Source organism: Halorubrum rubrum (assembly GCF_024494685.1).
GTDB lineage: Archaea > Halobacteriota > Halobacteria > Halobacteriales > Haloferacaceae > Halorubrum > Halorubrum rubrum.
On sequence record NZ_JANHDM010000001.1, the window covers coordinates 1 to 113,834 of the forward strand.

102 protein-coding genes, 2 tRNA genes, 5 pseudogenes and 1 CRISPR repeat array (1 of these 110 running past the window's edge) are annotated in these 113,834 nt (G+C 66.7%); of the genes and pseudogenes, 53 read left to right on the forward strand and 56 right to left on the reverse strand.

Features of this window, described 5'->3' with window-relative positions; translation table 11 throughout:
* The 4 genes and pseudogenes from NO889_RS00005 to NO889_RS00020 all read left to right on the forward strand — a co-directional run.
* Window positions 1–181: pseudogene (locus NO889_RS00005) on the forward strand (IS6 family transposase); the annotation flags it as partial.
* 143 nt (window positions 182–324) lie between these two features.
* Window positions 325–795, forward strand: a complete 471-nt coding sequence (locus NO889_RS00010; protein WP_256410212.1) for a DUF5807 family protein — start codon at window positions 325–327, stop codon at window positions 793–795.
* Window positions 796–1,043: 248 nt separating this feature from the next.
* Window positions 1,044–1,850, forward strand: a pseudogene (locus tag NO889_RS00015) (RNA-guided endonuclease InsQ/TnpB family protein); the annotation flags it as partial.
* Window positions 1,851–2,358: 508 nt separating this feature from the next.
* Window positions 2,359–2,802, forward strand: a pseudogene (locus NO889_RS00020) (RNA-guided endonuclease InsQ/TnpB family protein); the annotation flags it as partial.
* A gap of 12 nt (window positions 2,803–2,814) precedes the next feature.
* Here the strand turns inward: NO889_RS00020 and NO889_RS00025 are convergent.
* On the reverse strand, window positions 2,815–3,096 hold the full coding sequence (locus NO889_RS00025; RefSeq protein WP_256410213.1) for a hypothetical protein: 282 nt from the start codon (window positions 3,094–3,096) through the stop codon (window positions 2,815–2,817).
* A 245-nt stretch (window positions 3,097–3,341) separates the two neighbouring features.
* Here NO889_RS00025 and NO889_RS00030 point away from each other — a divergent pair, with 245 nt between their 5' ends.
* Window positions 3,342–3,812: a DUF6653 family protein gene (locus NO889_RS00030; protein WP_256410214.1), complete on the forward strand. Its 471-nt coding sequence runs from the start codon at window positions 3,342–3,344 to the stop codon at window positions 3,810–3,812.
* 27 nt (window positions 3,813–3,839) lie between these two features.
* Here the strand turns inward: NO889_RS00030 and tatC are convergent, their stop codons facing one another.
* Window positions 3,840–4,907, reverse strand: coding sequence for a twin-arginine translocase subunit TatC (gene tatC, locus NO889_RS00035; protein ID WP_256410215.1), 1,068 nt, complete (start codon window positions 4,905–4,907; stop codon window positions 3,840–3,842).
* A 116-nt stretch (window positions 4,908–5,023) separates the two neighbouring features.
* Between tatC and NO889_RS00040 the strand changes: the two genes are divergently transcribed.
* The 3 genes from NO889_RS00040 to NO889_RS00050 all read left to right on the forward strand — a co-directional run bounded on the left by NO889_RS00040 (window position 5,024) and on the right by NO889_RS00050 (window position 10,713).
* Window positions 5,024–7,234, forward strand: coding sequence for a twin-arginine translocase subunit TatC (locus tag NO889_RS00040; RefSeq protein WP_256410216.1), 2,211 nt, complete (start codon window positions 5,024–5,026; stop codon window positions 7,232–7,234).
* A gap of 73 nt (window positions 7,235–7,307) precedes the next feature.
* Window positions 7,308–10,262, forward strand: a complete 2,955-nt coding sequence (uvrA, locus tag NO889_RS00045) for an excinuclease ABC subunit UvrA (protein WP_256410217.1) — start codon at window positions 7,308–7,310, stop codon at window positions 10,260–10,262.
* Between the two features lie 70 nt (window positions 10,263–10,332).
* Window positions 10,333–10,713: a RidA family protein gene (locus NO889_RS00050; protein WP_256410218.1), complete on the forward strand. Its 381-nt coding sequence runs from the start codon at window positions 10,333–10,335 to the stop codon at window positions 10,711–10,713.
* Window positions 10,714–11,136: 423 nt separating this feature from the next.
* On the opposite strand, the gene NO889_RS00055 is transcribed toward NO889_RS00050, so the two are convergent.
* Window positions 11,137–13,182: a MutS-related protein gene (locus NO889_RS00055; protein ID WP_256410219.1), complete on the reverse strand. Its 2,046-nt coding sequence runs from the start codon at window positions 13,180–13,182 to the stop codon at window positions 11,137–11,139.
* A 163-nt stretch (window positions 13,183–13,345) separates the two neighbouring features.
* On the opposite strand from NO889_RS00055, the gene larE reads away from it, so the two are divergent.
* From larE to NO889_RS00090, 7 genes are all read left to right on the forward strand, one after another.
* Entirely contained in the window at window positions 13,346–14,308 is a 963-nt protein-coding gene (gene larE / locus NO889_RS00060; protein ID WP_256410220.1) for an ATP-dependent sacrificial sulfur transferase LarE, read from the forward strand.
* A gap of 120 nt (window positions 14,309–14,428) precedes the next feature.
* A complete protein-coding gene (locus NO889_RS00065; RefSeq protein ID WP_256410221.1) occupies window positions 14,429–14,632 on the forward strand; it encodes a hypothetical protein in 204 nt (67 codons plus the stop codon).
* Between the two features lie 59 nt (window positions 14,633–14,691).
* A complete protein-coding gene (locus tag NO889_RS00070; protein WP_256410619.1) occupies window positions 14,692–14,955 on the forward strand; it encodes a glutaredoxin family protein in 264 nt (87 codons plus the stop codon).
* A 104-nt stretch (window positions 14,956–15,059) separates the two neighbouring features.
* Window positions 15,060–16,283 carry an alanyl-tRNA editing protein gene (locus NO889_RS00075; protein ID WP_256410222.1) on the forward strand — a complete coding sequence of 408 codons (1,224 nt, stop codon included), beginning with the start codon at window positions 15,060–15,062 and terminating at the stop codon, window positions 16,281–16,283.
* Window positions 16,280–17,284: an AIR synthase family protein gene (locus NO889_RS00080; protein WP_256410223.1), complete on the forward strand. Its 1,005-nt coding sequence runs from the start codon at window positions 16,280–16,282 to the stop codon at window positions 17,282–17,284. Before NO889_RS00075 ends, NO889_RS00080 begins: the two co-directional genes overlap by 4 nt.
* A gap of 67 nt (window positions 17,285–17,351) precedes the next feature.
* Window positions 17,352–18,512, forward strand: coding sequence for an acyl-CoA dehydrogenase family protein (locus tag NO889_RS00085; protein ID WP_256410224.1), 1,161 nt, complete (start codon window positions 17,352–17,354; stop codon window positions 18,510–18,512).
* Complete coding sequence (locus NO889_RS00090; protein ID WP_256410225.1) at window positions 18,509–19,063, forward strand: HAD family hydrolase; 555 nt, start codon at window positions 18,509–18,511, stop codon at window positions 19,061–19,063. The genes NO889_RS00085 and NO889_RS00090 overlap by 4 nt, the downstream gene beginning before the upstream one ends.
* Window positions 19,064–19,526: 463 nt before the next feature.
* Here NO889_RS00090 and NO889_RS00095 read toward each other — a convergent pair whose 3' ends face one another.
* Window positions 19,527–19,799, reverse strand: a complete 273-nt coding sequence (locus tag NO889_RS00095; protein WP_256410226.1) for a DUF5822 domain-containing protein — start codon at window positions 19,797–19,799, stop codon at window positions 19,527–19,529.
* Window positions 19,800–19,966: 167 nt separating this feature from the next.
* On the opposite strand from NO889_RS00095, the gene panB reads away from it, so the two are divergent.
* Both panB and NO889_RS00105 read left to right on the forward strand, forming a co-directional pair.
* Window positions 19,967–20,785, forward strand: coding sequence for a 3-methyl-2-oxobutanoate hydroxymethyltransferase (gene panB / locus NO889_RS00100; protein WP_256410227.1), 819 nt, complete (start codon window positions 19,967–19,969; stop codon window positions 20,783–20,785).
* Between the two features lie 47 nt (window positions 20,786–20,832).
* Complete coding sequence (locus NO889_RS00105) at window positions 20,833–22,365, forward strand: ATP-binding response regulator (RefSeq protein ID WP_256410228.1); 1,533 nt, start codon at window positions 20,833–20,835, stop codon at window positions 22,363–22,365.
* Window positions 22,366–22,402: 37 nt separating this feature from the next.
* Here the strand turns inward: NO889_RS00105 and NO889_RS00110 are convergent, their stop codons facing one another.
* The 4 genes from NO889_RS00110 to NO889_RS00125 all read right to left on the reverse strand — a co-directional run bounded on the left by NO889_RS00110 (window position 22,403) and on the right by NO889_RS00125 (window position 24,758).
* The gene (locus tag NO889_RS00110) at window positions 22,403–22,594 is read right to left on the reverse strand and encodes a hypothetical protein (RefSeq protein WP_256410229.1); all 192 of its coding nucleotides are present in this window, start codon (window positions 22,592–22,594) and stop codon (window positions 22,403–22,405) included.
* A 140-nt stretch (window positions 22,595–22,734) separates the two neighbouring features.
* Complete coding sequence (gene rpl12p / locus NO889_RS00115; protein WP_256410230.1) at window positions 22,735–23,070, reverse strand: 50S ribosomal protein P1; 336 nt, start codon at window positions 23,068–23,070, stop codon at window positions 22,735–22,737.
* Between the two features lie 15 nt (window positions 23,071–23,085).
* The gene (locus NO889_RS00120) at window positions 23,086–24,123 is read right to left on the reverse strand and encodes a 50S ribosomal protein L10 (RefSeq protein ID WP_256410231.1); all 1,038 of its coding nucleotides are present in this window, start codon (window positions 24,121–24,123) and stop codon (window positions 23,086–23,088) included.
* Window positions 24,120–24,758 (reverse strand): 50S ribosomal protein L1, encoded by a 639-nt coding sequence (locus tag NO889_RS00125; RefSeq protein WP_256410232.1) that lies wholly within the window; start codon window positions 24,756–24,758, stop codon window positions 24,120–24,122. Before NO889_RS00125 ends, NO889_RS00120 begins: the two co-directional genes overlap by 4 nt.
* Window positions 24,759–25,048: 290 nt before the next feature.
* Here NO889_RS00125 and NO889_RS00130 point away from each other — a divergent pair, with 290 nt between their 5' ends.
* Together NO889_RS00130 and NO889_RS00135 are read left to right on the forward strand one after the other, a co-directional pair.
* Window positions 25,049–26,593 (forward strand): acyl-CoA carboxylase subunit beta, encoded by a 1,545-nt coding sequence (locus NO889_RS00130; protein ID WP_256410233.1) that lies wholly within the window; start codon window positions 25,049–25,051, stop codon window positions 26,591–26,593.
* Between the two features lies 1 nt (window position 26,594).
* On the forward strand, window positions 26,595–26,948 hold the full coding sequence (locus NO889_RS00135; protein WP_256410234.1) for a DUF8022 family protein: 354 nt from the start codon (window positions 26,595–26,597) through the stop codon (window positions 26,946–26,948).
* Between the two features lie 48 nt (window positions 26,949–26,996).
* On the opposite strand, the gene NO889_RS00140 is transcribed toward NO889_RS00135, so the two are convergent.
* Entirely contained in the window at window positions 26,997–27,221 is a 225-nt protein-coding gene (locus NO889_RS00140) for a DUF7987 family protein (RefSeq protein ID WP_256410235.1), read from the reverse strand.
* 82 nt (window positions 27,222–27,303) lie between these two features.
* On the opposite strand from NO889_RS00140, the gene NO889_RS00145 reads away from it, so the two are divergent.
* Window positions 27,304–29,220, forward strand: coding sequence for an ATP-binding protein (locus NO889_RS00145; protein ID WP_256410236.1), 1,917 nt, complete (start codon window positions 27,304–27,306; stop codon window positions 29,218–29,220).
* 1 nt (window position 29,221) lies between these two features.
* Here the strand turns inward: NO889_RS00145 and NO889_RS00150 are convergent, their stop codons facing one another.
* Window positions 29,222–29,599: a hypothetical protein gene (locus tag NO889_RS00150; RefSeq protein WP_256410237.1), complete on the reverse strand. Its 378-nt coding sequence runs from the start codon at window positions 29,597–29,599 to the stop codon at window positions 29,222–29,224.
* A 116-nt stretch (window positions 29,600–29,715) separates the two neighbouring features.
* Between NO889_RS00150 and NO889_RS00155 the strand changes: the two genes are divergently transcribed.
* The 8 genes from NO889_RS00155 (at window position 29,716) to pyrE (ending at window position 40,143) form a co-directional block, all read left to right on the forward strand.
* Window positions 29,716–30,777, forward strand: a complete 1,062-nt coding sequence (locus tag NO889_RS00155; protein ID WP_256410238.1) for an MBL fold metallo-hydrolase — start codon at window positions 29,716–29,718, stop codon at window positions 30,775–30,777.
* Between the two features lie 702 nt (window positions 30,778–31,479).
* Entirely contained in the window at window positions 31,480–32,427 is a 948-nt protein-coding gene (locus NO889_RS00160) for a DUF4129 domain-containing protein (RefSeq protein ID WP_256410239.1), read from the forward strand.
* The gene (locus NO889_RS00165) at window positions 32,427–33,044 is read left to right on the forward strand and encodes a DUF7269 family protein (protein ID WP_256410240.1); all 618 of its coding nucleotides are present in this window, start codon (window positions 32,427–32,429) and stop codon (window positions 33,042–33,044) included. Before NO889_RS00160 ends, NO889_RS00165 begins: the two co-directional genes overlap by 1 nt.
* Complete coding sequence (locus NO889_RS00170) at window positions 33,041–34,489, forward strand: DUF58 domain-containing protein (RefSeq protein ID WP_256410241.1); 1,449 nt, start codon at window positions 33,041–33,043, stop codon at window positions 34,487–34,489. Before NO889_RS00165 ends, NO889_RS00170 begins: the two co-directional genes overlap by 4 nt.
* Window positions 34,477–35,067 carry a DUF7519 family protein gene (locus NO889_RS00175; protein WP_379787241.1) on the forward strand — a complete coding sequence of 197 codons (591 nt, stop codon included), beginning with the start codon at window positions 34,477–34,479 and terminating at the stop codon, window positions 35,065–35,067. Before NO889_RS00170 ends, NO889_RS00175 begins: the two co-directional genes overlap by 13 nt.
* 110 nt (window positions 35,068–35,177) lie before the next feature.
* Complete coding sequence (gene kdgK1, locus NO889_RS00180) at window positions 35,178–36,143, forward strand: bifunctional 2-dehydro-3-deoxygluconokinase/2-dehydro-3-deoxygalactonokinase (RefSeq protein ID WP_321169275.1); 966 nt, start codon at window positions 35,178–35,180, stop codon at window positions 36,141–36,143.
* A gap of 129 nt (window positions 36,144–36,272) precedes the next feature.
* Window positions 36,273–39,506, forward strand: a complete 3,234-nt coding sequence (locus NO889_RS00185; protein WP_256410244.1) for a PAS domain-containing protein — start codon at window positions 36,273–36,275, stop codon at window positions 39,504–39,506.
* 91 nt (window positions 39,507–39,597) lie between these two features.
* Window positions 39,598–40,143, forward strand: a complete 546-nt coding sequence (pyrE, locus tag NO889_RS00190; protein ID WP_256410245.1) for an orotate phosphoribosyltransferase — start codon at window positions 39,598–39,600, stop codon at window positions 40,141–40,143.
* 14 nt (window positions 40,144–40,157) lie between these two features.
* Here the strand turns inward: pyrE and NO889_RS00195 are convergent, their stop codons facing one another.
* Entirely contained in the window at window positions 40,158–41,120 is a 963-nt protein-coding gene (locus tag NO889_RS00195) for an AAA family ATPase (protein ID WP_256410246.1), read from the reverse strand.
* Between the two features lie 203 nt (window positions 41,121–41,323).
* Here NO889_RS00195 and NO889_RS00200 point away from each other — a divergent pair.
* Together NO889_RS00200 and NO889_RS00205 are read left to right on the forward strand one after the other, a co-directional pair.
* Window positions 41,324–41,408 (forward strand) — tRNA-Ser (locus NO889_RS00200).
* A gap of 121 nt (window positions 41,409–41,529) precedes the next feature.
* Window positions 41,530–41,895, forward strand: coding sequence for a group I truncated hemoglobin (locus tag NO889_RS00205; protein WP_256410247.1), 366 nt, complete (start codon window positions 41,530–41,532; stop codon window positions 41,893–41,895).
* 33 nt (window positions 41,896–41,928) lie between these two features.
* Here the strand turns inward: NO889_RS00205 and NO889_RS00210 are convergent, their stop codons facing one another.
* Window positions 41,929–42,240 carry a DUF8081 domain-containing protein gene (locus NO889_RS00210; RefSeq protein WP_256410248.1) on the reverse strand — a complete coding sequence of 104 codons (312 nt, stop codon included), beginning with the start codon at window positions 42,238–42,240 and terminating at the stop codon, window positions 41,929–41,931.
* Window positions 42,241–42,363: 123 nt separating this feature from the next.
* Here NO889_RS00210 and NO889_RS00215 point away from each other — a divergent pair, with 123 nt between their 5' ends.
* A complete protein-coding gene (locus NO889_RS00215; RefSeq protein WP_256410249.1) occupies window positions 42,364–44,010 on the forward strand; it encodes an alpha-amylase family protein in 1,647 nt (548 codons plus the stop codon).
* Between the two features lie 734 nt (window positions 44,011–44,744).
* On the opposite strand, the gene htpX is transcribed toward NO889_RS00215, so the two are convergent.
* Window positions 44,745–45,620 (reverse strand): zinc metalloprotease HtpX, encoded by an 876-nt coding sequence (gene htpX, locus NO889_RS00220; protein ID WP_256410250.1) that lies wholly within the window; start codon window positions 45,618–45,620, stop codon window positions 44,745–44,747.
* Window positions 45,621–45,739: 119 nt separating this feature from the next.
* On the opposite strand from htpX, the gene NO889_RS00225 reads away from it, so the two are divergent.
* Window positions 45,740–46,663, forward strand: coding sequence for an NAD-dependent epimerase/dehydratase family protein (locus NO889_RS00225; protein ID WP_256410251.1), 924 nt, complete (start codon window positions 45,740–45,742; stop codon window positions 46,661–46,663).
* A 27-nt stretch (window positions 46,664–46,690) separates the two neighbouring features.
* Here the strand turns inward: NO889_RS00225 and flaJ are convergent, their stop codons facing one another.
* The 10 genes from flaJ to NO889_RS00275 all read right to left on the reverse strand — a co-directional run bounded on the left by flaJ (window position 46,691) and on the right by NO889_RS00275 (window position 58,451).
* Window positions 46,691–48,427 (reverse strand): archaellar assembly protein FlaJ, encoded by a 1,737-nt coding sequence (flaJ, locus tag NO889_RS00230; protein ID WP_256410252.1) that lies wholly within the window; start codon window positions 48,425–48,427, stop codon window positions 46,691–46,693.
* Between the two features lie 27 nt (window positions 48,428–48,454).
* Window positions 48,455–50,128, reverse strand: coding sequence for a type II/IV secretion system ATPase subunit (locus tag NO889_RS00235; protein WP_256410253.1), 1,674 nt, complete (start codon window positions 50,126–50,128; stop codon window positions 48,455–48,457).
* A gap of 54 nt (window positions 50,129–50,182) precedes the next feature.
* A complete protein-coding gene (gene arlH / locus NO889_RS00240; protein ID WP_256410254.1) occupies window positions 50,183–50,935 on the reverse strand; it encodes an archaellum protein ArlH in 753 nt (250 codons plus the stop codon).
* A complete protein-coding gene (arlG, locus tag NO889_RS00245) occupies window positions 50,936–51,421 on the reverse strand; it encodes an archaellum stator protein ArlG (protein WP_256410255.1) in 486 nt (161 codons plus the stop codon).
* Window positions 51,422–51,883, reverse strand: a complete 462-nt coding sequence (gene arlF, locus NO889_RS00250) for an archaellum stator protein ArlF (protein WP_256410256.1) — start codon at window positions 51,881–51,883, stop codon at window positions 51,422–51,424.
* Complete coding sequence (locus tag NO889_RS00255) at window positions 51,873–53,771, reverse strand: FlaD/FlaE family flagellar protein (RefSeq protein ID WP_256410257.1); 1,899 nt, start codon at window positions 53,769–53,771, stop codon at window positions 51,873–51,875. Before NO889_RS00255 ends, arlF begins: the two co-directional genes overlap by 11 nt.
* Before the next feature lie 93 nt (window positions 53,772–53,864).
* Window positions 53,865–54,386 carry a chemotaxis protein CheD gene (locus tag NO889_RS00260; protein ID WP_256410258.1) on the reverse strand — a complete coding sequence of 174 codons (522 nt, stop codon included), beginning with the start codon at window positions 54,384–54,386 and terminating at the stop codon, window positions 53,865–53,867.
* Complete coding sequence (locus tag NO889_RS00265) at window positions 54,383–55,585, reverse strand: chemotaxis protein CheC (RefSeq protein ID WP_256410259.1); 1,203 nt, start codon at window positions 55,583–55,585, stop codon at window positions 54,383–54,385. The genes NO889_RS00260 and NO889_RS00265 overlap by 4 nt, the downstream gene beginning before the upstream one ends.
* Window positions 55,585–55,941, reverse strand: coding sequence for a chemotaxis protein CheY (gene cheY / locus NO889_RS00270; RefSeq protein ID WP_142986111.1), 357 nt, complete (start codon window positions 55,939–55,941; stop codon window positions 55,585–55,587). The genes NO889_RS00265 and cheY overlap by 1 nt, the downstream gene beginning before the upstream one ends.
* Window positions 55,942–56,030: 89 nt before the next feature.
* A complete protein-coding gene (locus tag NO889_RS00275) occupies window positions 56,031–58,451 on the reverse strand; it encodes an MSCRAMM family adhesin SdrC (protein ID WP_256410260.1) in 2,421 nt (806 codons plus the stop codon).
* A 231-nt stretch (window positions 58,452–58,682) separates the two neighbouring features.
* Here NO889_RS00275 and NO889_RS00280 point away from each other — a divergent pair, with 231 nt between their 5' ends.
* A complete protein-coding gene (locus NO889_RS00280) occupies window positions 58,683–59,153 on the forward strand; it encodes a zinc ribbon domain-containing protein (RefSeq protein ID WP_256410261.1) in 471 nt (156 codons plus the stop codon).
* Window positions 59,154–59,475: 322 nt separating this feature from the next.
* On the opposite strand, the gene NO889_RS00285 is transcribed toward NO889_RS00280, so the two are convergent.
* The 4 genes and pseudogenes from NO889_RS00285 to NO889_RS00305 all read right to left on the reverse strand — a co-directional run bounded on the left by NO889_RS00285 (window position 59,476) and on the right by NO889_RS00305 (window position 62,341).
* Window positions 59,476–60,114: a DUF7500 family protein gene (locus NO889_RS00285; RefSeq protein ID WP_256410262.1), complete on the reverse strand. Its 639-nt coding sequence runs from the start codon at window positions 60,112–60,114 to the stop codon at window positions 59,476–59,478.
* A 685-nt stretch (window positions 60,115–60,799) separates the two neighbouring features.
* A pseudogene (locus NO889_RS16475) lies at window positions 60,800–61,204 on the reverse strand (archaellin/type IV pilin N-terminal domain-containing protein); the annotation flags it as partial.
* 2 nt (window positions 61,205–61,206) lie between these two features.
* A complete protein-coding gene (locus tag NO889_RS00300) occupies window positions 61,207–61,806 on the reverse strand; it encodes an archaellin/type IV pilin N-terminal domain-containing protein (RefSeq protein WP_256410263.1) in 600 nt (199 codons plus the stop codon).
* A 196-nt stretch (window positions 61,807–62,002) separates the two neighbouring features.
* Entirely contained in the window at window positions 62,003–62,341 is a 339-nt protein-coding gene (locus tag NO889_RS00305) for a hypothetical protein (protein ID WP_256410264.1), read from the reverse strand.
* A 215-nt stretch (window positions 62,342–62,556) separates the two neighbouring features.
* On the opposite strand from NO889_RS00305, the gene NO889_RS00310 reads away from it, so the two are divergent.
* Window positions 62,557–62,898, forward strand: a complete 342-nt coding sequence (locus NO889_RS00310) for a helix-turn-helix domain-containing protein (protein WP_256410265.1) — start codon at window positions 62,557–62,559, stop codon at window positions 62,896–62,898.
* Between the two features lie 53 nt (window positions 62,899–62,951).
* Here NO889_RS00310 and NO889_RS00315 read toward each other — a convergent pair whose 3' ends face one another.
* Complete coding sequence (locus NO889_RS00315) at window positions 62,952–63,680, reverse strand: RAD55 family ATPase (protein ID WP_256410266.1); 729 nt, start codon at window positions 63,678–63,680, stop codon at window positions 62,952–62,954.
* A gap of 179 nt (window positions 63,681–63,859) precedes the next feature.
* Between NO889_RS00315 and NO889_RS00320 the strand changes: the two genes are divergently transcribed.
* Window positions 63,860–64,423, forward strand: a complete 564-nt coding sequence (locus NO889_RS00320) for a HalX domain-containing protein (RefSeq protein WP_256410267.1) — start codon at window positions 63,860–63,862, stop codon at window positions 64,421–64,423.
* A 24-nt stretch (window positions 64,424–64,447) separates the two neighbouring features.
* Here the strand turns inward: NO889_RS00320 and recJ are convergent, their stop codons facing one another.
* Together recJ and NO889_RS00330 are read right to left on the reverse strand one after the other, a co-directional pair.
* Complete coding sequence (gene recJ / locus NO889_RS00325) at window positions 64,448–65,872, reverse strand: RecJ family nuclease (protein WP_256410268.1); 1,425 nt, start codon at window positions 65,870–65,872, stop codon at window positions 64,448–64,450.
* 82 nt (window positions 65,873–65,954) lie between these two features.
* On the reverse strand, window positions 65,955–68,201 hold the full coding sequence (locus tag NO889_RS00330) for a beta-glucosidase family protein (RefSeq protein ID WP_256410269.1): 2,247 nt from the start codon (window positions 68,199–68,201) through the stop codon (window positions 65,955–65,957).
* A 129-nt stretch (window positions 68,202–68,330) separates the two neighbouring features.
* Between NO889_RS00330 and NO889_RS00335 the strand changes: the two genes are divergently transcribed.
* Window positions 68,331–69,620, forward strand: coding sequence for an O-acetylhomoserine aminocarboxypropyltransferase/cysteine synthase family protein (locus NO889_RS00335; RefSeq protein ID WP_256410270.1), 1,290 nt, complete (start codon window positions 68,331–68,333; stop codon window positions 69,618–69,620).
* Between the two features lie 2 nt (window positions 69,621–69,622).
* On the forward strand, window positions 69,623–70,912 hold the full coding sequence (metX, locus tag NO889_RS00340) for a homoserine O-acetyltransferase MetX (RefSeq protein WP_256410271.1): 1,290 nt from the start codon (window positions 69,623–69,625) through the stop codon (window positions 70,910–70,912).
* 651 nt (window positions 70,913–71,563) lie between these two features.
* Here metX and NO889_RS00345 read toward each other — a convergent pair.
* Window positions 71,564–71,637, reverse strand: a tRNA-Val gene (locus NO889_RS00345).
* A 60-nt stretch (window positions 71,638–71,697) separates the two neighbouring features.
* On the opposite strand from NO889_RS00345, the gene NO889_RS00350 reads away from it, so the two are divergent.
* From NO889_RS00350 to NO889_RS00385, 8 genes are all read left to right on the forward strand, one after another.
* Complete coding sequence (locus NO889_RS00350) at window positions 71,698–72,177, forward strand: DUF192 domain-containing protein (RefSeq protein ID WP_256410272.1); 480 nt, start codon at window positions 71,698–71,700, stop codon at window positions 72,175–72,177.
* An 85-nt stretch (window positions 72,178–72,262) separates the two neighbouring features.
* Entirely contained in the window at window positions 72,263–72,676 is a 414-nt protein-coding gene (locus NO889_RS00355; protein ID WP_256410273.1) for an SHOCT domain-containing protein, read from the forward strand.
* Window positions 72,677–72,776: 100 nt separating this feature from the next.
* Window positions 72,777–73,838: an AAA family ATPase gene (locus tag NO889_RS00360; protein ID WP_256410274.1), complete on the forward strand. Its 1,062-nt coding sequence runs from the start codon at window positions 72,777–72,779 to the stop codon at window positions 73,836–73,838.
* The gene (locus NO889_RS00365) at window positions 73,835–74,467 is read left to right on the forward strand and encodes a protein sorting system archaetidylserine decarboxylase (protein WP_256410275.1); all 633 of its coding nucleotides are present in this window, start codon (window positions 73,835–73,837) and stop codon (window positions 74,465–74,467) included. Before NO889_RS00360 ends, NO889_RS00365 begins: the two co-directional genes overlap by 4 nt.
* A gap of 479 nt (window positions 74,468–74,946) precedes the next feature.
* Window positions 74,947–75,606, forward strand: coding sequence for an HVO_2922 family protein (locus NO889_RS00370; RefSeq protein WP_256410276.1), 660 nt, complete (start codon window positions 74,947–74,949; stop codon window positions 75,604–75,606).
* A gap of 68 nt (window positions 75,607–75,674) precedes the next feature.
* Complete coding sequence (locus NO889_RS00375; protein WP_256410277.1) at window positions 75,675–76,721, forward strand: ABC transporter ATP-binding protein; 1,047 nt, start codon at window positions 75,675–75,677, stop codon at window positions 76,719–76,721.
* Window positions 76,718–77,515: an ABC transporter permease gene (locus tag NO889_RS00380; protein WP_256410278.1), complete on the forward strand. Its 798-nt coding sequence runs from the start codon at window positions 76,718–76,720 to the stop codon at window positions 77,513–77,515. The genes NO889_RS00375 and NO889_RS00380 overlap by 4 nt, the downstream gene beginning before the upstream one ends.
* Before the next feature lie 67 nt (window positions 77,516–77,582).
* The gene (locus NO889_RS00385) at window positions 77,583–78,806 is read left to right on the forward strand and encodes a DNA primase (RefSeq protein WP_256410279.1); all 1,224 of its coding nucleotides are present in this window, start codon (window positions 77,583–77,585) and stop codon (window positions 78,804–78,806) included.
* A gap of 13 nt (window positions 78,807–78,819) precedes the next feature.
* On the opposite strand, the gene NO889_RS00390 is transcribed toward NO889_RS00385, so the two are convergent.
* Complete coding sequence (locus tag NO889_RS00390) at window positions 78,820–79,035, reverse strand: DUF7472 family protein (protein WP_256410280.1); 216 nt, start codon at window positions 79,033–79,035, stop codon at window positions 78,820–78,822.
* Between the two features lie 179 nt (window positions 79,036–79,214).
* On the opposite strand from NO889_RS00390, the gene NO889_RS00395 reads away from it, so the two are divergent.
* On the forward strand, window positions 79,215–79,964 hold the full coding sequence (locus NO889_RS00395; protein WP_256410281.1) for an SWIM zinc finger family protein: 750 nt from the start codon (window positions 79,215–79,217) through the stop codon (window positions 79,962–79,964).
* A gap of 178 nt (window positions 79,965–80,142) precedes the next feature.
* Here the strand turns inward: NO889_RS00395 and hjc are convergent, their stop codons facing one another.
* Entirely contained in the window at window positions 80,143–80,664 is a 522-nt protein-coding gene (gene hjc / locus NO889_RS00400; protein WP_321169276.1) for a Holliday junction resolvase Hjc, read from the reverse strand.
* 88 nt (window positions 80,665–80,752) lie between these two features.
* Between hjc and NO889_RS00405 the strand changes: the two genes are divergently transcribed.
* Entirely contained in the window at window positions 80,753–81,172 is a 420-nt protein-coding gene (locus NO889_RS00405) for a universal stress protein (RefSeq protein WP_256410282.1), read from the forward strand.
* Window positions 81,173–81,221: 49 nt separating this feature from the next.
* Here the strand turns inward: NO889_RS00405 and NO889_RS00410 are convergent, their stop codons facing one another.
* The 4 genes from NO889_RS00410 to NO889_RS00425 form a co-directional block, all read right to left on the reverse strand.
* Window positions 81,222–84,032 (reverse strand): hybrid sensor histidine kinase/response regulator, encoded by a 2,811-nt coding sequence (locus NO889_RS00410; RefSeq protein ID WP_256410283.1) that lies wholly within the window; start codon window positions 84,030–84,032, stop codon window positions 81,222–81,224.
* Between the two features lie 88 nt (window positions 84,033–84,120).
* Complete coding sequence (locus tag NO889_RS00415) at window positions 84,121–84,723, reverse strand: metal-dependent hydrolase (protein WP_321169277.1); 603 nt, start codon at window positions 84,721–84,723, stop codon at window positions 84,121–84,123.
* 93 nt (window positions 84,724–84,816) lie between these two features.
* The gene (locus tag NO889_RS00420; protein ID WP_256410284.1) at window positions 84,817–85,623 is read right to left on the reverse strand and encodes an SWIM zinc finger family protein; all 807 of its coding nucleotides are present in this window, start codon (window positions 85,621–85,623) and stop codon (window positions 84,817–84,819) included.
* Window positions 85,624–85,728: 105 nt separating this feature from the next.
* On the reverse strand, window positions 85,729–86,763 hold the full coding sequence (locus NO889_RS00425) for a sensor histidine kinase (RefSeq protein ID WP_256410285.1): 1,035 nt from the start codon (window positions 86,761–86,763) through the stop codon (window positions 85,729–85,731).
* A gap of 117 nt (window positions 86,764–86,880) precedes the next feature.
* Between NO889_RS00425 and NO889_RS00430 the strand changes: the two genes are divergently transcribed.
* A complete protein-coding gene (locus NO889_RS00430) occupies window positions 86,881–87,390 on the forward strand; it encodes a universal stress protein (protein ID WP_256410286.1) in 510 nt (169 codons plus the stop codon).
* Window positions 87,391–87,480: 90 nt separating this feature from the next.
* Here NO889_RS00430 and NO889_RS00435 read toward each other — a convergent pair whose 3' ends face one another.
* From NO889_RS00435 to NO889_RS00470, 8 genes are all read right to left on the reverse strand, one after another.
* A complete protein-coding gene (locus tag NO889_RS00435) occupies window positions 87,481–88,566 on the reverse strand; it encodes a glucose 1-dehydrogenase (protein WP_256410287.1) in 1,086 nt (361 codons plus the stop codon).
* Complete coding sequence (locus NO889_RS00440; RefSeq protein ID WP_256410288.1) at window positions 88,563–88,946, reverse strand: Rid family detoxifying hydrolase; 384 nt, start codon at window positions 88,944–88,946, stop codon at window positions 88,563–88,565. Before NO889_RS00440 ends, NO889_RS00435 begins: the two co-directional genes overlap by 4 nt.
* Window positions 88,943–90,592 carry a DUF3604 domain-containing protein gene (locus tag NO889_RS00445; protein ID WP_256410289.1) on the reverse strand — a complete coding sequence of 550 codons (1,650 nt, stop codon included), beginning with the start codon at window positions 90,590–90,592 and terminating at the stop codon, window positions 88,943–88,945. Before NO889_RS00445 ends, NO889_RS00440 begins: the two co-directional genes overlap by 4 nt.
* Before the next feature lie 87 nt (window positions 90,593–90,679).
* Entirely contained in the window at window positions 90,680–91,837 is a 1,158-nt protein-coding gene (locus NO889_RS00450) for an ABC transporter ATP-binding protein (RefSeq protein WP_256410290.1), read from the reverse strand.
* Window positions 91,838–91,841: 4 nt separating this feature from the next.
* Window positions 91,842–92,765 (reverse strand): carbohydrate ABC transporter permease, encoded by a 924-nt coding sequence (locus tag NO889_RS00455; protein ID WP_379787128.1) that lies wholly within the window; start codon window positions 92,763–92,765, stop codon window positions 91,842–91,844.
* Window positions 92,762–93,730, reverse strand: coding sequence for a carbohydrate ABC transporter permease (locus NO889_RS00460; RefSeq protein ID WP_303653003.1), 969 nt, complete (start codon window positions 93,728–93,730; stop codon window positions 92,762–92,764). Before NO889_RS00460 ends, NO889_RS00455 begins: the two co-directional genes overlap by 4 nt.
* 31 nt (window positions 93,731–93,761) lie before the next feature.
* Window positions 93,762–95,192 (reverse strand): extracellular solute-binding protein, encoded by a 1,431-nt coding sequence (locus tag NO889_RS00465; RefSeq protein ID WP_256410625.1) that lies wholly within the window; start codon window positions 95,190–95,192, stop codon window positions 93,762–93,764.
* Window positions 95,193–95,327: 135 nt separating this feature from the next.
* Entirely contained in the window at window positions 95,328–96,386 is a 1,059-nt protein-coding gene (locus NO889_RS00470; RefSeq protein ID WP_256410291.1) for a TrmB family transcriptional regulator, read from the reverse strand.
* A 132-nt stretch (window positions 96,387–96,518) separates the two neighbouring features.
* Between NO889_RS00470 and NO889_RS00475 the strand changes: the two genes are divergently transcribed.
* Window positions 96,519–97,733 carry a Gfo/Idh/MocA family protein gene (locus NO889_RS00475; RefSeq protein WP_256410292.1) on the forward strand — a complete coding sequence of 405 codons (1,215 nt, stop codon included), beginning with the start codon at window positions 96,519–96,521 and terminating at the stop codon, window positions 97,731–97,733.
* 49 nt (window positions 97,734–97,782) lie between these two features.
* Here the strand turns inward: NO889_RS00475 and NO889_RS00480 are convergent, their stop codons facing one another.
* The gene (locus NO889_RS00480) at window positions 97,783–98,817 is read right to left on the reverse strand and encodes a Gfo/Idh/MocA family protein (protein ID WP_256410293.1); all 1,035 of its coding nucleotides are present in this window, start codon (window positions 98,815–98,817) and stop codon (window positions 97,783–97,785) included.
* Window positions 98,818–98,981: 164 nt separating this feature from the next.
* On the opposite strand from NO889_RS00480, the gene NO889_RS00485 reads away from it, so the two are divergent.
* Window positions 98,982–99,785: a DUF8054 domain-containing protein gene (locus tag NO889_RS00485; protein ID WP_256410294.1), complete on the forward strand. Its 804-nt coding sequence runs from the start codon at window positions 98,982–98,984 to the stop codon at window positions 99,783–99,785.
* 13 nt (window positions 99,786–99,798) lie between these two features.
* Here the strand turns inward: NO889_RS00485 and NO889_RS00490 are convergent, their stop codons facing one another.
* Both NO889_RS00490 and NO889_RS00495 read right to left on the reverse strand, forming a co-directional pair.
* Entirely contained in the window at window positions 99,799–101,220 is a 1,422-nt protein-coding gene (locus tag NO889_RS00490) for a sulfatase family protein (RefSeq protein WP_256410295.1), read from the reverse strand.
* 345 nt (window positions 101,221–101,565) lie between these two features.
* Complete coding sequence (locus NO889_RS00495; protein WP_256410296.1) at window positions 101,566–102,825, reverse strand: aminotransferase class V-fold PLP-dependent enzyme; 1,260 nt, start codon at window positions 102,823–102,825, stop codon at window positions 101,566–101,568.
* Window positions 102,826–103,046: 221 nt separating this feature from the next.
* Between NO889_RS00495 and NO889_RS00500 the strand changes: the two genes are divergently transcribed.
* Entirely contained in the window at window positions 103,047–103,766 is a 720-nt protein-coding gene (locus NO889_RS00500) for a glutamine amidotransferase (protein WP_256410297.1), read from the forward strand.
* Window positions 103,767–103,863: 97 nt separating this feature from the next.
* A complete protein-coding gene (locus NO889_RS00505) occupies window positions 103,864–104,085 on the forward strand; it encodes a hypothetical protein (RefSeq protein WP_256410298.1) in 222 nt (73 codons plus the stop codon).
* Between the two features lie 303 nt (window positions 104,086–104,388).
* On the opposite strand, the pseudogene NO889_RS16480 reads toward NO889_RS00505, so the two are convergent.
* Together NO889_RS16480 and NO889_RS00515 are read right to left on the reverse strand one after the other, a co-directional pair.
* A pseudogene (locus NO889_RS16480) lies at window positions 104,389–105,197 on the reverse strand (DUF4268 domain-containing protein).
* Window positions 105,198–105,422: 225 nt separating this feature from the next.
* On the reverse strand, window positions 105,423–105,623 hold the full coding sequence (locus tag NO889_RS00515; RefSeq protein WP_256410639.1) for a hypothetical protein: 201 nt from the start codon (window positions 105,621–105,623) through the stop codon (window positions 105,423–105,425).
* Here NO889_RS00515 and NO889_RS00520 point away from each other — a divergent pair.
* A complete protein-coding gene (locus NO889_RS00520; RefSeq protein WP_256410626.1) occupies window positions 105,543–106,772 on the forward strand; it encodes a Cdc6/Cdc18 family protein in 1,230 nt (409 codons plus the stop codon). The genes NO889_RS00515 and NO889_RS00520 overlap by 81 nt on opposite strands.
* A gap of 125 nt (window positions 106,773–106,897) precedes the next feature.
* A CRISPR array of direct repeats spans window positions 106,898–109,207; the repeat unit is 37 nt; unit sequence GTTTCAATCCCGTGCTGGGTTTTCAGGCTGTCTCGAC.
* Between the two features lie 115 nt (window positions 109,208–109,322).
* On the opposite strand, the gene cas2 is transcribed toward NO889_RS00520, so the two are convergent.
* The 6 genes in view from cas2 to cas7d are tightly spaced (at most 2 nt apart) and all read right to left on the reverse strand, a layout consistent with a single transcriptional unit that may run on beyond the window.
* The gene (cas2, locus tag NO889_RS00525; RefSeq protein ID WP_256410300.1) at window positions 109,323–109,595 is read right to left on the reverse strand and encodes a CRISPR-associated endonuclease Cas2; all 273 of its coding nucleotides are present in this window, start codon (window positions 109,593–109,595) and stop codon (window positions 109,323–109,325) included.
* A gap of 2 nt (window positions 109,596–109,597) precedes the next feature.
* Window positions 109,598–110,593 (reverse strand): CRISPR-associated endonuclease Cas1, encoded by a 996-nt coding sequence (cas1, locus tag NO889_RS00530; RefSeq protein ID WP_256410301.1) that lies wholly within the window; start codon window positions 110,591–110,593, stop codon window positions 109,598–109,600.
* On the reverse strand, window positions 110,590–111,183 hold the full coding sequence (gene cas4 / locus NO889_RS00535; RefSeq protein ID WP_256410302.1) for a CRISPR-associated protein Cas4: 594 nt from the start codon (window positions 111,181–111,183) through the stop codon (window positions 110,590–110,592). The genes cas1 and cas4 overlap by 4 nt, the downstream gene beginning before the upstream one ends.
* A complete protein-coding gene (gene cas3, locus NO889_RS00540; protein ID WP_256410303.1) occupies window positions 111,180–113,078 on the reverse strand; it encodes a type I-D CRISPR-associated helicase Cas3' in 1,899 nt (632 codons plus the stop codon). The genes cas4 and cas3 overlap by 4 nt, the downstream gene beginning before the upstream one ends.
* Entirely contained in the window at window positions 113,075–113,779 is a 705-nt protein-coding gene (locus NO889_RS00545) for a hypothetical protein (protein ID WP_256410304.1), read from the reverse strand. Before NO889_RS00545 ends, cas3 begins: the two co-directional genes overlap by 4 nt.
* Window positions 113,772–113,834: the final stretch of a type I-D CRISPR-associated protein Cas7/Csc2 gene (cas7d, locus tag NO889_RS00550; protein ID WP_256410305.1), read on the reverse strand. The gene runs 879 nt beyond the window's last position; 63 of the gene's 942 nt are visible here — the last part of the coding sequence; the start codon falls outside the window, past its right edge — the gene reads right to left on this strand; the stop codon is at window positions 113,772–113,774. The genes NO889_RS00545 and cas7d overlap by 8 nt, the downstream gene beginning before the upstream one ends.

The following is a 113,834-nucleotide window of genomic DNA, read 5'->3' on the forward strand; positions in this document are numbered from 1 at the left end:
TCTCCGCCGCGAAAACTACAGTTACCGCGTCGAACAACACGGTTTGAGAAATTCTGTCGAACGTGTCTTTAGAGAAGTACAACGACGAACCTCTTCGTTTTCAAACTGTTTCAGCCATGTCGATCCATCGACCGCGGAAACGTGGTTGCAAGCCCACACCGTCTGGTGGAATCATGCTTAAGTTAACACGACGATTCCAGCACGTCGGGGCGGGTTCGGACCGCGAAAGCGGGCGGGACCGCGATATCGACCGGGTCGAGCGCGGCCGCCGGCGTCGCGACCGCGACTCGCGTCCCTTTTACCGTTCACGCGTCTCCGGCCCGCATGGACAAGCTCGAGGCGTTCCTCGCCGGCGACCGGCTCGACGACGTCGTGTTCTACGTGAGCGACGCGTTCCTCGACGACGACTCGCGGCTCCGCGAGGTCGGCACCGAGACCGACGACGGAGTCCGGCTCGTCCTCGACGGCGAGACCGGCCGCTCGGCGTTCCAGGCCGGGACCGGCATGGGAGCGATGGAGTTCGCGAAGGGGGCGATGGCCAACGAGGGAGCGATCGCCCGCTCGCTCGACGGCGGCGAGTGTCCGTTCGCTGGCGACGACGGCGACGAGGGAGCTGACGACGAGGGCGACGGCGACGCCGGCAGCCACGAAGTCCGGTTCGTGTTCGCGTTCGCCGAAGGGGAGAACCCGGAAGTGGGCGGCCTCTACGCCGAGGGCGACGTGATCCACGCGTACGCGCACTGTACCTGCGGGGAGAGCTACTCGCACAAGTGGGTCGTCGGCGACCGGGCGTAGCGCGACCGTCGAACCGTGAGGGACGGCTCCGTATGAATATCATATGAGTTAGCACTCTCCCGCTCTGCTAAACAGCCACGGGTGTGCGCCGTTACGTGTGAACGACAGAATGTCCAGCACGGACGCAGGCTAGTTGGCGTCGTTTATCGGCGGACAAGGCGAATATCCCGAGGCTTGACCTCGGGGATGAAGCTGACAACTCGTGATACAAACCGCTAAATGAACACATCACTAATCAATAGACAGCGATGGAATACAGTCACCGCTACCACGCTTACCCGACACAAGAGGTAGTGGAAGGGCTGGAACACCATCTAAACGTTCATCGCCAACTCTACAACCACGTCCGCTGGGACTACACGAATAGTCCCGAGGACGACAAACCGAGCGAGTACGACCAGAACAACAAACTTCCCGAGTGGAAGCGCAAATGGCCTGTGTTCGCGGAACTGCACTCGAAGGCCGCGCAAGCCACGGTCGCACGTTTCCACCGCAATCTCTCGAACCTTCGCGAGAAGAAAGAGAAGGGATACAACGTTGGTCGGCTCAAACGGCAAGCACCCACCGATTATCGAAGCGTCACGTACAACCAGTCTGGTTTCGATCTCGATGAAAAGAGGGGCCAAGACAGGTTCGCGTACGTCCGCTTCAGCAAAATCGGTTGGGTGAAGATTCGTCACCACCGCCCGATTCCCGATCCCGCCATCATCAAAGAGGTCACGTTCAAAAAGGAGACGACTGGCGAGTGGTTCGTCTCCTTCGGCCTCGAAACCGACGACGCCGATCTCCCCGAGAAACCCGACGTGGAATCGCTGGACGCGAGCAACAGCGTCGGTATCGACCTCGGAATACTCAACCACATCCACACCAGCGACGGCAAAACCGTAGATTGGCTCGACCTCGAAGACGACTACGAGCGACTCGGACGCGAACAGCGTAAGTTATCTCGGAAGGAGAAGGGGTCGAACAACTACGAGAAACAACGAGTCGAAGTTGCCAAACTCAAGCGTCGGATTCGCCGGAAGGTGCTGGACTACCAGCACAAATTGACATCCTCCTCCGCGTAAACGCGGAGGAATCCCGAGCGGTGGGAGTTTCAGGTTTGTAGTCCAATCAGTTGACTACCAGACCTTTCGGGCACGGGTAGTCCCACAGTGTCGGACTGGTGGACTGCTGGCCATGCCAAGTGGCCGTTACCCCTATCCTTCACCGTGTATGGCGTCCCACATGTTGTTTTTGCCACGGGGACGCCGGCAGGCATCAGCGGAGTTGGGGGTATCGTGTCGCGTGCTTTGAGCAGTCGGCAGAGACACACCCTTCGAGGATGTGGCGTTCACCGACTGCCCTTTCAGATACTGCCTCGTTACGCGGGCGGACAGGCCGCCTCCGAAGGACGGTTCGGAATCCGCTCCGTTCCGACCGATTCCTGCCTTCACATAGAGCGGCCTGTCAGTTAAATCTCCGTATGTGAAACTCGGTACAGACGTTCGGCTAGTGGATTGCTTCCCACCATGTCGGCTTCATCACCCGCCTGAAGGCGGGTGTATTCGCCTTGCCGTCTCTATAACGACGTGGCTCGTCCGCGAGTACGACGCCGTATTCGTTGAAGACCTAAACGTGAAGGGGATGCTTGAACAGTCGCACAACACTCGAAACAAGCAGGATGCGGCGTAGCGACAGTTCATCACCCTGCTCGAATACAAAGCAGAATTGTACGGCAGTCACGTCGTGCAGGTCGAAGCCCGAGGCACGACCAAAGAATGCGCGTCGTGCGGTGTGGAGGCAGCGAAACCCATCTGGGTCAGGGAACACTCCTGTCCGTCGTGTGGATTTGAGACGGACAGGGACGCGAATGCGGCGATGAACGTCTTGCAGAGAGGCTTTGCTGAATTAGGGCTGGGATGGCCCGAAGACACGCCCGTGGAGACTGTGACCGCTACGGACACGACTCACTTCGAGTCCGTGTCTGCAAGTCATGTCGTGGAAACGGGAAGCCTCGGGGCTTGACCCCGAGGCGATTCACGCCAGTGCGATCCCGGCACCGACGGCGATACTCGTCAGCGCGAGGCCCCCGAGCGCCACGGTTGTCCAGTCATGGTGTCCGTCGAGGTCGTAGTCAGAGTCGAACCCACTGAGACCGGTCAAAATACCTAGGCCGACAGCGACCGCGGAGAGGCCGCCAGCGAGCGCTAACATTGTCCAGATTTCGAGTCCGTTCTGTGCGATTTCTCGTATAGCCGTCCCGGCGAGAAAGACGCCAGTTACTATCGGGGCTGCGGCTGTCGCCTTGTTGGAGGGCATCGGATGGATTTCCGACGCGATTCTAAAAACTGTGGCGATGCCCCTCTCTGGATAGCGGTCAATACACAGCTCTCATCGACCGGCTGTTTCAGGTGAGAATATATCTGAAGAATAGGATTTCAACAGAGCCCACTCTCCGGGAACCAGCCATTTCAGCTAGAATACATCTGAAAAATAAGGCATAAACGAAATCCGAGAGATCGAGTCGGGGAAATCGCTATGCTCTCGGCGGCCCGAGACGCCGCATGGATCCCCTCGAGTCGATCCCCGAGACCGTCTGGAGGCGACACGCGAACCCGAAGAGCGGCTGGAGCCGACTCCTCGTCACGCCGGTGCTGCTGTACGCGGCGTATCGGCGAAGCGGGAAGCTCGCGGCGTTGGCGCTCGCGTTCACGGTCGTGAACCCCGTCCTGTTCTCGCCACCCGAGGACGACGAGGCGTGGATGACCCGCGCCGTGCTCGCCGAGCGCTGGTGGATCGATGAGCGAGGAGAGCCGGTCCTCGCGGGGTCCTTTCCCGCCGTTCTCAACCTGCTCAACCTCCCCGTCTTCGCGTACGCGCTGCTGGCCGCGTACCGGAAGCGCCCGCGGCGGGCGGCGGTCGCGGGGCTCGCGTCGATCCTGTTGAAGCTGGGGTTCGTCGCCGAGCTCGTCGAGCGGTACGACGCGGCGAACGCGGGAAGTGCGGCGAGCGCGGCGGTAACGGACGCCGAGTGAGATCGGGAAGATCGACGACAGCGGGGGTCAGTTCCCGGTCCAGCGCAGGATCGCCAGCGTTCCCTCGAAGAGGGCGATCATGGTGAGCGTGACGATGATCGGAGCCATCCCGGTCGGGTCGGGGCTGAACAGGAACGCGATCCCGAGGAACGAGCCCCAGAAGATGAGGCGTTTGTCCTCCAGCCACAGGCGCGTGACGAGGTTCATCATGATCGCGAGCATGATGAAAAGCGGGATCTGGAAGACGATCGCCATGAACGCGAGCATGATCACGATCAGGTTGAACGTCTCCGCGAGCCCGAAGGCGATCGTCGCGGCGTCGGAGGTGTAGGTGGTGAAATACGAGAAGATCGCGGGCAACACGAGAAAGTGCGCGAACGCGATCCCGATCCCCCCGAGGATCAGGCTCGTGGGGACCGCAGCGAGGTAGTACCGGCGTTCGTTCTCGTAGAGGCCGGGCTTCATGAACCGATACGTCTGGTAGACGAACGCCGGGAGGCCGACCACGACGCCCGCGAGCCCGGCGACCTTCAGCCGCGTCAGGGGGAGTTCGAGCGGCCCGTACAGCCGCGGGCGGTTCTCGAGCGGCGCGGGGATGTGGTATCCCCAGAAGTAGTTGATGAGCTCCGTCGACTCCGTCACCGCGACGAGCGTCGCGAGGCCGCCGAAGAGGAACACGACCGCGAGCCGCCGCATCATCTCCTCGATGTGCTCCGCGAGCGGCATCTCCTCGTCGGTCTCTGGACCCTGGATCCCGCCCACGTCCTCGACGTCCCCGGCGGTCGCGGGCGTGCCGCCGTCGCCAGCGGCGTCGCCGGCGGAGTCCTCGGCGTCGGGGTCCTCGTCGGAGTCCTCGGCGTCGCTCTCGTCGCCGTCGTCAGGATCGTCGGCGTCGCCGGAGTCGTCCCTGTCGCTGGGGTCCTCGGAGTCGCCGGAGTCGTCGTGCTCCCCGTCCTCGTCGTTCTCGCCGTCGCCCGATCCGGGATTCCCCCCGAGGGCCTCGTCGTCGAGGGCGGTCGACTTCCTCGATTCGACCGACGGCGACAGGTCTTCGGCGTCCGACGGCTCGTCGCTCGCCCGGTCGTCGTCGTCCATTCACCTTAGGTACGCCACCGGGTGATTATAGGCCTTTTCGGATGGCGTCGACCGCGCGGGAGGGGGCGCGGGCGCGGTCGAAAAGGTTGATAACGACGACGGTCCTCTCCCGCCGTATGGCGAGTGCCCTCGACGAGGACACCCAACAGTCGCTCGCGGCCGGCCGCGAGTCGGCTCGGGCGTTCCTTCGGTCGATCCAGAAGGACCTCCAGAAGGTGTTCGTCGTCTTCCTCATCGGCTTCATCGGCACGTTCTGGGCGCTACGCGTACACGTCTGGGACTACCTCTTCGCGATGACGCGACAGAACATGTCCGCCGACGTCGCCGCCGAGGCCGACGTCATCGCGACCACCCCCTTCGAGGTCATCCTCCTCCAGGCGAAGATCGGGCTGGTCGTCGGCGCGATCGTCTGTCTGCCCGCGCTGATCTACTTCACCCGCGACGAGCTCCGCGAGCGCGGGGCGTGGCCGCAGTCGCCGATCTCCCGCTGGAAGCTCGCGGCGATCGGGCTGCTCGGCGCGGGTCTGTTCGCCGTCGGCGTCGCCTACGGCGTCTACGCCTTCTTCCCGATCATGTTCTCCTTCCTGGCGGGGTTCGGGCTCGAGGCCGGCATCGAGCCGACCTACGGCATCGTGATGTGGACGGAGTTCATCGTCTTCCTCTCTCTGTCCTTCGGACTCGCCGGCCAGATGCCGCTCGCCATCACCGGGCTCTCGTACGCCGAGATCGTCCAGTACGAGACGTTCCGTGACAAGTGGCGGCACGCGGTCGTCGCCATCTTCGTCTTCGGCGCGGTGTTCTCGCCGCCGGACCCGTTCACCCAGCTGATGTGGGCGTTCCCGCTCGTCGCGCTGTACGGCTTCAGCCTCTACCTCGCGAAGCTGGTCGTCACCGCCAAGCGCAGCTCCGACCGGATCCGCGTGCTCGGGGCGGTCCGGAACCACTGGAACGTCGTCGGCGGGGCGGGCGTCCTCGGCGGCGGCCTCGTGTACGCCTTCTACGAGTACGGCGGCCGGACCGGCGTCAACGGCCTCCTCCGGTCGCTCGACAGCGACTGGCGATTCCTCGCGCCGGGCGAGGGACTCGGCCTCGACCCCGTGACCGCCGCCGCGCTCTACGCCGGCGTCTGGGCGCTCGCGTTCGCGGCCGTCGCGACGCTGTGGGCGGTGTACACCGACCTCGACACCACGAGCGCGGGCTATCAGTACGGCGACCCGGCCGCCATCGACCTCGACGAGCTCGACGCCGCGGGGATCCGCGCCGCCCCCGAGGACCCGTTCCTCGAGATGTCCGAGGAGGAGTCGCTCGCGCGGGCGCAGGCCGCGATCGACGACGGCGACCACGAGAAGGCACAGGCGATCCTCGACCGCTTCGACGAGGCGGCGGACGTCGGCGGCGACGGGAGCGGTGACGGCGGAAGCGCGAACGCGACGGGTGGAGCGGACGCGGGCGGGGGCGGCGGCCTCGCCGCGTCGGTCGGCGACCGCACCTCCCGCGCGTCCTCGACGTTCCTCTCCGAGCTCACCGGCGACGACGAGGCCGAGGACGACATCGGCGGCTACTACACCGACCTCAAGTTCATCTTCGACTCGGTGCGCTCGAAGTCGTTCATCCTCCTCGTGGTGTTCGGCGGCGTGATGGGCGCGGCGTTCACCTGGCTCTACATCGGCGGGCTCGCGGCGGTGCGGGCGGACCTCCAGCGACGGGTTCCGGTGGAGGTGGGCGGCGGGATCAACATCATCACGCTCCACCCGGTCGAGGCACTGATCTTCATGGTGAAGTTCTCGCTGCTGCTCGGCGGGATCGCGGTCTTCCCCGTCCTGCTGTACTCCGCGTGGCCGGCGCTTCGCGACCGCGGGTTCGTCGCCGGGCGGATCCGGCAGGTGTACCTCTGGACCGGCGCGCTCTTCTCCGGGCTGATCGGCGGCTTCGCGCTCGGCTACGCCTACATCGCGCCGCGGATCATCGGCTGGCTCGTCACCGACGCCGCCAACGCGAACATGATCATCACCTACCAGGTGAGCGACTTCATGTGGCTCGTGATCTTCACCACCATCGGGATCGGGTTCCTCGCGGACATCCCGGTCGCGATGGTGCTCCTGAACAACGCCGGCGTTCCCTACGACGCCTTCCGCGGGCGCTGGCGGGAGGTCACCGTCGGCATCATGCTGTTCGCGGCGGTGTTCACCCCCGCCGACGTGATCACGATGTTCCTCGTGACGATCCCGCTCATGATCGCGTACGGGGTCGGACTCGGCGTGCTGTACCTCGTCACGCTCGGTGGCCGACGGGACCTCTCACCGCCGGCCGAGATCGTCGGGCGGTAGCGCGTCGGCGGGAGACCAGCCGATCGCCGAAACCGACGGGTATTCCCGCGCGCGGGCGCAACACGCGGGCAGAATGAGCAAGGACTACATCGAGGTCCGCGGCGCGGAGGAGCACAACCTCAAGGACCTCGACGTCCGGATCCCGCGCGAGGAGTTCACGGTCGTCACCGGCCTCTCGGGGTCGGGCAAGTCGTCGCTCGCGTTCGACACGATCTACGCCGAGGGCCAGCGCCGGTACATCGAGTCGCTGTCGGCGTACGCCCGCAACTTCCTCGGTCAGATGGACAAACCGCAGGTGGAGTCCGTCGAGGGGCTCTCGCCGGCGATCTCCATCGACCAGAAGAACGCCGCCAACAACCCGCGGTCGACGGTCGGCACCGTCACCGAACTCCACGACTACCTCCGGCTTCTGTACGCCCGGATCGGCGTCCAACACGACCCGGTCACCGGCGAGGAGGTGGGCGAACAGTCCGCACAGGACATGGTGAACCAGATCCTCGAGCTGCCGGAGGGGACCCGCGCGAAGATCGCCGCGCCGATCGTGCGCGACCAGAAGGGCGCGTTCGAGGACCTCTTCGAAGAGCTCGTGTCCGACGGCTACGCCCGCGTCGAGGTCGACGGCGAACCGCTCGATCTGACGCTCGACGACCCCGATCTCGACCAGAACTACGACCACACGATCGACGTGATCGTCGATCGGGTGAACGTGTCGCCGGACGCCCGCTCGCGGATCACGGACTCCGTGGAGACCGCCCTCGAGGAGGCCGGCGGCGCGCTCAAGCTGATCGTCCCCGACCCGCCCTCGAACACCCCGTTCGCCTCGAACGCCCGGTCGACCGGGTCGCTGGCGGCGGACGCGGAGGGCGACGACCGGCTCGTCGTCGAGTTCTCCGAGGAGCTCGGCAACCCCAACTCCGACTTCCAGTTCTCCGCGATCGAGACGCGCTCGTTCTCGTTCAACAGCCCGTACGGCGCGTGTCCCGAGTGCGAGGGGATCGGCTCGACGAAGGAGGTCGACGAGGACCTCGTGGTCGTCGACCCCTCGAAGCCGCTGAAGCACGTCTTCGAGCCGTGGAGCTACAACCGGACGTACTACTCCAGGCAGATCGACAACGTCGCCGAGCACTTCGGCGTCGACCTCGACACCCCCTTCGAGGAGCTGGACGAGTCGGTCCGGCGGCAGTTCCTCCACGGCACCGACGACGTCGTCCACTTCGAGTGGACCACGAAGAACGGCACCAGAGAGAAGACCGAGCGCTTCGAGGGCGTCATCCCGAACCTGGAGCGCCGCCACGTCGAGACCGACTCCGAGCGCGCTCGCGACCACATCGAGGAGTACATGGCCGTGACGACCTGCCCGGAGTGTGAGGGAACGCGGCTGAAAGAGCAGTCGCGGCACGTCCTCGTCGACGGCACGCCGATCACGGCGGTGAACCGGCTGTCGATCGCCGAGGCGCGCGAGCACTTCGAGGGGATGGAGGAAGAACTCGGCGAGCGCGACACGAAAATCGCGACGGAGATCTTAAAGGAGATCCGCGCCCGGCTCGGCTTCATGGAGGAGGTCGGCTTGGAGTACATCACGCTCGACCGGGAGGCGTCGACGCTGTCCGGCGGCGAGAGCCAGCGGATCCGGCTCGCGACGCAGGTCGGCTCCGGGCTCGTCGGGGTGTTGTACGTGCTCGATGAACCCTCCATCGGGCTCCACCAGCGCGACAACGACCGGCTGTTGAACACCCTCGAGGGGCTTCGCGACCTGGGCAACACCCTCCTCGTCGTCGAACACGACGAGGAGACGATGCGGCGGGCCGACGAGATCGTCGACATGGGTCCGGGTCCGGGAAAGCGCGGCGGCGAGGTTGTCACACAGGGGGACTTCGACGACGTCGTCGCGGCCGACGACTCCGTCACCGCGGACTACCTCGCGGGCCGGAAGTCGATCCCGGTGCCCGACGAGCGACGCGAGCCGGAGGGCGAACTGGTCGTGCGGGGGGCGCGCCAGCACAACCTGAAGGACCTCGACGTGCCGATCGAGCTCGGCACCCTGACGACCGTCACGGGCGTCTCCGGCTCCGGGAAGTCGACCCTCGTCAACGACGTCCTCTACAAGGGGCTCGCCCGCGAGATGAACGACAACACCTCGGTCGACCCCGGCGAGCACGACGCGATCGAGGGGATCGAGGGGATCGAGACGGTGCGGCTCATCGACCAGTCGCCGATCGGCCGGACGCCCCGGTCGAACCCCGCCACGTACACCGACGTGTTCGACCACGTCCGCGAGCTGTTCGCGGAGACCAAGCTCGCGAAGCGCCGCGGCTACGAGAAGGGCCGCTTCTCGTTCAACGTGAAGGGCGGCCGCTGTGAGGCGTGTGGCGGACAGGGCACCGTGAAGATCGAGATGAACTTCCTCTCGGACGTCCACGTCCCCTGCGAACAGTGCGGCGGGGCGCGCTACAACGACGAGACGCTCGAGGTGACGTACAAGGGGGCGACCATCGCCGACGTGCTGGAGATGAGCGTCGCGGAGGCGTACGACTTCTTCGAGAGCCACTCCGGGCTCCAGCGCCGCCTGAAGCTGCTGAAGGACGTTGGACTCGGCTACATGGACCTGGGACAGCCCTCCACCACCCTCTCGGGTGGCGAGGCCCAACGCGTGAAGCTCGCCGAGGAGCTCGGCAAGAAGGCCACGGGCGACACCCTCTACCTGCTCGACGAGCCGACGACCGGGCTCCACAAGGAGGACGAACGGAAGCTGATCGAGGTGCTCCACCGGCTCGTCGACGCCGGCAACACGGTCGTCGTCATCGAACACGAGCTGGACCTCGTGAAGAACGCCGACCGCGTGATCGACCTCGGCCCCGAGGGCGGCGAGGGCGGGGGCGAACTCGTCGCGCGCGGGACGCCCGAAGCGGTCGCCCGCGAGGACGACTCCCACACCGGGCGGTACCTGCGCGACCTCCTCCCCGACGTCGACGTCGAGGGGCCCCGGAGCGATCGCCGGAAGCCCGCGAAGGCCGCTGACGACGACTGAGACGGGGATGCGTCCGGATCCTCCCCGACGACCCCCACTTTGATATGCCGCTGTGTCGTCGCTCGGAACGATGAAGGAGATCACCAGCGACGACGTCCCGGACGCGCTCGGCCCGTACTCGCAGGCCATCGTCTCGGACGGCACCGTCCACGTCTCGGGGAAGACCGGCGAGGACCCCGCGACCGGGGAGGCCCCGGAGTCGGTCGGCGAACAGACGACCCAGACGCTCGCGAACGTCGAGCGGATCCTGGAGGCGGCCGGCACGGACGCGGACGCGATCGTCCGCGCCACCGTCTACCTCACCGACATGGACGACTACGACGAGGTGAACGAGGCGTACCGGTCGTACCTCTCCGAGCCGTACCCCGCCCGGACCTGCGTCGAGGTGTCGCGGCTCCCGGCGCCGCTCGACGTCGAGATCACGGTCGACGCGGAGATCGACGGCGATTGACGGGGCGATTCCCGACAGCGCGGCTCCATTGGATCCCGTTTTTCGGACGTGATACGGAGTGGAACGACTAGTCGATGAGGAGTGTGTTTCCAACGAAAAGAACATTCGTCCGTCTACGGTAGGTATGCGTATGGACGCTCTACGAGGTCTGTACCGACGGCTAGATGACCGAGTCCGTGGCCTATCCCGTGTTTCCTACGCTCTTCTCGTCGGTCTCGTCTCCGCTGTGGGTGTATTTGCCGTTAGACTCCTACTGCCGGGTGATGGAAGTTTTGGGCCAGTAGTGATGGGGATCACGATGACTGTCGTCTACTACGCCGTTGACCCGAACTGACGTGACCCTCTTCCGTACCGACTGCCGGGTGGCTCGACACGTCGAGGAGGGAGGATTCTAAGGAAGCTGATGGCTCGGAGTTCCCGCCCTCAGAACTTCTCCAACAGGTCCCCGTAGAACTCGCCGCCGCGGTCCTCGGCCAGTTTCTCGACGATGAGCTCCGGCGTCGACCGCGCGAGGTGACCCTCCCGCGGCGACCGGTTCACCCGGAGCTCGCCGTCGACGAGCCCGACCGCCTCGATGCCGTCGACGGCCACGTCGTAGTCGGCGGCCTCGCGGATCTCGCGGGCGAGATGGGAGACGAAGACGGCGGTGGCCTCCTGATCGTCGAGCGCCTCGAGGATGCCCGCGATGATCTTCGCGGACGCGCCCGGCTCCGTGATCGACTCCAGCTCGTCGACCAACACGAGCCGGCCGTCCGCGCCCTCGACGAGGTCGCCGAAGTCGCGAAGCGTCGCCTCGAACGCGCCCGCGTCGAGGGTGCCCTGTGATTTCGCGTAGTAGTGGACCTCCTCGAAGCGGTCGAGTTCCGCCGCCTCGGCCGGAACGGGCATGCCCATCTGCGCGAGGACGACCACGAGCGCGACCAGATCGAGCGTCGACGTCTTCCCGCCGGAGTTCACCCCGGAGAGCAGCCGCACCCCGTCGACCGCGTAGTCGACCGGCTCGATCGCCTCGAAGTCCACGTCCAAGAGCGGCGAGCGGCCGCCCTCGAGCCGGAAGCCGCCGGGGCCACCGTGCTCGCTCTCGTCGTCCTCGCCGTCCCCTCCCTCGCCTTCCGGTCGCTCTCCGCCGCCGTCCGGATCGCGGACCTCGGGCATGACGCAGTCGAAGTCGCGGGCGAAGCGGGCGATCGCGAGCGCCACGTCGAGCTCGAGCGCGTCCCGAACCAGCTCCTCGACCGGACCGCGGAGATCGCCCAGATCCGCCGCGAGGTCGGCTTTCAGCCGGGCCGCTCGCCGGTCCCGGCCGGCGGACAGCTCGGTCCGCAGCCGCGAGACGGCGGACTCGTCGCGCTCGACCGGAAACGAGGGGTCGTCGTCGAAGACCCGCTCCGCGAGGTCGGCCTCCTCGGGCGCCAACTCGAGCGCGTCGACGAGGTGGTCGCGGGCGCGCGCCATCGCGGTGTCGTACTCGTCGGCGAGCTCGCGGTCGAGGAGCGAGTCGACGCGCGCGCCCTGCTCGACGAGCGAGAGGAAGTCGGTGCCCTCGATGGTGACGTCGCGCTCGCGGATCGCCTCGCGGAGGTGGTCGTCCGCGACCGACTCCGCCGTCGAGACCGCCGCGTCGAGGTCGTCGACGGCGGCGGTCAGCCGCTCGAGCTCCGCGTCGCCGACGATCGTCGCGTCGTCGTCGAGCCGCGAGAGGGCGTCCCGGAGCGCGTCGAGGTTCGCCGCCGCGTCGAGGTCGCCCGCCTCGTGGACCGCCGCGGCCGCCTCCAGCCGATCGCGGTTCGCGGCGAAGAACGCGAGCAGGCGTTCGGGGACGGTCGCCGCGGGCGTCTCGAGCGCGTCCGGCCGCACGTGGACGTCGCCCTCGACGTCCATTCCGGCGAACGCCTCGTCGAGGACGACCACGGTCGCGTACGACCGCGCGAGCTCCGCGATATCTCGCGTGTCCTCCACCGTCTCGACGGAGAGTTCGGGGACGCGGGCCTCGGCGCGGGCGTACACCTCGGCGTCGGCGGTCGCCAGACAGCGGTCGCGAACCCTGACGGTCGGCGGGTCGGCGAGCGGCTCGACGCCGGAGAGCGCCTCCAGAACCGCCGGGTCGGGGTCGCGTTCGGTCGCCGCGGCCGCGAACGCCTGCGCCTCCGCGATCCGGGAGGCCGACGCGCTCGGGTAGAAGGTCTCCAGTCGCTTCTCGGCGTAGTCGGTCACGGTTCGATCCTTCAGCAGGCCGAGCGCGTCGCGGTACACCTCCCGCGCCCGGTCGGTCGCCAGCACGCGGCTCGCGTCGTCGTGGCGGCGGCGGATCGCGCCGCGGGCGACGCGGGCCGCCCGCGCCTCGTTCACGCCCGGCGCACGGGCGATCGCGGCCACGTCGCCGGACTCGACGGTCGCCGCGGGGTCCTCCAGCTCGCGGAGCGCCCGCGCCGTCTTCTCGCCCACGCCGGGGATCGCCTCCAGCTCCATTCACGTCTCATATCGCGGCAACCCGCAAAAGGGTGCGGGTGTCGGCGGGGTTCGACGGGGGAGCGACGCGGTGACGGCGAGGAGCGACGGGGTGGCGGCAGGGATCGACGAGACGACGATCCGACGCCGACGCCCTTTTTCCCGACGACGACGAACCGCGCGCATGGATCAGGACGCTCCCGCGGTCGGGACGGACGACCCCATCGCGGCGGGAACGGACCGGCTGGACCCCGAAACGGCGGGGAAGGCGCGATCCGCTCGAGAGGCGCTCGGCGCCCGCGACGGGGTGCTCGTCGCCTTCTCCGGCGGCGTCGACTCCTCGGTGGTGGCGGCGCTCGCTCACGACGCGCTCGGCGAGGACGCCGTCGCGTGTACGGCCCGCAGCGAGACGCTGCCGGCGGCCGAACTCGACGACGCGAAACGGGTCGCGGGGGAGATCGGGATCCGCCACGACACGGTGACCTTCTCCGAGCTCGACGACCCAAACTTCGTCGCCAACGACGGCGACCGGTGTTACCACTGCCGCACGATGCGGCTCGGCCGGATGTACGACCGCGCCCGCGAGCTCGGGATCGGGACGGTGTGTGACGGGACGAACGCCGACGACCCCGGCGAGGGCCACCGGCCCGGCCTGCGCGCGGTCGAGGAGCTCGACGTCTCTTCGCCGCTTCTCGACGCCGGGATCGCGAAGGAGGAGGTCCGGGCCATCGCCGAGGCGTACGGTCTCTCGGTCGCGGACAAGCCGTCGATGGCGTGTCTCTCCTCGCGGATCCCGACCGGACTCGAGGTGACGGAGGCGCGGCTCTCGCGGGTCGAGCGGGCGGAGAACCGGCTTCGCGAGTGGGGCTTTTCGGGGTTCCGCGTGCGCGATCACGACGGGCTCGCGCGGGTGGAGATCGCCCCGGACGAGCTGGAGCGCGCGCTCGATCCCGCCTTCGCCGACGCGGTCCACGAGCACCTCACCGAGATCGGCTTCGAGTACGTCACCCTCGACATGGCGGGGTACCGGACCGGCAGCGTGAGCCCCGGCGGAGGCGATACGAACGGCGCGAGCGACGACGCCGCCGAACCCGACGAGTCGGCCGACGCCGACGGAGTCGATCTCGACCGGCGGTACCCTCGCTGACGCCGCGGGCGGGGGCCGCCCACAGCGTCGAACTCCGTCCCGACACGTCAGCCAGGTCACGTTATCAGCCGGGAGAATCCGGCGCGAACGCTTATAACTCGCATCGGCCGATCCGACTGTATGGGCGAAGCCAACACGCTCGCGGTGCTCGCGGGCGGAGTCGGCGGCTCCGTCGGCGCGTTCGTCGGCGTCGCGATCGGCGGGGACCCGATGCGGATCACGCTGATCACGCTGGTCGTCGGGCTCGTCGTCGGGAGCGCGGTCGTCGCCAGCGCGGTCATCGCCGGCGACGTCGAGTTCCTCGTGAACGCCGACGGCGAGTGACGAGTTCCGGACCGGAGCCGACCGAAACGCACTGGTTCCTCGAGGCGCTCCGTTCGGTCGTGAGCGACGTGGACCCGGTCCCGGTCACGATCTATACGCGCGAGGGCTGCTCGCTGTGTGTCGTCGCCCGCGAAACGGTCGAGCGGGTCGCGGCCGACCTGGCGGTGGAGGTGCGCCTCGAACTCGTCGACGTCGACGAGGATCCGGAACTCGCCGAGGAGTACGGCGACCGCGTCCCGTACGTGTTCGTCGACGGCAACCCGACGTTCAAGTACGAGATCGACGAGCGGGAGCTCCGGTTGAAGCTGCTCGCGGCGTCGTGAGCGGTGAGCGAGCGACGAGTGAGACACGTCGGGCGTGCCGATAGCGGCTGGATCGACGAGAGCGACCGACCACCTATTTACCCGACCGCGACGACGACCCGTCCATGACGGCATCACGCGCGCCGGCGGAGCCGGCGGTTCGCGAGTTCGAGTCGACGGTCGAACGCCTCGACGGCCGCGAGGTCGTGCTGGCGGAGACGTACTTCTATCCCGAATCGGGCGGTCAGCCGGCCGACCGCGGCACCGTCGCGGGCGTCCTCGTCGACGACGTGACCGAGCGCGACGGCGAGGTCGTCCACGTCCTCGCGGAGGACCCTTCCGCCGGAAGTGAGAGAGAAGTGGAGTCGGGCGAGGTCGTGACGGGCGTCGTCGACGACGACTTCCGGACGTACTGTATGCGCGCACACACCGCCTCGCACGTCCTCTACGGTGCGGCCCGCCGGACCTGTGAGGACCTCGGGTACGCCGGATTCGACATCTCGCCGGAGAAGGTTCGCGTCGACCTGACGACCGCAGAGCCGCTCGGCGACGACGACCTCGTCGAGCTCGAGCGGCTCGCGAACCGGGCGGTGTGGGACTCTCGGCCGGTCTCGTGGGAGGTGCTTCCCGAGGCGGAGGCGCGCGACCGCGACGGGATCGCGTTCAACACCAAGACGGAGGAGGGCGCGATGAGCGGCGGCGAGTCGGTCCGCGTCGTCACCGTCGAGGACTGGGACGTGGCCGCCTGCGGGGGCACCCACGTCGAGAACACCGCCGAGATCGGCCAGATCACGGCGCTCGACCGGTCGAACCCCGGCGAGGGCGTGACCCGCGTCGAGTTCGCGGTCGGGCCGACCGCGATCGATCGCGGGGCCGCGATCCACTCCGCCGCGCTGGAGGCGGCCGCCGCCGCCGACACCAACGTCGAGGACCTTCCGGAGGAGGTCCGGCGGCTCCGCGGGGAACTCGACCGGCTCGATTCGGCACTCCGCGATACACGATCCGACCTCCTCCGCGCCCGACTCGGCGAGTTCCCGACGACCGAGGCCGACGGGGTCGCGTGGGCGGTCGGGACCGTCGCGGACGCCGATCCGAACGACCTCCGGGAGCCCGCGGAGGCTCTGCTCGAGTCGACCGATTCGATCGACGCGCTCGCGGCGGTCGGGACGGGAGGCTCGCCGTTCGTCGTCGTCGCGGCCGCGCCCGATTCCGACGCGGACGCCGGCGCGGTCGTCGGGGCGGTCACGGACGAGTTCGGCGGCGGCGGGGGCGGCGGGCCGACGTTCGCGCAGGGCGGCGGACTCGACGCCGACCCCGACGATGTCGTCGGGTGGCTCCGGAGTCGATGACCGGAAAGGTCCCGCCGGACGCCCTCGAGGACCTGCTCGCGGCCACGGGCGCGGCGGACCCGGCGGTCTCGGTCGGGCCCGCCTACGGCGAGGACGCGGCCGCGATCGATCTCGGCGACCGGACGCTCGTCGTCGCGACCGACCCGCTGTCGCTGGCGACCGACGCGGTCGGGCGGCTCGCGGTCCACGTCGCCTGTAACGACGTCGCCGCGAGCGGCGCGGACCCGCGGTGGCTGACGAACACCGTCCTCGTCCCCGACGCCGATCCCGACCGCCTGGAGGCGATCGCGAGCCAGGTCGACGCGGCGGCGACCGACGTCGGGGCCGCGGTCGTCGGCGGCCACACCGAGACGGTGCCCGCGCTGGAGCGCCCGCTGCTCTCGATGACGGCGCTCGGGACGACCGACCGCTTCCTCTCCACCGGGGGCGCGTCGCCCGGCGACCGACTGCTGCTCACGAAGGGCGCGGGGATCGAGGCGACCGCGATCCTCGCGACCGACTTCCGCGAGGCGTGTGCGGACGCGGGCGTCCCCGCGGGGACGCTCGAGTCGGCCGCGCGGTTCCTCGAGGAGGTGAGCGTCGTCCCCGACGCCGCCGCAGTCCGGGAGTTCGCGACCGCGGCGCACGACCCGACGGAGGGCGGCGTCGCGGGCGCGCTCGTCGAACTCGCGACGGCCGGCGGGACGGTCCTCGAGGTCGACCGCGATCGGGTACCGATCCGCCCGGAGACGCGCACCTGCTGTGACGCGCTCGGAGTCGACCCGCTCCGCGCGTTCGGCTCGGGCGCGCTGCTCGCGGCGATTCCACCCGGACGGGTCGACGGGGCGCTCGACGCGCTCGCGGCCGCCGGGGACGACCACGAGGGGATCGACGCCGCCGAGATCGGGACGGTCCGCGAGCCGGGAACGGAGCCCGACGGTGAGTCGGCCGGCACCCTCCTCCTCGACGGGGAGGCGATCCGCGAGCCGCCGCGCGACGAGCTGTACCGGCTCTGGGAGTGACTCGGTCGCGCCCACGGAACGCCCGTTTCCCCGCGCACTTTTGCCCGGCGGCGTCGAACGTCGGGCCATGACCGGCGCGCGCGTCGGCTCGGCGCTCACCGACGAACAGCGGGCGGTCCGCGACCTCGTTCGCGAGTTCGCGGCCGACGAGGTCCGGCCCACCGCTCGGGAGGCGGACGAGACGGGGGCGTTCCCCGAGGACGTGTGGGACGGGCTCGCGGAACTCGGGCTCGCCGGGCTCACCGTCCCCGAAGAGTACGGCGGGTTCGACGCCGACGAGACGACGTACGCCGTCGTCAACGAGGAGCTGGCACACGGGTCGCTCGCGGTCGCGACCGCCCTCTCCGTCCACTGTCTCGTGACCGCCTGCCTCGCCGAGTTCGCCACGGAACCCCAGCGGGAGCGGTGGCTCCCCGCGATGGCCGAGGGGCGGCCCGTCGGGGCGTTCTGTCTCTCGGAGCCGCACGCGGGGTCGAACCCGGCGGCGATGGCGACGACCGCCGAGCACGACCCGGAGGCGGACGAGTACGTCCTGAACGGCGAGAAACAGTGGATCACGAACGGTTCGCGGGCGGGCGTCGCGGTCGTCTTCGCGAAGGTGGACCCCGACGACCCCGACTCGATCACCCAGTTCCTCGTCCCGACGGACGCCGAGGGGTTCGCGGTCGGCCCGAAAGAGGAGAAGCTCGGCCTGCGCGCCTCCGACACGACGCCGATCACCTTCGACGGCTGTCGGGTGCCGGCGGCGAACCGGCTGACTCCGGAGGGACGGGGGCTCGCGGCCGCGCTGGAGGTCCTGACCGGCGGGCGGATCGGCATCGCGGCGCAGGCCGTGGGGGTCGCGCGGGCCGCCCTCGAGGCGGCACGCGAGTACGCCACGGAGCGGGAGGGGTTCGGTGACCGGCTCTCGGAGGTCCAGTCCGTCCGCCACAAGGTTGCGGAGATGTCGACAGACGTCGCCGCCGCGCGGCTGCTCGTCCGGGAGGCGGCGAGGAAGGCGGAGGCGGGCGAGGACGCCCGCGTCGATGCCGCGCGGGCGAAGTACCGGGCGAGCGAGGTCGCGATGTCGACCACGAACGAGGCGGTCCAGATCCACGGCGGCTACGGCTACACCCGCGAGTACGACGTCGAACGGTTCTACCGCGACGCGAAGGTCACGGAGATCTACGAGGGGACGACGGAGATCCAAAAGGAAGTCATCGCTCGGGGCGTCTTCGACACACGATGACGACCGCCCTCGACGCGGCCGACGCGATCGTGTACGACCTCGACGGCACCCTCCTCGAACTCGCGGTCGACTGGGACGCCGTCGCCGACGACGTCGTCGGCGCGTACGCCGCCAACGCGCTGGTTCCCCCGACGGGCGACCTCTGGTCGCTGCTCGACGCCGCCGCCGACTACGGGATCGAGGCCGTCGTCCACGGGACGATCGCCGACCACGAGCGGACCGGGGCGCGCGAGTCGGCCCTGCTGCCGCTCGGCGAGCGGCTCGCCGCCGGAGCCGACGACCACCCCGCGGCGGTCTGCTCGCTCAACTGCGAGGACGCCTGCCGGATCGCCCTCGAGACCCACGGTCTGGAGGGGGCAGTCGACGCCGTGGTCGGCCGCGACACCGCCGAGACGCACAAGCCCGAGCCGGAGTCGCTGCTCGCGGCGATCGAGGCGCTCGGCGTCGAGCCGGAGCGCGCCGCCTTCGTCGGCGACTCCGAGAGCGACGCGGTGACGGCCGACCGCGCCGGCGTCCCGTTCGTCTCCGTCGTCGACGCGCTCGGCGAGTAGTCACGCTGGATCGATCAATGTAGGTGAAGAAGCGAGAGATTCGCGGTGCGGTGGCGTGCCGGTGAGCGCCCGGAGGGCGCGAACCCGACCGCGAGGGACGCCGCGAGCGCTGAAAGCGCGAGCGGCGAGGCTGGGGAGGCGTGAGGTGCGGGGCGGTAGCGGTCGGGCGGGGCTCAAAGGGGCAGTCGTGAGGACGAAGCTCGACGACGTAAGCACTGGAAGGAACGAACGGAGTGAGTGACTGAAGCGCGCAACGAGTCGCGCGAGTCCTCGCGGCTGGGGCTTTGGAGATTTTCATCATCCCAATAACGATCCCGTTCTCATCACCCCGATCTCTACTGAAACACTCGTACTACAAGCATGAGCGATCTGACGGCTGTTTCACGCGAGATGTCTACAAAACGATCGGCTCTCGACGAACCCCGAGGATAGAGTGGGCCGCAGAACTGACCCGATCCTCCCGTCACTCCTCGTCGCTGTCGCCGTCCGGATCGGAGTACCCGTCGCCGGCCTCGGTGCGTCTCGCGTACACCGCGACCGTGACCGCCGTGAGGAACCAGATCGGCGCGCCGACGCGGACCGCGAACGCGGCGCGGGCCCCCCACGACTCCAGCGTGACGAAAAGGGAGAGTACGGCGACGACCGGGGCCCCGACGAGGATCGTGACGACGAACGTCGTCTGCATCACCCAGCCGTAGTCGACGCCCTCGACTTCGACCTCCTCGACGGGTTGCACGGGTGAGCTACCGGAGCGGACGGACATATCGGTGGCGGTCGACGCCGCTCCGGCGGAGCGCTCCCGCGGAGCGGTCGACGCCGCCCTCGCTGGACGCCTCCACGGGGCGGCCGCCGTCCCCCTCGGATCCCGGCGGTTTTAATCCGACGGGGAACGACCGCCGATCGATGACCACGACGCGGGGACTCCGGGACCGCGAGGAGCCGATCACGATGCTCACCGCCTACGACGCACAGACCGCGGCGGTCGTCGACGAGGCGGGGATCGACGTCGTCCTCGTCGGCGACAGCATGGGCAACACCGCCCTCGGCTACGACTCGACGCTCCCGGTGACGATGGCGGACGTGCGCTCCCGGACCGCCGCCGTCGCGCGCGCGGTCGAGGACGCGCTCGTCGTCGCCGACATGCCGTTCCTCTCGTTCGGACTCGAGGAGGCGGAGTCGGTCCGCAACGCCGGGGGGCTCCTCAAGGAGGCCGACGCCGACGCGGTGAAGATCGAGAGCGGGCCGCACACCGTCGAGACCACGCGGCGGATGACGGAGGTGGGCATCCCGGTGATGGCGCACCTCGGGCTCACGCCCCAACACGTCAACCGGCTCGGCGGGTACATCCGGCAGGGAACCGACGAGGAGGCCGCGGCGGAGATCCTCGACCTCGCCCGCGCCCACGAGGAGGCGGGCGCGTTCGCGTTGGTGTTGGAACACGTCCCGTCCAACCTCGCGGCCGCGGTGACGGAGGCGCTCGAGACGCCGACGATCGGGATCGGCGCGGGCCCGGACTGCGACGGGCAGGTCCTCGTGATCGACGACGTGATCGGACTCGGCGAGTGGTCCCCGCCCTTCTCCCGGCAGTTCGGCGACGTCCGCGGCGAGATGGAGCGAGCCATCGGAGAGTACAGGGAGGCCGTCGAGAGCGGCGAGTTCCCGGCCGACGAACACGCGCACGTCGAGGAGGAGCTCGAGGACGTGTACCGCTCGGACGAGTAGCCCCGTCCCGGCAAAGGTATTTTACCTGACTGGTCGTTCGAGAGGGCATGGACGTCCTCTGTGTCGACGGCGACCCGGACTCCCTCGGGCGGGCGATGGCGTCCGTAAAACGGGAGCTCCCCGACGCGACGCCGCGGTCGGCACGGACGGTCGAGGGGGCAGTCGATCTGCTCGCAACCGGACGGATCGACTGCGTCGTCAGCGCGCACGACCTCCCCGACGGAACCGGGATCGAGCTGCTGGAATCCGTTCGAGAGTCACACGGCCCGCTCCCGTTCGTCCTCGCCCCGAGGGCGGGAGCCGACGGCGAGGCGGTCGCGGCGGAGGCGGTCGCGGCGGGGGTTTCGAGGTACGTGCCGTCGGGGGTCGAGGACGGAGACCGGGACGCGCGGATCGCCGCGTGCGTTCGCGAAGCGATCGAGGGAAGCGTCGAGACGCTCGCCTCCGAACACGCCCGCCAGCTCGAGGCACTCCACGAGGCGAGCGTCGGACTCATCGCCGCGACCACCCGCGAGCGCGTCGCGGAGGTGGCCGTCACGGCCGCGAGCGACATCCATGGGCTGGAGGCGAGCACCGTGTACCTCCACGACCCAGACGCGAACGTGGTCGAGCCGGTAGCGTCGACGCCGGCCGCGTTGAACCTCGCGGGCGGGCCGCCGACGTACGGTCCCGGCGAGAGCATCGTCTGGCGCGTCTTCGAGCGCGGGGAGGCGGAGGCGGTCGAGGACGTGCCCTCCGACCCCGACGCGCACAACCCGGAGACGCCGATCCGGAGCCAGCTCACCCTCCCGCTCGACGAGTACGGCGTCCTCGTGTCCGGCTCGCACGATCCGGGGACGTTCGACGAGCGCGACGTGACGCTCGGCCGGATCCTGGCCGGAAACGCCGTCGCCGCGCTCGAGCAGGTCGACCGCGGGCGGGCGCTCGAGGAGCGGAACGAGCGGCTCGACGAGTTCGTCGGCGTCGTCAGTCACGACCTCCGGAACCCGCTCGCGGTCGCGACCGGGAGACTTGATCTCGCCCGTGCGGACCTCGCCGACGCCGGGGTCGAGAGCGAGCACTTGGAGCGCGTCGAGTACGCGCTCGACCGGATCGAGGCGCTGATCGACGACCTGCTCCGGCTGGCGAGGGAGGACGACGCCGACGTCGACCTCGAGCCGCTCCGGCTGTCGGCACTGATCGATCACTGCCGCGGGACCGTCGACACCGACGGCGCGACCCTCCGGACGGCGACCGACGGCACCCTCCGCGGGGACCGCGGGCGCGTCCGGCAGTGTTTCGAGAACCTGATCCGAAACTCGATCGAGCACGGCGCCGACGAGGTGACCGTCGTCGCGGGCGTCCTCGCGGACGGAACGGGCATCTACCTCGAGGACGACGGGCCGGGGATCCCGCCGGAGAAGCGCGAACGGATCTTCGACGCCGGCTACTCGACGCAGCGCGACGGGACCGGATTCGGACTGCGAATCGTCCAGCGGATCGTCGAGTCGCACGGCTGGGGAATCGCGGTCGCGGAAAGCGAGCCCGGCGGCGCGCGCTTCGAGATCACGGGAGTCGAGTTCGTCGCGGACGCCGAGTGAGACCGGCTCCGCTCTCGGGTCCGGAAACCGACGCCGGTCATCGGCCGAGGTGCGTGATGTCCCGACGCAGCGAGTACCCCCTGGGGACGCCGACGGCGTCGAGACACTCCGCACACAGCACCCGCTCGTAGTCCCGGTTCGTCTCCTTCTCGAGGAGCGACACCGCCTCGAGCGGAAAGACCGACCCGCACCGATCGCACTCCGCTTTGTCGCCGTCGACGATCTTCATTCGACGATCGGTTCCCCGAGCCGATATAAAAGCTCGTGGGCGAGGTTATCACTCGGCGAAACGAGGTGGTCGAAAAAACGCGGTACTGCGGGGCGGTCTCGCCCCGTTGATCGACGCGGTGAAGCGGTGTGGGGGCGGACTCAGCCGAAGAGTTCGCCGAGACCCTCGCCGCCGTCACCCTCGTCCTCGTCCTCGTCCTCGTCCTCGTCGTCGGCCTCCTCGGCCTCGGCCTCGTCGCCGTCGTCGGCCTCCTCGGCCTCGTCGGCGGAGCCGCCGGAGGCGGCGCCCGCGGCGGGGGCCGCGGCGGCCGTCTCGATGGCCTCCTCGATGTCGACGTCCTCCAGCGCGGCGACGAGCGCCTTGACGCGGGACTCCTCGACGTCGACGCCGGCGGCTTCCAGCACGCCGGTGATGTTGTCCTCGTTGATCTCTTCGTCGGTCTCGTTCAGGATGAGCGCAGCGTAAACGTATTCCATTGGTGTAACCTCGTGTTATCCGAACATCGCGCCGAGTCCCTCGCCGCCGTCGTCGCCGTCGTCATCGGCGTCGTCGTCGGTGGACTCCTCGGCGTCTTCCGTCTCTTCGTCCGCCTGTTCCTCCTCCTCGTCGGCGTCGTCCGTCTCGGGATCCGGGGTGGCTTCGACGCCCTGGAGCTCCTCGGGGAGCGCCTCCTCGTCGTCGATCTGTGCCGCGAGCGCGCGGAGCTGGGCGTCGGCCTTCCCGATCAGGTCGGGCACGACGTCCGGGCTCTCGATCTCCGCGAACAGCCCGACCGACTTCGCCTCGCCGGACGCCTTCGCGAGAAGGGTTCCGGCGGTGGCGGCCGTCGGGTAGGCGGCGTTGACGGAGAGGTTGCGCGCGGCGGCCGCGGCGGACTGGACGTCCGCGCGGTACTCGTCGACGTCGATGGCGAGCTCGTCCGGCTCGAAGAGGACGCCCTCGGAGTAGACGCCCTTCAGGTCGAGTCCGACCTCCTTCGGCTCGATGCCGAGCTCGGTCAGGACGTTCGCGAGGTCGTCGTCGACGACCTCGCCCTCCTCGAGGACCTTCGAGTCCTCGGTGACCTTGATCGATCCGTCCATGATGCGCGCCGCCGCGCCCACGGTCTGGAGCTCGCCGACGAACGGTCCCGGATCGACGCCGGTGTCACCCTCGGGGATGACGACGTCGTTCGGGGCGACCTCGCCCGCGTTGATCGGGGCCGGCGTCTTCGACGCCTCGAGCTGCTTGTAGAGTCCGAAGGGGTTGTCGTTGGTTCCGATGAGCGCGACCTGACCCGAGACGTATCCGGTCAGCTCCTCGACGCCCTCGTCGACCTCCTCCAGCGCGCGGACGGTGAGCGTGTTGCGGCTCATCCGGACGTCCGCCGAACCGTGAAGCTCGCGACGCATGGCTTGGAGCTGGCGGCTCGGGATGCCGGCGACGCCGACGATCCCGACGGAGTTGAACGAGTCGATGAACTCGACGAGTTCGTCGACCTCCTCGCGTTTCCACTGCGGGATCGTCTCGGTCTTGCGGGCGGAGCTCATACGGGCACCTCCTTGGCGGGACCCATCGTGGTCTTCACGTAGATCCCGTCGATGTTGAGCGGGCCCTTCTCGAGGTCGGCCTCGAGACGACGGATGATGACGTCGATGTTGCCCGAGATGTCCTCGGCGTCCATGTCCTCCGCGCCGACGCGCGTGTGGAAGGTGCGCCGATCACGCGATCGGAGCTGCACCGTGTTCTTCATCCGGTTTACTGTCTCGACGATGTCGTCGTCCGGCTGTAGGGGAGTCGGCATCTTGCCGCGCGGACCGAGGACGGTACCGAGGTACCGACCGATGTCCTGCATCAGGTTGGCCTCCGCGACGAAGAAGTCGGTCTCGTCGGCCAGGTCCTTCGCGCGGTCGTCGTCGTCTCCGAGGTCGGCGAGGTCCTCGCCGTCGAGGACCTCGTCGGCGACTTCGGCGGCGCGGACGGCGGTTTCGCCCTCCGCGAAGACGACGATGCGTGTCTCCTGTCCAGTTCCAGCCGGCAGCACGACGGACTCGTCGACGCGATTCGACGGATCGTTGAGGTCGAGGTCTCGCAGGTTGATGGCGAGGTCCACCGTCTCGCGGAAGTTCCGCTCGGGGGCCTCATCGAGTGCGAGGGTCACGGCCTCTTGTATTGTGTCTGCCATTTTCACCTCCGTAGTACGCAGGTCGCTCCTACGGGTCAGTGAAACAGGCGAAGCCTGTCTCATCGGAGAGTGGCCCATCGGACGCTTAAAACCGTCGAAGCACCCGCCCCCGTGTGAACCGGCGACAGGCCCCGTGACGGCCGGACGGCCGATCGCGTCCCGCGGCCGGGGGACCGCGTGCTCACGGGGTGTACGACGTGCGTCGAACCCGAATGTCGTCGCATAGGGGAACCCTTTTGACGGCGCTCGCCGACCCGTGATCCAATGACTCAGGGTGGTCCAGCGTGACGATGGACGACCGGATCGAGGACCTGCGGGAGCGCCGCGAACGGGCCGCGAAGGGCGGCGGCGACGATCGCATCGCCTCCCAACACGAGAAGGGAAAGATGACCGCCCGCGAGCGGATCGACTACTTCCTCGACGACGGCACGTTCCACGAGTTCGACCGCTTTCGCACCCACCGGAACCACACGTTCGGCATGGAGGAACAGCGGCTCCCCGGCGACGGCGTGGTGACGGGGTACGGCGAGGTGAACGGCCGGAAGACGTTCGTGTTCGCGCACGACTTCACCGTCTTCGGCGGCTCGCTCGGCGAGGTGTTCGCCGAGAAGGTGTGCAAGGTGATGGACAAGGCGATGGACGTGGGCGCGCCCGTGATCGGGCTCAACGACTCGGCGGGCGCGCGCATCCAGGAGGGGGTCGCCTCGCTCGGCGGCTTCGCGGAAATCTTCCGGCGCAACACGGAGGCGTCCGGCGTGGTCCCGCAGATCTCGGCGATCATGGGGCCGTGCGCCGGCGGCGCGGTGTACTCGCCGGCCATCACCGACTTCACCTTCATGGTGAAGGACACCTCCCACATGTTCATCACCGGCCCGGACGTCATCGAGACCGTCACCGGCGAGGAGGTGAGCTTCGAGGAGCTCGGCGGCGCGGTCACCCACACCGCCACCTCCGGCGTCGCCCACTTCGCCGAGGAGAGCGAGGAGGACGCTCTCGACGGGATCGCCCGGCTGCTCTCGTACCTCCCGCAGAACAACGTCGAGGACCCGCCGCGCGTCGAGCCGTGGGACGACCCCGAGCGCGCCGACGAGGAGCTAACCGAGGTCGTCCCCGACGCACCGCGGAAGCCCTACGACATACACGACGTGATAGACGGCGTCGTCGACGAGGGCTCCTTCTTCGAGGTCCAAGAGAACTTCGCGAAGAACGTCGTCGTCGGCTTCGCCCGCCTCGACGGGCGCTCGGTGGGGATCGTCGCTAACAACCCGCGGGTCAACGCCGGCACGCTCGACATCGAGTCGAGCCAGAAGGCCGCGCGGTTCGTCCGGTTCTGTGACGCGTTCAACGTCCCCATCCTCACCTTCGAGGACGTGCCTGGTTTCATGCCCGGTACCGACCAGGAGCACGGCGGGATCATCCGCCACGGCGCGAAGCTGTTGTACGCGTTCTCGGAGGCGACGGTTCCCCTTCTCACCGTGATCACCCGGAAGGCGTACGGCGGGGCCTACTGCGTGATGTCGTCGAAACACATCGGCGGCGACGTCAACTACGCCTGGCCGACCGCGGAGATCGCGGTGATGGGGCCGAAGGGGGCCGTGAACGTGCTCTACCGCGAGGAGCTGGAGGCGGCAGACGACACCGAGGCTCACAGACGGGAGCTCATCGACGAGTACCGCGAGGAGTTCGCGAACCCCTACACCGCGGCCGACCGCGGCTTCGTCGACGACGTGATCGAGCCGACCGAGACCCGCGCCCGTCTGATCGACGACCTGGAGATGCTGTCGGGGAAACGCGGCGAACAGCCCGACAAGAAACACGGCAACATCCCGATCTGAGATGGCGACGGACTCGCCCGCCGGAAAGGCCGGCTCGTCGTCCGGGGAGGCCGATTCGCCCGCCGGCGAGGCTGGCTCGTCGTCCGAGGATCCGCTCGCGGGACGCGACCTGTGGATCCCCGACGACGCCGACGACGAGGAGGCCGCGGCCATCGCGGTCGCGGTCGGGGCGCACCTCCGCGACCGAGCGGTCGCCGCGGACGCCGCCGCGACCGAGGACGACGAGTCGGGGTGGCGCGGCGACCGCTGGGGGTTCGCCGGCCGGCTGGAGTCGGTTCGGGGCCGCCGCGCCCGCGTCCCGGAGACCGCCCCCGCGGAGCCGTGGGCGGCGGCCGGCCGGCTCGACCGGTTCTGAACTCGGAGGAGGCGGCTCGGTCGACGCCGAACCGGTCGATTACCTCCCTCACTCCTCCGGGTCGACGGCGGGGTCGACCTCGACGTCTCCCGCGTCCTCGCCGCGGACCACCCCGACGACCCGGTTCACGACGACCGGCACGACGCCGGCGATGGCGACGAGGACGCCGACCCTGACGAGCACGGAGGCGTCGGTCAGGACCGAGAGCGCGAGGTAGACGGCCGCGCCGACGAGCACCGACGGCAACACGTAGGGGTTCCCTGCGGAGATCATATCCGACGATCCGGGCTCGATGCCCCTTAACCGTCCCGGACCGACAGAATGAGGTGCGCTTTCCGAGAACGGGTCGACAGGAATGTTCGACAAGGTACTGGTCGCGAACCGCGGCGAGATCGCCGTCCGCGTGATGCGCGCCTGCGAGGAACTGGGCGTCGAGACGGTCGCCGTCTACAGCGACGCGGACAGACACGCCGGCCACGTCCGCTACGCCGACGAGGCGTACAACGTCGGGCCGGCCCGCGCGGCCGACTCCTACCTCGACGGCGAGGCGGTCCTCGAGGCCGCGCGCGCCGCCGACGCCGACGCGGTCCACCCCGGCTACGGCTTCCTCGCGGAGAACGCCGACTTCGCGGCGCGCGTCGAGGCGGCGGAGGGGATCACCTGGATCGGCCCCGCGAGCGACGCGATGGAGCGGCTCGGCGAGAAGACCCACGCCCGGCGAGCGATGGCCGACGCGGGCGTGCCGATCGTGCCGGGGACGACGGAGCCAGTCACCGACGTCGAGGCCGTCCGCGAGTTCGGCGCGGAGCACGGCTACCCGATCGCGATCAAAGCCGAGGGGGGCGGCGGCGGCCGCGGGATGAAGATCGTCGAGGCGCCGGAGGAGGCCGAGGAGGCCCTCGAGTCCGCCAAACGCGAGGGGGAGGCGTACTTCTCGAACGACTCCGTCTACCTCGAGCGCTACCTCGAGACGCCCCGGCACGTCGAGGTCCAGGTCGTCGCGGACGCCGGCTCGAACGGGGAGGACGCCGGCGACGCGGACGGCGGGGACGGCGGCGACCCCGCCGACGGGAGCGACGTGGTCCACCTCGGCGAGCGCGACTGCTCGCTCCAGCGCCGTCACCAGAAGGTGATAGAGGAGGGGCCCTCGCCCGCCCTCTCCGACGAGCTGCGAGAGCGGATCGGCGAGGCGGCTCGCCGCGGGGTCGCCGCCGCCGACTACACGAACGCCGGGACCGTCGAGTTCCTCGTCGAGGAGGACCCCGACCGCGACCCGGACGAGCCGCTCGGCCCCGAGACGCCCTTCTACTTCCTCGAGGTCAACACCCGGATCCAGGTCGAACATACGGTTACTGAAGCGCTGACGGGGGTCGACATCGTCAAAGAGCAGCTCCGCGTCGCGAGCGGCGAGGGCCTGTCGATCACGCAGGCGGACGTGGAACTGGAGGGGCACGCGATCGAGTTCCGGATCAACGCCGAGAACGCCGCCGAGGGGTTCCAGCCAGCCAGCGAGGGCTCCCTGGACATCTACGACCCGCCGGGCGGGATCGGCGTCCGCGTCGACGACGCGCTCCGGCAGGGCGACGACCTCGTCACCGACTACGACTCGATGATCGCGAAGCTGATCGTGTGGGGACGGGACCGCGAGGAGTGCCTCGCCCGCTCGCGGCGCGCGCTCGCCGAGTACGAGCTGGAGGGAGTCGTCACGATCGTCCCGTTCCACCGGCTCATGCTCTCGGACGAGCGGTTCCTCGCTGGCACGCACACGACGAAGTACCTCGACGAGGAGGTCGATTCCGACCTGATCGCCGACGCGCAGGAGCGCTGGGGGACGGAGCCCTCGTCCGCGGGCGACGACGAGGACGAGGAGGTGACCGAACGCGAGTTCACCGTCGAGGTGAACGGTAAGCGCTTCCAGGTTGAGTTGGAGGAGCGCGGTGCCCCGCCGATCCCGACCTCCGCCGGCGGAGGATCCGCCGCGGGCGGCGGCCGCGGGCGACCCCCGCAGGCGACCGACGACGGGGGTGACGACTCCGGCGGCGTCGACGTCGCGGAGGGCGGCGAGGCGATCGAGGCGGAGATGCAGGGGACGATCCTCTCCGTGGCCGTCGCGGAGGGCGATGAGGTCGCCGCCGGCGACGTGGTCTGCGTCCTCGAGGCGATGAAGATGGAGAACGACGTGGTCGCCGAGCGCGGCGGAACCGTCGCGAGCGTCCACGTCGCGGAGGGCGACGGCGTCGACATGGGCGACGCGCTGGTCGTCCTCGAGTGAGTCACGGCCCGACGACCGCGACGCCGTAGATCGCCAGCGCGCCGAGAGCACCGACGGCGAGCGACTTGACGTTCAAGCGAACCGCACGTTTCCGGTCGGCCGCGAGCGCCTCCGGATCGTCGATCCGTTCCGTTCCCTCGCCCACGTCGAAGACGCCGACCCCGGCGAAGCCGACGCAGAACCGCTCGCGGTGTTGAAAGTACCCCATCGCCGCCCCGTACAGCGGGAATATCGTGGAGAGCAGCGTCCAGCGCGGCCAGTCGACGGCGAGGATCGCGGCGACGAGGGCGACCGCGGACAGAAGCGAGACGACGCCGAGCAGGAGCCGTCGCCGCCGCTGGGTCGGCCCGATGTTACAGACTCCGGGTTGATACTCCATACCGGAGCGTCGGCCGCCGCGAGCAAAAGGGCGTCGCGGTCCGGCGGGGGCGGTCGGGCGCGTCGGCTCGAGCGCGCGGTAGCAACCCTGAATAGGGGCCCCGCCGATCGACGGACGTGAAACGGATCCAGCTCGGGAACACCGTCTTCGAGGGCGAGAACGACGTCTACCTGATCGAGGCGGACCGGACGACCCTCGTCGACACCGCCGTCGCGGTCCCGGCGGTGCGCGCGGACCTGCGGGCGGGGCTCGCGGAACACGGCGTCGAGTTCGCCGACGTCGACGCGGTGGTGCTGACGCACTGGCACCCCGATCACGCCGGGCTGGCCGGCGAGATCCAGGATGCGGGCGGCGCGGCGGTGTACGTCCACGAGGCGGACGCGCCGCTCGTCGACGGGCGCGAGCGACCCTTCGCGAGGGACCCGGCGGCCCAGCGGGAGACGTTCGAGCGGTGGGGGATGCCGGCGGACGCCCGCGAGCGGCTAACCGCGTTCTTCGGGACGGAGGGGACCGACATCTACGGCCGCGACGCCGCGGTGACGCCGATCACGGACGGCGAGACGATCGACCTCGGCGGGGTCCTCCTGGAGACCGTCCACCTTCCCGGTCACACCGCGGGGCTCTGCGCGTTCGCGTTCGACCCGCGGACGGTTCCGGGACACGACCCCGTGCGAGGGGGAAGCGACGAAGAGGGCGACGACGCGAACCCGCCGGCGGAGGCGTTCACCGGCGACGCGCTGCTCCCGCGGTACACCCCGAACGTCGGCGGGGCGGACGTCCGCGTCGAGGAGCCGCTCGCCGCCTACGCCGACAGCCTCGTGCGGATCGTCGAGCGCGACTGGGACGCCGCGTATCCGGGCCACCGCGAGCGTATCGACGAACCGAGCCGGCGGGCCGCGGAGATCCTCGACCACCACCGCGACCGCACCCGGCGGGTGATCGGCGTCCTGGAGTCCGGCCCGGCCACCGCCTGGGAGGTGTCGGCGGCGCTGTTCGGCGACCTCGAGGATATCCACATCCTCCACGGGCCGGGCGAGGCGTTCGCGCACCTCGACCACCTGGAGCGCGCGGGCGTCCTCGAGCGCGACGGGACCGCCTACCGGCTCGTCGATCCGGACCCGAGCGTGGACGACCTGTTCCCGTCGGCGGCGCTCGACGCGGCGGATCGGCTTCAGTGAGTTCCTAGCTCTCGGATGCGTTTTCGTCCGAAACGACCGTCAGATCGAGCGTGCTAGTGGTACGGGTGTTTCGGGGGAGAACGAGGTGATGAGAACGGTGTCGTTGCTGGTGCGGAGAACGTCTCCAAAGCCCCAGTCGTGAGGGCTCACGGCTTCGCCGTTCGCCAGTCGAGGGCTCCCTTCGGTCGCCCTCGCACGACTCGCGCGGCTTGCTGTCGTTCGAGACGGCGAAGCCGTCTCGTGATGACGAGAGAGCTCCGCTCTCTCGAACCACGGTCCTCAGTCGTTCGCTCCGCTCACTCCTTTCGGTCCTTGCTGCGCCGTGCTTCGTCCTTCCGAGAGACTGCGTCTCTCGACTTCCCGCTCGCTACGCTCGCGGGAATCGCGACTGCCCATTTGAGTCCCGCCTAACCGCTCCGCAACCGCACCTCACGCCTCCCCAGCCTCGCGGTTCGCACTCTCCGAGTGCTCACCGCGTCCCTCGCGGGCTCCTCGCGGCCTCCGGCCGCTCGGAGGCGCGCCACCGCAATCGGTCGGCGCTTCGCCTGTATTGACCGGAACCGGGGCGGAACGTCTCACGTGTTGAGGAGTTCGACGGAGCGGACGGGGTGGTAACTCGTCGGGGCAGGCCGTCGATCGATCGGGCCGGGAGACCACCGTCGTCGCCGAAAGCTATTCCCGCGCGAGCGCGCATGTACCGTCGTGAAGCGGGAGACCCTCTCGACAGCCCTCCTCGCCCTCCTCGCGGTCGTGGCCCTCGGCGTCGCGGCCGCGACGCTCGACTCAGCGGTCGCCATCGACGGGGGCGGCGGGTTCAGCGGCGGCGTCGAGGGCGGTGCCGGCCCGACCGAGGACCCCGGCGAGATCAGCCCCTCGGAGTCGCCGGGCGGCGCGACGACGCTGGCGCTGCCGCCGATCTGTTACCCCTTCCTGCGGCGACCGCCGGCGCTGGTTCTCCTCGCGGGAGCCCTGCTCGCGATCGGGGCGTTCGCCTATCGCGACACCGGGTCGCGGTTCGCCGCGGCCGTCGTCGCGGGCACGGTCGGGTTCCCGGTCGGCGTGGTGTGGTACGGGCTCTCGAGCTGTCGCGACCCAGAGACGGCCGGCGAGCTCGACCTCGGGCTCGCGGGCGAGGAGGAGGGGCTGCTCCCGGCGGGCGGCGGCGGCGGTGCCGGGCTCGGAACCGGCTCCGGGACCGTCTCGACGCCCGAGGCGGTGTTCCTCGCCGTGGTCGTGCTCGCGATACTCGTCAGCCTCCTCGTGTTGGTCGCGGCCGCCGGCGACGACGAGGACGGGGGCGGGGGACGTGGGGAGCCCGACTCGAAGCCGGCGGACCCGGATCTCGCGGAGGTCGCGCGGACCGCGGGGGCGGCGGCCGCCCGGATCGAGGGCGACGCCGGCGACAACGGGGTGTACCGCGCGTGGCGCGAGATGACCGAGGCGCTCGAGGTCGACCGCCCCGCAAGCGCGACGCCGGCGGAGTTCGCGACCGCCGCGGTCGAGGCCGGCGTGGACGAGGAGCCCGTCTCGGAGCTCACCGAGGTCTTCGAGCGGGTGCGGTACGGCGGCGCGGACCCGACCGCCGACCGCGAGCGACGGGCCGCGGCCGCGCTCCGCCGGATCGAGGCCGAACACGGGGGTGAGGAGTAGTGCGTCCGCTCGCGACCGTCGGGATCGCGGCGGTCGCCGCCGGCTTCCTCGTCGCCGTCGACCGCGGGCTCGCGAGCGCGCTCGACCTCTCGTTCGTCGTCGTCACGCTGATCGGGGTCCTCGGCGTCGTCCAGGGCGTCCGGTACGCGAGCGCGCGGCGGGGTCGGGAGCGGCGGTCGACCGACCTCGGCGAGCCCGAGCGGCGGGAGCGTGCCGCGGTCCCCGGCAGCGACTTCGACGACGCCGTCACCCGCGCCGCCTCCGCCCGACGGCGGCGGGGACGAACCGCCCGCGACGACGTGCGGTCGCGGGTGCGGGCGGCGGCGGTCCGGGCGGTCGCGCGGCGGCGGAACTGCTCGCGCGAGCGGGCCGCGGAGCTCGTCGACGACGGGGCGTGGACCGACGACCGAACGGCCGTCGCCTTTCTGTCGCGGTCGACCGCGTATCCGATCCGCGACCAGGTTCGGGGAAGCCTGCCCGGCCGGTCGACGTTCCGGATCGGGGCGACCGCCGCCGTCGACGCCCTCGATCGGACGTCGACCGGGCTCGACGATCCACGAACGGATCTCGCCAGCGACGAGTTCGGATCCGGCCACGAACCGGGGGGGAGCCGATGACGGCCGCCGAACGGGAGCGAGTCGACCCGGCGGCGACCGAGCCGGTCGACGGCGAACCGAACCCGGACGACGATGAGGGGACGACGGGCGACGGGTCGACGGCGGCCGACGATCGCTCGAGCCGCGAGGCGGACCGCGACGACGCCCGCCCGACGGAGCGCCGGGCGCTTCGCGCGTTCGACACGGGTCGATGGGTGGGGGTCACCGGGGTCGCGCTGGTCCTGGTCGGGCTCGGCGTCGCGCTCAGACAGCCGGGGATGGTCGTGGTCGGGGCGGCGGCGGTCGGGTACGGACTGTACGCGCGCCTCGGCGAGGCGGGCGAGGCGGAACTCGCGCTCGACCGCGAGGTGAGCGACCGGACGCCGGACCCGGGCGACGAGGTGACCGTCACGGTCCGCGCGCGGAACGTCGGCGACGCGCCGTGTCTCGACCTCCGGCTCGTCGACGGGGTGCCGCCCGGCCTCGAGGTCATCGACGGGCCAGCGCGGGTCGCCACCGCGCTCCGTCCGGGCGCGAGCGTGACGTTCTCGTACGTCGTCCGGGCGAGCCGCGGGGACCACGAGTGGGGGACGACGCGGGCGGTGGTCCGGAACGCCGCCGGCTCCCGCGAGCGGCTGACGGAGCTCGAGGCGCCGACCCGGCTGACGTGTACGCCGGAGCTGGCCGCGGGGGCCGACCTCCCGCTTCGGGGGTTGACGACGGTCTCGCACGGTCGCGTGCCGACCGACGTGGGGGGTTCCGGCGTCGAGTTCCACGCCACCCGCGAGTACCGCCGGGGCGACCCCCTCAAGCGGATCGACTGGAACCGGCGGGCGCGGACGGGCGAGCTGGCGACGCTGGAGCTTCGCGAGGAGCGCGCCGCGACGGTCGTCCTGCTCGTCGACGCCCGCGAGCCGGCCTACGTCGCCGCGCGGCCGGACGCCGACACCGCGGTGGAGGCGAGCGTCGAGGCCGCCGGGGCCGTCTTCACCGCCCTGCTCGCCGGCGGCGACCGCGTCGGGATCGCGACGATGGGACCGCGCGACTGCTGGCTGCCGCCGGGCGCGGGGACCGACCACGAGGTCCGGGGACGCGAGACGCTGGCGACGGACCCGGCGCTCGCGCCGACGCCCGCCGAGGACCGGTTCTACCGCACCCTGTGGCGTCGCCGGTTCCGCCGGCGGCTTCCGGGCGACGCCCAGGTCCTGTTCTTCACGCCGCTCGCCGACGACGTCCCCGTCGACACCGCCCGGCGACTGGACGCGTACGGCCACCTCGTCACGGTCCTCTCGCCGGACCCGACCGCCTCGCCGTCGGGGTCGCCGACGCCCGGCCGGACGCTGGCCGCGATCGAGCGGCGCGAGCGGCTCCGGACGCTCCGGAGCGCGGGGATCCGGGTCGTCGAGTGGGGCGATCGCTCGTTCCCGGCCGCGGTCGCGAGCGCGAGCGGACGGTGGTCGCGGTGAGCGCGAACCGCGATCGCGGACCGGATGCGGGCGGGAACCGCGGTTCGGATGCGGGCCGTGACGGCGGACCGGAAACGAGGGAGGGCCGCGAGCGCGACGCGCGTCCCCCGACCCTCGCGGTCGTGGTGAGCCTCGTCGCCGCGGCGGTCGCGACGCTCGCCGCGCTCGTCGCCGACCCGACGGGCGGGGCGGTCGTCGGGGTCTCAGTCGTCGCGTTCGCGGGCGGGGCGCTCCTCGGGTCCGCACGCGTCCTGTCGTGGGGGGCGGCCGCGGGGGTCGCCGGGATCGCGCTCGCAGCGGGGTTCGGCGGGGGCGCGGAGCCGCTCCTCGTCGCCGGCGTGGCGCTCGCGGTCGCGTGGGACGCCGCAGACCACGGCCTCTCGCTCGGTCGCCAGGTGGGTCGAGCGGCCCGGACCCGCCGGAACGTGGCCGTCCACGCCGGGACGAGCCTGCTCGCGGGGACGCTCTCGGCCGGCGTGGTCTACGGGACGTACGTGGCCGCGGCCGGCGGCCAGCCGATCGCCGCGCTCGCGCTGTTGTGTTTCGGCGGGGTCGTGTTGGCGTCGGCGTTCCGGTGAGAGCGGCGGAGACGCGCGTCGATCCGTCGACGGCGAGTCGTGATCGGCGTCGCTTTTGTACCCGGCGGTCGACGGAGAGGCATGGACACCGACGCGACCGCGCCGACGGGGTGGTCGGCGTGACGGACCTCGTGACGTTCGGCGAGACGATGCTCCGGCTCTCGCCGCCGCGGGGCGAGCGGCTGGAGCGCACTCGCGACCTCGACGTCCAGGCCGGCGGCGCGGAGAGCAACGTCGCGGTCGGCACGTCGCGACTCGGCGCGGACGCGGTCTGGTTCTCGAAGCTCCCCGACTCGCCGCTCGGCCGCCGGATCGTGAGCGAGCTCCGGAGCCACGGCGTCCGAACGGGCGTCGCGTGGGCCGACCCCGACGCCAGCCGCGTCGGCACCTACTACCTCGAACACGGCGGCGAGCCGCGGGGGACGAACGTGATCTACGACCGCGCGAACGCCGCGGTCACGACCGTCGAGCCGGCGGAGCTTCCCACGACCGCGCTCGAATCTGCCGCGTACTTCCACACGACGGGGATCACCCCGGCGCTCTCGGAGACGACGCGGGAGACGACGCGCGCGCTGTTGCGGGCGGCCGGCGAGGCGGACGTGACCCGGACGTTCGACCTGAACTACCGGGCGAAGCTGTGGGAGCCGGCGACCGCGCGCGAGACCTACGAGACGCTGTTCGCGGACGTCGACGTGCTGTTCGTTCCGCGGCGGGACGCCCGCGAGGTGCTCGACCGCGAGGGCGACGCGGTCGAGATCGCCCACGGCCTCGCCTCCGAACACGGCTTCGAGTCCGTGATCGTCACCCGCGGGACCGGCGGCGCGGTCGCGCTCCGGAACGGGTCGGTCCACGAGCAGGGCGTCTTCGAGGCGGAGACGTTCGACGCGATCGGCACCGGCGACGCGTTCGTCGCGGGCTACCTCGCCGAGCGTATCGACGGCGGCGACGTGCCCGCGGCCCTCGAGCGCGCGGCCGCGACCGCGGCGCTCAAACGCACCGTCGGCGGCGACATCGCGATCGTGACGCCCGAGGAGGTCGACCGCGTCCTCGAGGGGGAGGCCGGGATCGACCGATAGCGTCACCCGATCGTTCGGTCGTCCGGTCGTCCGATTCTCGCGTCCGCGAGCCACGGGAAAACCGTTAAGAGACGCTGCCGCGAGGGACGTACGTGATCGGATCGACACGTCGGCGAGCGGTTTCGAACGATGGGGGCTGAGCGTCTGATCCTCCACGTCGGCCCCCCGGCCGACGCGCCGTGGAGCGACCTACCCGAGGGGACGCGAACGGTTGGGGCGCTTCCGGAGACGCCCGTCAGCGGGGGCACGGACGCCGTCGTCGTTCGCCTCGACGGGAGCGACGGTGACGGGAGCGACGGGGCCGGTCCCGAGGACGGCGAGCCCGGAGCCGAACACGGCGAACCCGGTACCGGCGGGGCCGCCGCCCTCCTCGATCGGGTCCGCGACCGCTTCCCGGCCGTGCCCGTTCTCGCGTACACGGTCGAGGACGACGTCGACGCCGCGATCGCCGCGGGACGTCGGGAGGCCGAGTACGTCTCCGGTCGCCGGCTCGCGGCCGACGGCGAGACGCTCGCGGACCGGGTTGAGCACGCGGTCGGCGGGGCCGGGACCGACGAGTTCCTCGAGCGGTTCCTCCGGATCACGGCCGACCGGTCGGCGGACGTCGAAACGAAGGTGGACCGGCTCCTGAGCCTGGGCCGCGAGCGGCTCGACCTGGCGATCGGGTTCACCTCGCGGATCGACGGCGGCGAGTTCGAGCTGACCCGCCAGCTGGGTGCCGACGATCTGTTTCGGTCGGTCGTCGAGGCGGGCTCCGTGGACCCGGAGGGGACCCTCCCGCTCGAGACGACGTACTGTCGGCGGACGATCCGGGACGGCGGCGTCACCGCGTTCTCGGACGCCGCCGAGGCGGGCTGGGACGGCGACCCGGCTCACGAGCTGTTCGGACTCGAGACGTACATCGGCGGCCGGGTGGTCGTGAACGGCGAGGTGCTCGGAACCCTCTGTTTCGCCGACGAGGGGCCGCGGGACCGGCCGTTCGGCGACGACGAGCGGCTGTTCGTCGAGCTGCTGGCCGAGTGGCTCGGCCAGGAGTTCGAGCGGCAGCGGGCCCGCGAGGAGCGCGAGGCGGCGACCGAGCGCCTGGAGAACACCCTCGAGCGGATCGACGACGCCTTCTTCGCGATCGACGACGAGTGGCGGTTCACCTACGTCAACGAGAGGGCCGCGACGCTGCTCGAACGCGACGCCGACGACCTCGTCGGGAGCAACGTCTGGTCGGAGTTCCCGGACGCGCTCGGCCAGCGGTACGAGTCCGCCTACCGGGGGGCCATGGAGACGCAGCGGTCGGTCTCCTTCGAGGACCACTACGAGCCGCTCGACCTCTGGACGAAGGTCCGGGCGTACCCGTCCGAGGAGGGGCTCTCCGTCTTCTTCGCCGACGTGACCGACCGGAAGCGTCGGGAGAAGCGGCTCGAACTGCTGCTCGGGACGGCCGAGGGGCTCCAGCGCGCGTCGTCCGCGGGGGAGATCGCGGACCGCCTCGTCGAGGCCGCCGAGGACGTCCTCGGATACGGGATCAACGGCGTCAGGCTGTACGACGCCGCCGCCGACGCGCTCGAGGTGGTCGCGCTGAGCGACGGGGCCGAGGACAGGCTCGGGGTGCGGTCCTCGAGGGCTCCCGGCGACGGCGTCATCGGCGAGGCGTTCGAGACGGGCGAGCCCGTGATCGGTCGGGACGTCGCGTCGCGCGGCGACGGACGGGACTACGGCGGCGTGCGCTCCGTGATCGCCGTTCCGCTCGGAGAGCACGGCGTGTTCGCCGTCGGCACGACGGAGCCGGACGCGTTCGACGAGTCGGACGTCTCGATCGTCAAGCTGCTGGCGACGAACGCGGCGGCCGCCTTCGATCGGGTCGAGAGGCAACGGCGGCTGCGGACCTACGAGCTGGCGTTGGAGAACGTCGACGACATGGTGTGCGTGCTCGACGCGGACGGGACGCTCACGTACGCGACGCCGCCGTTCGCGGCGTGGCTGGGCGTCGACCGCGAGACGCTCGTCGGCCGGTCGCTCCCGGCGCACTTCGACGAGCCGGACGCCGCGGGGATCGAGGACGCGATCGGCTCCGTCGCGGGCGGAGACGCCGGCGAGGGGACGAGCCGGGACGGCGCGACGACGGTGGACGTGCGGATCGAGGACCGCGTCGCGGAGGGCGGGACGGGCGCTGGGGACGGTCGCGGGACCGACGGCGGGGCCGCGAACCCCCGCCGTGGCGAGCTCCGCCTCTCCGGACTGGGCGACGAGTCGGCGGGCGTCGTCGGGTCGCTCGTCGACACGACCGACCTCTATCGTGCCCGAAGCGAGCTCTCGCGGGAGCGCGACCGGTTCAACCGGCTGTTCGAGCGGCTTCCCGACCCGGCGATAGAGGTGGTCCACCGCGCGAACGACACGGTCATCCGGGCGATCAACCCCGCGTTCGCCTCGCGGTTCGGCCACGAGGAGTCGGCGATCCGGGGGCGGTCGGTGACCGAACTCGACCTCCGGTACGACACGCTCGACGACGAGGAGGAGACGGCGGCGGAGTCGCTCGACCGCCGCGTCCGCGAGGAAGGGTTCGTCACCGACGAGGTCCGCCGGCGGACCGTCGACGGCCCCCGCGAGTTCCTCTTTCGCGGGTTCACCTACGAGGCGTCCGACGGGACGCACGCGTTCGGCATCTACACGGACATCACCGAGCGGAAACACCGCGAGCGCTACCTCACCGTCGTCAACCGGATCCTCAGACACAACCTCCGGAACGAGCTGAACGTCGTCTTCGGGTTCGCGAGCGAGATCAGGCGGCTCACCGACGACGAGCGGGTGGTCGACTACGCCGAGCGGATCGAGGCGACCGCGAGGCGGCTCACCAGCCTGGGCGACGGCGCGCGGGAGATCAAACGCGTCGTCGACGACGGGCTCGAGGGCGAACCCGAGCGCGTCGCGGTCGCGCCGGTCGCCGAACGCGTCGCCGAGCGCTGGAGGGAGGAGCGTCCGGACGCTCGCATCGAGACGGACGTGCCGGCCTCGGTCGAGATCCGCGCCGACGACCGGTTCGAGCGGGTTCTCCACCACCTCGTCGAGAACGCGATCGTCCACGCGGACTCGGCGTCGCCGCGGGTGCGGATCGGGGCGGAACGCGATCCCGACGGCGGGGCGGCCACGGTGACCGTCGCCGACGACGGTCCCGGCATCTCCGAGGAGATCCGCGAGGTCGTCTCCGGCGGGGCGCCGGTGACCCAGCTCCGGCACAACTCCGGGCTCGGGCTGTGGATCGTCGCGTGGGTGGTCGAGACGTACGGCGGAAGCGTCCGGTTCGACGCCGGGATCGACGGCGAGGGAACGACGGTCCGGATCCGGCTCCCGACCGCCGACGGAGCCGAGTGAGGCGGCACCCGCGTCGACGAGCCGGCGGGCGGGTACCGTCCGCCCCCGCCGTTCCGACCGGTTTATACTCCCTCCGCGTTCCGGATCCGACATGACCGACGACGACCGACGGGACGAGCTGATCGCGGCGCTGCGCGCGGCCGACGCAGTCAGGTTCGGCGAGTTCGAGCTCTCACACGGCGGTACGAGCGATTATTACGTCGACAAGTACCTCTTCGAGACCGATCCGGAGTGTCTGAGCCTCATCGCCGACGCGTTCGCCGACCGCCTCGCGGGGACGGACGCGAAACTGGCCGGCGTCGCCCTCGGCGCGGTCCCGCTGGTGGCGGTGACCGCGGAGCGGCTCGGCCGGCCGTACGTCATCGCGCGAAAGCAGGCCAAGGAGTACGGCACCGGCAACCGGATCGAGGGGCGGCTCGAGGCCGGCGAGGAGGTCGTCGTCTTGGAGGACATCGCGACGACGGGACGGTCGGCCGTCGACGCGGTCGAGGCGCTCCGGGAGGCGGGCGCGACCGTCGACCGCGTCCTCGTCGTCGTCGACCGCGAGGAGGGGGCGACGGAGCTGCTGGCCGAGCACGACGTGGAGCTGGAGGCGCTGTTGACGGCCTCGGAGCTGCTCGCCGACCGGGACGCCTGAGTCGGATCCCCCTCTCACGCCTCGGGCGACTCCAGCGTCGGCACCGCGACGCGGTCGAGCGCGTCGGCGATCACGTCGGCCTTCCGCACGTCGTTGACGGTCGCGTCCGGCGTCAACACGAGCCGATGCGCGAGCGTCGGCTCCGCGACGCGTTTCACGTCGTCGGGAGTGAGGAACTCGCGGCCGGCGACGGTCGCGTTCGCGCGGGCGGCCTCGAAGAGCCGCTGGGTCCCGCGGGGGGAGACGCCGACCTCGACTCGACGGTCCTCGCGGGTCCGGTGGACGATGGCGGCCATGTACGCGAGGAGGTCGTCGTCGACGCGGACCGTCTCGGGGACCGCCCGGAGGGCGGCCACGTCCGCGGGGCCGAGGACGCGCTCGACCGTCGGGCTCCGGTCGGTGCGGCCGGCGCGCCGGCGGAGGATCTCGACCTCGCCGGCCTCGTCGGGGTAGCCGAGCGACGTCTTGATCATGAAGCGGTCGAGCTGCGCCTCGGGCAGCGGGAACGCCCCCTCGCTCTCGACGGGGTTCTGGGTCGCGATGACGTAGAAGGGGTCCGGGAGGTCGTGTGTCTCGCCGTCGGCGGTGACCTGGCCCTCCTCCATCGCCTCCAGGAGGGCGGCCTGGGTCTTCGGCGGGGCGCGGTTGATCTCGTCGGCGAGCACGACGTTCGCGAAGATCGGCCCCGGTGAGAACGTGAAGCTGCCGTCGCGCTCGTCGAAGACGTTCGTGCCGGTCACGTCGGAGGGGAGGAGATCGGGCGTGAACTGGATCCGCGAGAACTCTAAGCCGAGCGCGGTCGCGAACGACCGCGCCGAGAGGGTCTTTCCGGTGCCGGGCACGTCCTCCAGGAGGACGTGGCCGCGGGCGATGATCCCGAGCGTGACGCGCTCGAGGAACTCGCGGTCGGCGACGACCGCGGATCCGATCTCCTCTATCACCCGCGAGCAGGCGTCGGCCGCGTCGGGGACGTCCATACGAGCGTCAACGGCGGAGGCGACAAAAGGGTTGTCGCGGGCGGCGGGTCCGGTCGCGGGAGCGATCGTCGGAGCGCGGGAGCGATCGTCGGAGCGCGACCGGCCGCCGGAGCGCAATCGCCGCCGGAGCGCGACCGGCCGCCGGAACGCGGCCCGGCCGCGATCGAAACCCATAACATCGGAAGCGCCGAACCGGGAGACGAGCCGAGGTAGCCTAGCCTGGCCAAGGCGGTAGATTCGAAATCTACTGTCCATTCGGACACCGGAGTTCAAATCTCCGCCTCGGCGCTTTCTCGCGGCCGTCGCTCCGAGAGCCGCGGGTGGCGGATCCGGGCGAGACCGGATCGAGCGGTCGCGCCCGCCCACGCGCCGGCGAAAGAACGATACGGCCGGGAAGTGACCGGATCGTATGCCCGACGGAACGCTGTACGACCGTCTCGGCGGCGAACCGGCCGTCGGCGCGGTCGTCAGCGCGTTCTACGACCGCGTGCTCGACGACGAGCGGGTCCGCCACCACTTCGACGACGTCGACATGGCCGACCAGCGGTCACACCAGACGAAGTTCCTCTCCGCGGTCACCGGCGGCCCGATGCGGTACGAGGGCGACGAGATGGACGTCGCCCACGAGGGGCTCGCGATCACCGACGCCGAGTTCGACGCGGTCGCGACCCATCTCGACGACGCGCTCCGCGAGTTCGACGTCGACGACGCCGACCGCGGGGCGGTGATCGAGGCGGTCGAGGAGTATCGCGACGCGACCGTCGAGGAGGCGTAGCGGGTCAAGTCGGAACGGACCCGTCCTCCGTGCTCAGAGCGGGCGCCCGAGCGACGCCTGCTCGGGGTCGGCGTCGCCGCGGAGCCGCCGCCGGCGCTTGTCGTAGGCCGCCTCGAGCTTGGCGTTCGTCGCCCGCGAGAGCAGATAGAGGTCCGCGGCGCCGTCGTCTCGGGGGTGGGCGGCGGCGACCCAGACGTGGCCGTCGCCCGCCGAGAGGTCGTCGGCCCACCGCTCCGCGGCCTCGCGGCTCTCGAAGGCGTGCCGGGGACCGTCCTCGAAGACGATCCGCCCCACCTTCGCGTTGCGCTTCCGCGCGGAGGGTTTGACCGCGACGACGACGCTCACGACCGGTACTGGGGGCTCATCGATTAAAAACCCCGTCAGACGGGGGTCGAACCGGGAGAGCCGAGCGCCCGCGGGTTCGGCGGATCGAAAGGAATCACACCCCCGGCCGCCCTAGCGGCCCGCATGAGCGATCTCGACTGGTACGAGGACGCGACCGTCTACTCGTTCGACGTGAAGACGTTCGCCGACGGCGACGGGGACGGGTGGGGAGACTTCCGGGGGGCGATCGACCGGCTGCCGTACCTCGAGGAACTCGGCGTCGACGCCGTCTGGGTCCGTCCGTTCTACCCGAGCCCGCTGCGGGACAACGGGTATGACGTCGCCGACTACCGCGCGGTCGACGAGCGGCTCGGAACGCTCGCGGACTTCCGCGAGTTCGCCGAGCGCGCACACGACCGCGGGATCCGCGTGCTCACCGACCTCGTCTTCAACCACACCTCGGTCGACCACGAGTGGTTCCGGCGAGCCCGCGAGGATCCCGAATCGAAGTACCACGACTACTACTGCTGGACGAGCCACCTCGAGGACGCCCACCACCGCGGCAACATCTTCCCGGAGTACGAGGACGGCGTCTGGTCGTACGACGAACTCGCGGGGAAACACTACTTCCATCAGTTCTACTCCCACCAGCCCGACCTCAACGTGGCGAACCCCGCGGTCCGCGAGGAGCTGTACGACGTGCTCCGTTTCTGGCTCGGCCAGGGCGCGGACGGGTTCCGGATCGACGCCGCCCACCCCATGCTCATGCCGAAGGGGCATAACGCGACGACGCTCGAGGACACCGAGCTCGACGAGCCGATCGACCTGTTCAAACGGATGCGTGAGGTCGTCGAGGCCGAGCAGTCCGACGCCGTCCTGCTGGCGGAGGCCGACGACGAGCCCGAGCACCTCGACTACTACTTCGGCGAGGGCGAGGCGTTCCACCTCCAGTTCAACTTCGTGATGAACGCCCACCTCACGTACGCGGTCGGCGTGCGCGACGCGTGGCCGCTCTACCGGGCCCACGAGATCCTGCCCGACGTCGGAGGGGTCGGCGGCTGGGTGAACTTCCTGCGGAACCACGACGAGTGGAACCTGCTGAAGCTGCCCGAGGAGGCGTTCGAACACGCCCGCGAGTACTTCGGCGACGACGCGGGCGACTCGTGGATCTTCGAGCGGGGCCACAGGCTCCGGCTCGCGGACCTCTACGACGGCGACCGCGACCGGATCGCGTTGGCCCACAGCCTGCTGTTCTCCCTGCCGGGTTCCGTCGCGCTCCAGTCGGGCGACGAGATCGGTATGGGCGCGGACCTCTCCCTCCCCGAGCGCGAGGCGGTCCGCACGCCGATGCAGTGGGACGACTCGAGGAACGGCGGCTTCTCGACGGCCGACCCCGACGACTGTTACAACCCCGTCGTCGACGAGGGACCGTACGCGTACGACCGGGTGAACGTCGCCGCCCAGCGCGACGATCCCGACTCGCTGCTCTCGCGGATCACGGCGCTCTCGCACGCCCGCGACCGCTGCCCGGCCATCGCCCGCGGCGACTTCCGGATCGTCGACGCGGAGCCGAAGGAGGTGTGGGCCCACCGCTTCGACCACGAGGACGACGTCCTGTTGTGCGCGCACAACTTCGCCGCGGAGCCGCACGACGCCGTCTTCGGGTTCGACGTCGACCCCGACGCGGCCGAGCGCGTCGTCGGCGACGGCGACTACCGGGTCGCCGACGGCGGGGTCACGGTCGAGTTGGGCGCTCACGAGTACGTCTGGCTGCGCGGCGAGAAGCGGTAGGGCGGGCGACGCGAGGGGGTACCAGGGTAACAGGGGACCGTGTCATACGCCTTCCTGAGCCGCGGTGAATCGATCGTACGGATGAGAGACTGAGCGATCACGGTGGCGCGCCTCCGAGCGAGCCATCGGCTCGCGAGGAGCCCGCGAGGGACGCCACGAGCGCTTGAAAAGCGCGAGTGGCGAGGCTGGGGAGGCGTGAGGTGCCGGGCTGTGCGGTTTGGGTGGGACTCAAAGGGGCAGTCGCGATTCCCGCGAGCGTAGCGAGCGGGAAGTCGAGAGACGAAGTCTCTCGGAAGGACGAATCACGGCGACGTAAGCAGCGTGGCGCTACGCGCCACGGGCAGCCGGCGGCGGAGCTGCCGGCGACACCGCAGCGAAGGAGCAACGCGACTGAGCGAGGCGCACAGCGAGCCGCGCGAGTCGTGCGAGGGCGACCGACGGGAGCCCTCGACTGGCGAACGGCGAAGCCGTGAGCCCTCGCGACTGGGGCTTTGGAGATGTTCACCGCGCCAACAACGACGTACAGCCGAGCGACTGGGGCTTTGGCGTGTTCACCGCGACAGCAACGATCTCGTCTCGATCACGTAGATCACCATCGAAACGGTCGTACCGCTACGACTCCGGAGGTAAGTCACCGAAGTAGGGTGCGGAACGGAATCTCCGAGAACCGTTCCGTGAGAGCCGGAGAAATCAGTCGATTCGTCGCAAAGGAGGGAGGAGGTCCGACCCGTCTATCAGGCCGTCTCCATCTCGCGTTCGAGCTCGCGGAGCCGGTCGATCCGCTTCTCGGTCGGCGGGTGCGTGGAGGCGATCCGGCTGAGGAAGCCCGCGCGGATCGGGATGATGAAGAAGGCGTTCATTTCGGCGCTGCCGTCGCGGAGGTCCCGGTCGGGGACGCGGTCCATCCGGCCGTCGATGCTGACGAGCGCGGACGCCAGCGCGCCGGGCTTGCCGGTGATGACCGCCGCGCCGCGGTCCGCGGTGTACTCGCGGTAGCGCGAGAGCGCGCGGATGAGCAGGAAGGAGACGATCCAGACGACGATCGACACCGCGATGGCGACGATCACGGGCGCGCCGCCCTGCCGGTTGTTCCCGCCGAAGAGCCACCCCCAGCGCACGATGAAGAAGGCGATGGTCGAGAGGAACGACGCGATGGTCATCACCATCACGTCGCGGTTCTTCACGTGGGCGAGCTCGTGGGCGAGCACGCCGTCCAGCTCGTCGTCGTCGAGCGTCCTCAGGAGTCCCGTCGTCACCGCGACGGTCGCGTTCTTCTTGTTCCGGCCGGTCGCGAACGCGTTCGGCACGTTCGTGTCGGCGACGGCCACCGTCGGCTTCGGGAGGTCGGCCTGCTGGGAGAGGCGCTCGACCCGGCGGTGGAGATCGGGGTACTCCTCGGCGCTCACCTCGCGCGCGCCCATCCCCCGGAGCGCGAGCTTGTCGCTGAAGAAGTACTGTGCGACGGCGAACCCGCCGAGCATGACCATCGGGAACAGGAAGTCCCCGAAGTACAGGCTCAACACGCCGATGAACACGACGTAGAGGGCGAAGAGGAGGAACATCGTGAACGCCATGCGCCCACGCAGTCCCCAGTCGGTGTCCCACTGCATGCCCGGAGGTAACCGCTCGGCGCGGTAAAGCCTACCGGAGGCGGGCGATCCGCGGGAGGGTTCGAGGGGGCCGCCCCGGACACCGTCGTCCTTTAGTCCGCCTCGGCCGAGCCTCGGACATGGCAACGGTCCTGGTCACGGGCGGGCGCGGGGCGTCGGGGCGGTGGGTGGTCGACCGGCTCGCGGACGAGCACGCGGTGGTCGTCGTCGATCGCGAGCATCCGGGCCTTGCCGTCGATCCGGCCCCGCACGTCTCGTTTCGCGCCGCCGACCTCGCCGACCGCGGCGAGGCGCTCGACGTCGTCCACGCGGTCGATCCCGACGCCGTCGTCCACTGGGCGGCGATCCCGGTCGCGGGCACGCACCCCGACGGCCGCGTGTTCGAGACGAACGTGCTCGTCGCCCACAACGTCCTGACCGCCGCGGGGCGCGCCGACGCCCCGGTCGTCCAGGCGTCGAGCGACGGCGCGTACGGCTTCTTCTTCGCCGAGCCCACGCCGCTGCCGGACGCGCTGCCGGTGACCGAGGAGCACCCGCTGCGGCCCGAGGACCCCTACGGGCTCTCGAAGGTGACCGCGGAGGAGACGGCGGCTGCCGTCGCCCGCCGGCACGGGAGCCCCGCGGTCTCGGTTCGCCCCTCGTGGATCCAGTACCCCGGCGCGTACGCCTGCCGGGAGGCGGGGTACGTGGAGGACCTCGCGGCCGGCGCGGGCAACTTCTGGTCGTACGTGGACGCCCGCGACGTGGCCGATCTCGTCGCCGTCGCGGTCGACGACCTCCTCGGCGACGACCCCGTCGTCGAGCCGGGAACCCACGAGGCGGTCAACTGCGTCGCCGCCGACAACGCGCTCGGCCGACCCCTGCTCGACCTCCTGCGGGAGGCGTACGGCGGGGTTCCCGACGAGTGCGCGGTCGCCGAGGGCGACGACCGCGGCGCGTACTCGGTCGCGAAGGCGAACCGGCTGTTCGGCTGGGAGCCGGATCGTTCGTGGCGGGAGGCGGCGGAGGCGGACGTGGCGGAGCCGGCGCTGTTCGACGTGTAGGCCGGAAACGTTGCTTCGAACCGAGCCTCAGATCGAGAGGATCGCGTTCACGAGCGTCCGGGTCGCGATCGCGGTGGCCGCCCCGAGCCACGTCAGCAACACGAAGTGGATGTAGCCGTTCGCGGGATTGCCGCCGTCGATCTTGCGGATCATCTGCGAGGAGAGCGCGGCGTTGAAGAGGACGACGGTGAGAAGCAGGTACTCGATGAGCGGGATGTCGTACGCGCCGGGGTAAACGATCTGGCCGATGTCCATCTGGTCGATCTCGAAGTCGGCGGTCAACTCGGCGAGGATGGCGACGATCTCCAGCCCGATGAAGAAGGCGAACGTCGCCGCCGCCGTGATCCCGTACAGGAGGCCGATGAACGTCACCGCCGACTGCCGGCGCTGCTCGCGGAGCTGGTTTGCGGCGTTCATGTTCGCCGAGATCAGCTCGCCGAGCAGCTTCGGGTCCCCGCCCATCCGCCGGCCGACGAGGTACATCTCGGAGAACTTCTGGATGAGGTACGACCGCGTGTCACGCGAGAACGCTCGCCACGCGCCCTCGGTGCTGATACGCATGTTGAGCCGGCGATACAGTCGAGTGATCGCCGGCGAGAGCGCACCGAAGTCCTTGTCGCGAAGCGTGGTCAACACGTCGGAGGTCGTCGACTGCTTCGCGCTCTCGGTCGCGCCCAGCGCCCGGACGAAGGAGGGGAACTCCCCGTCGCGAGCGGTGATGGCCTGCTCTTCGGTCCGGAGGATCGCGCCGGTCAGGAAAAGCGGGGTGACGGGGACCGCGATGTACAGCGGGAGCCGGACGTCCTCGAGGAAAAAGAGGAGTCCGGGCAGTCCCGGCCCGTACCCGAACATCCCCGCGGCGGTGAAGCCGATGAGCAGAAACGAGAGCCCGGCACCGATCCCCAACGACGCCCACAGCTTCAGGTCGCCGGGCGCGCGCTCCTCCGGGTGATACCAGATCGGGTCGTACGGCGAGGTCGCCCGGATCATCGCGTAGAAGCCGAGCTGAACGAAGACGAAGAGGACGATGACGGCCGCGACCGTCGCGGTAGGGTCGTTGCCCGTCAGGATCGGGAGCACGATGGCGAACACCAACGCGAACGTCATCGAGAGGATCATCGACATGTACAGGTCCTTCATCACCTCCAGGTTCGACAGCGACGACTCGTAGAGCGTCTCGTACTGGGCCAACATCACGTCCTGTTCGGAGACGAGGAAGTCCTCCAGCGACTGGCCGGCCCCGAGGGTGTAGCCGAGCCGGTCGAAGAAGTCGGCCATGGCGTCGGAGGGAACCTCCTTGGCGCGCCGGCGACACGCGTCGTCGAGGCTCTGGTTCCAGGTGTCGACGAGGTGAACGACGCGACCGATCTCCTCGGCTGCGACGCCGTACTCCTCCTCTTTTGCCAGCGTCCGGAACACCTCCATGCGGTCGATGTTCGTCGTCGACAGCACGGTCATGTGCGTCATCACGAGGTGGAGCTGGTTGTCGATCCGGTTCTCGACGCCGCTGAGGTAGATCTTTGGGTAGACGACCGCCGACACGAGCGTGAGCGCGCCGAACATCGGGATCGGCACCCGCGCGGCGAGGGGTAACGGGAGGACGAACGCCCCGACCACGGTGGCCGCGAACACGAGGACCGCCGGGACGAGCACGTACCCGACGTACTGCCGCTTGGAGATGTCGAGCTTCTCGTAGGATTCGAGCACCTCCTCCGTGAGCCGCATCGCGGTCGCGAGCCCGTCTCCCGCCGCTTTCACGTTCATTTGCTCACCGGATACATGCTCGTGAGCTCACCTGACGTTTCGGTGCATCTCGAAGGGAAGCCCCTCGACGCCGTCGCGCTGGAAGGCGTCGATCGCCTGGTTCACCTCGTGGTAGCCCAGGACTCCCTCCTGGATCATCCGCTCTATCAGCTCCGCGCGGAACGCGAGGTCGTCGTAGATGTCGCGGGTGTCCGCGTATCCCAGAAGCGTCGCGATCTGATCTTCTAACACGTAGGAGTTGTTCATCCCCTGGAAGACGATCTCGTCTTCGACCGGGTCCCAACTGAACACCTCGCGGGTGACGACCCCCTCCATCTCCTTGGAGTACCCCTCGATCTCTTGAACGCTCGTCACCCGGCGCAACACCTCGTCGCCCTGTTTCACCCGGTTCTGGAACAGCGCCACGTCGGCGTTGTCCATGAACGTCTCGGGGACGTTGATCGGCTCGGAGGTGAACCGCTGGATCATCGAGACGATGTCGGAAGCGTGGAACGTCAGCATGATGGGGTGACCCGTCTGGGCCGCCTGGAACGCCATCCGCCCCTCCGCACCCCGAACCTCCCCCACGACGATGTAGTCGGGGCGCGACCGGAGCGCGGCGGCGACCAGATCGAACATGTCGACGTCGGAGGATCCCTCGCCGCCGCCCTCGCGGGTCAGGAGCTGCTGCCAGGTGTTGTGCGGCGGGACGACCTCCGCGGTGTCCTCGGCGGTGTATATCTTCGAGTCCTGCGGGATGTACGAGAGGATGGCGTTCAGCGTCGTCGTCTTCCCGGACGCGGTCTCCCCGACGACGAAGACGGTCTGTTCGTTCTCCAGACACAGCCAGAGATACGCCGCGAGCTGCGGCGAGAGCGTTCCCCAGTTCGTGATCTGGTTGACCGAAAGCGGAACGTCCTCGCCCTGTCGGATGGTGAGCGAGGAGCCCTTAAGCGAGACGTCGTCGGAGTAGATGATGTTGATACGCGACCCGTCGGGCAGCGTCGAGTCGACGATGGGATCGGAATCGGAGAGCGGGTCGCCGATCCGCTCGCCCATGTTGCGCAGCCAGCTGTCGAACTCCTGGGGCGTCCCGAAGTCGACGGTGGTCTCGAGCATGCCGAACGTGCCGTGATCGACGTGACACTCGTGGGGACCGATCACGTGAATGTCCTCGTTGGCCGGGTCGCGCATCACGGGTTCGAGCGGGCCGAGTCCCACGATATCTCGGTTGAGCCGGTATCGGATGCTCTCGTAGGTTTCCTCGGTGACCGACAGCTTGCCGACGTTGAGAAGCTTCGAGGCGGTCGATCGCCAGCCGGCCTGACCGTTCTGGATGTAGGTGACGTCCTCGAGTAACTCCTCGATGAGGTCGTCGTACTCGGACTCGGAGGCCGGAGCGGAGTGGCCGCCGCTGGCGGCGAGGAGCTTGTTTTTCACCCGATTGAGGACGGTCGCTTGCGGCCCGGACATCTCCGGTTCGATGGCGTAGTACTTCGTCTCCTGCCCGAGGTCGCCGTACACGTGACAGTAGATCGGTCCGCCCACCGGGTAGAGCACGTTCGGCCGGTCCGACTCGTACTCCTCTTTGGGCTCCTCGACGAAGAGCGGGAACTCCCCGGTTATCTGTTTGAACTCCTTGAGGTGCTCTCTGAGGTGGGGTCGGCGCATGGCGGCCTTCCGGAGCTCGTCGGACGGTTTCGCCGTGCCGTGTTCGGTCATCGTTCGTGTCTCGTTGTGTCAGTTCTCGCCGGAGATGCCCTCTCGGCGGTCGCCTCAGGCGACACTGCGGCTCTCGATGACGATCCCCGTCCCGGAGCGGACGGAGAAGCCGATGGTGTCGCCGACCTGTTCGCCCATGCCCGCGAAGCGTTTCACGTTGATCTGCCGGCGGATGTCGTTGCCGACCTCGATCATCTGGAGCTGAATGAAGACGTCGGCGATCGACCGGAACGGCCCGATCGCGTCGTCGTCGACGGCGGACGGGTCGACCGTGAGGACGACGATCTTCCCCTGTGAGATGATCTCCCGGAAGAAGGAGATGATCTCGAGTGCCGCCTGTCGTTCCTCGTTCTTCCGGACGAGCGCCTCGAAGGTGGGGTCGTTCCGGAAGATCGCGTCGAACGTGTCGAGGAAGATCACGTCCGAGCGCCACATCGCCTCCGCGTTCATCAGTCGCTTGAGAAGCTCTTTGCGCTCGCCGTCGTCGTCGGAGAACGCCCCGCCGGAATCGAAGTCGGCGTGTAAAAAGAGCAGCTCCTCGTTCAAAAGCGGCTTCACCACGTCGTACTCCAGCGAGTGCATCTGGTCGATGAACCCGCGGACGGTGAGCTCCGTCGACATCAGCGTCACCGACGCGCCCTCCTGGACCAGTCCGTAGGAGAACCGCTGGGACATCGCGCTCTTTCCCGCGCCGTAATCGCCCTCGATGAGCACGATGCTCCCGCGCGGGATCCCGCCGCCAAGCTCCTTGTTCAGCCGGTCGCGCTCGGCCAGCCCCAACGGCAGCAGGTTGTCGACGCGGGGCATCTACTCCTCCACCCGGAACTGGAACAGCTCCTCGTCTCCGTTCACCGTGAGGTACACCCGGTGGTCGCTCGGCTCGCCCGCGGGGTCGACGCCGACCACGTCGAGGTCGATCGTGAGCCGGAGCACGTCGCCGCGGCTCCAGGCGGTCGCGCCGTCGACGGAGACGACCTCGCCGGTCGTCGCGTCCGGCCGCACGTACTGGCCGTCGAAGACGACGTCGACCCCCGAGCCGTCCGGAGCCAGCCGCTGCGTGCCGGTGTTCTTCACGAGAAGGGTGACGTTGTTCTCGGTTCCGTTGTACACCCCGCCGTTGGGATCCGAGATCACCGTCACGTCCGTGCGGAGCTGCTGTGTCGCGTCCAGACTGCCGTCCTCGACGGCCGAGCTCACCCGGTCGACGCCGGTGGTGACCGTCCCGACGACCCCGGCAGCGATCACGAGGCTGGCGACGAACAGGATCAGATGAGAGACCGGAACGCTCGCCATCTACGCGGTCACCCCCGTCGCGTCGCGGACGCCGGATTCGACGACGAGCACGACGCGCGAGTCGTTCGTGACCGTCGTCTCGAGGGAGTCTCCGTCGACCTCGATCGAGAGCCTCTCGCCGCCGAGCCACAGGTCCGTCTCGCCGTCGCCGTCGACGGTCGTGGTCGCGTCGGCGACGTCGACGTACTCGTTGTCGACGACGAGCGTCGTGTCGCTCACGACGAGCCCGACGGATCCCTCGTTGATCGCGTTCACGACGAGCACCTCGTTCCCGCTCGTGTCGAGCGTGGCAGAGTCGATCGTAACGGCCGTGTTCTGTCGTTCGAGCGCCCGTTCGTGAACGTCGCGTTCGCCCTCCGCGACACGGTCGAACCCGTTGGCTGCGACGGGATAGAAGGCGGTGAACGCGAAGAACATCCCCGCGACGATGATGGCCGTCGACGCCGAGACGCTAACGCCCATCTCCCCACCCTCCGTCCGCCGGGTCGGCGCGGTCGGGCTGCGGATCCGGGTCGTTCATCGGTCGAGGTGAGGTCCCGTTCCGGCCGCGACCGGTCTCGGTTCGCGACCGGCGCTCGCGGTCGTCCCGCCGGTCCGCGCCGTTCCGTCGCTCGCGGACGCTCTCCGATCGTTCGTGGGTACTCTCCGATCGTCCGTTGGCGCTCTCCGATCGGTCGTTGGCGCTCTCCGCGGTTCCGGCGGACGGCCGGTTCCGTCGTTCGCGACCACGGGACCGGCGGGTGGACGCCGGCGGCCCGCCATCGACGATCGATCCGCCCGCGAGGTCGTCCCAGCGGTCGAGGAGGACCAGGTGTCCCCCCGTCCCGTTGAGTTGCGTGATGTATCGTAGACTCCGGGTGTGGTGTTCACGGACCAACCGGTCGGTCCCCGGTCGGTCGACGAGGTTGCGGTCGATCGTGCCGAAACCCGAGAGGAAGTCCCGGAGCCGAGCTGCGGCGTCGGGACCGACCCACTCGATGCGCTCGTAGTAGTTCACCGCGCGAACCGCGTCGGTGACGTCGCTCTCGGAGACGAGGAACTCCAGCCACTCCATCACGAGCAGGTCGCCGAGGTAGTCGCCGGGAAGCTCGGTGAGATACGGTTTCCCGCGCCGGCCCGAGAGGTCGTCGCGGCCGACGTACTCGAACCCGTCGGCGTTCGCCTCGGCGGGATCGCCGCCCGGCGTCGGGCCACGAGACCCGGCGGGCTTCGGATCGGACTCCGTGTCGACGGGGTCGTCTCCGGGTTCCTCGTCGCCGAGCGCGCCGACGTCGTCGCCGAGACCACCGTCGAAGCCGTCGTTCCCGGTGCCGTCGTCGAGGTCGTCGTCGAACGGGTCGGCCCCGTCCTCGAAGGCGTCCTCCTCGGACGCCGTCTCGTCGCCGGCGTCGTCGGCCCAGTCGGCCTCTCCGGCGTCGTACTCCTCTTTGAGTTCGCTGAAGCTCTTTCCGTCGTCGTTCATGTCGTCGTCTTCCTCCGCCGGTTCGGTCTCTGACGCGGCGTCGGCGGGTTCGCCGTCGTCCGGTTCGCCGTTCGATTCGTCCCCGTCGTCCGCCTCCTCGAGGGCGTCGAAGTCGTCGCCGAGGTCGTCGTCGAGCAGCTCCTCGTCGAAGAACCCGTCCGCGTCCGCGCTCGCGACGTCGTCGTCGAGCTCCGCGTCGGCCTCGTCCTCGTCCGCGTCGTCGAAGAGGCCGAAGGAGTTCTCCGCGGCACCGCCGTCGTTGAAGCCGCTTGACTCGTCGACGAACGGATTGATCCCGCGGGTGACCATCTCGTAGATGTCGAGGAGGTTCCGGACGTCCTCCTCGATGTCGTCGACCGCGGCGGAGATCTCCTCGTTCTCCGAGCGCACCGTCGACACCGTCGAGGAGAGGGTGGCGACCTCGGCCTCGAGATCGTCGAGGCGCTTTTCCAACTCGTCGGTGTCGGAGCCGCCACCGCCGTCGTCGAAGCCCTCGTCCCACTCGTCCATGCCGTCGAAGTCGTCGAAGCCGCCGTCACCCATCCCGCCGCCCATTCCATCACCGCTCATGCCGCCACCCATACCACTCGTGCCGCCACCACCCATCCCGCTACCGCCGCCCATTCCATCACCGCTCATGCCGCCGCCCATCCCGCTACCGCCGCCCATTCCATCACCGCTCATGCCGCCGCCCATCCCGCTACCGCCGCCCATCCCGCTACCGCCGCCTCCTCCCATTCCACCGCCGCCGAAGACGTCGTCGCCACCGTCCGCGTCGTCGCCGTCGTCATCAAGGAATCGGTCGAGAACGCTCGCACCGACGAGCCCCAGTGTGGCGACTGTCCAAACGACCGTCGAGACGCCCGACACCGATAGTTCGAGGCCCATTGATCACAGCAATCGCCAGACGACACTTCAACCCACTCCTCAAAATATCAGGCGTGAGAACACAGGTAGTGGCGGGATCGGCCACGCAGGGCCTTACAACGTGCGCTCGAAGCCGTCCGCCGCCCGGACGGCGACCTCGCCGCCGGGGAGGAACCGCACCGTCCGGCCGACGGCATCGCCGACGTCGCTGGCGACGATCGGAATGCCGGCGCGTTCCAGGCTTTCGCGGGCCCTTTCGACGTTCCGCGGACCGACGGCGGCCGTGAGATCGAGCATCTCCGCGCCGCCGACGAGCCGTGCCTCGAGCCGACCGGGCGACCCGCCGGCCGACGCCAGTTCGTCGACGAGCGTCTCGAGTCCCGAGTCGACGTACTTCGCCGGGCGAGGCGTGTAAGAGACGGTCCCGTCCGCGGACGGGAGCATGGCGTGTAACAATCCACGCGTGTCGGTCTCCGGATCGACGAGCGCGACCGCGACACAGGAGCCGAGGCCGCTCGTCATCAGAACCGCGCCGTCGTTCACCACGGCGAGATCGCCGACGCCGACCTTCACGCGCCGGGGGGGCTCGCCCCGGTCCGAAGCGGTCCGATCCCCCGACGGCGTGGGGTGGCTCATGTCTCGGAGAGTCGTTCGAGCACCGCCGCCAGTTCGCGCTCGTCGGGGAGCGCGTACACGTCACACCGCGCCTGAACGCCCTCCGTCCGGATGGCGGCGTCGATGACGAACCCGTAGTCCTGGCGTCGGCTCAACGAGGCGACCAGCGGGCTGACCGTCGCCGATCCGATGTCGTGAACGAACTCCGGCGGGGAGTGCGAGATGGACGTGCCGAGGACGTTCGCCCAGCCGTCGATGAACCCGCTCGTCATCACGTTGCCGAGCTCACAGAGCGCGTTCTCGGCCATCTCGCCGAGCGGCTCGTCCGGTTCCATCGGGAGCATCGCCTCGGCGATCGCGGCCGCCGACTCCTCCGAGAAGAGGATCGCGAGGTAGCCGCTCGGCTCGCCCCGAAGCTCGAAGACGGTGCCCGCGTGCGGTTCCGTGCCGACCTCGCTCGGAACGTCCGCGAGGGGGACGAACCGGAGCCGACTCACGTCGACGGTGGTCTCGAGGCCGGTCATCATTCCGATGTTGTCGGCGGCGTTCGCCGAGCCGCGCTTCGCCAGCGACGCGAACGTCGAGAGCGACTCGTACGGGACCGCGGTGGTGGTCGTCCCGCCCGCGGAGCCGCCGGCGCCTTCCGCACCCGCGGTCGCCGCCGTGGCGGTCTTGCCGACCACCAGATCCCGGAACGGCCCGGAGTCGGGGAGCATGTAGATCGAGAAGTCGAGGTCGGTCCCCGTCGCGTCGAGCCGGCTCTCGAAGAGGAAGACGCCGTCCCCGGCGAGCGCCCCGTCCGGCAGCACCGCCGCGCCGTCCGCCTCGAAGTACCGCGGCGGCGTCATGTCGATCGCCCGCCCGAGGTAGTTGGCCCAGCCGTCGAGGAACCCGCCGAGCGCGATGTTTCCGACCTCGGTCACCGCGCTTCGCCCCATCGACGCGCCGCCGGGCAGCACCGAGAGCAGTCCGTCGATCTGTTCGGCGTCGAACGCGAGCACGGCCGCACCCTCGAGGCCGCCGTCGAGCCCGACGCGCACGCCGATCGACTCGCGGCCGGCGAAGGCCTCCGCGAGGTCCTCGCCGGTGGCGACGCTCGCGCCCGTGACCTCGACCGCGAGGTCCGACCCCGTCAGCTCGCCCAGCGCGTTGGCGGCGCGTTCGGCACCGCGCTCGGCGAGCCGGTTACACGCGCCGAGCGCTCGAACGTCGACGCGCATCAGACGGCCGACCCGATGGCGTCGAGGACGTTCGGCTTCTGGAACGGCTTCGTGATGTACCCCTCCGCGCCGGCTTTGATCGCCGCCTTCATCTTCTCCTCCTGGCCGACGCTGGTACACATGATCACCGTCGCCTCCGGGTCGTCGCCTTTGATCTCCGTCGTCGCCTCGATCCCGTCGCGGATGGGCATCACGATGTCCATCATCACGAGGTCGGGACCGTGTTCGTCGTACATGTTCACCGCCTCCACCCCGTTCTCCGCCTCGCCGACGATCTCGAACTCCCCCTCAAGGATCTCACGGAGCAGGTTCCGCATGAACTCCGAATCGTCCGCGATGAGCACGCGCTTCGCCATATACACGAACTCGGAGCCAGCGGCCACTTAACCGCTCGCCCGCGGTTCTCATCGTTGAGAACTGATCCGCGCACGGATCTCGATCGGGCTCACACCCAGTGGCCGAGCAGGTACGTCGCACCCACGAGGACCGTCCCGCCGAACGCCTCGCGGGTGCCGACCGGAATCAGGGGAGGCGACGTCGAGTCGGCCGTCTCGTCGGGAGCGTTATCCCCGTCCCCGCCGACCGCGGACCCGCTCCCAGTTCCCGTGTCGTTCGCGGAGTTGGATCCGGACGCCGTACCGTTTTCAGACACCGGTCCGTCCCCGGAATCCGACTCGTTTCCGGTTTCCGTGTCTTTCTCGAGGGGCGTCCCGTCTCCGCTCGCGGGCTCGGTTCCGTTCGCGGAGTCCGTTTCGTTCGCGGGCTCGGTTCCGTTCGCGGAGTCCGTTTCGTTTCGAGATCCTCCTCGGTCGTCGCCGCTTCCATCCTCGATCTTGGTCACGGCGGGATCGCGCTCGATCGTCAGCATCCCATCGATCTCGTCGTCGTCGAGCGCCAGCGTGTACGAGTACGTGCCCGGTTCGAGGTCGGCCACCGTCTCGTCGAACGTCTCGTTTCTCGGCTCGTCGGGCGCGGCCGTCACGTACCGCTCCGCGACGACACCCTCGTCTGCGACTTCGAGCGACAACTCCTCGCGGCCCTCGACGACGCCAGCGTTTCGGACCGTCACGGACAGCGCCGAGAGGGCGTCCCCGCGTGTCACGGTGAGGTTCGTCGTCGCGTTCTCGAGTCGTAGCCTGTCGGGATCGTCGGCGTCCGCGGCGACGATCGCCGTCCGGCTGTCGTAGGGCGTGTCGTCGGCGTAGAGATCGATCGTCAAGCGCTCGCCGGGCTCCGCCTCGGTGATCCCGGGATCGACGCTGAAGTTGCCGTCGTCGTCGATCCGGACCTCCGACTCGGCTGTTCGCGGCGTTTCGCCGCCGTCGTACGCGAACTCGGCAGTCAGATCGGTCGCAGGCAACAGCGTGGTGGTTCCGGTGACCCCATCGTCGTCGACGAGCACCTCGCCGTCGTCGGTGACGTGATCGTAGCGGAGGTAGCGCTCCGAGACCGAGAACGTCGCATCCGCCGAAACGCCGGTCTCGTCGGTCGAGAGGTACGGGAACTGCTCGGACGGCCCGTCGTCGCCGACCGAGGCGGCGGCGAACGGGGGCTCGGCGTCGACCGCATCGGGATCGTCGGCGAACCGATATCGCTCGCCGTCGGCCCCTTCGAGCCCGAATTCGACGCGGTACTCGTCGCCTGGATCGAGTCGGTCGCCGATCGCGTTCCCGTCTCCCGTGTCGATCACGAGATAGAGACGGCTCGCGGTCGGGTCGTCGGGCGCGGCCTCCAGCTCGCTCGCCGACTCGAAGATCAGCGTGGCGTCCGCGAGGTCGTCGGGGCCGATCGGAGTCGCGTGGTTCGGTCGGTTCGTTTGTTTGATTCGCAGGCGTATCCCCTCCTCCGCGGCGAGCAGGTCGCCGAGGACCGCACCGCTCGCGTTCTCGCCGGCGGTGACCGGCCCCGCGTCGCGCTCATCGGCGATGTGCGAGAGCGCACCCCAGATCCCGGCCGCTTCGACGCCGATCACGAGTCGATCGCCCTTCGTGACGGCCGACCGCTCGAGTCCGTCGCTCCGCAACGAGCCGATCGGCTCGATCCCCGACTCGGAGTCGGACTCAGCATCCCGCTCGGCCGGCATCGTCGTGAACACCTCCACCTCCTCCGCGATCCGTCGCTCCGGGTCGGTCAAGACGAGTTCCGATCGTTCGGAGGCGGCCGCAGGAGCGACGATGCCGTCCTCGTCGACGGTGAAGGTCGCGTTGTCGACGAGCGAGAGCCGATAGCGCTCGGAGGCGAGCGGACGAACCGGGCCGTCGGCACCCGTCTCGGAGGGGAGTCCCGAGAGGTCGGTCGCGACCGTCTCGCCGTCCCCGTCGACGAACTCGAGCGAGCAGCCGCCCACCGAACAGCTGGTCGCGTCGCCCTCCTCGCTCGTGACGGAGGCGTACTCCACCCCCGTTCCGGCCGTGCGGGTGTTGAGCGTGAGGGTGACCGAGCCCTCGCCGCTGACCTCGACGACGTCGACGAATCCGACGGGACCGTTCGCGTCACTGAGGCGGTTCCCGCCCACGAGGAGGTACTTCGGGCCGTCCTCAACATCCACGGTCACCTCGGCGAGGTCCCCGGCGGTCGTCGTGTACGTATCAGACCCGAAGGATGCGTTGACCGCGGCGGGACCGTCCCCGCCTCCCGGAACATCGAGCGCCATCACGTCGGCCTCGCCTCCGACGGGAGTTCCCCCGCTCTCGCTCGGGGCCGCCCCGACGATCGGGATCGTGCCGGCGAGGAGGAGGCCGAATAGGGCGACGCCGAGGAGGGTGACGCCGAGGGGGGATGCGTCGACGGGTCCGCCGTCGGAAGAAGGCGCAGCGCCCGAGGGACCGGACGCATTCGTCGATGAGGGCGGGGATGGCTGTGACATCGTTGGCGTGATCCGCGCGACCCGTCCGTCGACGGGCCGCCAGTCGATGGAGGCGACTCGACCGCGTACCGACTAAAACGTGCCTCTCTGATTATCAACTCAGAAAACGAAAGAACCGGCCGTTAATCACGGGTAGAGGGCCCGAAGGGCCAAACGAACGATCCGGGATCGCGACGGATCCGGAGTGCGGACCGAAGAGTTAAGCCCGACCGCGGTGCCGTTCCGATGAGGATGAAGTCCTGCCCCCGCTGTGAGGCGTCGATCGACGAGTCCGCCCGGTTCTGTTCGCAGTGCGGCGCACCGCAGAACGAGGCGGCCGCCGAGGAGCTCGACCAGTACGTCCAGCGGCAGGCGAAACAGGTGGCCGCACGGTCCGGGGGCGGCGGAACCAGCGAGGGTGGCAACGGGGAAAGCGGCGATATCACCGCCGCCGATATCTTCGGCGTCGCAGCCGAGGAGCTCACGGAGCGCGAGCAGCTGTGGCGGCGGGGAAGCTACGTCGTCGGCTACGCGACGATCGTTATCGCGCTCACCCAGATCACGAACCCCGGCGCGTGGTTCCTGCTGTTGGGCGGGATCGCGATCCTTCCGCCGACCCGGCGGCTGCTCGGCCTGCCGGTCGGCGGGACGTTCAAGCGGGAGGCGATGGCGGGGCTGTACGCGGTCTTCGTGATCCTCGGCGTGGCGCTGTTCTTCGTGTGATAGTTCAAGACACGATCGATCATACGGTGCGGTCGGCGCGCCTGCGAGCGCCCGAGAGGGCACGAGCAGAACGCGAGGGACGCGGCGACTGAAAGGAGCCGCAGCGAGGCGCTCCGCGCCTCTGGCAGCCGGACGTAGTCCGGCGACGAGGCTGGGGAGACGTGAGGTGCGGTCGCGGGGCGGTTGCGGTCGGGTGGGACTCAAAGGGGCAGCCGGGAGGCGGGGGCTTTGGACGTGTTTACTGCGGTAGCAACGACCGCGTCGATCGCGTCGATCTCTCCCGATCCCGGACTCTCGATCACAACCAACTGATCGCCCGAACTCACTCGATCCGGAACCCGCCGGCGTCCTCCGCGGCGCGGATCAGATCGCCGATGGAGTCGTTCGCGGAGAGTCCCTGATCCGCCGCGAAGCGTTTGATCGCCACCGGCGGCACGTCGATCGGGGTGTCGGCGGCGACGAGCAGCAGGCCGAGCGCCTCGGCGGGGTCGGTCCCCGGTCCGGCGTTGGCGACGAACCACGAGAGGACGTTGTCGAACGTCGCCGTCACGTCGTTCGAGACCATTCGGTTGCGGGCGGTCGAGCCCTTCGCGTGGAGCGTCACGTCCACGCCGTAGTCGAAGCCGTCGTCGTCGAAGGACTCGGCCAGCCACCGGCTCACGGCGCGGCAGTCGACGCCGCCGTTTCCGCGATCGCCGGACGATCCGGCTCCACCACCCGCACGGGCCTGCTCCCCGGCGACCGGCTCGCGCTCGTCGGCGGGACTGGGGTTCGCGGGCGACCGGAACCCAGAGCCGTCGGCCGGTCCCGGATCGGGTTCCGGGTCCGGCGACCGCCGCCGGACGTTGGGCCGGCCGTCGGTGCCGACGACGTACCGGCCCTCCCCGATCTCGACGACGCTCTCGTCGTCGGTGAAATCGAGGTCGTCGGGATCGGCCGGCGGTGCGTCGTGGTCACTCATGGCGTAGGCGTGGTCGTGCGAGAAAATAGGTGTTCCGGGCGGACCGATCCACCGGGGACGTGGTTAGCGAGCGGTTCGAGGCTCGTTAGAGCCGGACCGCTTCGCCGTCCTCGTTGAAGAGGTCGGGTGCGCGGAGCTCGACCTGGGTCGTCGCGCCGGCCGGCGAGACGATGTCGAGCGTCGCCTGCTGCCCCTCACCGAAGGCGCCCGAGTCGTCGAACGCACCCGAGTCGGGATTGATCAGGATCGTGAAGTCTTTCTCTTCGTCGAGGACCGCCGAATCATAGAAGTCACCGTCCGAACCGACAGCGAACTCGTTCGGGCCGAGCTCACTCACCTGTTCAGAGGTAGTGAATGCCTCGATAGCCGGAGCGCTCGAATCGGCGGCGGTCTCGGTTTCATCGACGAACACGTCACCGCCGCTCGATGGTTCGATCTCGAGGGTCACCTCATCGCCGTCCCCGAGTCCGGCATCTGAACTATCATCAGTTCCAGTTGCGCCGCTGGAGAGATCACCATCGCTCTCAATGACGAACGTTGTGTCTTGTAGGCTGTCTACACTTGCGGTTTTCGTTGCCGTTTCTCCCTCAATGGAGAGGGTCACGTCAACATCGTCGGTCTCCGAATCGATCTCGTCGTACTCGTCCACGAACTCAGCGGCGTTGACGGTATCGATGATAACTTCGCCATCGTCATTCGATGTGAGGGCGTCAGTGGCGACGGTCTCAGTACTGGTAGTCCCAGCACCGTCGGTGAACACGAGGTTCTCCTGCCCGCCGGGACCCACCGCCTGAATGGTGGTCTCAGAGAGGTCGATCTGCCCGGCGCCGGGCGCACCGGCGACGCTCAGGCGGATCTCGCTGAGCGTGTCACCGGAGACGATCCCGACCTCGCTGTTCACGTTGATCCGCTCCGAGACGAGATCCGTGCTGTCTTCGCCCGTTGCCTCTGCTTGCGTCTGAAGGAACCCGGCCGTGTTGATCAGGACGCCCGCGGCGATCGCCGCCACCAGCACCATCGCGATGAACACGATGAGCGTCCCGATCCCCACCTGACCGCGCTCTTCCGTGTTGGTAATGAACTCGAACATCGTCACAGCCTCACCGAATTTTCGACGACAGTACTCGGAATCCGGATCTCGGTGGTCGTCGTCGCACCGCTCGACGTCGTGAACGTCACCGTCAGCGAATCGCCCTCTGCGAGCGCGTAGTCGAGGTCGTCGCTGGAGCCCACCCCGATATCGTTGTCGTCGGTGAGGGCGATCGAGACCTCGGCTCGGTCGCTGTTCTCGGTCAACACCTCGCCGTTACCGCCGGTGAAGATGTCGATGGAGACCGCATTATCGTCCAGCTCGAAGGTCGACTGACCGTCACCACCGATGATTTCGGCTGACACTTCCCCGAGATCGATGTTGTCCCCGCCCGGCGACTGCGCCACCACGAACTCGAGATGGTCCACGTCACCGGCGCCCGTGTCGTCGAGGTATCCAGACTGGCTCACGACCTGGAGCCGGTCGCTCACCTGTGATGTACTCTCCTCGCCCGTCGCCTCCGCCTGCGTCTGGAGGAAGCCGGCCGTGTTGATCAGGACGCCCGCGGCGATCGCCGCCACCAGCACCATCGCGATGAACACGATGAGCGTCCCGATCCCCACTTGACCGCGCTCTTCCTCGTCCAGTATGGTTTCGAACATTGTCTGTTGTGTGGGCCCGCGGTCCACCCGGCGGGCGTTATCGCTACGGAGCGGGAATCATCTATTAAAGACACGGGGCCGGTTATTCGTTCTGATAAACGACCGCAGTCGTGCGGTTTTCGGGTTTTGATTCTTCTATTAGTTACAGAAAGAAATAACGAACGGGGCGTCCGTATATCAGATCTGGATCCGGGAGTCACCGCTCGTGACGTTCGGCGATCTCCGACTCGGAGATCACGCGCTCACGTGTGCCGGGCTCGTAGACGGCGAGGCTCCCGGCGACGAGCGCCATCGACCCGGCGATCAGCCCGGTGTCGATCAAAAACAGCGCCCGAGGGTTCGCGAACGCGGTCCGGAACGCCGCGAGGGGCGTGGCGAGCGCAGCGACGACGACCAGGCCGAATCCCACGGCGAGGTACGCCGTGGCGGTCCGCCCCGAGGAGCGATGCGCCGTCACCGCGAACGCCGACAGCGTCGCGCCCGCCCCCGCGAGCACGACGGTCGTCACGAGATACACGCCTTCGATGGGGTCCATACGCGGTCTGTCCGTCCGGTCACGATACACGTCCGGGGACGGGTATCAATACCGATAATATTCGGAGGAATTCCGACGACCGTTCTCGAACGAGCGTCGAACGCCCGATACCGTCGAAATACGAGTGATCTACGTCGACGGCTCGGTGATCTCGCTCGTTCATTCGGCGACCATCGATATCTTTTTGGGTCTGAAATTCACAATTGATAACGATAATGGTGGGGGACGACCTGATCACGGTGCTCGGGAACAAGTACAACACGGACATCCTGACGGCGACGGGTGACGCCAAGTCCGCACAGGACCTGAGCGAGGAGCTGGACGTGCCGATCGCGACGTGTTACCGCCGGATCAACGAACTGGAGGAGGCGAATCTCCTCGAACTCCACGACCGGCCCCTCTCCGAGGAACACCGTCGCGTGAAGGTGTACCGCCGGAAGGTCGACGGCGTCGACGTCGACTTCCGGGACGGTCTCACCGTCGAAGTGGAGGAGCGCTCCGCGGTCAAGAACCGCCTCGACGACGTGTGGCGTGACCTCTCGGCGAGAGGGGACTGAGAAGCGAAGAGGATCCGACCGAGCCGACCGAATCGGCACGCCCCCGCCGCCGGTCAGAACGACGGCTCGTCCGACCGGCTCATCATCGAGAACCCGCCCGCCCGCTCGTGGACCGTGATCCCGCCCTGGCCGATATCCATCGGGAAGATGTCCGTGTCGATGTCCTGTTTGCGCATCTTCGCGACCCAGACGTAACGATTGACGCCCGAGTCCGTCGGGGTCTGGATGAAGTAGATGTTGCCGTCGGTGAGGAAGTTCTCCAGTCCGACCTCGGTGTCGGGGAACACCGCGCCCTGCTCGTTGATGAGAAGCGAGGTCAGCCCGTTCGCCTTGAGGATGTCCGAGAACTTCAGCAGGTACGTCCGCTTCTCTTGTTCGTCCTCGAAGAACAGCTGGAACATCGACAGCGAGTCGAGCACGAGCCGGTCGAACTTCTCGCCTTCGACCGTGTCGAGCAGCTTGTCGACGGCCGTCGAGAAGTCGGTCTCCCTGAGCATCTGTCGTTTGTCGAGGACCACGATCTGGTCCTCGTCGACCAGCTCGCCGAAGTCGTCGAACCCGACCGATTCGGCGGCGGCGCGGATGTCGGCTTCGTCCTCCTCGAAGGAGACGTACACGCCGCGCTCGTCGTGGTCGGTGACGCCCGTGTAGAGGAACTGGATCCCGAATATGCTCTTTCCGGTACCGGGGTTGCCGGAGACCAGAACGGTCGACTGCTCCGTGATGCCGCCGGTGAGGATCGAGTCGAGCCCCTCGACTCCGGTAGAGACGAGTTCTGACATTCGCGTTGGCCTTCGCGGCGGGAGTACATAAAAGACGATCCGTTTGAACCGTCGGAGCGGCTCGGGAGACGACCGGATTTTTACGGACGGGAAGACGGCGACAGCTTTATTCGTCGACACGCCGCCACGTCCAGTATGTTCGGTGAAGCGTACCCCGTCGTCCCCGGCGGTGATCGACGGTGAGCGAAGCGACGGTCCTCGTCGTGGAGGACGAACCGGATATCGCGGCGCTTTACGCCGGCTTCCTCGAGGAGCGCTACGACGTCACCGTCGCCGAGACGGCCGCCGAGGCGATGGACGTCGTCGACGAGAGCTTCGACGCCGTCCTGCTCGACCGGCGGCTCCCCGACGGCAGCGGCGATGACGTGCTCGAACACATCCGCGGGAACGACCTCGATTGTCGAGTCGGGATGGTGACTGCGGTGGAACCCGACTTCGACATCATCGGCATGGGTTTCGATCTGTATCTGACCAAGCCCGTGAGCCGAACGAACCTCCTCGCCGCGCTCGAGACGCTTTTAACCCGTGACGAGTACGACGATCTCCTCCAGGAGGCCGCGGCGCTGGCAAGCAAACGCGCGGTGCTCAAAGCACAGAAACCGACCACCCAACTCGACGGCAACGAGGCGTTCGCCGAACTCGTCGAACGGCTCGAGGAGATCGACGCCGACATCGACGCCATCACCGAGTCGCTGTCGACGGACGACTACCGCGCGATGTTTCGGGACATCGGCGAGGCGTGACGCCGGGGACGACCGGCCTCCCGCTCACGAGGAGAGCTGCTCCCCGACCAGCGCGTCCGCCGCCGTGAGGAACGCGTCGCGTTCGTCGATCGGGATCGTCGCGCCGGCGGCGACGTCGTGACCGCCGCCGTCGCCGCCCACGGACCGGCTCGCTTCCCGCATCACGGCCGAGAGGTCGAGACCCTGTCGGACCAAGCGCCCGGTTCCGCGCGAGGATACCTTCAACTCCGCGTCGTTCTTCTCGGCGAAGGCGATCACGGGCTTGGATCGGTCGACCGCGGGCGATCCGGCGGCCATGCCCGCGACGATCCCGACGATCGTCTCGCGGATCCGCGAGCCGGCGTCGAACCACTGGAGGTGCTCCTCGTGAGTTACCCCCTCCGTTTTCACCCACTGGAGCCCCTCCGAGAGGTTTCGCCTGTGGTTCCGGAGCAGCCGTCGCGCCTCCGCGAGCGCCGCGTCGCGATCGCCGAGACACACTGCGAGCCCCACGTCCGCGCGCTCGTACCGCGCAGTCGCGTTGAGCAGCGTCGAGAACTCGCTGACGTCCCGGAGCTCGGTCCCCGACTCCTCGTCGAGCAGCGTGTAGGAGGTTCCGACGAGGGTCTCGATCCGGTCGGCGGGGACGCCGGAAGCGACGGCGCGTCGTATCAGCGCGGAGACGAGCGTCCGCCGTTCCGCGTCGGCGAGGTCGACCCAGCGCCGCCACTCGCCGTCGCGTTTCACGTCGACGTCGAGGTCCCGGAGGAAGCCGATCGCGCCAGCCTCGTCGTTGGAGATCCCCGGGATCCGAACGTCCGAGGCGTACTCCAGCAGCTTCGGGAGCGGACGGGTCTGGCGGCCGTACAGATCGAGATCGGTGCGTTCCTCGAGGACCCCCGCGTCGACGCCGTCCGCGACGATGGCCGCGTTCGCACCGTCGAGCCCCCCGCCACCGTTCTGCATGTCGCCGACCGCGCCGACGACCGCCAGCGCCGCGAGGTCGCGGTTGTCGCCGTCGGGGTCCTCCAAAGCACGGGCGAGAACGTAGCTCGCACCCGCTCCCGAGAGCTCGCTCGCCCCGTCGATCCCTTCGAGCAGCGGATTGAGGTGGAACGCCGTATCGGCGTCGGCGGGGCGGTGGTGGTCGGCGACCACGGGAACGAAGTCGCCGCGCGCCTCGTGGTCGGCGATGACGTCGAGCTGACCGGAACCGAAGTCGGTGAAGAGGACGACCTCGAACTCGCGGGCGGCGATCCTCGCGATCGACTCGGCGTCGAGCTGCTTCTCGAAGACGACCTCGTGGTCGATCCCCGCCCGCGCGAGCGCCGACGACGCGACGGCGGCGCTCGTGAGGCCGTCGGCGTCGATGTGTGAGGCGAGCAGGACGCGGTCCGCCTCGCGCAGGCGGCCGGCGCAGGCGCGGGCGCGGTCGCCGAGGTCGGGAACCGGGTTGTCGGCGGCTGCCATTACCGGTCCGTGGGGCGGCATCGGGGATAAACGCACGTTTCGCTCGACGGGTCGGGTGGAGGATCGGAGCGTGGTTCGGAGTTCACCGCTCCACCGTCAGTTCGATCCGGGCGTCCCGCGCGGAGCGGCCGACCTCGACGGCGTACTCCCCGGCGTCGACGGTCCAGCCGTCCGCGGGGTCGTACCGGGAGAACGCGAGGTCGTTGAGGCCGACGGTGACCGTCTCGGTCTCGCCGGCGGCGACGACGACGCTCTCGGCCCCGGCGAACTCGCGGACCGGACGGTCGACGCCCGCGACGCGCGGCGGCCGCACGTACGTCTGGACCACCTCGCGCCCGGCGCGGTCGGCGACGTTCTCGACCGTGACCGTGACGGCGACGTCACCGTCCGCGTCGCCTTCCTCGTCGATGTCGAGGGCGGCGTCGCGGTACGCGAACGCCGCGTACGAGCGACCGTGGCCGAACGGGTAGGTGGGCTCGGAGTCGCGGGCGTCGAACCAGCGATAGCCGACGAGGACACCCTCGTCGTGGCTGACGCGCCCGTCGACGCCGGGGAAGCGCCGGCGGTCGGCCGTGGAGTACGCGGGTTCCGGCGCGAACGTGACCGGGAGTCGGCCCCCCGGGTCGGCGTCGCCGTACAGGAGCGCCGCGAGCGCGCCGCCGTGGACCTGGCCAGGGTACCAGTTGAGGAGGACCGCGTCGACCGCGTCGCGCCACGGGAGTTCGACCGGGCCGCTCGTGGCCGCCGCGACGACCGTCCGGTCGGCGACCGCGGCGACCGCCTCGATCAGTTCGTCCTGGCGGCCGGGCAGCCCGAGCCCGTCCCGATCGAGCGCCTCCGTGGCGGTGTCGCGGACGACGACGACGGCGACGTCCGCACCCTCGGCGGCCGCGACCGCCGCGTCGACGTCGGCGGCCGGGTCGGCGTCGGCGGCCGAGCCTTCGGCGGCGTCGTCCCCTGCCCCGCCGCCGTCTCCCTCGTCGACTCTTCCCTCCCCGACCGCTCCCCCGTCGGCGTCGTCCTCACCGCCGGCCAGGAGGTCGAGCATCGAGACGTCCTCGACCGGCGGGTGGCCGGGGACGACGCTCACGCTCCCGGCCGCGCGCGCCTCGACTCCCTCCCGCGGCGTCGTGCTCGTCTCGGGCGTCGTCTCCGAGGAGCCGCCCCCGCCGAGGACCGCCTCGTCGACCGCGGGGCCGACGAGCGCGACGTCGGCGTCGTCCGCCAACGGGAGCGCGTCGTCGTTCTTCAGCAGCACCGACCCCCGCGTCGCCACCTCGAACGCGGTTCGTCGGTGGGCGTCGAGGTCGGCGTCGACGGTGGATCGGTCGCCGTCCAACAGCCCGATCCGGTCCATCGTCCGGAGGACGCGCGCCGCCATGTCGTCGAGCCGCTCCCGCGGGAGCGACCCGTCCCGGACCGCGGCGGGGAGCGCCTCGTCGAACGGCTCGCACGTCTCCGGATCGGGCATCCCGCGGGCGATCTCGGGAGGAATCGGGTCCGCGGGGTCGTCGTCACTCCTGTCGTCGCCGTCGTCCCCGCCGCCGTCGTCTCCGGGCTCGTCCGCCTCGTCTCCCATCGGGACGCCGGGCATCTCGACGTCCAGACCGGCGGCCGCGGCGTCGACCGCGCCCTCGGTGCCGTACCAGTCGGAGACGACGTACCCGTCGAACCCCCACTCGTCTTTCAACACGTCCGTCAGCAGCCGTCGGTGGTCGCTCATCCGGGTCCCGTTCACGCGGTTGTACGCCGACATCACCGACCCGGCGCCGGCTGCGACCGCGGCGCGGAACGACGGGAGGTACAGCTCGCGGAGTGCGCGCTCGCCGATCTCGGCGCTGACCGTCGCGCGGTCCGTCTCCTGCGCGTTCGCGACGTAGTGTTTCGGCGTCGCTACCACGTCCGTGGACTCGATCCCCTCGACGACGTTCGCGGCGGTCGCGGCCGACAACACGGGGTCCTCCGCGAAGTACTCGAAGTTCCGCCCGCCCTGCGGGACGCGGATCAGGTTCGTCCCCGGCGCGAGTAGGGCATCGGCCCCGGCGACCCTCGTCTCGCGACCGAGCGCGGCCCCGTGCTCGCGGGCCAACTCGGCGTCGAACGTCGCGGCCAGCGCTATCGGGGCGGGAAAGGCGGTCGCCGACTCGTCGGGGATCCGGACGCCGAGCGGCCCGTCGACCAGGGTCAACGGAGGGATATCGAGCCGGTCGACGCCCGCGAGGTAACCCGTGGCACGGCCGGTCGGATCGGTCGTCCCGGAGACGAGCTTTGTCGTCTCCTCGAGCGTGAGCGCCTCGACCAGCCCGCGAACCGTGCCGTCCTCGGTCATGGCGGACCGTGGGCGGGCGGGCCCAAAGGAGTTCGGATGGCGGGCGACAGGGCGGGGCGACGAGTCGGGGCCGGCAGGCCTTGCCGTAACTGACAGTTATAGAAGTACAAAGAGATATGCGCTACATACATGACACGTGGGTTCGACACCCGGAGTCTCCATGCCGGGTCGGGCACGGACCCGGCGACGGGGGCTCGTGCGACGCCGATCCATCAGACGACGTCCTACGCGTTCGAGGACGCCGACGCGGCGGCGGACCTGTACGCGCTCCGGGCCGACGGCGACGTCTACTCCCGCGTCTCGAATCCGACCGTTCGCGCCCTCGAGAGTCGGATCGCCGACCTCGAGGGCGGGTCCGGTGCGGTCGCGACCGCCTCCGGAATGGGCGCGTTCGACGCGATCACGACGGTGCTCGCGAGCGCCGGCGACAACGTCGTCGCCAGCGAGGAGATGTACGGCGGCACCGGGACGCACCTCACCACCGTCGCGAACCGCCGCGGGGTCGAGACCCGCCTCGTGGAGACTACCGACTACGAGGGGTACGCCGCGGCGATCGACGACGACACCGCCTTCGTCCACGTGGAGACGCTCTCGAACCCCTCCCTCGTCACGCCCGACTTCGAGCGGCTCGCGGGGATCGCCCACGAGCACGCGGTCCCGCTCGTCGTCGACAACACGTTCGCGACGCCGTACCTCTGCCGGCCGATCGAGCACGGCGCGGACGTCGTCTGGGAGTCGACGACCAAGTGGATCACCGGCAACGGCACCACCGTCGGCGGGATCGTCGTCGACGGCGGCACCTTCCCGTGGGACCACCCGGACGCGGAGTACGAGGAACTCTCCGGGGAGTCGCCGGCGTTCCCGATCGACTTCGTCGAGCGGTTCGGCGACGCCGCCTTCGCGAACGTCGTCCGCCAGCGGGCGGTCCGGCCGACCGGAAGCCAGCAGTCCCCGTTCGACGCCTGGCAGACCCTCCAGGGCGTGGAGACGCTGCCGCTCCGAATGGACCGTCACTGCGAGAACGCCCGCCGGGTCGCCGAGTACCTCCGCGACGACGACCGGGTCGACTGGGTGACGCATCCGGGCTTCGAGGACCACCCGACCCACGACGACGCGACCGCGTATCTGCGAGGATACGGAGGGATGATCACGTTCGGTGCCGCCGGGGGTTATGAGGCCGCGAAGGCCCTGTGTGAATCCGTCGACCTCGCGAGCTTCCTCGCGAACATCGGCGACGCCAAGACGCTGGTTATCCACCCCGCCTCGACCACGCACGCACAGCTCGACGAGGAGGCGCGGCAGGCCGCGGGCGTCCGGGCGGACATGGTTCGGCTCTCGGTCGGCATCGAGGACGCCGCGGACGTGATCGCGGACCTCGACGCCGCGCTCGGGACGGCGGCGACGTCGACGGAGGCGTGAGAATGGCGGCCACACCCACCGATTCAGGCGTCGCGACCCTCGGGGAGTTCACCTTCGAGTGCGGCCGGTCGATTCCGAACCTCCGGGTCGGCTACGAGACGTACGGCGAGTTCGACGGCGACAACGTCGTGTTGGTGTGTCACGCGCTCACCGGCAGCCAGAACGTCGCCCGGACGCCGGATCGCGACGTGGACGCCGGCCAGGCCGGGCAGGCGCGCGCGTGGTGGGACGACGTGGTCGGTCCGGGGAAAGCGATAGACACGACCGAGTACTACGTCGTCTGCGCGAACGTCCCCGGTTCCTGTTACGGCACGTCGGGACCGGCCAACGAGCGGCCCGCGGAGCTCGATCTCCCCGGCGAGGCGCCCGACCACGACCGTTGGGGGACGGCGTTCCCGCCGGTTCAAGTCGAGGACTGGGCGCGCGCGCAGCGTCGGCTGCTCGACCACCTCGGCGTCGGCCGGCTCCGGGCGGTCGTCGGCGGGAGCGTCGGCGGGATGAACGTCCTCGAGTGGGCGAAACGCTACCCCGACGACGTCGACCTCGTCGTCCCCGTCGCCGCCGCCGCTCGGCTCGACGCGCAGTGTCTCGGGCTCGACGCCATCGCGCGCCGGGCGATCCGCGCGGACCCGAACTGGCGGGGCGGCGACTACTACGGCGAGAACCGCGACTCGCCCGACACCGGGCTGGCGATGGCCCGCCAGATGGGCCACGTGATGTACCTCTCGAAGGCGTCGATGGAGCGGAAGTTCGGCCGGCGCTCGGCCGGCCGCGACTCGCTGAGCCGCGAACAGGGCGACCTCGGGCTCGAGGCCGACCCCGCGGCCGCCTTCTTCCCGTACCGCGAGGTGGAGTCGTACCTCGACTATCAGGCGGAGGGGTTCGCGGAGCGGTTCGACGCCAACAGCTACCTCTATCTCACGCGCGCGATGGACGAGTACGACCTCGCCGCCGGCTACGGCTCCGACGCCGACGCGCTCGCGGCCTTCGAGGGCGAGGCGCTCCTACTGAGCTTCACCGGCGACTGGCACTTCACGGTCGAGCAGGCCGAGTCGGTCGCGACCGCCTTCCGCGAACGCGACGTCCCCGTCGCCCATCACGTGATCGACTCCGACCACGGCCACGACGCGTTCCTCGTCGAACCGGAACGCGTCGGCCCGCCGCTCCGCGACTTCCTCGCCGACGGCGTCGAGGGCCGCGCCGTCGACGACGTGAGTGGAGACGACGAGGAAGCGGAGCCCGACTGCGACCCGGACCACGCCCCGGTCCACTCCAGCCTGTTCGGGGGGTGAGCGAAGCGCAGGGACGCGCCGGATGTGGGTGGAGGAAACGGTGGTTGAGGCTGACGCTGTCGGCGGTGGCGTGCCTGCGAGCGCCCGCTAGGGCGCGAGCAGACCGCGAGGGACGCCACGAGCGCTTGAAAAGCGCGAGTGGCGAGGCTGGGGAGGCGTGAGGTGCGGTGCTGTGCGGTTCGGGTGGGATTCAAAGGGGCAGTCGCGAGGAGCGCACAGGCGACGTAAGCACCACAGGGAGCGAACGAAGTGAGCGACCGAGGAGCACAGCGAGCGTGCGCGCTCCTCGCGACTGGGGCTTTGGAGACGTTCACCGTGTCGACGACGACCGAGTACCGAGCGACTGGGGCTTTGGAGACGTTCACCGTGTCGACGACGACCGAGTACCGAGCGACTGGGGCTTTGGAGACGTTCACCGTGTCGACGACGACCGAGTACCGAGCGACTGGGGCTTTGCTGATGTCCACTACATCGGAAACGAGATCGGACGTATCGACTCGACTTCTCTCGGAACGGACGTATTAGGGCGGGTTCGAACCACGGTCGCTTCCGTTCGCTCGCGAGGCTCGCTCACCTCCCGCTCACCTCCCGCTCCCTGGTTCGAACCCGCCTCGCATACATTTCTGTGACTCACTTCGTTCGTCCCAGAAATGGGCTCGGGCGGGTTCGAACCGCCGACCTCAGCCTTGTAAAGGCCGCGTCATAACCAGCTAGACCACGAGCCCTCGTCGGAGGCAGCCGCCGCGAGCGGAAAACGGTTTCTGTCTCGGTTGCGAACCTCGGCCGTGAACCGTCGCTTTCCCGCGCTGACCACCGCCGCCATCGTCGTCTTCGTCCTCGCCGCGCTCGTGGTCGCCACCGCCCCGACGATCCTGATCTCCGAGTACGACACGACCACGGTGGAGGCGGTCGACGCCGAGACGGGCGAGAGGCTCGCGACCGTCGAGGCACGGGTCGCCGACGGCCCGATGAAACGCTACGTCGGCCTCTCGGCGACCGACGAGCTCGACGACGACGAGGGAATGCTGTTCGTCCACCCCGAGTCCGGCGAGCACGGCTACGTGATGCGCGACATGGCCTTCGCCATCGACATGGTGTTCGTCGCCGAGGACGGAGAGATCACCTCGATCCGCGAGGCGGAACCCGAGTCGCGCCCGCTCACGACCTACGAGGGGACCGGAACGTACGTCCTCGAGGTCCCGAGGGGATGGAGCGCCGACAACGGGGTCGAGCCGGGCGACGAGCTCCAGTTCGATCTCGCCTGACGCTCGATTCACGACTCTCGACTCCTGGTGCCCCCCCGAACGCACCGACGAAACGCTTTCACGCCTCGCTCGCGTGCGACCCCGTATGACCGGTCCCCTCCGACGCGCCGCCTGGAACCTCCGGTACCGCTGGCGGCGGGTGTTCGCGCTCTGCGTCGTCGGCGCGGGCGTGCTCGCGCCCTTCCTCACGAACCTCTGGTGGACGCTGCCGCTCGTCTGGTTCCTCGGCCTGTTCGTCGTCCTCCCCGTGCTCCACACCCTCGCGAAGCCGCTGCCGTCGCCGGACGACGGGGGCGGCGATCGGGGGGCCGAAACCGACCCCGCGCTCGACGCGCTACGCGAGCGCTACGCTCGCGGCGAGATCGACGAGCGCGAGTTCGAGCGGAAGCTGGACCGGCTGCTCGAAACGGAGGGCGCGGAGGTCGCGGAGCGTGACCGCGACGTGGCCGCCCGGATCCGCGGGACCGTCGAGCGCGAGCTCGAGCGCGTCCGGGAGTGAGTCGGGTGGACGCCGAGGATCGATCCGACCGGAGTTCCGCGTTCCATCGGGGCCGACGGGACCGACCGTTTCTTGAGCGCGCGCCCCGGAGAGTGGGGTAATGGACGGACCGCTTTGGATCGACGCGCACGCGCCGGCGCTCGACGAGATCCGGCAAGACGAGGCCCGCGAGCGGCTCGGGCGGGCGGTCGACGAGCCGATGAACCTCGTCGTTCAGGGGCCGCCGGGAGCCGGGAAGACGGCCGCGACGCGGGCACTGGCGCGGGAGTCGCACGCCGACCACGAGAGCGACCTGATCGAGATCAACGTCGCGGACTTCTTCGGCCGGACGAAAAAGGAGATCCGGACGGATCCCCGCTTCGAGGGCTTTCTCCAGGGGAGAAGCCGGATGGCGAAACGCGACATGATAAACCACGTCCTCACCGAGTCGGCCTCCTACGCGCCGATGTCGGGCGAGTACAAGACGGTGCTTCTCGACAACGCCGAGTCGATCCGTGAGGACTTCCAGCAGGCGCTCCGGCGGGTGATGGAGAAACACCACCGCACGACCCAGTTCGTGGTCGCCACCCGTCAGCCCTCGAAGCTCATCGCGCCGATCCGGTCGCGCTGTTTCCCGATCCGGCTGCGCGCGCCGACGACCGACGAGACCATCGACGTGCTCCAGACGATCTGCGACCGCGAGGGCGTCGAGTACGACGCCGACGGGCTGGAGTTCGTCGCCAGCGCGGCCGGCGGCGACCTCAGACGCGCGATCCTCGCGGCGCAGACGACCGCCGTGGAGGGCGGAGAGATCACCATGACGACCGCCTACGAGACGCTGGGAGACGTCGGCGACGACGACGCGATCCGCGAGGCGCTCGCGGCCGCCCGCGAGGGGGAGTTGAAGGACGCCCGGAGCGCCCTCGACGACCTCCTCGACGAGGGGGGGTACGACGGCCAGGGGCTGCTCCGCGAGACGCTGCGGGTCGCGCGGGCGGGCTCGGCGTACGGCGGCGACGACCTCGCGCGGCTTCACAAGCTCGCCGGCGAGGCGGACCTGGCGCTGACCGAGGGGCTCGACGACCGGCTCCACCTCACCCACCTGCTCGCGGCGTGGGCGGCCGGACGAACGGACCTCCGCGCCGCGTTCCACGAACCCGAACCCGCGGAGGCCGAGCCGTGAGCCGGAACCCCCCGCTCGCGCGATTCCTCCCGTTCGACGTGGTCGACGACGCCTGGCGGCTGGCGCTCGTCCCCGCGCTCGCGGCGGCCGTCACCCTCCCCTTCCTCCCGCCGGTCGGATTCGGGCTGGTCGCGGTCACACTCGGCGTCCTCTGGTTCCATCGCGACCCGGAGCGGACGCCGCCGGACCCGGAGGGGGCGGTCGTCTCGCCCGCCGACGGCACCGTGAGCGTCGTGCGCGAGGAGGGGACACGGCTCCGCGTCGGGGTGTACATGAGCGCGGCCGACGTCCACGTCAACCGCGCGCCGATCGCCGGGCAGGTGCGGGAGGTGCGGCACCGCCCCGGCGCGAACCGCCCGGCGTTCGACAAGGAGTCCGAGCGCAACGAGCAGGTCGCGATCGACTTCGGCGAGTACGAGCTGCTCGTCATCGCCGGCTGGTTCGCCCGCCGGATCCACCCCTCGGTCGAACCCGGCGACCGCGTCGGGCGGGGCGACCGCGTCGGCCACGTCTCCTTCGGCTCGCGCGCCGACGTGGTGTTGCCGGCGGACGTCGACCGCGAGGACCTCCTCGTGCGCGAGGGCGACGCCGTCCGCGCGGGCGAGACGATCGTCGCCGAGCGAGAGTGAGGCCGGACGGAGAGGCGTGGATCCGACCCGCGAACCGATACCCGACTGCGGCGGTGTCGGTACTCCGCGGAGGCGTGCGCCGGTGAGCGCCCGACGGGCGCGAACCGTCCGCGCGAGGGAGACGGCGCGTCGGCGCGACCGCGTCGCGGTCTCCGTGCCGGCGCGTCCGTCGAGGCTGGGGAGGCGCGAGGTGTGGGGCGGAGGCGGAGACGGAGCGGGGCGAGCCGGAGACGGAGCGGGGCGAGCCGAAGGCGGAGCGGGGCGGAGGCGGTCTCCGCGTCGACGGCGTCGGTCGTGATCGTCCCGTGTTTCTCCCCCGTGTTTCTCGTCGGTGATCTCGATCGCTCGTGGTGGCGGCCACGGCCGCCCCGTGACCGTCCCGACCGACTCGACGGTCCCGACCGTCCCGATCGCGGGCCGCCCGCGTCGATCCCGTCCCGGCCATAGCGTTTTGTGTGCTCGCGGAGACGGGACCGTGTATGTCCGAAGAGAGCGAGGAGACGGTCCACGAGTCCGAACGGTCGCGCAGCCGACAGGCGCTCGCCACCTACTTCCGCCGGATCGCGAGGGCGCTCGGCCGCGGCGAGCCGGTTCCCGTCGACGACGCCGGCACGGTCACCGTCGACCCGCCGGCCGAGCCCGACCTGGAGGTCGAGGTCGAACGCGATGGCGACACGGTCAGTCTCGACCTCCAGATGGAGTGGGTCGAAGCGGAGGGCGACGTCGACACCGACGCCGCCGCGAGCAAGGCGACGTTCGAGGTGTACACGGACGCCGCGGACGACTGGCGCTGGCGGCTCGTCCACGACAACGGCAACATCATCGCCGACGGCGGCGAGGGGTACTCGGACCGGCGGGACGCCGAGAACGGCATCGAGTCCGTGAAACGGAACGCGCCGGGCGCGCACGTCGTCGACCTGAAACGCGTGGAGGAACCGCCCGAGGAGAGCGGCAGCAACGCGATCTTCGAGGTGTTCGAGGACAAGGGGGGCAAGCGGCGCTGGCGGCTCGTCCACGACAACGGCAACGTGATCGCAGACGGCGGACAGGGGTACGCCTCCAAGCGGAACGCGGTCAACGGCCTCCACAGCGTGAAGGAGAACGTACCGGGCGCGGCGGTCGAGGAGGTCGACGGGTAGGGAACGCCGGCGAGTCGCCGCGGAGCCGAACGGAGTCGTTTAACCCGTCGGCCGGCCACCCTCCTCGCATGACGAACGCACTGGAGGTCGAGAACCTTCAGAAGAGCTACGGGGGCCTCGACGCCCTGAAGGGGGTGTCGCTGACCGTTCCCGAGGGGTCCTTCTTCGGGCTGCTCGGCCCCAACGGGGCGGGGAAGACGACGTTCATCAACGTCCTCGTCGGGCTCGTACGCGCCTCCGGCGGCGACGCGCGGGTCTTCGGCCACGACGTCGAGGCGGACTATCGGGAGGCGCGCGACCGAATCGGGCTCGCCCCACAGGAGTTCAACGTCGACCGCTTCTTTCCGATCCACGAGGTGTTAGAGCACAAGGCGGGGTACCACGGCGTCCCGCGGGACGTGGCGGCCGAGCGCGCCGAGCGTGCGCTCAAGCAGGTCGGGATCTACGACAAGCGCGACACCCGCTTCGACTGGCTCTCCGGCGGGATGAAACGCCGGTTCATGTTGGCGCGGGCGCTCGTCACCGACCCCGATCTCCTGATCCTCGACGAGCCCTCCGCCGGCGTCGACGTCCAGCTGCGCCGCGACCTGTGGGACCTCGTTACGGAGCTGAACGAGGAGGGAACGACCGTGCTCCTCACCACCCACTACATCGAGGAGGCGGAGCGGCTCTGTGACGAGGTCGCCATTCTCGACCGAGGGCGGGTCGTCACCGTCGCCTCCCCGGCGGAACTGATGGACCGCGGGACCGACCGGGTCGTCGTCACGCTCCGGGACCCGCCGGCGTCCGCGGGCGCGCTCTCGGAGACCCTCCCGGTCGACGACCGGATCGAGGACGCCGATCTCGAGGAGGACCGCCTCGTCGTCACCGCCCGGCAGGGCGGGCTGGTCGCGCCCGACCTCGTCCGCGAACTCGACCGCGCGGGTCACGAGATCCTCGACATGGAGATCAAACGGACCTCCCTCGAGGAGGTGTTCGTGGACATGACTCGCCACGGCGAGGAGAACGAAAGCGCGGACGGGGAGGAACCCGACGGACTCGCCGACGATGCCGAGGACGCCGCCGACGCGCGCGTCGAGACCGCCGCGGCCGGCTGTGGGGAGGGCTCCCGATGAGCGGCGACGCCGGAGCCGTCGACCTCACCGGCTTCCTCACGCTCACCAAACGGGAGGTCCTGCGGTTCCTGCGGCGGCCGAGCAACACGTTCGCGCCGCCCTTTATCACCAACGTGCTGTACTTCTCCGTGTTCGGCGTCATCCTCGGCGAGCGCGTCGGGACGATCACGGGCGTGCCGTACATCCTCTTCATCCTGCCCGGACTGGTGGTGCTCGGCGCGGTGTCGAACAGCTTCGAGAACGCCTCCTTCTCCATCTTCCACGGGCGCTGGAACGAGTACATCCACGAGGTGCTCACCTCGCCGCTGTCGTACGCGGGGATGGTGGGCGCGTACGTCCTCGCGGCCGCGACCCGCGGGGTCCTCGTCGGCGGGCTCATCGCCGCGATCGGGTGGACGATCGTCACCGCGCTGTTCCGACCCGTTCCGATCGAGGAGCCGCTGTACCTGCTCGCGTTCCTGCTCGTCATCACGCTGCTCTTCGCCAGCCTCGGCGTGATCGGCGGGCTCGCCGCCAGCGACTTCGACGACCTCACCGTGATGAACCAGTTCATCCTCCGGCCGCTCGTCTTCTTCGGCGCGGTGTTCTACTCGCTCGAGGACCTCACGCCCCTCCTGCGTGATATCTCGCTTCTCAACCCGATGGTGTACATGGTCAACGGCGTCCGATACGGCTTCCTCGGCGTCGCGGAGGTCGACCCCCGGCTCTCGCTCGTCGTGCTCGCCGGGATGACCGCGGCGGCGGTCGGGATCGACGTGCTGCTGTTCAAACGCGGCTACGGGCTGACCGAGTGAGTCGGCGGCACCCCCGCATCCCGGACCGCACCGCTTATTCGCCGCGGCTCTCTACCTCGGGCCGGACATGGACGCGCTCCACGCCAAGTACCCGTTCTTCGAGGGGGCCCGCGACGCCGTCGCCGGGGCGTCGGCGTCGCTGCCGGAGCTCGTCGCCGCCGACGCGCCGGCGGTCGACCGGGCCCGTGAGCGCGTCGAGCGGGCGTTACTCGAGGGCACGGTCGAGCCCGAGGCGGGCGCGTTCGGCGGGTCGGCCGTCGACCACGACGCCCGCGCGGAGCTGCTCTCGTACCCGATCGCGCGGATCCTCGTCTCGCTTCTCGACTCCGAGCCCGCCGTCGAGAAGTACGCGGCCGCGGAGGCGGCGACCGCGCTCTCCCGGCTCCGGGCGGACCTCGAGCGCGACGACGAGCTCAGATCGACGCCGACCCCGACCGTCGACCTCGACGACGTACTCGGCGAGTTCGACCTGTCGGACGCCGTCCGCGCCGAGCCGGTTCGTGGGAGCCGCGATCCGAGCCACTACCGGATCGACGTCGGCCCCTACCTCCGGTTGAGTTCGCCGTCGTGGGGCGACTCGTGGCGGCTCGTCAACCGGGCGCTCGCGAACGGGGCAGTGCGGATCACGCGCGAGGAGCTGCTTGAGGCGCTCGGGTCCGCGATCGAGGCGCGGGTCCGAGAGGGGCTTCCCTTCGATCTGGAGACCGGCGAGGGGATCGCGGCGGAGTTGGAGTCGCGCGTGTCGGAGCTGAAACGGCTGCTCTCCGAGCGCACCTACGCCGGTCCGATCGACGTCGTCGCGCCCGATCTGTTCCCGCCGTGTATGGAGAACCTGATCGAGAAGGCCGAACGCGGCGTCGAGCTGTCGGGTCCGGAGAGCTTCGCGCTGATGGCGTTTCTCGTCGGGATCGGGATGTCGCCCGACGAGGTGGTCGCCTTCTGTGCGGACACGAGCCTCGACGCCGAGGGGATCCGGTATCAGACGGAGTACCTCGCGGACGACCGCGGGACGCAGTACCCGCCGCCGACGTGCGAGACGCTCTCGAACTACGGGATCTGTCACAACGAGGCGGACCACATGCGCGTCGCCGCCGACCCCCTCTCGTACTACGAGACGCGGGTAAACGACGTCGACGGCGACGAGATCGTCGACTGGCGGGAGGGGCGCGACGAGGGAGAGCGCGGAGGCGGGGCGGGCGACGCCGACGGCAGGGCGGCTGACGCCGACGGCAGGGCGGCTGACGCCGACGGCAGGGCGAGTGTCGATGAGGGAGAACCCGTCGAGAAGTGAGGTCGTCGGCCGCTCAGGCGTCGGAACCGTTCGAGCGGATGAGGTACGCGCCGACCAGTGCCATCAGCAACACGAATCCCGTGAGAAGCCCGACCAGCGCGATCGCGCCGGATTCGGGAAGCGAGGAGCCGTCGAACGTGACGCCGATGGCGACCAGTCCGGCGACGAACACCGCCGCAGCCGCGAGCGAGACGGTGATCTGTCGACGCAGCTCCGCATCGATTTCCATGCCTCCGGTTCCCGTCGGCACTAAAAAAGGACTTCGATGGACGGGTCGCGATCCCGCCCGCGGACAGGGAGATCCCACCGATCGACGACGGTCGACGGGGTGCCGACCGGCGATGGCCGACACGTTAAGCCCGAAGCGCCCGTACGTCGGGGCGAACCGGGCGCGTCCCGGCGAACGCCATGACTCACAGACGGATCCCGCCGGCGTCGTTCGCGGTCGGCGAGCACGGCGGTGGAAGCGGCGGCGGAAACGACGGGAACCGCGGGGACCGCGACCCGGATCGCGACGACGCGAACTCCGGCGATGGGGACGACCCGACCGGCGAGGACGACACGGACCGCGACGACCGGAATCGCGAGGACGGCCGGTCCGAGCGGGCGAAACGGGAGCCGATGACGGTGCGCCCGCTCCGGGACCGCCGGTACGTCGTCGAGACGGACGGGGGGACCTACGTCGTCGCGCTCGACGCCGGGACCTGTAGCTGTCCGGACCACGAGATCCGCGGGGAGCGGTGTAAACACCTCCGGCGCGTCGCCATCGAGGTGACGGAGGGACGAATCCCCGCCCCGGACGAGCGCGTCGGCGTCTGTGCGGTCTGCGGGGTCGAGACGTTCGTCCCGTTCGCGGCGTCCGGGCCGCGGCTGTGCGAGCGACACGACTTCGAGCGCGGCGACGCCGTGTACGACCGCGAGACGGGGAAGCTGCTCGTCGTCACCCGCGTCACGGCCCGGCGCGCCGACGAGTACCGGACCGACGAGGGGCGGACGATCGAGGCGTACCCGACCAACGCGGCCTACGGGGCGCACGAGCCCGTCGTCGAGGCGGTGTACGCGGAGTCGCTCGGGCCCGCCCACGGGATCGACGACGCCAGACGGTACGGGTTTCCGGCCTCGCGGCTGGTGCCGGTTGACGTCGCCCGTGAGGACTGAGCCCGGCGGGAGGACGTGCGTAGGGAGAATCTCGCCGAAGCCCCCACCGACAGCACCGCACCTCGCGCCTCCCCAGCCTCGCGGTTCGCGGTTTCACCGCTCACCGCGTCCCTCGCGGGCTCCTCGCGAGCCGATGGCCCGCTCGGAGGCGCGCCCACCGCAGTACGTCAATGGCCGGTCACAACACGTCGAGGGCGTCCTCGACCGGCATGTGGCCGTCCCGGACGGCCTCGAGGACCTCCCGACGCTCCTCGTCGGGGTCGGTCGCGACCTCCGCGAGGGTCACCTTCTCGGTCTCGCCGACGAACTCGGGGAAGTCGATGCCCTCGGCGAGCGCCGTCTCCTTTTTCACGCGGTAGGATCCGGCGTCGGTCGTGTAGAGGTCGCCCGGATGGAAGAAGTACCAGTCCTCGCGGTCGAACCGGACCGCGATGCGGGCCTTCGCGCCGAAGTTGCGCGCGAAGAACAGCAGCGCCTCCACCTCCTCGCCGGAGAGGTAGATCGGGTCGCCCGCGCTGGACTTCGCCTCGATCGCGTAGAAGGTATCGCCGTCGCCCGCGAGCACGTCGGGCAGCTCCCGCTCCGTCGCCGAGCCGCTGGCCGGCGCGCGCATCACGGCGAACCCCTTCTCGTCCAGCGCGTTGACCAGTTCGCGCTCGCGGCGGTCGCCCTTACGGTTCGCCGACACGGTCGCGGTCACCCCGGTGAGTCACGTCCGCGAGTAGTCCCGAGGGGAGTAAAAGGGCGACGGGTCGGGATTTATCCGGTCGCGTCACGTACCCTGCGTCATGATAGCACGCGTGCTCGTGGCGATGGACGGGTCCGAGGTGGCCGAGCGGGCGCTCCGATACGCGCTCGACGTCCACGGGGACGCGGAGATCGTGGTCCTCCACGTCACCGGCGAACCCTCCTCGATGATGGGCGAGGCCGCGGGGATGGCGCTCTCCGAGGACCTCGAGGGCGAGATCCGCGATCAGGCCGAGGACGTGATCGACCGGGCGCGGGAGATCGCGGCCGAGTACGACGAGGAGGTCGACGTCGAGGTGGCGGTAGGGCGACCAGGAAAGCGGATCGTCGAGCGCGCCGAGGAGTTCGATACGGTGGTGGTGGGGACCCACGACGGGTCGCTCGTCGACCGGCTGCTCGTCGGGAACGTCGCTCAGACCGTCTTCCGAGGGTCACCCGTGTCGGTGACGGTGGTTCGCTAGGGCGGCGGTCGGTCGCGATCCGGCGCCGGTCCCGAACACGTTCGCCCGGTCAGTCCGCGAACTCGACGCCGGTGACCTCGAACCGCGCGCCGCCGTCGGATCCCTCGACGACCCGGATGTCCCATCCGTGGGCCTCGACGACCTGCCTGACGATGCTGAGCCCGAAGCCGGTGCCGTTCCCGTCGGTCGAGTACCCCGGATCGAACACGTCATCGCGAGCGTCAGGGGGAATGCCGGCGCCGTCGTCCTCGACGTAGAACCCGTTTCCGTCCGGCGTCTCGCCGACCGTGATCGTCACGGCGTCGTCGGACTGCGTCCGGCTGCCGGTCGAACCGTGCTCGACACTGTTTCGGAGGAGGTTCTCGAAGAGCTGTTGGAGACGGGTCCGGTCCGCCCGAACCGTTCGATCGGCGTCGACGCGGATCCGCGCGTCGGCCGGTCGGTCGACGTGGGCCCAACAGTCCTCGAGCAGGTCCGCGAGGGCGACGGGCTCGAGTTCGCCGAGCGCGTCGCCCTCGCGGGCCAGCGTGAGGAGGTCCTGTATCAGCTCGTTCATGCGGTCGTGCGCGCGAGCCACGCCCTCGAGGTGCTCGCTGTCACACGCCTCCTCGACGAGTCGCAGCCGACCCTCGGCGACGGTGAGCGGGTTGCGGAGGTCGTGGCTCACCACGTCGGCGAACTCCGCGAGGCGCTCGTTCTGACGTTTCAGTTCGTCCCGGCTGCGCCGGAGTTCGCGCTCGCGCTCGCGCTCGTCCAGCGCGGTCTCGGCGGCCGTCGAGAGGATCCGTGCGAGGAACTCGTCGGTCGGATCGAAGGCGTCGGGCGTCGATTCGCCGATCGAGAGGGTTCCGTGCTCGCCCATCGGCAGGATCATCAGGCTCCGCAGGCCGGTTCCCTGGTCGAGCGCGTCCGGCTCGACCTCGATGTCGTCGTACACGCGGACCTCTCCAGCCTCGTAGGCCCCCCAGTTGAGGCTCTCCGAGTCGGGAGTGAACACCTCGCGGTCCGGGACGACCTCGTGTACGGCCTCCGAGGTCGCGACGGGAACGAGCCCGTTCCGATCGGGGTCGTAGAGTCGTGTCACGGCGACCGTGAACCCGAGGATCCCCTCGGCGGCCTCGATCACTCGATCGGCGATCTCCTCTCTGGACCCGGCGCGGATCAGATCTCGAGTGGCGTCGTGGAGTCGCTCGAGCCGGTTCTCTCGCGTTCGGAGCGTCTCCTCGCGGGCGACGCGGTCGAGTGCCGCCTCGAGGTAGTTCGCGAGGATCTCGACGAGGAGCACGTCCGTCTCGGTAAAGGCGTTCGGCTCGGCCGAGGAGATGACGAAGACGCCACGGTCGCCGATCGGATACAACACGACGCTCTCGGCCGGCGTCTCCTCCGTCAGTCGGGACGACGAGGAGGCCTCGCGAAGATGTATCGGTTCCGACTCGCGGAACACCTCCCAGACGAGGTGCGAACGGGACCCGTTCGGCGCGTCCGATTCGTAGCCGGGGAGATCGTCGAACAGCTCCGGAACCCCCTCCGCGAACGCCGACAGCTCGAGCCGCGTACCGTCCTCGTTCAGGAGGTGAACGCCCGTCAAGGGAGCCCCGATGATCTCGTCGGCCGCCTCCGTCGCCAGCCGTGTCGTCTCCTCGACGGTCCGCGTGTAGTTGAGCTGTTGTGTCCGCTCGCGTAGCTCCTGGAGCTTCCGCTCCCGACGTCTGCGGTCGGTGACGTTCCGGCTGCTCGCCAAGAAGCGTTCGTTGCCGTCGACCTCGAGCCGCCGGAGGTGGACCCTGACGGGGAACGTCGACCCGTCACGGCGTTCGAACTCGCTTTCCAGCTCGAGCCGGTCGTCGACGTCCATTCCCGCCCAGATCTCTCGGGCCTCGTCGGGGTCGAGACGGCCGTCGATTTCCCAGACTTTCATCCCTACGAGTTCCGACTCGTCGTAGCCCGTCTCGGCACACAGTCGGGGATTCGCGTCGAGGATCGTTCCCTCGGCGTCGTGGACGTCGATCATGTCCGGGGAGTTCTCGAAGAGCGCCTCGAGCCGGGTCGTGGTCCGCTCGAGCCGCCGTTCGCGCTCCTTTCGGTCCGTGATGTCCGTGATGAACCCCTCGAGCACTTCGATCTCGCCGTCGTCGGAGACGGCGCGCCCGCGCTCCCAGAGCCACTTCGTCTCCCCTCCCTTCGTGCGGATCCGATAGGTGACCTCGAAGGTGCCGTCCGTCTCGAGGGCCCCCTGGACCGCGGCCCAGGCGTCCTCCCGATCGTCCGGATGGATGATCTCCTCGCCCCACGCCACCTGGTTTCGCTCCAACGTTCCCGCGTCGTATCCGGTGAGCGGCTCGACTTCCCCCTTGACGGTCTCCATCGGCCACGTCGGCTCGTTGCGGCACCGGTAGATCATCCCCGGAAGGTTCTCGATGAGCGTCTCCAGGCGACGGGTCCGCTCGGCCAACAGCTCGCGCGCGCGGTCGGCGTCGACCGCGTTCCGGATCCGGTTCGCGAGAAGCGTGTACTGTTCGCTCCCGCCTCGCTTCTGGAGGTAATCGGTGACGCCCGCGGAGATCGCCTCGCTCGCGACCTCCTCGCTGCCCTTCCCCGTGAAGAGGACGAACGGGAGCTCGGGACGCTTCTCGCGGACGGCCCGCAAGAACGCGATCCCGTCGCGGCCGGGCATGTCGTAGTCGGAGACGACGCAGTCGATCTCGGCGTCAGCGAGCGCGCGCAGCCCGGCCTCGGCGTCGTGTTCGGTTCGGACCTCGATCCGATCGTCCTCGCGTTCGAGGAACTCCGCGATCAGCTCTGCGAGACCCGGATCGTCGTCGACGTGGAGGACGCGGATCGCCTCGTGGGTCTCGCTCATATACGTGAAAGCCTACCAATACGCGGTGAAAAGTGTTTGTGACCACCGTCGCGGGGCGAGTCGGGGGTCGGACCGCGAGCCGACGAAGCTACCGTCGGTATCGGTCCGGGACGTAGCGAGCCACCCCCTCGGGGGCGTACCCGAAGACGACCGGCGCGAGCGAGGCGAGCCGCCGCCGGAGCGCGACGTAGGCGACGCCGACGACGAGCGCGGCGACTGCGACGAGCCGGAAGGGCCCCTCGAGGACGACGAGAAGCGGGAGCGACAGCCCGGCGAGAAGCGTCAGATCTCCCGGCGAGCCGTCGTACCGGATCCAGCGTTTCGGCTGCCGCCAGTGGCCGCGGACGTGGTCGTACACCGCGCGCTCGGAGGTTCCCTCCCAGGGACGGAGCTCAAGCCCGCCGCCGTAGCGGTCCATCCGACAGTGGACCGTCGCGCCGAGGAGGAACGCGGCGAGGAGGACCGTCGCCGGGAGGGTAACGACCGCCGCGGCGACGACCGCCGGGATCGCGAGGAGGGCGTACACGGTCGGGTAGTGAAGCGTACGGCGATGGCCCGAATACAGGTCGAGGTCGGGAGCGACGCTCCCGGCGAGCGCGCCGGCGAGCGCGGCGGGAGCGATCTCGGGGGCGATCGAGACGAGCGGGGCTGCGATCGCCAAGCCCACCATCGCGTGTGTCGGGAGCATCATGGGTTCGTCGGGACGGAGCGTACGCGGCGTCGACGTTTATATTCGCCGGAGGGACGTGAACGATGCTCATGGGGTGCTGTCGCGAAGACGGCGTCAGCGCGTTCGCTCGCGCAGTTCGGCGGCGGCCCGCTCGAAGTGGTCGCGGAGAAACGGCGTCCCGGAGACGGCACGCTCCGCGAGGAACCCGACGCGTCGGTCGACCTCGTTGGAGTCGAGTTTGGCGGCCGACGCGCAGTCGACGTAGCCGTCGAGCGCGTCGGCGAAGGCTCCCGAGAAGTGATCGTACGCGCCGTCGACCAGCTCCATGTCGTCGTCGAGCGCCTCGACGAGCCCGCGATAGATCGTCGCCGCCGACTCGTACTGCCCCCGATCGCGGTACGTCGCCGCGAGATCGAAGTACTCGCGGAAGTCGATCGGTTCGAAGACGACCGCGTACTCGGGGTTCGTCTCCCCGAACAGGCCGTCGATCTCCGCGCGGATCCCCTCGACCGACCGCGTCGTCGACGCCCCGAACCGGGCGAGAAGGCGGTCTCGGAGGTCGGTGTCTGACGAACACTCCTCGCGTAGGAACGCCCGGAGTTCGTCGGCCGTGGCGTCCTCGAGGAGGTCGTCGATCCGGTCGCTCTCGTCGGGCGGCGGGTCCTCGATCGAACACAAGAGGACGGCGACGACGTGTTTACACGCGCCCGGACCGTCGTACGGACAGTCACATCGCGTCTCGAGATCCGGCGCCGAGCGGTCGACGTGGACCTCGTAGAGCCGGCTGCCGCGCACCGCCGCCCGGATCTCGTCGTCGAAACGCGACTGGCGAGCGATCCGGCCGCCGTCGAGGTACTCCCGGCCGCGCTCGAAGACGGCGTCGGTACACCGCTCCCGGACGTCCTCCGTGGTGAGGTCCATCGGTTCCGATAGTCTCGAAGACGCGGTCGGAGCCAAAAAGCGTTGTTCGAGCGCGTCCGATGACGAGGTGACGAGACCACGGTGGAGCCGGTCATCACGTACTCCTCACAGGATTTCGACGTCGGAAAGCTCGAATCGCACCCCACCGGACTCGCTTTGGGTTAGCGTGATGTCCCATCCGTGTGCTTCAGCGATCCGCTGAACGATAGCCAATCCGAATCCGGTTCCGTCGGACGCGGACGAGTACCCAGGATCAAAAACCAAGTCGCGTTCGTCTTCGGGAATGCCCGGTCCATCATCCTCAAAGTAGATCGTCGCTTCGTCTGCCTGACCGATCCGAACGATGACGTCGTCCCCGCCGTGTTCGACGGAATTGCGAAGCAGGTTCTCACAGATGTGTCGGACGCGGTCCGGATCCGCCCGGATCGTGATGTCGTCTTCGATCTCCAACGTGGCCGCAGACGTAGCAACCAGCTCCCAACACTTGCCGATCGCGCTCACGAGGCTGACCGGTTCCGTCTTGCCGACTCGTTGGCCGTTGCGAGCGAGCGTCAGCGTGTCTTCAACGATCTCCTCCATTCGGCTCAATGCGCTCTGTAGCGGGTCGATGTGTTCGCTCTCGCACTCCTGTTCGAGGAGCGCTCCGCGACCTTGCGCGACGTTCAGTGGGTTCCGCAGATCGTGTGAGATGACGCTCGCGAACTCATCGAGTTGCTCGTTCTGGCGCTGGAGTTTCCGTTGCCGCCGGAGTCGTTCCGAGACGTCCCGGAACACGCCGTGGAAGAGCGGCTGATCCTGCTCCGCGTTTCCGATGGCCCACGCATTAATCTCGACGGGGATCTGGTCGTCGGTGGCCGTGACTGCGAACACCGGAGATCCATCGTCGAACTGTGAGATGACTGCCGGTTGCTCCCGAAAATGCGTTTCGAAGAGGCGTTCGTACCGCTCTCGTTCGTCGGCAGGATGGAGACCAAGCACGTCCATTGAGCGTAACTCCGCTTGCGTGTAGCCGAAGAACTCTTCAGCCGATCGGTTCACCTCGACGATCGCTTTCGTCTCGGGGTTGGCGATCACGATCGCATCCGGCGAACTTTTGATCAGTCCCCCGATGTTCGAGTTCGCTCCTGGATCAGGCGACATTGACTACGGTGCCAATGATCGCGGTAACGGATAAAACGTCGAATCGAACCGGCCGGAATCCGGACTCCCACGGAGACGACCCTAGGCAACTTTGTGTATCGTACGAAAAGTTAGGGTATGACGCTGGTCGTTCCGTTCGATGGGTCCGTCCTCGCTGAAGCGGCACTGGTCCGCGCAACTGAGTTCGGGAACGTATTCGACGAAGTCGTACTGGCCGTAAGCGTGATTCCAAAGGGAAACGCGGACTATGCGAGAGAGAACGGCTGGATCGGGCCGGATGAAGAGTTTGATATGAGATCCGTCGTGGCAACGTTACACGAGCAGGTGACCGACCTATGTCCGAGTGCCGATTTCCGACATACAGTCGTAGATCGCTATGCTCGGTCTGGCTCGATAGCGAAACGTCTGCGAAAGGTGGCACGGGAAGAGGACGCCTCGATGGTCTTTCTCGGCAGTGAGAATGCCGGTGCTATCGTTTCAGCGGTGGGTAGCGTAGGGTCAACCGTTGCTACAGATGACGCCTACGATGTCGTCATCGTTCGCGATCGGAGCCCTGCGAAAATTGTCAAACTCAAAAGTGCCTCACCGATCAAAAACCCGAAGTCGGATTTTTATTTTCCCGAGTGAACGCCGAATCCATCAGTAGCGGGAGCTTTCACCAAGGCTAGAATACCGTGTAGCGGGGTGAAAACGACGGGTAGTTACACGTTCGTCCGGTCACGGGGCAGAGAATTCGATGACCGTTTTGATGGCAGTATCGTCGTCTTCGAACGCATCTCTCGCTTCCTCTGGCGAGTACACGCCGGTGACCAATGCGTCAAGGAACCAGTCGGGGAACGTCGCTAACGATTCCTTCGCCCGTTCGAAGTGTGGGACATGCGAGTTGACACTCCCGACGAGCGCCTTGTTTTGGAGGACGAGTTCCCGATGAATCCGACCACCGTCGATATCGAACGAACGGTCGTCCGGGATTCCGAGTAGCACTCCCACGCCGTTAGGCGCGAGCGCAGCGACCGTCTCGAAGAGGTGCTTTCCGTAGCCCGTCGCCTCGTACACCATGTCGACCTTCTCGTGTACGTCTCCGATTTCGTCTACGGGCGTCTCCCTGGAATCGACGTACGTTCCATCCAGTCGTTCGATGATGTCGATCGTGGGGTCCGGGCGATCGCGTCGACCGAGGCAGTACGTGCGCTCGAAGGTCGCGTACGGTTCACGTCGTTGCGTGAACATTGCGAGCGTGAGGAGACCTAGCGGTCCATTTCCGAGAACGAATGCTGATTCAGGCTGCCAGTCGAACGCCGAGCGCGCCGCGAAAGCAAGCTCTATCGCCTTCTCCGAGTTGCTGATCGGCTCTATCAGAAAACCGTATTCCCAGAACGAATCGGGAACGGGAATGAGATACTCGGTGGGACTGGTGAAGTACTCGCTCATGAACCCATGGGCGCCAGCGATTCCCCGTTCGACGTAGGTACCGTCCGGCGCCATATCCGGTTCACCCCGTTCGAAGTATTCGTTGGTGTCGGCACCAGGTGGGAGACGGCGGACCGTCGGGACGACGATCCGTCCCTCGGATAGCTCCGTCCCGTTGGCGTCCTCGACGATGCCGACGGCTTCGTGACCGAGGATCTGATGATCGGTCGCTGCGGGATAGTGTCCGTGGGAACCGCCGATGACCTCGTGGTCGGTCCCGTCAATACCGACTCGCAGCGTCCGAACGAGAGCCTCTCCCGTGTCGGGCGTCGGTTTTGGGACATCAAGTACGTGTAGTTGCCGTTCCCCGCGTTGGATGGCGATCGCTTTCATCGGTGACCCCTCTCTGCGACGACTTCGATCTCGACGTCGACGTCGACGGAGAGTGTTACCACTTCACCGGTACTCCGTGCGGGATAGAGATCAGACACGTGCTCCCCGTCCACGTCGTTGACGACGTCATCGTCGGTCACGCTGCGGAGAACGACGGTCGTTTTCACGATGTCGGGAAGCGAACACGTTGCGGTCTTGAGCACGGCCGAAGCGTTCTCCGACGTCCGTTCGGTCCGTACCCGCAGGTCTCCGCTGACGACTTTCCCCGTCGCCGGATCGGTCGGTCCTTGGCCGGATGTGAACACCCAGTCACCACTGCCGAGTCCCTGAGAGAACGGTCCGATACTCGCGGGTGCGTCGTTGGTATCGATCTTTGTCATTTTTCCGTGGTCGTTCGCGTTCGATCGGCGGTCGTGATGCTTTCGGAGCGCCTCGGCGAGCCGGGCCCGTCCGTTACCCAGATCGGGGACGCCCAAGCGAACTGACCGTCCTGCTGAGCGGCGCGAACGTAATAGTAGTCGTCGCCGTCCGTCGCGGGTAAATCGTCGAAAGTGACGGTGGCGGTACACGCCGATCGCGGCACTGCCCGACTACACCGGACCTTCCGGGCGTTGTGATAGACCACATCCGGGTTGTGGACGTCCTCTGCCGAGAGTTCGAACGTCGATTCGAGGCGACGCTGGGATTCTTCAGTGAACGAGAACAGCGTGTCGTCCTCGAATACATCGCCGAGCGAGACGACGAGCGCATCCCGATCGTCCAGTGCTATCTCGATGTCAGTATTGACGTCACCGTCGATTTCGACGATGAATCCTTGTATCGACCGATCGGCGTCGAGTTCCGGCAGCATGCCATCCACGTCCTCGCGAGAGGTCACGAGATCGAACCGGCACTCGCCGTCGGTGAAGACGTACTCCTGGCCGAAGCCCTTGAAGCGCGGTTGGACGGCCGTGAGGCGACCGCCAGTGGCGCGAACTGACCCACTCCAGGAAGCCTCAAGCGACTCGAAATCGCCGTACTCCGGCGAAGGACCCCACCCGAACTCGATCAGCATTCGGTAGCGCTCCGGGGACTGGTCGGCCGGATCGTCGTGAAGGTAGGTCTCGACGACGTCGCCATCGTGGACGATTTCGACACGGTCGAGCGCCCGTGGACAGTCGACATCGACCGTCGCATTCCGGGAGACCGGTTCCCTGACCTCGGACCCGAGCGGGTGGCCGTCAAGGGACCACCACAGTGAGATTCGGTCCCCCGTCGTGCCGATCGTCCGCCGAGCCTCGAGCGCTTCCCAAATGCCATCTCTCGTCAGCTCCGTCGCCCACAGTCCAGCGACGCCGTTTCCCCACGTTCCCGGTAGCCCCGGTCCGTCGTTCGAGGCCACCGCACCGATTCTGTGGCCCCTGTCGAGTGCGTCTTGGAACGTCCCACCGTGAGTACGAGGCCCCATGTCACGATTCATTTCCATCGAAACGGGAGAGTCGATCGACTCGCTCGACCCGTGACTGGAGTACACTTCGGTGACCGGCGACAGGTCAGGATCGTGAACATCCCACACTTTTCCGCGGTTGCCGACTTCGTAGGCAGTGTGGTGCGGTAGGACGAAGGCGTCTCGATCGCCCATGTTCTCGAGGAGCGTCGGAAGCTCCCACGCACAGTCGAGCGGGTAACCTTCCTCGCGATAGTAGACGTTGTGATCGCCCCAGCGTGTCCGGTTACCATTCCACTCGTAGGCCGGGAACGTCACAAACGATCCGGGATCATGGTGGCGTTCGGAGACGGCCTGGATGGTCTCCCACCAATCTTCGAACTCCGCGTCGTATCCCGTAGATTCCTCTCGAATACCGCCTTCGCGTCCTCTCCGATACCACTTGAACGGATAGCACTGTACGACGCTGACATCCAAGTGCTGGCGTGCGTATCCGACGACTTCGTCGAGTTTCGAGAGGTCGGCCCCCGGGCCAGTCATGTGCTTATGAAGTTCGCCCCAGTGGAGGTCGTATTCTCCCGCCCCACCGTCAGCTCTCACCACAGCCTACCTCCGCGATAACACGCAGTTTCGCTCGGCTGTCCGCCGCCGTGAACCCATGAAAGGAGACGCGTTGGTTCCATAGAATCACGACTCTCGACCTGACGTCTCCGTGAGATCGTGAGAAAGAGCATCTCCGCTCTCACCATCGAAGAGGTGTGTATTGGCCCGATCGAAGACGATCTCGATCAGATCGCCCTCCTCGATGTCCGAGTCAGGATCGACACTTATCAACAACTGATCGACGTCCTGGACCGAATCTTGGCCCTCCATCACCGCCTCGGCGCTCTCCTCGAAATTGAGGTAGACGAAGATCTCGTCACCCATCGGCTCTATGACCTCCGCGACGACCTCGACCGGATCGGACGGAGCACCGACGGATGCGGTATTACGCGATAGATACACGTCCTCCGGGCGGATGCCGAGGACGATGTCGCTTCCGTCACTGAGTCCGTCGACGGGCCGGGCGTCGACGGAGAAGTACTCCGTCACGACGGCACGGCCATCGACGGCTCCGTCGATGAGGTTCATTGAAGGTGAGCCAATGAATCCGGCGACGAAGACGTTTGCAGGTTCGTTGTAGCAGGTGAGCGGTGGTGCGAACTGTTGGAGTTCACCCTCGTTGAGGACGGCCATCCGATCGGACATCGTCATCGCTTCGGCTTGATCGTGGGTGACGTAGATGATGGTCGTATCGAGCTGATTATGTAGGCGCTGGAGTTCGGTTCGCATGTGTACGCGCAGTTTCGCGTCGAGGTTTGCCAGCGGTTCGTCCATCAGGAACACGTCCGGCTCTCGCACGATAGAGCGTGCGATAGCGACGCGCTGGCGCTGTCCACCCGATAGCTCTTCCGGCATCCTGTCACCCATCTCCGGAAGCTGGACGATGTCGAGTGCCCGTTCCACCCGCTTCTCGGTCTCGGCGCCGTCGTAGTCGCGAATGTTGAGCCCGAAGCTCACGTTGTCATAGACGTTGAGGTGGGGAAAGAGCGCGATGTTCTGGAACACCATCGCGATGTTTCGATGTTTCGGCGGCAGTCCACTCACTTCGCGGTCGCCGATGGTGATCGACCCGCTTGTGCGTTCGGTGAGCCCCGCGATCATTTCGAGGGTTGTCGACTTTCCACAGCCCGAGGGTCCGACGAGCGTGACGAACTCGCCGTCCTCGATGTCGAGGTTTATTTTGTTGACTGCGATCACGTCCCGATACGACTTTGACAAATCTTCTAGTATTACGTCTGACATTTTATCACTCCTTGAGTGCTCCTTGGGTGAGTCCGCTGATGATGTGACGTTGGGCGAACAGAACGAGCATCGCTACCGGGATCATTCCGACGAGCGCCGACGCAGCCATGTAGTTGTACAGTTCACCGTACTGTGTTTGGTACTGTAGGATTCCCCAAACGAGCGGTGCCCAGCTATCCGCCGATCCATCGGTCATGAGGAAGGAGAAGAAGAACTCGTTGTAGGTGAAGATGAACGTCAACACGCCGGCGGTCGCCAGACCGGGTGCCGAGAGTGGCATTATCACGCGGTAGAGTGCGCCGAGCCTGGTCGATCCTTCGACACGTGCTGCGTCCTCCAGCCCGTCGGGAATTTGGCTGAAGAACGTCGTCAGAATGAATATCGACAGCGGCAAGAAGAGCGCACTGAAAGGCATCACCATCGCTCCCGGCGTGTTGAACAGATCGGGCGAACTGAGTCCAAAGACGGTCAGGTTCCCGGTCAACATCTCGAACAACGGGATGAGGAAGGCCGCCGGCGGGAAGTACGAGATCGCCAGAACGATCAACATCAGCGGGATGCGACCGCGAAACTCGAAACGGCCGAAGACGTACCCGGTGATGCTGGCGATCACGAGGACGATGGCCGTCGTCAACAGGGCTAAGACCACACCGTTGAAGATGAAATGGTGAAGCGGTGCGATCTGGAAGATTTCGATGAACGCTCCGGGGTTGAAGCCGTTTGGCGTTACGCCGACGTCGTAGAGATTCCCGCGGGGAGTGAGTGCGATCACCGCGAGATAATAAAAGGGAAACAGGGTCGCGATGAGGAACCCGCCCGTCGCAAAGTAAAAGAGAATTCGGTAGGTGGACTCGGGATTCCGGATCATTTGCTGTACGAGACGTTGAACGTAGCCGGCATCCGCTTCGGAATCTGGTTCTGAACTCATGCGACAGCACTCTCCCTGTACTTCAGAATGTACCCACCGACGACGACGGCGATGATGGCCGCCGTGATGAACGCGATGGTCGCGGAGGTACCGTATAATCCATTGCTGAATGTCGATACGACCATACAGGACAGTGATGGGACCGTATTACAGGACGAGACCGTTTCGATGAGGCCGAAGACCCGCATTGCGAGCACAGTCCTGAACAGCATCGCGATGAGGACGACCGGCAAGACGAGCGGAAGCGTCACTCGCTTGAACTGCTGCCACCGGGTCGCGCCGGCCACTTTCGCGACGTCGTAGAGGCGCCTATCGATGCTCTGAAGCCCTGCCAGAATTAGTAGCGCCATGAACGCGGAGGTCTTCCATACGTCGGAGACGATGACGATGACGGTGGCGTCGAAGTTGTTGGCCAGCGGGGTACTCGATATGAGACCCATGTTGCTCAACGGATCGACAATGAAGCCGATGTCCGGCTGGAACATCAGGTAGAAAATCATTCCCTGGATGACGATGGGTACCGCGAGCGGAAGGATGATCGCGGTGCGAGCCCAGCGCTGACCCCGAAAGTCCTTGTTCAGGACGAGCGCTTGACCGAAGCCGATCAGCGTCTCAAACGTGACGCTGACCAGAGTGAAAATGAACGTCACGATGAGCGCACTTTTAAATGGCTGACTCATGTCGAAAAACGGAGATCCCATCTGGGCGCTCCGCTCGTTCGTGACGATTTCGACGTAATTCTCGATACCGACGAACGCTCCCGTCAGGTCGGAACTCAACAACGCATCTGCGTGGAGAGACATTTCAAACGTCCGAATCAACGGCCAGATGGCGATGACGGCAATCACTAGCGCCGACGGAATCAGGAGCAAATACGCAAACTGGGTGTCATTCAACAGCTCGATGCGATACAGCAATCGCTTGTGGATCGCGTATTTTGACGGAGTGGTGGATTCTTGTGACATACAGTTACGTAAAACCGGGATGGGCCGGTGATCAGACACTCTGTTCGATACTATCGAGCGATTCTTCGAGGTCCGACATCGCCTCTTCGGGGGATTTCTGCTGGTTGTACGTCGAGTTCACTTCGCCGGATATCTCGGAGGACTGCTGGGGCCAGACTGCGGTCGCGGGACGGGGTATCGCGTTCTCACCGACGACGCGAAGCGTGTCGACGTATCGACCGATGACCGGGATGTCCTGTGCCCCGTCAGATGCGAGGACTTGTGCCTTCGGGGGTATCTGGCCGACCGCGTCGAAGATCCCGTTGAGGAGAACGTTGTCGGCCGTCATCGCGGCCATGACCTCCGCCGCGGCTTCCTTCTTTTCGGAGTACGGGTTCATTGCGAGGTGCCAACCACCGAGTGCGCCGACGGGACCGCCACGACCCTCGTAGGTGGCTTCCTCGGACGTGACGGCGTAGGGAATGGGCATGACGCCGAGATCCTCCCCGAAGTTCTCGTCCGAGGCTGCCTCCTGAATGAACGACGGCCAGTTTCGGTTGGCGACAGCGTTGCCGGACAGGAACGGGTCGAGTGAGGTCTGTTCGGTCATTTGAACCACGGATTCGGGTGAAATCGGGCCCTCGTATCCGTCGAGGGAGTGTTCGTCGTCCTGGCCGTGGATGAACGTCCGAATCATCCGAATCGAATCGAGAACTGGCTGTTCGTTGACCGTAATGTCGCGTTCCCCGATGGGACCCAGCAGATCGCCACCGAAGTACGCACCACCCCACGAGGAGATGAACTCATTGAAATTACAACAGGACAGGCCCTCGTAGTCGTTTGCTTGGAAGGTATAGCCCATGTCCAGGTCGTCGTTTTCGTCCAGAACGTCCGAGATCACCTGGGAGAATTCCTGCCAGGTTATCGACTCCGTCGCCCAGTTCTCACCCTCCGGATCGTAGCCTGCGTCCTCGACGAGGTCTTTTCGATACATCATCGCCGGGAGGCCGACCCACATCGGGAGGGCGTTCAACACGCCGTCGTCGTCGACGGCCGTCAGCAGTGCGTTGTCGAAGTACTCGTCGTGGATGGAGTCGACGAGATCACTCGAAAGGTGATCCTCGAGATTCTCGGTTTGGCCCCGAACGATAAACGGCACCGTCCATCCCGAGTCCAAGTTGAGCAGGTCGGGCTCGCTCCGCTCGGAGTTCAGCCACTGTGTGTACTGGTCCTGGCGGTCGTCCGTGACGTTCGAGCCTGCGATGATGTCGAGTTCGATGTGGTCGGGAAGACCCGCCTCTCGCATCTCCTCCGTGAACACGTCGATCTGTTCGGCGAGACGGGGGTCGGCAGCCCACTGGACGGTTACCGTGTCCTGGCTGCCGCCGTTGTCCGTCGTCCCACCCGTGTCGCCGTCTCCAGAGTCTCCGTCTCCACTACAACCAGCGAGCGCAACGACCCCCGTCGCGCCTGCCGTCTCGATGAATCGACGCCGATCGACGGACTGGCCTGATTTATCATGGTCTTTCATGGCGTAACACGAAGAGGGAGTTTTTCGCCACTGCGTATAAATGATGTTACAATATCCGTTGTAACTCCAGAATGCTTTATATGAGGATTATGCTGAATCTTCGATCGTGATCAACGTTGCTCGGATGTCCTCGACGACCGCTCCGAATCCACCAACGTCGTACGTTCCGTCCTCAGTCTCGACGACGATCGTCACCTCTCTCGATTCGTATATCGAGGAATCGGAGTCGGGATCGGGAACGACATCGATTATCTGTCCCTCGATCGTCGTTTCCGATCCGGTCCCCGTTTCGTAGCCGTTGATCGTCGCGATCAATCGTTCCCCGGATTCAAGATGGGGAATGAGTTCCGTGAGACAGCTTCTGATGTCGGTGAACTTCTTGGGAAAGGTCTCGCTTCGGTCCGAGTACACGACGTCCCACCGTCCCCACAGCGAGTCCTGAAAGTACCTGAACAGCATCGAAGACAGCGCCTGATCCTGGACGAACATGCCGTAGCCGCGCCCCCGTCTGGGCACGCCGAAGTAGGATCTGTTCGCGTCAACCAGGGTGAGAAACGGTGATGAGCTGTGTCTGTATCGGACTTCGGAGGCGGCGTCCTTCAGATAGGGCTCCAGATCGTCGATATCCGTATTCGAGCTCTGCTCCAGGTGGATGGAAAGCTGAACGACGATGCCGTTTTGTTTCGCCGCCATCAGTGCGGACTTCAACTGGAGGAACTCGGACCCGTTCGCGGCAATAGTGACGCTGTCGTTGGCTCGTTGGATGCCGTCGATCGCGTTCCTCACCACCTGCTTGAAATCGTTGAAGATCTCGATGTGGTGTTCCCCGATCGGCGGCTGTTCCCAGACGCTGTCGATCTTCTCCGCGGCGGCAGCGTACCGCTCCGATTTCGTTTCGAGTTCATCGACGAGCGTGTCCGGATCGACGACCCGTGCTCTGAGGCTGTCCTCCTCGTAAGTCTCGATAAACCCTTTTTCGTCGAGGCTCCGGAGGACATCGTAGATCCGCGGCTGGGGGACAACACAGTTTTCGACGATCTCGGACACCGAAGCGTCGCCTAACTTGAGGAGTGCGAGGAAGGTCTTCGCCTGATAGGGGGAGAGCTCGGCGTCTTCAAGGACCCCGCGGACTTCCTCTAATCTCATAGTACTGACTCTCTAGGTTCCCCTCCATGTTAAGGATCGCCATGATGTCCCTCGGTACTCTCGACGCACTGCCGTGACGTCCGGGCAGGTGATCCCGCCATAATATTAGTGAGCGGGATCACACTGGCGGTCATGAACAAGGACCAATTCGGGCTCGGAATAGTCGGAGCGGGATTCATCACCCAGGAATCGCACGCTCCGAGCGTGGAGTACCTCCCCGGCGTCCACGTCGCCGGCATTCAGAACAGGACCCTGGAGACGGCCGCGGAACTCGCCGACACGTGCCGAGACGAAGGATGGGGTGACCCGAGCGTCTACGGTGAGGGAGAAATAGACGCGCTGGTCGCGGATCCCGATGTCGACGGCCTGTGGATCACCACACCGAACTTCGTGCGCCAAGATTCCGTCGAGGCGGCGGTCAGGGCAGTCGACGACGGGGGCGATCTGGCCGGCATCGCCATTGAGAAACCGCTCGCGCGCACGCTCTCTGAGGCCGACGCAATTGTACAGCGAATCGAGGACGCCGGACTCGCCCATGCGTACCTCGAGAACTGGGTCCACGAGCCACGGCTCCGGGAACTCAGATCACTCCTCTGGGAGCGGGGTCGCGGGGCTGGTCGGCCGTATATCGCACGCGCACGGGCGGAACACGGCGGTCCACACTCAGCGTGGTTCTGGAACGGCGAGAAGCAGGGTGGAGGCGTCCTCACGGACATGCTCAGTCACGCCCTGTCCACGAACGAGCGGTTGCTCACCGATCCCGAGGGGGGGGACTTGGAGGCGGTGTCGGTCTCTGCGGACGCCGAGACCCTGAAGTGGAATCACGGTGACTTTGCCGATGAACTGGAGGCGGAGTTCGGCGTCGACTTGAGGGAGAATCCCGTCGACGACTACGCTCGCGCGACGGTCCAGTACGAGGATTCCTCGGGTCGAACGATCGTCTCCGAAGCGACTGGTTCGTGGTGTTACGTCGGTGCGGGTGTCAACCGCTCGATCGAACTCCTCGGCCCGGAGTACTCGGGCCAGGTTGTTTCGAATGGCTCCGAATCGAGCGTATTCTTTTCGGATGCCCTCTCCGGAGGCGAAGGGTGGGCCGAGAAACAGAACGCGACGAGCGGACGGATGCCCCTAGCTGCAGCGGACGTCGTCCTGGGCGGCTACGTCGCGGAGAACCGCGATGCCGTCGACGCGTTCCGTCGGGGCGAGAACGCGACGCTCGATTTACGGCACGGTCGTGACATCCTCCGGCTGTGTCTGGCAGCATACAAGTCTGCCGAGACGGAGGCCACGGTAGACCCTCGGAACGCCGATCTCGAAGGATACACACCCCCACCCGCACGGCGCTGAAGACGGTCGAAACCGAACCCTCGTTTCACAACCAAGTTCGGTCGGTCTGCTAGTCTTTCAACTCGAGGCGCCGACCCTCTGCCGCACTCGCCCTGGCTGTGTCGACGATACGGTGTGCCTCACGACAGAAGACCGGGTCCAGTGGTCCCTCCGGTCCACTGCCGTTCTCGAAGCAGTGCGCGAGGTAGTGGGCGAGGTCCCGGTAGTGCGGTTCCAGGTCGTCGGGTGCGATCGCGTATCCCTCGGGTTCGTCCGCGGTGGTGACTCGTATTCTGTGCTCCCTGTCACGGTTACTGATCGATCCCTCGGTACCGACGATGTCGTATCCCTTAGCTGGCATCGGCTGAACCTCCCAAGGATTCGTTAGCATCCGCCACGTCGTCTGAAGGGTTGAGAGACCCTCGTCGTAACGACAAATCGTCGCGCTCTGGACGTTGACATCCTCGTTCGGTGGCGTGTACGACTCCGCGGTGACGCTCTCGGGGAGTTCACCGCCCCGGAACCACGTCGAAAACGTCGACCCGTAGCCGAGATAATCGAGCATCGCACCGCCGCCTTCCTCGGGATCGTAGAACCAGCTGTCGCCCGGCGGTGCGCCGGCGTTTCCACCGTAGTACTGGATCTCGACGACGTCACCGATAGTGCCGTCATCCACGAGACGTTTGAGCGTGTGTCGTTCTGGATCCCAGGCGGCCGGCCAGTTGATGAACAAGCGCCCGTCGCGGCCGGCCATCGCATCGATCATCCGGTCAGCCTGGTCGAGCGTGACAGCGAGTGGCTTCTCGATCACGACATGGGTATCGTACGGTGCCACGCGCTCAACGAAGTCGGCGTGCTCTGCGTTCCGTGGGCACCCCATCACAACGTCGGGATCGGTTTCCTCAAGTGCCCGATCAAGGTCGTCGTAGACGACGTCCGCGGACAACGACAGCGATGATGCGGCCTCGTCGATGGACCCTGTTGACGTCGACGGGTCCTCATCGCACACGCCGACGACCGCGAAGTCGGGGTGGTTCCGGAACCATCCGAGGTTTGTGTTCATGTGCATCTGGTCGAAGTTCGCGCCGAGGCAGTGCCAGACCATACGTTAGAACCTCCTTGGCGGATTGGAGACGCCGTCCGATACCGATGACTGTTCAACGATTCGTTGGCCGTATCTACTGTTAGGTACCATCATTGTCGGGTTTTTCGTCGTATTCGTTTTTCTTCGCCGAAGGATTCAACACGCCTACCTCTGATGTGACCGGTATGTACTCCCCCCTCGGCCGCCTCCGTCGACCCGAATTCACGGGTGACCGACGGTGCTGGCCGTGTACCGTGGTCAATGGTATACTGATCGGACTCCTCGTCGGCGGCGTCGCACTCGTGACCCCCCTGGGGGCGACACTCCTCGCTGTCGTCGGCTGTCTCGGTATCTGGCTTCGGGGTTACTTGGTGCCCTACACGCCCCGGTTTGCCCCGTATCTCGTGAAGCCACTGCCTTGGGATCCCTTCCACGCAACTCCGGGGAGTGATTCCCTCGCCGCGGCGGAGGACGCAGACGGAGCAGCGGTCATGGAAGCACTCGCCGAGGCGGACGTCGTTCGGTTGACGCCGGAGTCGCTTGAGCTCGACAACTCCTTCTACGAGGCGTGGCAAGCCGAAATGGAGCGCCTTGCCGCCGTCGGTAACGAGAAACTCGCCGACACGACCGTCAGCGTGAGTCCGGCAACGGCTGCCGTCGACGTTCATCGTTCGGGGGAGCAAACGTACATCGTCTTGTCGGACGGGTCCACGTCGATAGCGGGTGAGACATGGCTGCGACGGCCGGTGGCTGTCGTCGAAACCGCAGCGGCGCACACGCTCGCCGAGTGGGGTGTCGACTCGGCGGTGCGTCCGTTCGCTGCCCACGCCCTCGGATTGTTTCTGGATACCTGCCCCGAGTGCGGGGGTGACGTGACAGAGCGGCCGGCCTCTGGCTGCTGTGGTCCGCCCGAACGGGGTCCCAGTGGTGAACTCCTGCAGGCCCGGATGTGTGAATCCTGCCACGTCCGGTACCACGTCTTCGAGTGATCGCATCTATCGATTACTCCCGGAGGACTTTCTGTGACCACATCGAGATCATGTCGTCGGTCTCCTCCATCCACTGTGCTAGCTCATTCTGGAGGCGTTCTCTCGTCTTCTGGTACTGGGGATTGTCGATGACGTTCAACAGTTCGTCCGGGTCGCGTTCTAGGTCGTACAATTCGTCTTTATCGGGCGGGTTGTAGACGTACTTGTAGCGGTCCGTTCTGATCATTCGTTGTGAGTACAGGCCGAACTCGTCGCCGTGGTACTCCGCGAACAGTGAGGTCGGCCAGTCCGCCGGTTTTTCACCACGGAGGAGCGGGAGGAGGCTTCGCCCGTCGATACCTTCGGGCGGTTCGAGTCCAGCTATCTCCAAAAACGTCGGCATCAAGTCGAGGAGGCGGACGAACTCCTCACACGTCGATTCGGGTTCGACGACGTCGGGCCACCGCACGATCAGCGGGACGTGGTAGGTGTCTTCGTACATCATCGGACCCTTGTTGAATTGCCGGTGGCTCCCGGTCATGTCTCCGTGGTCGGCCCCGTGGATGACGACGGAATCGAGGCCGAGTCGGTCGATCGTATCGAGGATCCGACCGATCTGGTCGTCGATGAACGTAACGAAGCCGAAGTACTTCGCGATCGCCTCGCGCCATTCCGCCTCACTGAGGTCTTCGACGCCGCGATACCCGAGGTAGGCCTCGTGAACCGCTGGCTTGTTTCCATAGGGGTCCTGGAACGAGTCCCAGAGGTCTATTTCGTCGGGATCGTACAGTGACGCATACGGTTCCGGGACCGTGTAGGGGTGGTGTGGTCCGGGAAAATCAGTCCGGTGGAAACACGATCCGTCCCCTTCGGCCCACTCCTCAAGGCGTTCGATGGTCTTCTCGGCGAGGTAATACGTGCGGGTGGCCTCCGGAGGAATCGGTGTCTTGGCCGCGATGAGGGTTGGATCCCGGTTCGACGTGAATATCGTCTCTTCCAGACTGATATCGTCGGGGTCAATACTCTGTTTTTTCTGATACTCTCTGAAATCCGTGTTCGCGGCGTCGTGGTGGCCGTCCCCCCCGCCCAGATACTGGAAGCCGAACTCCTCGGGACGTTGATTCCGACCGACGTGCCACTTACCGAGATAAGAGTTGTCGTAGCCCGCGTCTGCGAGCATCTCGCCGAACGTCGGGATCTCCTCCGGGAAGTCGGTCCGAATCGCGTCCGGCTCGTGACAGTTATTCATCATGCCGTGATTGTGGGGATACAAGCCTGAGAGCAGCGACCCACGCGCAGCCGTACAGATACTGATCGGTGTGTACGCTCGCTCGAAGTACATCCCCCCGTTGGCAAGGCGATCGATGTTTGGAGTGTCGACATCCGGACCGTCAGGATGCGTGACGTCGAAACGTTCCTGGTCAGTGAGCAAAAGCAGGATGTTCGGATCGCTCATAAATTGATATGTAATTATTTTTTGGCGTATAATTATACCTTATTACCACGAACATTGTATACTGGAGGGGCTTTTTGAATCGTCGGTCGACCGATCCGTCCGCCGACACGTGAAACCGTCCTGACGGACCACGTTCGGTGGCGTCGGTCGTGGGCGTGACAGCCGATTCGGCACGATCCAACTCGTAGATGGCGACCGGCTCGTGGCTGAGATCTGGCAGCCCACGTCTTCAGGCGCGAGGCGAGGTCCGAGCGAAGCGTCCTGCCGAATGCCTCGTTTCGCCTCCGAACGGAAGGCGATCCGTTTCCCTGTGACCTGCTGCCTTCGGCGGCTATCGGACGGCTCTCAACCGTTCTGTTCGTCGACGTCGGGACCGCCGTCAGTCACTGCCGCGCTGTCGCCACGGACGTTCGCACGGATTCGGTCGACCACATAGTCGACCTCCTTCGCCGAAAGGCACATCGGGTTGACGGTAAACCGTTGGTCCGCGAGGTCGTCGGCCCCAACGAACACGCGCGGTTTCTCCTGTTTGAGCGCCAGCAGGAGTTCGGCGGTCGTCACGGGGGCAAGGGACTCGTCAACGTCGACGATGACGGTCGGCGTGACTGACTTCTTACTATCGTCGATCGATGTCGAGAGCACGTCAACCTCACCCAGCGCCGCGGCGATGCTGTCGGCCCGTCGACGCCACTTGGTTCGAGTCGCTTCGTGATCCTCCTCAATGAACAGGTCTAACGCGGTCAGTAGACCGACGAGCTCCTCCTTACCGACCTTGAGCGGCCGCCCGATACCCTGCTCGGGGACACCATCGATCTTGTTGGTATCGACGAGTCGCTCGGGGGGATCCCAGATCTCGGGGGCGGCGTGCATGTCGAGGTGTTGGAAGGCAACCGATTCGATGAGATCACGGCGCCCGGCAAGAAAACCGGTCGACTGGGGACCACGGACCGCCTTACCGCCACTAAACGCCACTAGATCGGCACCTTGCTCCGTGAACCACGAGAGATTCTCGATCGGCGGGAGTTCCGCCGCAGCGTCGACGATGACCGGGACGTCGTGATCGTGTGCGATCTCACAGACCTTGGCCAGGTTTGGCGTGGCGTAGTCCTTGTAAATATGGGCGACGGCGACGGTTTCTTCGCCTATCGCGTTGGCGTACTCCCAGGGCTCGACGTCGCTGGATCCCGTGCCGATACGTCGATCATTACTCCCGATATCACTGATCGTGGCACCGGAACCTCGGATCGCGTGGTCGTAACCGGTGCGGTGGGTCCGGGGCATCACGACCTCGCTTGGGATATCCTTCGTGTCCGGTAGCTGTGACATGACCCCTGGATCCGAACCGGCGATACAAGCGGCAGTCCCGAGGAGAAGCGCGCTCGCCGCACCGTTGGTCACGTAGCCAGCCTCGGCGCCGGTGGCATCAGCGATCCGATCGCTTGCGGCTGCTTGTAGATCAGAGAGTCGGACGAAAGACTCGGCTGCCTGATTCATCGCCTGAAGCGCCTCCTTACGGATCAGACTCCCACCGATTCTAGTCTTGGTCCCGGACGCGTTCACAACCGTCGGGACACCGAGTTCGTCATAGACATCGTTGTTACTCATGGACGAGACAACGATGAGTACTGATAAAAAATATGGGACGGGGGAAAGTCGGGATGGGCCGAACGGTCACTCTACCGTTCACTCTGCGATCGTTCGTACCACACCCCTACCGTGTTCTGCCGCTCCCGATCTGGAAACGATCGTCTAACTTGCCTGAGAGAGTATAGCAATTTACAAGTTCTAGTCGCTTCAATGGCTGACCTGAAAAATCGAGGCTAACGATGGACGTTTTACTCGCCGGGGAGTCCTGGCACGAAGTCACCATGGAGGTCAAAGCAAGGGACGTGACGACGTCGAGCACGTACACGGAAGCAGGTGAGTATCTTATCGCCGCACTCGAGGCTACCGGCGCAGACGTAACCTACCAACCCAGCCACGTTGCTGCTCAGGAGTTTCCCTCGACGCAGTCGGAGCTCGACAAGTTCGACGTGGTGATTCTGAGCGATATCGGCTCCAGATCGCTTCTTCTTACGCCTGCCGTGGCCGCCGGCAAACCGGAACCCAATCGACTGCAAGTACTTGCCGAGTACGTCGCCGACGGCGGTGCCGTCGGCATGATCGGTGGCTACATGAGCTACGCCGGCGAGCAGGGACAGGCCGGCTACGACAAGACACCGCTTGCGGATGTGCTCCCAGTAGAGATCGCTCATCACGACGATCGGATCGAACGCCCGGCTGGCGTCCACCCCCAAAATTGCGGAATCGAAGGGTTGCCCGAAGAGTGGCCGGCCGTACTGGGGTATAACAGGTTTACCGCAGACGACGAGGCGGACGTCCTCGCGACGGTCGACAACGACCCGCTCCTCGTAGTCGGCAATTACGGGGAAGGTAGTGCCTTTGCATTTGCGACCGACTGTGCGGAACACTGGGCCCCGAAGCCATTTCTCGAGTGGTCGTACCTTCCGGACATGTGGAGCGCCGTGTTGACACGTATAGAATGAACCGACGATTGGCACGCGACAGCCAGAAAGAGAGTGGGTTCTCACGCCGTTGATCGGGTAACGGTGCCCCGTACTCGGAAATGTCGACGGTCCCGGCATGTTCAACGGCGTGATCACGCTCTTCACCGTAGCGCCCAACGAGTTCGCCGTGGAAGCGATCGGCGAGGATCATTTCGGTGGGTTCCCAGGGCTGGCTGATTCCCTCACCAGTAAGTCGCTCGCGCCGTTCGCCCTCTTGAACGGAATCGAATTCGTCAATTCAATAGCTTCACCTCGGACGTACGCGGATCGCAGGAGGGCTTCGATCCGCGTTCCGTAAAATAAGGAAATCAGGAGTGGTTGGACCTGATCGTTTCGGGCCACCTATACGTTGGGAGTCGTGGTTCGATAGCGGACTACGAGACATCCTTCGTCCTCACAGGCCCGACTGTGGAGATCAGCACATCGACACGCAGATTGACATCCTCCACATGGGTAGTGAACGGTTTCAGAGGGAGAAATTCGATTGCGCGGCAGAGCTTGGTTACTCCGAATAGAACCGAGGGAGGGGGGTGCGTCCGACAAGACGGTGAGAATGGGAGGTGCCTACACAGCGAGGTCGTTACACCAGTAGAAGCGGCGATCAGTTGGATCCGAGAGCGGAGGGACGCCGTTCGGACTCCTCTTGGAATCCGTCCATCGCATCCACCCCCCAACTCGATCAGGTAGTTTCGCTGGTCCGCAGTCGATTCGGTAATCGTTCCCCTCTAAATTCGTCTCAATAGTAGAGATGTAGAACTCGACAGAGAACTCCGGTCCCTGATGGAATACCCATCCAAATCTGTCTCCTCGAATGCCGGCACTGAACGTCAGATGGTTCCGAGTCCGGGCTTGAGTGTGTATCAGTTCGGGCGTCTCTGCGAGTACGCCTCGACCATCTCGGCGAAGAACTGACGGTAGCTATGTTTGGAGTCGGAAAGAGACTCGTTACTCGCCTCTCGTTCCCATTCGTTGGGCTCAACGCCAATCTCGAACCCACGCTTCTCGGAGCCCTCGATACTCACGACGCGGGGTCTGATCGCGAAGAACTTCGCCCCTTTCAGTCCAGTCTCACTCAACCATTCGAGGACGCTCCGGTGTTCCGGCCGGAACTCCTCGGCGAGCCACATCGTGAATCCGGCGTTCTTTCCCGAGGAGTACGTCAGGAGCTTACCCGAGTGATCGTGGTCCGTTCGATTGTATTGGTTCTCGATAACGACGGTCTCCCCAGTGTTCATCTCGCGTGCGACGATGTATCGGCGAGAAGTCGCCGACGGCTTCCTCCGCCCGTGCGTCCTCGATCTCTATCCCCAACTCGGACGCGAGCAGGTCGATGTTCTCTGTCAACCATCTCGTGAAATCCCGCTCTTCGTTTTCCCACACCGAGCGGAGGTCGTGCTCTTGGAGCGTAATCCGTTGAGGTTCGTTGCCGGACGCACCCCCTGCCCCAGGAGAGATTGGTGCGGAGCCGAAGAACATGACCACTGGTCCAGATGTAGAGGCTGTTCTGGGATCGTGTCTCGTTGATGGAGAACTGGATTCGCAGTCGGATGTCTCGACGATTTGCTGGACGCACCCCCCTCTGCCCCCGTCTTCCAGCCAAAGTGTAGTAGAACACAAGAGAACCACGGACGGTTTTTAGGACGCTATCCCGTATAGAAGACAGGAAGACATGTAGGACACAGGGGATTTATATACAATACCAGAAAACGGGAGCGTATGAAGGCGTTCGGCGACGAGGACACGATCTTCGAGGACATGGACGTCCTCAACCCCAACGAGCAGACGTATCAGCCCGAGTCGCTGCCGGAGCGCGAGGTCGAACTCGATCAGATCCACTCTGCCCTCCGTCCGGCGACGATGGGCTCGACGCCACTCAACCTGATCGTATACGGTCAATCCGGGCAGGGGAAGACCGTCGGAATCCGTCTCAAGACCGACCAGCTCCAGGAATATGCTGACGACTCCGAGATGGACCTCACCGTGGTTCACATTCGTTGTAAGGGCATGGACGGCTCCTACCACGTCCTGACGCATCTCGTCAAGCGGCTCCGTGAGAAGCGATTCGGCCCCGGTGAGGAGCTCCCGAGCGGTCACCAGCGGAAGACCCTCCTCAACATGGTGATCGGGAACCTGGAGCAGGTCGGCGGAACGGTCATCGTCGTCCTCGACGAGATCGACGCCATCGGCGACGACGACTACATCCTCTACGAGCTCCCGCGGTCGAATCCGGACGGCGTCCGCCTCTCACTCATCGGGATCACGAACGATCTCCAGTTCCGCGAGAACCTCGACGCCGACGTCCGGTCGAGTCTCGGCGAGGATGAGGTTCGTTTCGAACCGTACGACGCTGATCAGCTCCGCAATATCCTCGCACGGCGTGCCGTCGGTGCCCTCCGGGACACGTATTTCCAGGACGACATCGAGGACTACCAGCATCTCCGAAGTGAGATCCTGAGCGACGATACGATCCCGCTTGCTGCGGCGTTAGGCGCACAGGATACGGGAGACGCTCGCGAGGCGATCCGTCTGCTGTTCCGTGCAACCCGGTTTGCCGACGATAGGGGTGAGACGACCGTCACAGAGGAGCACGTGCGTGAAGCACGTGACTTCCTCGAGACGAAGGCCATCGAGTCAGGGATTCAGACACTCCCGAATCAACGAATGCTCGCGCTCATGGCGGTTACGTATCACGGAATACACGACGACACACCCGTGACGACGACGCCGATCTACACCCAGTACAAGACCTTCTGTGAGCACGTGGAGGTGAACGTCCTCTCGAACCGCCGGTTCCGTGACCGGCTCAACGATCTCGCCGATACGAACGTGCTCAATAAGCGGCAGGGTCGGGGTCGTGGCGACGAGAATCAGTACTCGCTTGCGGTCGATCTTGATACGGCGCTCGAGAACCTCCCGAAGGAATCGGAGCGGCTCGGGGTCGTTGCAAAGGTTCTTCGAGAACAGGGCGGTGTTACAGATAACTGATCCCCAGACGCCACCCCAACAAGTGAGCAACAGCAGGCGACCATTGAGCAGAGTTTCAATCCCATGCTGGGGTTTTCAGGCTGTCTCGACGCTAACTGAAGGAACGCCGGAAGTGATCTGATAAGGTTTCAATCCCGTGCTGGGTTTTCAGGCTGTCTCGACATGACGCTCGGCGACGTCGCCCGGAGCGCCGTCGAGTTTCAATCCCGTGCTGGGTTTTCAGGCTGTCTCGACACCGGAGTTGACACATCATGAACGACGAGCAACAGCAGGTTTCAATCCCGTGCTGGGTTTTCAGGCTGTCTCGACTTGACCCGAGATGGATATCTGTAACTGAATCTTTTAGTTTCAATCCCGTGCTGGGTTTTCAGGCTGTCTCGACAGCGGTCCGCCACCAGTCGACGTGACAGAGCCCACAGTTTCAATCCCGTGCTGGGTTTTCAGGCTGTCTCGACTGATGTTCATCCGCCGCCAAACGTGATGAAGGAGGTTTCAATCCCGTGCTGGGTTTTCAGGCTGTCTCGACGCGATCGACGACGAACTCGACACGTCGTTCGCGAAAGTTTCAATCCCGTGCTGGGTTTTCAGGCTGTCTCGACCTCCGGTCGAAACAGCCACGCCGCCGTCAACAAGTTTCAATCCCGTGCTGGGTTTTCAGGCTGTCTCGACTGCTTTGGAACGTTGGGTTGTCGATGGCCTTATCGTTTCAATCCCGTGCTGGGTTTTCAGGCTGTCTCGACAGCCGCCGATCGTCGCGTACGTCTCTCCCTGCGGTGAGTTTCAATCCCGTGCTGGGTTTTCAGGCTGTCTCGACCCGAACCCGAGTTCGGGCTGGAGGACCCCGACGTGTCGTTTCAATCCCGTGCTGGGTTTTCAGGCTGTCTCGACGCATCGCCGACCGAGGCAGCCGGGGCATCGTGCTGGTTTCAATCCCGTGCTGGGTTTTCAGGCTGTCTCGACGGACGCGGTCGTCGCCCGCCGTCTGCCACACTTCGTTTCAATCCCGTGCTGGGTTTTCAGGCTGTCTCGACCGACCCGCGAGAGAACGCGATCGACGTGTACGCCGCGTTTCAATCCCGTGCTGGGTTTTCAGGCTGTCTCGACCTTCGAGACGCGACTCGGGCGGTGCCGCCGCGTCCCGGTTTCAATCCCGTGCTGGGTTTTCAGGCTGTCTCGACCCGCGGTCATGGCGCGACCCTGACGCCGACGACGAGTTTCAATCCCGTGCTGGGTTTTCAGGCTGTCTCGACCGGCGGTGGATCGAACGGCAGGGCGTTCGTGAAACCGTTTCAATCCCGTGCTGGGTTTTCAGGCTGTCTCGACTCCCACGCCGTCCCACCGTATCCCACGGAAGGCTTTGTTTCAATCCCGTGCTGGGTTTTCAGGCTGTCTCGACGTCGTCTCGTCGCCGCCCCAGTTGATCGCAGGCAGTTTCAATCCCGTGCTGGGTTTTCAGGCTGTCTCGACCGCGTCACGACCGCCCCCAATACATGACTGAAAAGTTTCAATCCCGTGCTGGGTTTTCAGGCTGTCTCGACCTCGCTGGCGAAATCGTCGACTGGATGAGCCAAGAGTTTCAATCCCGTGCTGGGTTTTCAGGCTGTCTCGACGTGCCCGCGGTGTGGCAACGATACGGCCACGAACTCGTTTCAATCCCGTGCTGGGTTTTCAGGCTGTCTCGACATAGACGAATGACCCATATGTGTTTTCACTACCGAGTCGTTTCAATCCCGTGCTGGGTTTTCAGGCTGTCTCGACGATATCCCAGCGTGTCGAATATCAACCCGATAGTATTGTTTCAATCCCGTGCTGGGTTTTCAGGCTGTCTCGACCACCACGGAACCCATAGCCACGATTAGGATGAAGAAGTTTCAATCCCGTGCTGGGTTTTCAGGCTGTCTCGACCGGAAACGACGCTACCGCCGTCCCATTCGTTAATCGTGTTTCAATCCCGTGCTGGGTTTTCAGGCTGTCTCGACCGAACCCGAGTTCGGGCTGGAGGGCCCCGACGTGTCGTTTCAATCCCGTGCTGGGTTTTCAGGCTGTCTCGACCGCCCGCCGCGATCTGATATACGTCCCCGTTATAGTTTCAATCCCGTGCTGGGTTTTCAGGCTGTCTCGACACCCGGAACCCCGTCCATAAAGTCAGCTTTCACCGACGTTTCAATCCCGTGCTGGGTTTTCAGGCTGTCTCGACCGGCACGGACGACCCGAACGAGTCCCGGCTCGTCGTGTTTCAATCCCGTGCTGGGTTTTCAGGCTGTCTCGACGTTAGAAGGTTCTAAACTGGTAGTCGTGGCGAACCCGTTTCAATCCCGTGCTGGGTTTTCAGGCTGTCTCGACTCCGAAGCCTCATCAAAGAGGATAAACGCATTTTTCCCTTCTTCGCTAGCGTCAGGTTTCAATCCCGTGCTGGGTTTTCAGGCTGTCTCGACAGGGGGTGAAATTACGGCTATAGAGGTCAAAAAGGTTTCTCAACCCTCGAATTTCGACCCCGGTTACGTCGATGGGGGCTGTACAGGAACTTAATAAGGGTCCACGTAGCTCAACTCAGAGAACGTTGGACTGTTCGTCGGGCGGATCCGATCCGAGATCGGTCGTGTTGTCTTGACAGGACTCACATAGACGATAGATCCGGATGCGATCACCGTCGGACGGTTCGATATGCGATTCGAGATCGTCCTCAAGCTCGACACGTTCCGCCTTCGTCACGTCGACTTCGAAAACACTGTATTGCCGCCACGCGCCATACCGCTGGAGTGTTCGATACACTCGTCGGCGGTTCGCATCCTCACTCACGTCGTAGGCGATCGCCAAGCGCATAGTCATTTCGAGAACGTCAACGCGTGATACTCGTCCAGTTCACCAGTGATCGCTTTCCGCAACAGGATCGCTTGCTGCCGGACTGCCTTCCGTCGCGAAACAGTATACTCGAAGTACGGATGAGTGAACTCCTCCTGCATGAACTCGTCGAACTTCGAACAGTAGGTCTTGAACGCATCATCGGACAGATGGTTGTCCTGCGTGAACTGATCATGATCGATAACCCCCCGGTTCACCAACCGGGTAACGAACGCATCACAGAAGATCGGTCTGAACTCCTCCTGTAAGTCAAGCGCCAGTGAAGGACGACCGTGCCGGTCAGCGTGTAGGACGCCCAAGAACGGATCGAGGTTGTACTGTCTGAGCGCACTCATGACCTCGTTTTTCATGAACACGTAGGTCAACGAGAGCAGCGAATTGATGTGATCCTCCGGTGGTCGTTTCGTCCGCTTCTCGAAGGTCCAACCATCAGTCAGCGTCTCATCCAATCGACTAAAGTATCGCTCACCAGCCTCCCCCTCAACGCCCCGGAGATCGTCTTTCGTCTCGACGTTCGTCGCCCGAACACCGAGATCCTTGAGCACATCCGTTCCATACACACCCTTCCGCGAGAGCAACGTCCGAGCGTTCCGGATCTTGCCAGCGATCATCGACGCCGCGATATCCAACTCAGCCACCTCACCGAGTGCGTACTGGGCACGTCGAACCTCCGCAATCGTGTTCTTTTCGGGAACGAAACTTCCACGATACTTACCGTTCTGAGTGAAGTAATTCAGAATAATTCCGTGTTCGTTGGCCTCGGCTACGAACGGTGTCGAGAAGTTCACGCCACCGAAGACGTTGATCGTGTCGAGCTTTTCCGTCGGGAACGTAGCAAGTTCGCCTTCATCACCATCGACATCCCAGACCACGATGCGGCCGCCGTCGGTTCTGACCTGAGTGCCCTGTTTGGTGACGTAGACGACCGACTCATCAAACATCCCCTCCGTGGCCTTCATACCTCACCCTCCCAACCCGTACCACGGGCTTTCTTAGGCTCCAAAATAGCCGTCTCCTCGGGCATACAGTACTCCCGTGCCGAACACGCCTCGCACTTCGAGGGGTTATCCGTGAGTGGCGGGATACCATCGACGGTCATCGATCGCATCGTCTCTATCTGATCTCGAACTGTTTCTCGATGAGATTCAGTTATCGGAATGTGCATTCGCTGATCCGTTTCGTAGAGATATATCGCACCTTGCCGCACAGGCTCATCGAGATGTTCTTCGAGTAGCATACAGTAGCCAGCCAACTGTACTTCATCACTTTTGTAGTAATCACCACTCTCCGCACGTTTTCGCTCAATCGGAATGATCTGCCCGTCCGTAGAATCGAGAATATCGATCTTTCCCTTCAATCCGATCTCTTCGGATTCGAGATAGAGTTCGTTAACCCAATCACCTCGTGTTGATTGGTTTTCGTGCTTCGTCTTGCCTTCAACTCGTTCGTAGTTCCGGCCTTGTGTGTCGTAGAAATGTAAGTACCAATACCGACGTTGACAGTATGAAAATTGATTGAGATCCGCGACATTGATCAGGTCATCAGTCATATTTGACGCGCTTGGACATCGATTTCCGGAGGACCATTTGTGTCGCTGTCAATCTCGATATCGTACTCGGAAGTCGTTATCCGAGATGGAATAATCGCATCGACGATGCGGATGATCTCGAAAAAGCGGTGTAACAACTCTGTCGATACCGAGAACTCCTCGTTCAAATCAGCTTGATCGATGTGCCGATGGATCTTCGTTTGGAGTAATCGCTCTATCTCAGTCGTCGACTGATCGTACTTAGTCGGCTCTGTCTCATATGCTGGGAGACGTGCCGTTACGGTAGAGAGAATATCGTCGTCTGACAATCCTAAAACCAGAGTATCATCGTCATCAACGTCCACAATGTCGTAATTCCGAAGTGTCGTTGAGAGGTCATAGGTTGTGACACCACGTTGATCTCCACGAGGATATTTTATCGATGACGACAACGACCGTCCTCGGAGACCTCGGAAGGTTTTGAAACACTCTTTGGTAAACTCAAGTAGTTTCGCTTCGGGACTGTTCTGCTGGTATTTTCCAGGACCGAATCCATCTTTTATTTCCTCATACTCGGCGTTGACTGCTTGAATAAATCCGTACCACTGATCGTATTTGTCGATATTTGTCTCGAAATCTTCGCGCAATTCCTGATTGAACCAGCTTGAACTCTCCTCACGTTCGGCAATCGCATAGGCAGCTCGAAAGCCGACAAGATCAGCTAATCGATTCTGATTCATCTGCGTTGATTCTAATCCCTCATAGACCTGTTCAGCAAAGGTGGGAAAGTCGACGTCCTCACCCCACGGGCCTTGTCCAAGGCCGTAGATATCGACGGTTGCTTCCGACTGACGGCCGGCACGACCGAACCGCTGGAGAAACGCGCTCGCGGTGAATGGTTTCTCCATATACAGTGTCGTTATGTCATAATCAAGTCCGACTTCACCCTTACTGGTTGTATTGAGAATATAGAAATCCGTTTCATCGAGATCAACCGCTTCGTCATTCGTGTCAAACCCGTTGTCCTTAGCGGTGTGCTCGAAGACGGTTGGGTACTCACGGTAGAGGAAATCGTGAAAGTCGTTGCTGTCTTTTGCGCTATTGAACACCAAGACTATTTGTGGCTCATCGTAGTCCTCGACTGCGTCGATTTTGTCCTGTAGTTCTGAGGCGATCTCGTCTCGGCAATCGATGATCTTCCTGTCCTCGTGCCTCCGTACGAACATACGATGCCGGAATTGATCGCCGTCTGAATCGTACTCGCTATCGATATCTCGAACTGTCATCCCGATACGTTCACGCAGAAAGCGTACAAACTCTTCGTTTGGGGTCGCAGATGCGAGGAGTATCTTTGGGTCCGGCTGACGTTCCTCTATGATTTTGATCTGTAACAAGAGGCCACTTGCTGAAAGAGCGCCATAGAAATGGAATTCGTCGTAGACTATTGCATCGAATTTATTGAAAAATCGCATCGGATCACTCCCGAGATACATGTCCTGAATAGCTGCCTGAAGGATATCGGGATTAGTCAGCACCGCATCGTAATCGGTTGCGTACTTATTGACGAAACTAAGCAACTGCTCTGTCCGTTCGTGTCCATGTCCGTCCAACGTATTCGCGTTGAGAACAGCGACATCAACATCGTCGTCTTCAAATCGCTCTCGTTGTTGTCGGAGGAGGGCGTTTGTCGGGTAGACGAGAAGAGTCATATCACGCGACTCAATGAGTTCATAGAAAGTTGCTGTCTTACCCGCTCCTGTGGGAGCACGGACGACCGAAACTGGATCTTTCCCGTGCTGAATCCATTCGATGACCCTGTTTTGGAACGCACGAGCGTATTCGAAGCCACGCTCTTCAAGCGGTGGCTGAGGTGGCTCTGTCGCCAAACTCGCACCGTCAACCTCGAATCCAGTCATTCGAGAACCTCCGGAAGCACTTGTTTACGAGTAAATTCAGGATCGACACCAACGAAATGTTGTAACCGCGGATCGTTACCACGATTAAATGCTTGACTGCGTTCAACCATTTCGGTAAGCAACTCATCAGAAAGCTCGTACACTTCCGAAAGCAGGTATTTGTTGAGGACAAGCGTATCCAGTTCGGTGGGTTCAGCACGAAACTCTCCTGTTTGCTTGATCCCCATGCGGAAGAACGGATGCTCTGGAAGTTCCATCTCGCCCCAGATGGTGAATTCGAATTTCGATCCGGGAGAGATCCCAATGTAGTTTCGAATCGTCTGGTACGCAGCACCTGATCTTTCGAGGATTTCTGGAACAGACTTGCTTCCGGAGATCTGACCAGCGACATCGGGGTCGTTCGTTGTAAAATGCCGTTCAGATCGGTAATCGGTACTGCGGAACGTTCGTTCGTCGGTGTCCACAGCTATTGGACGCATATCCGTGACGAAGAACGGTAGTTCCCTGAGATGTGAGTAATCAGCCGTCGTCGCTTCGTCACCGAACTCCGCATACCGTTTTTCCAGTTCGAAGTAGCGGTAGCCGAGTGCGTACATGAGTGCTGTCGACGAGAGAGTCGGCTGTGTCCGTATTGCGCGCCCCTCCGAACTGGAGTAAAAAAGCGGCGCGTACAACGTTGCCTCGAAGGTCTGTTCAATCATCGTCGATGAAGATGTCTGTAGCTGCCTCCATTAGATCTGTAAACTCCTCTCGGAG

What these genes read in the sequence shown, in the direction of transcription:
- NO889_RS00375 (WP_256410277.1), top strand. Translation starts at nt 75,675, where the DNA reads ATGACGAACGCACTGGAGGTCGAGAACCTTCAGAAGAGCTACGGGGGC.
- NO889_RS00255 (WP_256410257.1), bottom strand. Translation starts at nt 53,771, where the DNA reads ATGGGCCTCGAACTATCGGTGTCGGGCGTCTCGACGGTCGTTTGGACA.
- NO889_RS00120 (WP_256410231.1), bottom strand. Translation starts at nt 24,123, where the DNA reads ATGAGCTCCGCCCGCAAGACCGAGACGATCCCGCAGTGGAAACGCGAG.
- NO889_RS00545 (WP_256410304.1), bottom strand. Translation starts at nt 113,779, where the DNA reads ATGATTGAACAGACCTTCGAGGCAACGTTGTACGCGCCGCTTTTTTAC.
- NO889_RS00235 (WP_256410253.1), bottom strand. Translation starts at nt 50,128, where the DNA reads ATGACCGAACACGGCACGGCGAAACCGTCCGACGAGCTCCGGAAGGCC.
- NO889_RS00140 (WP_256410235.1), bottom strand. Translation starts at nt 27,221, where the DNA reads ATGATCTCCGCAGGGAACCCCTACGTGTTGCCGTCGGTGCTCGTCGGC.
- NO889_RS00480 (WP_256410293.1), bottom strand. Translation starts at nt 98,817, where the DNA reads ATGGTCTGGCACTGCCTCGGCGCGAACTTCGACCAGATGCACATGAAC.
- flaJ (WP_256410252.1), bottom strand. Translation starts at nt 48,427, where the DNA reads ATGAACGTGAAAGCGGCGGGAGACGGGCTCGCGACCGCGATGCGGCTC.
- NO889_RS00495 (WP_256410296.1), bottom strand. Translation starts at nt 102,825, where the DNA reads ATGAGTAACAACGATGTCTATGACGAACTCGGTGTCCCGACGGTTGTG.
- NO889_RS00430 (WP_256410286.1), top strand. Translation starts at nt 86,881, where the DNA reads ATGACGCTGGTCGTTCCGTTCGATGGGTCCGTCCTCGCTGAAGCGGCA.
- cas3 (WP_256410303.1), bottom strand. Translation starts at nt 113,078, where the DNA reads ATGACTGGATTCGAGGTTGACGGTGCGAGTTTGGCGACAGAGCCACCT.
- NO889_RS00150 (WP_256410237.1), bottom strand. Translation starts at nt 29,599, where the DNA reads ATGGAGTATCAACCCGGAGTCTGTAACATCGGGCCGACCCAGCGGCGG.
- NO889_RS00435 (WP_256410287.1), bottom strand. Translation starts at nt 88,566, where the DNA reads ATGAAAGCGATCGCCATCCAACGCGGGGAACGGCAACTACACGTACTT.
- NO889_RS00170 (WP_256410241.1), top strand. Translation starts at nt 33,041, where the DNA reads ATGACGGCCGCCGAACGGGAGCGAGTCGACCCGGCGGCGACCGAGCCG.
- NO889_RS00265 (WP_256410259.1), bottom strand. Translation starts at nt 55,585, where the DNA reads ATGCGCGTCGACGTTCGAGCGCTCGGCGCGTGTAACCGGCTCGCCGAG.
- arlH (WP_256410254.1), bottom strand. Translation starts at nt 50,935, where the DNA reads ATGCCCCGCGTCGACAACCTGCTGCCGTTGGGGCTGGCCGAGCGCGAC.
- NO889_RS00380 (WP_256410278.1), top strand. Translation starts at nt 76,718, where the DNA reads ATGAGCGGCGACGCCGGAGCCGTCGACCTCACCGGCTTCCTCACGCTC.
- NO889_RS00505 (WP_256410298.1), top strand. Translation starts at nt 103,864, where the DNA reads ATGTTCAACGGCGTGATCACGCTCTTCACCGTAGCGCCCAACGAGTTC.
- NO889_RS00500 (WP_256410297.1), top strand. Translation starts at nt 103,047, where the DNA reads ATGGACGTTTTACTCGCCGGGGAGTCCTGGCACGAAGTCACCATGGAG.
- NO889_RS00440 (WP_256410288.1), bottom strand. Translation starts at nt 88,946, where the DNA reads ATGACAAAGATCGATACCAACGACGCACCCGCGAGTATCGGACCGTTC.
- NO889_RS00475 (WP_256410292.1), top strand. Translation starts at nt 96,519, where the DNA reads ATGAACAAGGACCAATTCGGGCTCGGAATAGTCGGAGCGGGATTCATC.
- NO889_RS00470 (WP_256410291.1), bottom strand. Translation starts at nt 96,386, where the DNA reads ATGAGATTAGAGGAAGTCCGCGGGGTCCTTGAAGACGCCGAGCTCTCC.
- NO889_RS00195 (WP_256410246.1), bottom strand. Translation starts at nt 41,120, where the DNA reads ATGGACGTCCCCGACGCGGCCGACGCCTGCTCGCGGGTGATAGAGGAG.
- NO889_RS00205 (WP_256410247.1), top strand. Translation starts at nt 41,530, where the DNA reads ATGCCCGACGGAACGCTGTACGACCGTCTCGGCGGCGAACCGGCCGTC.
- NO889_RS00275 (WP_256410260.1), bottom strand. Translation starts at nt 58,451, where the DNA reads ATGTCACAGCCATCCCCGCCCTCATCGACGAATGCGTCCGGTCCCTCG.
- NO889_RS00310 (WP_256410265.1), top strand. Translation starts at nt 62,557, where the DNA reads ATGGTGGGGGACGACCTGATCACGGTGCTCGGGAACAAGTACAACACG.
- NO889_RS00490 (WP_256410295.1), bottom strand. Translation starts at nt 101,220, where the DNA reads ATGAGCGATCCGAACATCCTGCTTTTGCTCACTGACCAGGAACGTTTC.
- NO889_RS00300 (WP_256410263.1), bottom strand. Translation starts at nt 61,806, where the DNA reads ATGTTCGAAACCATACTGGACGAGGAAGAGCGCGGTCAAGTGGGGATC.
- NO889_RS00370 (WP_256410276.1), top strand. Translation starts at nt 74,947, where the DNA reads ATGTCCGAAGAGAGCGAGGAGACGGTCCACGAGTCCGAACGGTCGCGC.
- NO889_RS00025 (WP_256410213.1), bottom strand. Translation starts at nt 3,096, where the DNA reads ATGCCCTCCAACAAGGCGACAGCCGCAGCCCCGATAGTAACTGGCGTC.
- NO889_RS00385 (WP_256410279.1), top strand. Translation starts at nt 77,583, where the DNA reads ATGGACGCGCTCCACGCCAAGTACCCGTTCTTCGAGGGGGCCCGCGAC.
- cas1 (WP_256410301.1), bottom strand. Translation starts at nt 110,593, where the DNA reads ATGAAGGCCACGGAGGGGATGTTTGATGAGTCGGTCGTCTACGTCACC.
- cas4 (WP_256410302.1), bottom strand. Translation starts at nt 111,183, where the DNA reads ATGACTGATGACCTGATCAATGTCGCGGATCTCAATCAATTTTCATAC.
- NO889_RS00040 (WP_256410216.1), top strand. Translation starts at nt 5,024, where the DNA reads ATGGCGAGTGCCCTCGACGAGGACACCCAACAGTCGCTCGCGGCCGGC.
- arlF (WP_256410256.1), bottom strand. Translation starts at nt 51,883, where the DNA reads ATGGGCGTTAGCGTCTCGGCGTCGACGGCCATCATCGTCGCGGGGATG.
- NO889_RS00330 (WP_256410269.1), bottom strand. Translation starts at nt 68,201, where the DNA reads ATGACCGAGGACGGCACGGTTCGCGGGCTGGTCGAGGCGCTCACGCTC.
- NO889_RS00285 (WP_256410262.1), bottom strand. Translation starts at nt 60,114, where the DNA reads ATGAGTGACCACGACGCACCGCCGGCCGATCCCGACGACCTCGATTTC.
- NO889_RS00090 (WP_256410225.1), top strand. Translation starts at nt 18,509, where the DNA reads ATGACGACCGCCCTCGACGCGGCCGACGCGATCGTGTACGACCTCGAC.
- pyrE (WP_256410245.1), top strand. Translation starts at nt 39,598, where the DNA reads ATGACCGACGACGACCGACGGGACGAGCTGATCGCGGCGCTGCGCGCG.
- recJ (WP_256410268.1), bottom strand. Translation starts at nt 65,872, where the DNA reads ATGGCAGCCGCCGACAACCCGGTTCCCGACCTCGGCGACCGCGCCCGC.
- NO889_RS00360 (WP_256410274.1), top strand. Translation starts at nt 72,777, where the DNA reads ATGGACGGACCGCTTTGGATCGACGCGCACGCGCCGGCGCTCGACGAG.
- NO889_RS00135 (WP_256410234.1), top strand. Translation starts at nt 26,595, where the DNA reads ATGGCGACGGACTCGCCCGCCGGAAAGGCCGGCTCGTCGTCCGGGGAG.
- NO889_RS00065 (WP_256410221.1), top strand. Translation starts at nt 14,429, where the DNA reads ATGGGCGAAGCCAACACGCTCGCGGTGCTCGCGGGCGGAGTCGGCGGC.
- NO889_RS00110 (WP_256410229.1), bottom strand. Translation starts at nt 22,594, where the DNA reads ATGAAGATCGTCGACGGCGACAAAGCGGAGTGCGATCGGTGCGGGTCG.
- uvrA (WP_256410217.1), top strand. Translation starts at nt 7,308, where the DNA reads ATGAGCAAGGACTACATCGAGGTCCGCGGCGCGGAGGAGCACAACCTC.
- NO889_RS00260 (WP_256410258.1), bottom strand. Translation starts at nt 54,386, where the DNA reads ATGAGCCACCCCACGCCGTCGGGGGATCGGACCGCTTCGGACCGGGGC.
- NO889_RS00315 (WP_256410266.1), bottom strand. Translation starts at nt 63,680, where the DNA reads ATGTCAGAACTCGTCTCTACCGGAGTCGAGGGGCTCGACTCGATCCTC.
- NO889_RS00395 (WP_256410281.1), top strand. Translation starts at nt 79,215, where the DNA reads ATGACTCACAGACGGATCCCGCCGGCGTCGTTCGCGGTCGGCGAGCAC.
- arlG (WP_256410255.1), bottom strand. Translation starts at nt 51,421, where the DNA reads ATGGCGAGCGTTCCGGTCTCTCATCTGATCCTGTTCGTCGCCAGCCTC.
- NO889_RS00450 (WP_256410290.1), bottom strand. Translation starts at nt 91,837, where the DNA reads ATGTCAGACGTAATACTAGAAGATTTGTCAAAGTCGTATCGGGACGTG.
- NO889_RS00335 (WP_256410270.1), top strand. Translation starts at nt 68,331, where the DNA reads ATGACACGTGGGTTCGACACCCGGAGTCTCCATGCCGGGTCGGGCACG.
- NO889_RS00010 (WP_256410212.1), top strand. Translation starts at nt 325, where the DNA reads ATGGACAAGCTCGAGGCGTTCCTCGCCGGCGACCGGCTCGACGACGTC.
- NO889_RS00485 (WP_256410294.1), top strand. Translation starts at nt 98,982, where the DNA reads ATGTACTCCCCCCTCGGCCGCCTCCGTCGACCCGAATTCACGGGTGAC.
- NO889_RS00355 (WP_256410273.1), top strand. Translation starts at nt 72,263, where the DNA reads ATGACCGGTCCCCTCCGACGCGCCGCCTGGAACCTCCGGTACCGCTGG.
- NO889_RS00390 (WP_256410280.1), bottom strand. Translation starts at nt 79,035, where the DNA reads ATGGAAATCGATGCGGAGCTGCGTCGACAGATCACCGTCTCGCTCGCG.
- NO889_RS00225 (WP_256410251.1), top strand. Translation starts at nt 45,740, where the DNA reads ATGGCAACGGTCCTGGTCACGGGCGGGCGCGGGGCGTCGGGGCGGTGG.
- cas2 (WP_256410300.1), bottom strand. Translation starts at nt 109,595, where the DNA reads ATGCGCTTGGCGATCGCCTACGACGTGAGTGAGGATGCGAACCGCCGA.
- NO889_RS00085 (WP_256410224.1), top strand. Translation starts at nt 17,352, where the DNA reads ATGACCGGCGCGCGCGTCGGCTCGGCGCTCACCGACGAACAGCGGGCG.
- NO889_RS00130 (WP_256410233.1), top strand. Translation starts at nt 25,049, where the DNA reads ATGGACGACCGGATCGAGGACCTGCGGGAGCGCCGCGAACGGGCCGCG.
- panB (WP_256410227.1), top strand. Translation starts at nt 19,967, where the DNA reads ATGACCACGACGCGGGGACTCCGGGACCGCGAGGAGCCGATCACGATG.
- NO889_RS00280 (WP_256410261.1), top strand. Translation starts at nt 58,683, where the DNA reads ATGAAGTCCTGCCCCCGCTGTGAGGCGTCGATCGACGAGTCCGCCCGG.
- NO889_RS00105 (WP_256410228.1), top strand. Translation starts at nt 20,833, where the DNA reads ATGGACGTCCTCTGTGTCGACGGCGACCCGGACTCCCTCGGGCGGGCG.
- htpX (WP_256410250.1), bottom strand. Translation starts at nt 45,620, where the DNA reads ATGCAGTGGGACACCGACTGGGGACTGCGTGGGCGCATGGCGTTCACG.
- rpl12p (WP_256410230.1), bottom strand. Translation starts at nt 23,070, where the DNA reads ATGGAATACGTTTACGCTGCGCTCATCCTGAACGAGACCGACGAAGAG.
- NO889_RS00415 (WP_321169277.1), bottom strand. Translation starts at nt 84,723, where the DNA reads ATGATGCTCCCGACACACGCGATGGTGGGCTTGGCGATCGCAGCCCCG.
- NO889_RS00455 (WP_379787128.1), bottom strand. Translation starts at nt 92,765, where the DNA reads ATGAGTTCAGAACCAGATTCCGAAGCGGATGCCGGCTACGTTCAACGT.
- NO889_RS00405 (WP_256410282.1), top strand. Translation starts at nt 80,753, where the DNA reads ATGATAGCACGCGTGCTCGTGGCGATGGACGGGTCCGAGGTGGCCGAG.
- NO889_RS00050 (WP_256410218.1), top strand. Translation starts at nt 10,333, where the DNA reads ATGAAGGAGATCACCAGCGACGACGTCCCGGACGCGCTCGGCCCGTAC.
- NO889_RS00460 (WP_303653003.1), bottom strand. Translation starts at nt 93,730, where the DNA reads ATGTCACAAGAATCCACCACTCCGTCAAAATACGCGATCCACAAGCGA.
- larE (WP_256410220.1), top strand. Translation starts at nt 13,346, where the DNA reads ATGGATCAGGACGCTCCCGCGGTCGGGACGGACGACCCCATCGCGGCG.
- NO889_RS00425 (WP_256410285.1), bottom strand. Translation starts at nt 86,763, where the DNA reads ATGTCGCCTGATCCAGGAGCGAACTCGAACATCGGGGGACTGATCAAA.
- NO889_RS00055 (WP_256410219.1), bottom strand. Translation starts at nt 13,182, where the DNA reads ATGGAGCTGGAGGCGATCCCCGGCGTGGGCGAGAAGACGGCGCGGGCG.
- NO889_RS00215 (WP_256410249.1), top strand. Translation starts at nt 42,364, where the DNA reads ATGAGCGATCTCGACTGGTACGAGGACGCGACCGTCTACTCGTTCGAC.
- NO889_RS00125 (WP_256410232.1), bottom strand. Translation starts at nt 24,758, where the DNA reads ATGGCAGACACAATACAAGAGGCCGTGACCCTCGCACTCGATGAGGCC.
- NO889_RS00520 (WP_256410626.1), top strand. Translation starts at nt 105,543, where the DNA reads ATGGACGTCCTCAACCCCAACGAGCAGACGTATCAGCCCGAGTCGCTG.
- tatC (WP_256410215.1), bottom strand. Translation starts at nt 4,907, where the DNA reads ATGGACGACGACGACCGGGCGAGCGACGAGCCGTCGGACGCCGAAGAC.
- NO889_RS00080 (WP_256410223.1), top strand. Translation starts at nt 16,280, where the DNA reads ATGACCGGAAAGGTCCCGCCGGACGCCCTCGAGGACCTGCTCGCGGCC.
- NO889_RS00305 (WP_256410264.1), bottom strand. Translation starts at nt 62,341, where the DNA reads ATGGACCCCATCGAAGGCGTGTATCTCGTGACGACCGTCGTGCTCGCG.
- NO889_RS00075 (WP_256410222.1), top strand. Translation starts at nt 15,060, where the DNA reads ATGACGGCATCACGCGCGCCGGCGGAGCCGGCGGTTCGCGAGTTCGAG.
- cheY (WP_142986111.1), bottom strand. Translation starts at nt 55,941, where the DNA reads ATGGCGAAGCGCGTGCTCATCGCGGACGATTCGGAGTTCATGCGGAAC.
- NO889_RS00030 (WP_256410214.1), top strand. Translation starts at nt 3,342, where the DNA reads ATGGATCCCCTCGAGTCGATCCCCGAGACCGTCTGGAGGCGACACGCG.
- NO889_RS00420 (WP_256410284.1), bottom strand. Translation starts at nt 85,623, where the DNA reads ATGGACCTCACCACGGAGGACGTCCGGGAGCGGTGTACCGACGCCGTC.
- NO889_RS00410 (WP_256410283.1), bottom strand. Translation starts at nt 84,032, where the DNA reads ATGAGCGAGACCCACGAGGCGATCCGCGTCCTCCACGTCGACGACGAT.
- metX (WP_256410271.1), top strand. Translation starts at nt 69,623, where the DNA reads ATGGCGGCCACACCCACCGATTCAGGCGTCGCGACCCTCGGGGAGTTC.
- NO889_RS00185 (WP_256410244.1), top strand. Translation starts at nt 36,273, where the DNA reads ATGGGGGCTGAGCGTCTGATCCTCCACGTCGGCCCCCCGGCCGACGCG.
- NO889_RS00145 (WP_256410236.1), top strand. Translation starts at nt 27,304, where the DNA reads ATGTTCGACAAGGTACTGGTCGCGAACCGCGGCGAGATCGCCGTCCGC.